General features: G+C 60.1%; 91 protein-coding genes and 1 tRNA gene (1 of these 92 running past the window's edge). 72 read left to right on the top strand and 20 right to left on the bottom strand.

What is annotated here, in order from left to right; genetic code table 11:
* Positions 1–1,104, bottom strand: the 5' portion of a protein-coding gene (locus ACFSYH_RS13415) for a sensor histidine kinase (protein ID WP_377467649.1). It extends 381 nt beyond the left edge of the window; only the first 1,104 of its 1,485 coding nucleotides appear in the window; its start codon is at positions 1,102–1,104; its stop codon lies beyond the left edge, outside the window.
* Entirely contained in the window at positions 1,101–1,850 is a 750-nt protein-coding gene (locus tag ACFSYH_RS13410; protein ID WP_377467647.1) for a response regulator transcription factor, read from the bottom strand. Before ACFSYH_RS13410 ends, ACFSYH_RS13415 begins: the two co-directional genes overlap by 4 nt.
* Before the next feature lie 294 nt (positions 1,851–2,144).
* Between ACFSYH_RS13410 and ACFSYH_RS13405 the strand changes: the two genes are divergently transcribed.
* The 4 genes from ACFSYH_RS13405 to ACFSYH_RS13390 all read left to right on the top strand — a co-directional run bounded on the left by ACFSYH_RS13405 (position 2,145) and on the right by ACFSYH_RS13390 (position 7,792).
* Complete coding sequence (locus tag ACFSYH_RS13405; protein WP_377467645.1) at positions 2,145–3,029, top strand: phosphatase PAP2 family protein; 885 nt, start codon at positions 2,145–2,147, stop codon at positions 3,027–3,029.
* Positions 3,030–3,147: 118 nt separating this feature from the next.
* Positions 3,148–5,952, top strand: coding sequence for a type I DNA topoisomerase (topA, locus tag ACFSYH_RS13400; protein ID WP_377467643.1), 2,805 nt, complete (start codon positions 3,148–3,150; stop codon positions 5,950–5,952).
* 127 nt (positions 5,953–6,079) lie between these two features.
* Entirely contained in the window at positions 6,080–6,691 is a 612-nt protein-coding gene (locus tag ACFSYH_RS13395) for a malonic semialdehyde reductase (RefSeq protein ID WP_377467641.1), read from the top strand.
* Positions 6,692–6,745: 54 nt separating this feature from the next.
* A complete protein-coding gene (locus ACFSYH_RS13390) occupies positions 6,746–7,792 on the top strand; it encodes a Gfo/Idh/MocA family protein (protein ID WP_377467639.1) in 1,047 nt (348 codons plus the stop codon).
* A gap of 163 nt (positions 7,793–7,955) precedes the next feature.
* On the opposite strand, the gene ACFSYH_RS13385 is transcribed toward ACFSYH_RS13390, so the two are convergent.
* A complete protein-coding gene (locus tag ACFSYH_RS13385; RefSeq protein ID WP_377467637.1) occupies positions 7,956–8,696 on the bottom strand; it encodes an HAD-IA family hydrolase in 741 nt (246 codons plus the stop codon).
* A 269-nt stretch (positions 8,697–8,965) separates the two neighbouring features.
* Between ACFSYH_RS13385 and tmk the strand changes: the two genes are divergently transcribed.
* From tmk to ACFSYH_RS13345, 8 genes are all read left to right on the top strand, one after another.
* A complete protein-coding gene (tmk, locus tag ACFSYH_RS13380; RefSeq protein WP_377467635.1) occupies positions 8,966–9,694 on the top strand; it encodes a dTMP kinase in 729 nt (242 codons plus the stop codon).
* Positions 9,691–10,827, top strand: coding sequence for a DNA polymerase III subunit delta' (locus ACFSYH_RS13375; protein ID WP_377467633.1), 1,137 nt, complete (start codon positions 9,691–9,693; stop codon positions 10,825–10,827). Before tmk ends, ACFSYH_RS13375 begins: the two co-directional genes overlap by 4 nt.
* Positions 10,828–11,004: 177 nt before the next feature.
* Complete coding sequence (locus ACFSYH_RS13370; protein WP_377467631.1) at positions 11,005–12,600, top strand: alpha/beta hydrolase; 1,596 nt, start codon at positions 11,005–11,007, stop codon at positions 12,598–12,600.
* Positions 12,601–12,768: 168 nt separating this feature from the next.
* A tRNA-Thr gene (locus ACFSYH_RS13365) sits at positions 12,769–12,841 on the top strand.
* 171 nt (positions 12,842–13,012) lie between these two features.
* The gene (locus ACFSYH_RS13360; protein ID WP_377467628.1) at positions 13,013–13,444 is read left to right on the top strand and encodes a MepB family protein; all 432 of its coding nucleotides are present in this window, start codon (positions 13,013–13,015) and stop codon (positions 13,442–13,444) included.
* Between the two features lie 414 nt (positions 13,445–13,858).
* A complete protein-coding gene (locus ACFSYH_RS13355; RefSeq protein WP_377467626.1) occupies positions 13,859–14,710 on the top strand; it encodes a hypothetical protein in 852 nt (283 codons plus the stop codon).
* Between the two features lie 434 nt (positions 14,711–15,144).
* Positions 15,145–15,726, top strand: a complete 582-nt coding sequence (locus tag ACFSYH_RS13350) for an RNA polymerase sigma factor (protein ID WP_377467624.1) — start codon at positions 15,145–15,147, stop codon at positions 15,724–15,726.
* 45 nt (positions 15,727–15,771) lie between these two features.
* Positions 15,772–17,346, top strand: coding sequence for a hypothetical protein (locus tag ACFSYH_RS13345; protein ID WP_377467621.1), 1,575 nt, complete (start codon positions 15,772–15,774; stop codon positions 17,344–17,346).
* Positions 17,347–17,572: 226 nt separating this feature from the next.
* Here ACFSYH_RS13345 and ACFSYH_RS13340 read toward each other — a convergent pair whose 3' ends face one another.
* The 4 genes from ACFSYH_RS13340 to ACFSYH_RS13325 form a co-directional block, all read right to left on the bottom strand.
* Positions 17,573–18,580: a DUF3806 domain-containing protein gene (locus tag ACFSYH_RS13340; RefSeq protein WP_377467619.1), complete on the bottom strand. Its 1,008-nt coding sequence runs from the start codon at positions 18,578–18,580 to the stop codon at positions 17,573–17,575.
* Positions 18,581–19,034: 454 nt separating this feature from the next.
* Positions 19,035–21,683: an ABC transporter permease gene (locus ACFSYH_RS13335; protein ID WP_377467617.1), complete on the bottom strand. Its 2,649-nt coding sequence runs from the start codon at positions 21,681–21,683 to the stop codon at positions 19,035–19,037.
* 2 nt (positions 21,684–21,685) lie between these two features.
* On the bottom strand, positions 21,686–22,540 hold the full coding sequence (locus tag ACFSYH_RS13330) for an ABC transporter ATP-binding protein (protein WP_377467615.1): 855 nt from the start codon (positions 22,538–22,540) through the stop codon (positions 21,686–21,688).
* A 261-nt stretch (positions 22,541–22,801) separates the two neighbouring features.
* Positions 22,802–24,142 (bottom strand): CAP domain-containing protein, encoded by a 1,341-nt coding sequence (locus tag ACFSYH_RS13325; protein WP_377467613.1) that lies wholly within the window; start codon positions 24,140–24,142, stop codon positions 22,802–22,804.
* Between the two features lie 277 nt (positions 24,143–24,419).
* On the opposite strand from ACFSYH_RS13325, the gene ACFSYH_RS13320 reads away from it, so the two are divergent.
* Complete coding sequence (locus tag ACFSYH_RS13320) at positions 24,420–24,584, top strand: hypothetical protein (protein WP_377467611.1); 165 nt, start codon at positions 24,420–24,422, stop codon at positions 24,582–24,584.
* A 13-nt stretch (positions 24,585–24,597) separates the two neighbouring features.
* On the opposite strand, the gene ACFSYH_RS13315 is transcribed toward ACFSYH_RS13320, so the two are convergent.
* A complete protein-coding gene (locus tag ACFSYH_RS13315; protein ID WP_377467609.1) occupies positions 24,598–25,719 on the bottom strand; it encodes a PQQ-dependent sugar dehydrogenase in 1,122 nt (373 codons plus the stop codon).
* 443 nt (positions 25,720–26,162) lie between these two features.
* Here ACFSYH_RS13315 and ACFSYH_RS13310 point away from each other — a divergent pair, with 443 nt between their 5' ends.
* From ACFSYH_RS13310 to ACFSYH_RS13300, 3 genes are all read left to right on the top strand, one after another.
* Positions 26,163–29,105, top strand: coding sequence for an FAD-binding and (Fe-S)-binding domain-containing protein (locus ACFSYH_RS13310; RefSeq protein ID WP_377467607.1), 2,943 nt, complete (start codon positions 26,163–26,165; stop codon positions 29,103–29,105).
* Between the two features lie 125 nt (positions 29,106–29,230).
* Positions 29,231–29,593 (top strand): ArsR/SmtB family transcription factor, encoded by a 363-nt coding sequence (locus ACFSYH_RS13305; RefSeq protein WP_377467605.1) that lies wholly within the window; start codon positions 29,231–29,233, stop codon positions 29,591–29,593.
* Positions 29,590–31,242: a SulP family inorganic anion transporter gene (locus ACFSYH_RS13300; RefSeq protein ID WP_377467602.1), complete on the top strand. Its 1,653-nt coding sequence runs from the start codon at positions 29,590–29,592 to the stop codon at positions 31,240–31,242. The genes ACFSYH_RS13305 and ACFSYH_RS13300 overlap by 4 nt, the downstream gene beginning before the upstream one ends.
* A gap of 9 nt (positions 31,243–31,251) precedes the next feature.
* On the opposite strand, the gene ACFSYH_RS13295 is transcribed toward ACFSYH_RS13300, so the two are convergent.
* On the bottom strand, positions 31,252–32,838 hold the full coding sequence (locus ACFSYH_RS13295) for a methyl-accepting chemotaxis protein (protein ID WP_377467600.1): 1,587 nt from the start codon (positions 32,836–32,838) through the stop codon (positions 31,252–31,254).
* Between the two features lie 652 nt (positions 32,839–33,490).
* Here ACFSYH_RS13295 and ACFSYH_RS13290 point away from each other — a divergent pair.
* The 10 genes from ACFSYH_RS13290 (at position 33,491) to ACFSYH_RS13245 (ending at position 44,364) form a co-directional block, all read left to right on the top strand.
* Positions 33,491–35,545 carry a DUF3238 domain-containing protein gene (locus tag ACFSYH_RS13290; RefSeq protein WP_377467598.1) on the top strand — a complete coding sequence of 685 codons (2,055 nt, stop codon included), beginning with the start codon at positions 33,491–33,493 and terminating at the stop codon, positions 35,543–35,545.
* Between the two features lie 4 nt (positions 35,546–35,549).
* Positions 35,550–36,014 carry a hypothetical protein gene (locus ACFSYH_RS13285; protein WP_377467596.1) on the top strand — a complete coding sequence of 155 codons (465 nt, stop codon included), beginning with the start codon at positions 35,550–35,552 and terminating at the stop codon, positions 36,012–36,014.
* A gap of 259 nt (positions 36,015–36,273) precedes the next feature.
* Positions 36,274–36,576 carry an MTH1187 family thiamine-binding protein gene (locus ACFSYH_RS13280; RefSeq protein ID WP_377467594.1) on the top strand — a complete coding sequence of 101 codons (303 nt, stop codon included), beginning with the start codon at positions 36,274–36,276 and terminating at the stop codon, positions 36,574–36,576.
* Positions 36,577–36,776: 200 nt separating this feature from the next.
* Positions 36,777–37,250 carry a hypothetical protein gene (locus ACFSYH_RS13275; RefSeq protein WP_377467592.1) on the top strand — a complete coding sequence of 158 codons (474 nt, stop codon included), beginning with the start codon at positions 36,777–36,779 and terminating at the stop codon, positions 37,248–37,250.
* Positions 37,251–37,381: 131 nt separating this feature from the next.
* Positions 37,382–38,899 carry an efflux RND transporter periplasmic adaptor subunit gene (locus ACFSYH_RS13270; protein WP_377467589.1) on the top strand — a complete coding sequence of 506 codons (1,518 nt, stop codon included), beginning with the start codon at positions 37,382–37,384 and terminating at the stop codon, positions 38,897–38,899.
* A complete protein-coding gene (locus ACFSYH_RS13265; protein WP_377467587.1) occupies positions 38,896–39,591 on the top strand; it encodes an ABC transporter ATP-binding protein in 696 nt (231 codons plus the stop codon). Before ACFSYH_RS13270 ends, ACFSYH_RS13265 begins: the two co-directional genes overlap by 4 nt.
* Positions 39,588–40,790 (top strand): ABC transporter permease, encoded by a 1,203-nt coding sequence (locus ACFSYH_RS13260; protein ID WP_377467585.1) that lies wholly within the window; start codon positions 39,588–39,590, stop codon positions 40,788–40,790. The genes ACFSYH_RS13265 and ACFSYH_RS13260 overlap by 4 nt, the downstream gene beginning before the upstream one ends.
* 58 nt (positions 40,791–40,848) lie before the next feature.
* Positions 40,849–41,484 (top strand): hypothetical protein, encoded by a 636-nt coding sequence (locus ACFSYH_RS13255; protein ID WP_377467583.1) that lies wholly within the window; start codon positions 40,849–40,851, stop codon positions 41,482–41,484.
* 72 nt (positions 41,485–41,556) lie between these two features.
* The gene (locus ACFSYH_RS13250; protein WP_377467581.1) at positions 41,557–42,732 is read left to right on the top strand and encodes a hypothetical protein; all 1,176 of its coding nucleotides are present in this window, start codon (positions 41,557–41,559) and stop codon (positions 42,730–42,732) included.
* A gap of 234 nt (positions 42,733–42,966) precedes the next feature.
* Positions 42,967–44,364: a hypothetical protein gene (locus ACFSYH_RS13245; RefSeq protein WP_377467579.1), complete on the top strand. Its 1,398-nt coding sequence runs from the start codon at positions 42,967–42,969 to the stop codon at positions 44,362–44,364.
* Positions 44,365–44,480: 116 nt separating this feature from the next.
* Here ACFSYH_RS13245 and ACFSYH_RS13240 read toward each other — a convergent pair whose 3' ends face one another.
* The 4 genes from ACFSYH_RS13240 to ACFSYH_RS13225 form a co-directional block, all read right to left on the bottom strand.
* Positions 44,481–45,650 (bottom strand): alpha/beta hydrolase, encoded by a 1,170-nt coding sequence (locus ACFSYH_RS13240; protein WP_377467577.1) that lies wholly within the window; start codon positions 45,648–45,650, stop codon positions 44,481–44,483.
* Positions 45,647–46,612, bottom strand: coding sequence for a zinc-binding dehydrogenase (locus ACFSYH_RS13235; RefSeq protein ID WP_377467575.1), 966 nt, complete (start codon positions 46,610–46,612; stop codon positions 45,647–45,649). The genes ACFSYH_RS13240 and ACFSYH_RS13235 overlap by 4 nt, the downstream gene beginning before the upstream one ends.
* 94 nt (positions 46,613–46,706) lie before the next feature.
* On the bottom strand, positions 46,707–47,933 hold the full coding sequence (metX, locus tag ACFSYH_RS13230) for a homoserine O-acetyltransferase MetX (RefSeq protein ID WP_377467573.1): 1,227 nt from the start codon (positions 47,931–47,933) through the stop codon (positions 46,707–46,709).
* 97 nt (positions 47,934–48,030) lie between these two features.
* Positions 48,031–49,422, bottom strand: coding sequence for a bifunctional o-acetylhomoserine/o-acetylserine sulfhydrylase (locus ACFSYH_RS13225; protein WP_377467571.1), 1,392 nt, complete (start codon positions 49,420–49,422; stop codon positions 48,031–48,033).
* Positions 49,423–50,186: 764 nt separating this feature from the next.
* On the opposite strand from ACFSYH_RS13225, the gene ACFSYH_RS13220 reads away from it, so the two are divergent.
* Positions 50,187–51,692 carry a C40 family peptidase gene (locus ACFSYH_RS13220; protein ID WP_377467569.1) on the top strand — a complete coding sequence of 502 codons (1,506 nt, stop codon included), beginning with the start codon at positions 50,187–50,189 and terminating at the stop codon, positions 51,690–51,692.
* Positions 51,693–51,898: 206 nt separating this feature from the next.
* Here ACFSYH_RS13220 and ACFSYH_RS13215 read toward each other — a convergent pair whose 3' ends face one another.
* Positions 51,899–52,399 (bottom strand): inorganic diphosphatase, encoded by a 501-nt coding sequence (locus ACFSYH_RS13215; RefSeq protein ID WP_377467567.1) that lies wholly within the window; start codon positions 52,397–52,399, stop codon positions 51,899–51,901.
* Positions 52,400–52,694: 295 nt separating this feature from the next.
* Here ACFSYH_RS13215 and ACFSYH_RS13210 point away from each other — a divergent pair, with 295 nt between their 5' ends.
* The 21 genes from ACFSYH_RS13210 (at position 52,695) to ACFSYH_RS13110 (ending at position 78,122) form a co-directional block, all read left to right on the top strand.
* Complete coding sequence (locus ACFSYH_RS13210; RefSeq protein WP_377467565.1) at positions 52,695–54,113, top strand: D-alanyl-D-alanine carboxypeptidase/D-alanyl-D-alanine-endopeptidase; 1,419 nt, start codon at positions 52,695–52,697, stop codon at positions 54,111–54,113.
* 135 nt (positions 54,114–54,248) lie between these two features.
* Positions 54,249–55,418 carry a zinc-dependent metalloprotease gene (locus ACFSYH_RS13205; RefSeq protein WP_377467563.1) on the top strand — a complete coding sequence of 390 codons (1,170 nt, stop codon included), beginning with the start codon at positions 54,249–54,251 and terminating at the stop codon, positions 55,416–55,418.
* Entirely contained in the window at positions 55,415–56,497 is a 1,083-nt protein-coding gene (gene tilS / locus ACFSYH_RS13200; protein WP_377467561.1) for a tRNA lysidine(34) synthetase TilS, read from the top strand. Before ACFSYH_RS13205 ends, tilS begins: the two co-directional genes overlap by 4 nt.
* Before the next feature lie 75 nt (positions 56,498–56,572).
* Complete coding sequence (gene hpt / locus ACFSYH_RS13195) at positions 56,573–57,127, top strand: hypoxanthine phosphoribosyltransferase (RefSeq protein ID WP_377467559.1); 555 nt, start codon at positions 56,573–56,575, stop codon at positions 57,125–57,127.
* Between the two features lie 266 nt (positions 57,128–57,393).
* Positions 57,394–59,445, top strand: coding sequence for an ATP-dependent zinc metalloprotease FtsH (ftsH, locus tag ACFSYH_RS13190; RefSeq protein WP_377467557.1), 2,052 nt, complete (start codon positions 57,394–57,396; stop codon positions 59,443–59,445).
* Positions 59,445–60,038, top strand: a complete 594-nt coding sequence (gene folE, locus ACFSYH_RS13185) for a GTP cyclohydrolase I FolE (protein ID WP_377467555.1) — start codon at positions 59,445–59,447, stop codon at positions 60,036–60,038. Before ftsH ends, folE begins: the two co-directional genes overlap by 1 nt.
* 78 nt (positions 60,039–60,116) lie before the next feature.
* Positions 60,117–60,986 carry a dihydropteroate synthase gene (folP, locus tag ACFSYH_RS13180; protein WP_377467671.1) on the top strand — a complete coding sequence of 290 codons (870 nt, stop codon included), beginning with the start codon at positions 60,117–60,119 and terminating at the stop codon, positions 60,984–60,986.
* A gap of 179 nt (positions 60,987–61,165) precedes the next feature.
* Positions 61,166–63,994 (top strand): 2-amino-4-hydroxy-6-hydroxymethyldihydropteridine diphosphokinase, encoded by a 2,829-nt coding sequence (gene folK / locus ACFSYH_RS13175; protein ID WP_377467553.1) that lies wholly within the window; start codon positions 61,166–61,168, stop codon positions 63,992–63,994.
* Between the two features lie 28 nt (positions 63,995–64,022).
* Entirely contained in the window at positions 64,023–64,499 is a 477-nt protein-coding gene (locus ACFSYH_RS13170) for a DUF3180 domain-containing protein (RefSeq protein WP_377467551.1), read from the top strand.
* Positions 64,496–64,990 (top strand): PH domain-containing protein, encoded by a 495-nt coding sequence (locus ACFSYH_RS13165; protein WP_377467549.1) that lies wholly within the window; start codon positions 64,496–64,498, stop codon positions 64,988–64,990. Before ACFSYH_RS13170 ends, ACFSYH_RS13165 begins: the two co-directional genes overlap by 4 nt.
* On the top strand, positions 64,987–66,936 hold the full coding sequence (locus tag ACFSYH_RS13160; protein WP_377467547.1) for a PH domain-containing protein: 1,950 nt from the start codon (positions 64,987–64,989) through the stop codon (positions 66,934–66,936). Before ACFSYH_RS13165 ends, ACFSYH_RS13160 begins: the two co-directional genes overlap by 4 nt.
* A gap of 142 nt (positions 66,937–67,078) precedes the next feature.
* Complete coding sequence (locus tag ACFSYH_RS13155; protein WP_377467545.1) at positions 67,079–67,564, top strand: PH domain-containing protein; 486 nt, start codon at positions 67,079–67,081, stop codon at positions 67,562–67,564.
* Between the two features lie 2 nt (positions 67,565–67,566).
* Positions 67,567–69,465 (top strand): PH domain-containing protein, encoded by a 1,899-nt coding sequence (locus tag ACFSYH_RS13150; protein ID WP_377467543.1) that lies wholly within the window; start codon positions 67,567–67,569, stop codon positions 69,463–69,465.
* Positions 69,462–70,388 carry a Rossmann-like and DUF2520 domain-containing protein gene (locus tag ACFSYH_RS13145; RefSeq protein WP_377467541.1) on the top strand — a complete coding sequence of 309 codons (927 nt, stop codon included), beginning with the start codon at positions 69,462–69,464 and terminating at the stop codon, positions 70,386–70,388. The genes ACFSYH_RS13150 and ACFSYH_RS13145 overlap by 4 nt, the downstream gene beginning before the upstream one ends.
* Before the next feature lie 11 nt (positions 70,389–70,399).
* Positions 70,400–71,284 carry a pantoate--beta-alanine ligase gene (gene panC / locus ACFSYH_RS13140; protein ID WP_377467539.1) on the top strand — a complete coding sequence of 295 codons (885 nt, stop codon included), beginning with the start codon at positions 70,400–70,402 and terminating at the stop codon, positions 71,282–71,284.
* An 88-nt stretch (positions 71,285–71,372) separates the two neighbouring features.
* Entirely contained in the window at positions 71,373–71,810 is a 438-nt protein-coding gene (panD, locus tag ACFSYH_RS13135) for an aspartate 1-decarboxylase (protein WP_377467537.1), read from the top strand.
* Between the two features lie 17 nt (positions 71,811–71,827).
* Positions 71,828–73,579, top strand: a complete 1,752-nt coding sequence (locus ACFSYH_RS13130) for an L-aspartate oxidase (RefSeq protein ID WP_377467535.1) — start codon at positions 71,828–71,830, stop codon at positions 73,577–73,579.
* Between the two features lie 100 nt (positions 73,580–73,679).
* Positions 73,680–74,612, top strand: a complete 933-nt coding sequence (gene nadC, locus ACFSYH_RS13125) for a carboxylating nicotinate-nucleotide diphosphorylase (RefSeq protein WP_377467533.1) — start codon at positions 73,680–73,682, stop codon at positions 74,610–74,612.
* 97 nt (positions 74,613–74,709) lie between these two features.
* Entirely contained in the window at positions 74,710–76,257 is a 1,548-nt protein-coding gene (gene lysS / locus ACFSYH_RS13120; protein WP_377467531.1) for a lysine--tRNA ligase, read from the top strand.
* A gap of 296 nt (positions 76,258–76,553) precedes the next feature.
* Entirely contained in the window at positions 76,554–76,883 is a 330-nt protein-coding gene (locus ACFSYH_RS13115; RefSeq protein ID WP_377467529.1) for a histone-like nucleoid-structuring protein Lsr2, read from the top strand.
* 174 nt (positions 76,884–77,057) lie between these two features.
* A complete protein-coding gene (locus ACFSYH_RS13110; protein ID WP_377467526.1) occupies positions 77,058–78,122 on the top strand; it encodes a lactonase family protein in 1,065 nt (354 codons plus the stop codon).
* A 4-nt stretch (positions 78,123–78,126) separates the two neighbouring features.
* Here the strand turns inward: ACFSYH_RS13110 and ACFSYH_RS13105 are convergent, their stop codons facing one another.
* Complete coding sequence (locus ACFSYH_RS13105; protein ID WP_377467524.1) at positions 78,127–78,423, bottom strand: (2Fe-2S)-binding protein; 297 nt, start codon at positions 78,421–78,423, stop codon at positions 78,127–78,129.
* 164 nt (positions 78,424–78,587) lie between these two features.
* Here ACFSYH_RS13105 and mshA point away from each other — a divergent pair, with 164 nt between their 5' ends.
* Both mshA and ACFSYH_RS13095 read left to right on the top strand, forming a co-directional pair.
* Positions 78,588–79,901: a D-inositol-3-phosphate glycosyltransferase gene (gene mshA / locus ACFSYH_RS13100; protein ID WP_377467522.1), complete on the top strand. Its 1,314-nt coding sequence runs from the start codon at positions 78,588–78,590 to the stop codon at positions 79,899–79,901.
* A 63-nt stretch (positions 79,902–79,964) separates the two neighbouring features.
* Entirely contained in the window at positions 79,965–80,708 is a 744-nt protein-coding gene (locus tag ACFSYH_RS13095) for a phosphoglyceromutase (protein ID WP_377467520.1), read from the top strand.
* Between the two features lie 414 nt (positions 80,709–81,122).
* Here ACFSYH_RS13095 and phoU read toward each other — a convergent pair whose 3' ends face one another.
* A complete protein-coding gene (gene phoU, locus ACFSYH_RS13090) occupies positions 81,123–81,776 on the bottom strand; it encodes a phosphate signaling complex protein PhoU (RefSeq protein ID WP_377467518.1) in 654 nt (217 codons plus the stop codon).
* Between the two features lie 239 nt (positions 81,777–82,015).
* Between phoU and ACFSYH_RS13085 the strand changes: the two genes are divergently transcribed.
* The 7 genes from ACFSYH_RS13085 (at position 82,016) to pstB (ending at position 89,388) form a co-directional block, all read left to right on the top strand.
* Positions 82,016–83,320: a sensor histidine kinase gene (locus ACFSYH_RS13085; RefSeq protein ID WP_377467516.1), complete on the top strand. Its 1,305-nt coding sequence runs from the start codon at positions 82,016–82,018 to the stop codon at positions 83,318–83,320.
* Complete coding sequence (locus ACFSYH_RS13080; RefSeq protein ID WP_377467514.1) at positions 83,317–84,033, top strand: response regulator; 717 nt, start codon at positions 83,317–83,319, stop codon at positions 84,031–84,033. Before ACFSYH_RS13085 ends, ACFSYH_RS13080 begins: the two co-directional genes overlap by 4 nt.
* A 320-nt stretch (positions 84,034–84,353) precedes the next feature.
* On the top strand, positions 84,354–84,833 hold the full coding sequence (locus tag ACFSYH_RS13075) for an AAA family ATPase (protein ID WP_377467512.1): 480 nt from the start codon (positions 84,354–84,356) through the stop codon (positions 84,831–84,833).
* Positions 84,834–85,075: 242 nt separating this feature from the next.
* Positions 85,076–86,236 (top strand): phosphate ABC transporter substrate-binding protein PstS, encoded by a 1,161-nt coding sequence (gene pstS / locus ACFSYH_RS13070; RefSeq protein ID WP_377467510.1) that lies wholly within the window; start codon positions 85,076–85,078, stop codon positions 86,234–86,236.
* Between the two features lie 275 nt (positions 86,237–86,511).
* Positions 86,512–87,429: a phosphate ABC transporter permease subunit PstC gene (gene pstC, locus ACFSYH_RS13065; RefSeq protein ID WP_377467669.1), complete on the top strand. Its 918-nt coding sequence runs from the start codon at positions 86,512–86,514 to the stop codon at positions 87,427–87,429.
* The gene (gene pstA, locus ACFSYH_RS13060; protein WP_377467508.1) at positions 87,429–88,490 is read left to right on the top strand and encodes a phosphate ABC transporter permease PstA; all 1,062 of its coding nucleotides are present in this window, start codon (positions 87,429–87,431) and stop codon (positions 88,488–88,490) included. The genes pstC and pstA overlap by 1 nt, the downstream gene beginning before the upstream one ends.
* Before the next feature lie 118 nt (positions 88,491–88,608).
* Positions 88,609–89,388 (top strand): phosphate ABC transporter ATP-binding protein PstB, encoded by a 780-nt coding sequence (pstB, locus tag ACFSYH_RS13055; protein ID WP_377467506.1) that lies wholly within the window; start codon positions 88,609–88,611, stop codon positions 89,386–89,388.
* A 259-nt stretch (positions 89,389–89,647) separates the two neighbouring features.
* On the opposite strand, the gene ACFSYH_RS13050 is transcribed toward pstB, so the two are convergent.
* Positions 89,648–90,133, bottom strand: coding sequence for a hypothetical protein (locus ACFSYH_RS13050; protein ID WP_377467504.1), 486 nt, complete (start codon positions 90,131–90,133; stop codon positions 89,648–89,650).
* Positions 90,134–90,499: 366 nt separating this feature from the next.
* On the opposite strand from ACFSYH_RS13050, the gene ACFSYH_RS13045 reads away from it, so the two are divergent.
* The 5 genes from ACFSYH_RS13045 (at position 90,500) to ispF (ending at position 98,043) form a co-directional block, all read left to right on the top strand.
* On the top strand, positions 90,500–90,982 hold the full coding sequence (locus ACFSYH_RS13045; protein WP_377467502.1) for a CarD family transcriptional regulator: 483 nt from the start codon (positions 90,500–90,502) through the stop codon (positions 90,980–90,982).
* 202 nt (positions 90,983–91,184) lie between these two features.
* Positions 91,185–92,855 carry a hypothetical protein gene (locus tag ACFSYH_RS13040; RefSeq protein ID WP_377467500.1) on the top strand — a complete coding sequence of 557 codons (1,671 nt, stop codon included), beginning with the start codon at positions 91,185–91,187 and terminating at the stop codon, positions 92,853–92,855.
* A gap of 268 nt (positions 92,856–93,123) precedes the next feature.
* Positions 93,124–96,543, top strand: a complete 3,420-nt coding sequence (locus ACFSYH_RS13035; protein ID WP_377467498.1) for a glycosyl hydrolase 53 family protein — start codon at positions 93,124–93,126, stop codon at positions 96,541–96,543.
* Positions 96,544–96,724: 181 nt separating this feature from the next.
* Positions 96,725–97,561, top strand: a complete 837-nt coding sequence (locus tag ACFSYH_RS13030) for an IspD/TarI family cytidylyltransferase (RefSeq protein WP_377467496.1) — start codon at positions 96,725–96,727, stop codon at positions 97,559–97,561.
* Positions 97,558–98,043 (top strand): 2-C-methyl-D-erythritol 2,4-cyclodiphosphate synthase, encoded by a 486-nt coding sequence (gene ispF / locus ACFSYH_RS13025; RefSeq protein ID WP_377467494.1) that lies wholly within the window; start codon positions 97,558–97,560, stop codon positions 98,041–98,043. The genes ACFSYH_RS13030 and ispF overlap by 4 nt, the downstream gene beginning before the upstream one ends.
* Here the strand turns inward: ispF and ACFSYH_RS13020 are convergent.
* Both ACFSYH_RS13020 and ACFSYH_RS13015 read right to left on the bottom strand, forming a co-directional pair.
* Positions 98,027–98,587 (bottom strand): TetR/AcrR family transcriptional regulator, encoded by a 561-nt coding sequence (locus tag ACFSYH_RS13020; protein WP_377467492.1) that lies wholly within the window; start codon positions 98,585–98,587, stop codon positions 98,027–98,029. The two genes, ispF and ACFSYH_RS13020, sit on opposite strands and share 17 nt — an antisense overlap.
* A 33-nt stretch (positions 98,588–98,620) precedes the next feature.
* Complete coding sequence (locus ACFSYH_RS13015) at positions 98,621–100,036, bottom strand: D-arabinono-1,4-lactone oxidase (protein WP_377467490.1); 1,416 nt, start codon at positions 100,034–100,036, stop codon at positions 98,621–98,623.
* 96 nt (positions 100,037–100,132) lie between these two features.
* On the opposite strand from ACFSYH_RS13015, the gene ACFSYH_RS13010 reads away from it, so the two are divergent.
* Positions 100,133–101,311 carry an alanine racemase gene (locus tag ACFSYH_RS13010; RefSeq protein WP_377467488.1) on the top strand — a complete coding sequence of 393 codons (1,179 nt, stop codon included), beginning with the start codon at positions 100,133–100,135 and terminating at the stop codon, positions 101,309–101,311.
* 734 nt (positions 101,312–102,045) lie between these two features.
* Here ACFSYH_RS13010 and ACFSYH_RS13005 read toward each other — a convergent pair.
* Positions 102,046–103,062, bottom strand: a complete 1,017-nt coding sequence (locus ACFSYH_RS13005; protein ID WP_377467486.1) for a LacI family DNA-binding transcriptional regulator — start codon at positions 103,060–103,062, stop codon at positions 102,046–102,048.
* A 132-nt stretch (positions 103,063–103,194) separates the two neighbouring features.
* Here ACFSYH_RS13005 and ACFSYH_RS13000 point away from each other — a divergent pair, with 132 nt between their 5' ends.
* The 9 genes from ACFSYH_RS13000 (at position 103,195) to rlmB (ending at position 115,052) form a co-directional block, all read left to right on the top strand.
* A complete protein-coding gene (locus tag ACFSYH_RS13000) occupies positions 103,195–104,499 on the top strand; it encodes an extracellular solute-binding protein (RefSeq protein ID WP_377467484.1) in 1,305 nt (434 codons plus the stop codon).
* A gap of 17 nt (positions 104,500–104,516) precedes the next feature.
* The gene (locus ACFSYH_RS12995; RefSeq protein WP_377467482.1) at positions 104,517–105,536 is read left to right on the top strand and encodes a carbohydrate ABC transporter permease; all 1,020 of its coding nucleotides are present in this window, start codon (positions 104,517–104,519) and stop codon (positions 105,534–105,536) included.
* Positions 105,533–106,411 carry a carbohydrate ABC transporter permease gene (locus ACFSYH_RS12990; RefSeq protein ID WP_377467480.1) on the top strand — a complete coding sequence of 293 codons (879 nt, stop codon included), beginning with the start codon at positions 105,533–105,535 and terminating at the stop codon, positions 106,409–106,411. Before ACFSYH_RS12995 ends, ACFSYH_RS12990 begins: the two co-directional genes overlap by 4 nt.
* A gap of 176 nt (positions 106,412–106,587) precedes the next feature.
* Positions 106,588–108,891: a beta-xylosidase/alpha-l-arabinosidase gene (locus tag ACFSYH_RS12985; RefSeq protein WP_377467478.1), complete on the top strand. Its 2,304-nt coding sequence runs from the start codon at positions 106,588–106,590 to the stop codon at positions 108,889–108,891.
* A gap of 487 nt (positions 108,892–109,378) precedes the next feature.
* Positions 109,379–110,863, top strand: a complete 1,485-nt coding sequence (locus ACFSYH_RS12980) for a hypothetical protein (protein WP_377467476.1) — start codon at positions 109,379–109,381, stop codon at positions 110,861–110,863.
* Positions 110,864–110,910: 47 nt separating this feature from the next.
* Complete coding sequence (locus tag ACFSYH_RS12975; protein ID WP_377467474.1) at positions 110,911–111,609, top strand: hypothetical protein; 699 nt, start codon at positions 110,911–110,913, stop codon at positions 111,607–111,609.
* A 52-nt stretch (positions 111,610–111,661) separates the two neighbouring features.
* Entirely contained in the window at positions 111,662–112,270 is a 609-nt protein-coding gene (locus ACFSYH_RS12970) for a hypothetical protein (protein WP_377467472.1), read from the top strand.
* Between the two features lie 322 nt (positions 112,271–112,592).
* A complete protein-coding gene (cysS, locus tag ACFSYH_RS12965) occupies positions 112,593–114,023 on the top strand; it encodes a cysteine--tRNA ligase (RefSeq protein ID WP_377467470.1) in 1,431 nt (476 codons plus the stop codon).
* A 48-nt stretch (positions 114,024–114,071) separates the two neighbouring features.
* Complete coding sequence (gene rlmB, locus ACFSYH_RS12960; protein ID WP_377467468.1) at positions 114,072–115,052, top strand: 23S rRNA (guanosine(2251)-2'-O)-methyltransferase RlmB; 981 nt, start codon at positions 114,072–114,074, stop codon at positions 115,050–115,052.
* Positions 115,053–115,343 lie beyond the last annotated feature (291 nt).

The following is a 115,343-nucleotide window of genomic DNA, read 5'->3' as shown; positions in this document are numbered from 1 at the left end:
CTCCTCCGGAATATCGAGGTTCCACACGTGGTTCGGGCCTGCCGCATGTGCATCGGACAACGTCATGATCGAGAGCATCGACAGATCGACCGTGTCATGCGCCAGTTCGCGGCCAGCATCCAAATGAGCGAGCAGCAGCAGATCCTCCACCAGGCCAGACATCCGAATCGATTCGGACTCGATCCGACCCAGCGCCTGACCTGCTCCCTCGGGAACCGTCTCGCCGGACCTACGCACCAACTCGGCGTATCCGCGGATGGACGCGAGCGGCGTGCGCAGTTCATGGGAGGCGTCCGCAACAAACTGGCGCACCTGGGTCTCCGACTCATGGCGTGCGGCCAGTGCACCCTGGACATGACCGAGCATCCTGTTCAAGGCCGCACCGACCTTACCAACCTCGGTGGACTCGTCGGTGAGGTCCTGCGGAACCCGAACCAACTCCGCAACCTCACCCTGCGCCAGAGGAAGTTCCGAGACCTGGGTGGCTGTTGCGGCAACCGCATCAAGAGGACGTAGCGCACGGCGAATGAAGAAGGTTCCAGCCCATCCAGCCGCACCAACAGCCACAACGATCAACACGGCTTCCACACCCACGAAAACGCGTAGGGAATCGCTCGCGCTCGCGGTCGACATCGCCGTGATCGTACGGTTCCCTGACCGGTTATCCTGCGAAATCGCATGGAACGTCCCTAGATCGGGTACTTTGACCGCAGCGATCCGTCCGTCATTCGGCAGCGCGTCCAAAGCCTCAAACTGCTCAAGCGTGAGCGTCTGATACGTCCCTGACTCATCGATATAGCCGGCATCCACCAGAACAGACGTGAAATAGGTAATCGTGATTGTCCCGGCCGCTTGACCAAGTGGGATGCGTCCGGCCGCCGAGTCATCATCTCCCTGGTCCGGCTTGGAGTCCGGTTCCGTCCGATTGAAACCACTTTCAAGCAGGGGACGGCTCACCGCACGGTTGCTTGCCAAACGCAGTTCACCGTCCAACTGGCCGTAGAGATTCGCACGCAGAGCAAGGGCAAGCACGATCGCGATGGTGGTACTGACCAAGAGCACCACCGTCACGATCAATGTCACGAGGCGATGACGCAACGTCATTGGTCGTCCGCCGCAGGTTTGAGCACGTATCCAACGCCGCGCAGCGTATGGATCATTGGCGATCGACCACGGTCGATCTTGCGCCGCAGATACGAGATGTACAGTTCAACGATGTTGGCCTGACCGCCAAAGTCGTACTGCCATACTCGATCAAGGATCTGGGCCTTGGACACGACTCGGCGCGCGTTGCGCATGAGGAATCTGAGCAATTCGAACTCGGTTGCGGTCAAGCTGATTTCCTCGCCGCCGCGTGATACCTCGTGTGAGTCCTCGTCGAGTACCAGATCGCCGACGATCAGCACCGACTCGGTACTCTCTGCCTCCGCACCGGACCTGCGCAGTAGTGCACGCAGACGGGCTACGACCTCTTCGAGGCTAAATGGTTTGGTGACGTAGTCGTCTCCGCCGACGGTGAGTCCTTGAACCCGGTCAGCGACCGCGTCCTTCGCTGTCAGGAACAGGACCGGAACGGACGGGAGGAACTGTCGGATGCGCTTGAGGACTTCGAGCCCGCTGATGTCAGGGAGCATGATGTCCAGCACGATAATGTCTGGTTTTTCCTCACGGGCAAGTTTCAAGGCTGTCTGGCCATTGAGCGCCGTCGAGATTTCCCAACCCTCGTAGCGTAGTGCGGCTGTGAGGAGCTCGGCGAGGTTCGGCTCATCGTCTACGACGAGAGCACGGACGGGAGAACCGTCTGGACGGGTGAGTCGGGGGAGACCTGCTGGAGTGGAGTGCGATGCCATACCTCAATAATGACGGCTGGCGATTTCTTTTTCTTGTGCTCAGCCTATGAGGTTCCTGTGAGACGCTTAGCGCCTTTCCGCTGCGATCCTAGGACCAGGTCACGGTTTTCTCTGTTTCGCCTAGTTTCTTACTAGGCGAAACAGAGAAAACCGTACCCTGATGCGCGGCTGACGTGACTTGAGGGTGTTTCTTGGGCGAGTGGGCCGCGTAATGGGTACTTCCCCTGCGGATAAACCGGCGAATGTGACCAGTATTTTTGCTGTTCCTCCACATCAAGGCATTACCGTAGATGGGTGGTCGAAAAAACAAGATTCCGAGTCTCGCATGTCTTCGTGCGAGCGATGTCCCTCACCGGGGGAGTCTTTGCGTTGTTGTTGGCGCTCTACGTGTGGCAGGTCTTCGTCAATACCGAGCGGGGACAGGTCATCGATGACATCGCATTCAAGGGATCGTATGGCCTCAAAGGTGAACTGTGGTGGCTTGCAGGGCCAATCCTCGACGTCGTTTCGACTGTATACATTGGTGGCGCGATTATCGTGGTGGGCGCGATCGCACTGCTCCGTAAGCGATGGTGGCTTGCCATACAGGCGGTCACGCTCATCGTGGGGGCGAATGTAACCACTCAGGTGTTGAAGAAGATCGTGCTCGACCGCCCTGACTTCGGCGTGGTGTGGGCCCCTGGTAACTCGTTGCCGTCTGGACATACGACCGCTGCTGCGAGTGTGTCCCTTGCCCTTCTTCTTGTGGTTCCCCGAGTGTGGCGACCTTGGGCTGCGGTGGCTGGCGCGATCTATACGACCGCGACTGGAGTCTCAACGCTTGTCGGCCAGTGGCACCGACCCTCAGACGTCGTCGCGGCGGTCCTCGTGTGCGGTGCGTGGGCGTTGGGGATCTGTGCGCTGTCGAGGCTTCCCGATGATGAACCCGTTGAACGTCGCCCAATGAATACAGCCACGATCATTGTCTCGGTAACTATGGTGCTTGCAACACTGGTGTGTGCGGCAGCGGCGTACCACTATCTTGGAGGCGCGTTCACGCACTGGGAAAACCTGGAACTAGCAGCGGCTACTCTTGAACGGGAGGCCTTCCTCGGGGCGTCGTTCGCGGTACTCTCCACGAGCATCGCGGTGTGTGCGGCTAGTCTGATCATGAGGCAAGCAGTTGCCCGAATGCGCTAATCTCAATGTGCTTGTGGTCGAACTGATACGTTGTTTGGCTATATATTGACCAAAGCATGCCCGCTCGAAGTTCAGAGCAGGGAACCGAACAATACTTTTACTGGAAGCAGGATCGTTCATGTCCTCTGGACGTAAGCTCGTCATCGTGGAGTCGCCCGCAAAGGCACGCACGATTGCCAACTATCTTGGCGATGACTATGAAGTGGAAGCGAGTGTTGGCCACATCCGTGACCTGCCGCAGCCATCTGAGCTCCCTGCGGATATGAAAAAGGGACCATACGGAAAGTTCGCGGTTGACGTGGAGGACGGGTTCACCCCGTACTACGACATCTACCCGGACAAGAAGAAGAAGGTCACCGAGTTAAAGCGCCTCCTCAAGGACGCGGATGAACTGTATCTCGCAACCGATGAGGACCGTGAGGGCGAGGCAATCGCCTGGCACCTCCTCGAGGCACTACGCCCCAAGGTCCCGGTCAAGCGCATGGTGTTCCATGAGATCACCAAGGAGGCGATTCAGCGTGCCCTCGAAAACACGCGTGATCTCGACGAGCGTCTTGTCGATGCTCAGGAGACTCGCCGTATCCTCGACCGCCTCTACGGCTACGAGGTATCGCCGGTGTTGTGGCGCAAGGTCCGCCAGGGTCTGTCCGCTGGTCGCGTGCAGTCGGTTGCCACTCGCCTGATTGTTGAGCGTGAACGCGAACGCATGGCTTTCGTGCCTGCGAACTACTGGGACATCTCTGCAACCTTCACCGCTCTGAGCGGCGCGGACGCGGGTTCCTCATTTAATGCGAAGATCACGCAGGTTGATGGACAACGTGTGGCTACCGGCCGCGACTTCAACGACGCGGGTGAGCTGACCGCGAAGAACGTGGCTCACCTGGACGAGTCTGCGGCCCAAGAACTCGTGTCAGCGCTTGACGGGCATGGCGGAGAAGTTCTTTCGCTTGAGACCAAGCCATACACGCGCCGCCCAGCGGCACCGTTCACCACGTCGACATTGCAGCAGGAGGCGTCCCGTAAACTGCGCATGTCCTCGAAGCAGACGATGCGCGTGGCGCAGACCCTGTACGAGAACGGTTACATCACCTACATGCGTACCGACTCGTCGGCACTCTCGACCCAGGCGATTTCTGCGGCGCGCAGACAGGCAGCGGAGCTGTACGGCTCCGAGTTCGTTCCCGACAAGCCACGTCACTACGCATCCAAGGCCAAGGGCGCTCAGGAGGCGCACGAGGCAATCCGCCCTGCTGGAGACTCATTCCGCACCCCAGCACAGGTGGCGAACTCGCTGTCCGGCGAACAGTTCAAACTGTATGAACTGATCTGGAAGCGCACGGTCGCCTCGCAGATGGCTGACGCTCGTGGTTCGACCGCGACCGTTCGTATCCAGGTGGCAGCAAACGGCCGTGAAGCCGTGTTCGGTGCCTCTGGAACCGTCATCACGTTCCGTGGATTCCTCGCCGCATATGAGGAGGGCCGGGACACCGAGCGCTACGCTGAGGACGGCAAGGGCGACGCCCGCCTACCGCAGATGGAGCAGGGCGATGCGCTCGCGGCTGCCGACCTGGCCGCAGATGGACACACCACCTCCGCGCCACCGCGTTACACGGAGGCCTCGCTCGTGAAGGCCCTCGAAGAACGCGGGATCGGACGTCCATCAACCTACGCGGCAACGATCTCCACGATCCAGGACCGCGGATACGTGCATAACCGTGGTCAGGCGCTCGTGCCGTCGTGGCTTGCATTTGCCGTGATCCGGCTGCTCGAAGACCACTTCTCCCAGCTGATCGACTATGACTTCACCGCGGAGATGGAATCCGATCTGGATGAGATTGCGTCGGGGGAGACTGACCGCACGGCGTGGCTGACCCGGTTCTACTTTGGCGGCGATGCGGCAGAGAACGATGGACTGAAGGAACTCGTTGAGAACCTCGGCGAGATTGACGCCCGCGACATCAACACGGTTGAAATCGGTGAGGGATTGTTCCTGCGCGTAGGGCGGTATGGCCCATACATCGAGGACCTGTCGAAGCCGGTCGAAGAGGGCCAGAACCCACCGCGTGCCTCGGTGCCAGACGACGTTGCGCCAGACGAGTTGACCGTTGAGAAGGCTCGTGAACTGATCGAAACCCAGGGCGACGGCGACGTTGCACTCGGAACCGACCCTATCTCCGGGCACCAGATAGTCGCGAAGGCCGGACGATTCGGCCCATACGTCACCGAGGTCATCCCTGAGCCAGAGTTGGACGAGGGAATGAGCGCCGCAGCCAAGAAAAAGGCAAAGGCCGCACTTCCGAAACCACGCACTGCATCGTTGTTCAAGTCGCAGTCGCTGAGCACCATCACGCTCGACGATGCGCTGAGACTGCTGTCGTTGCCACGTGTGGTGGGTGTTGACCCCGAGAGCGACACCGAGATCACCGCACAGAACGGCCGCTACGGGCCCTACCTGAAGAAGGGGACCGACTCGCGCACGATCGACAGCGAAGAGAAACTACTCACGATCACGCTTGAGGAAGCCCTTGAGATCTACAAGCAGCCAAAGCGTGGTCGTGGGGCTACCGCGTCCGCTCCGCTGCGCGAACTGGGTATCGATCCAACCTCCGAGAAGCCGGTGGTGATCAAGGACGGCCGTTTTGGTCCCTATGTCACGGACGGCACAACGAACCGTACGCTGCCACGCGATGCGACGGTCGACAATGTGACGTTCGAACAGGCTGTGGAACTCCTCGCAGAGAAGCGCGCCAAGGGGCCGGTTAAGCGGACCACTCGCGCATCGACCGCGAAGAAGGCCACCACAACCAAGAAGGCCACGGCAGCTAAGACCACTGCTACGAAGGCTGCCGCAACGAAGTCAACCACGGCTAAGAAGACGACAACGCGCAAAACCGCACCTAAAAAGGCTGCAACCGACGAGTAAGTCGGCCAACCAGTAACCGGCAAAGCCGCCGCCCTCCTCGCGCCCAAACATTTTGCTGGCGCATGGAACAAGGGCGGCGGTTTTTATGTTGTTACCCGCGCCGAAGCACCACACACGAAAGAGGATCATGACGCTCGCACCACAGACACTCGCCTCGCTCACGGAAGACCAACTGGCCCTACTGTTCGATGAGGCGCACACCGCGCACGCGTTCACGGACGAAGAGGTTGGCCAGAACCTTGCTGACAAGGTGTACGAACTCATCAAGTGGGCGCCAACCTCGATGAACAACCAGCCGTTGCGCATCACCTGGGTGCGTTCCGAACAGGCTCGCGGCGCGCTTGTGGACGCAATGAACGATGGCAACAAGGACAAGACCGCCGCCGCTCCGCTCGTGGCGATCCTGTCCGCGGACGCTAACTGGTTCGAACACTTCGGCACCTTCGCGCCGTGGGCTGAGGAGCGTAGGGCGTTCTTCGAGTCGAATCCGCAGGCCGCCGCGAAGATGGCGAACAACAATGCACACATTCAAGCGGGGTATTTCATCCTTGCGGTCCGCGCATTGGGCCTGGCAGCGGGTCCAATGGGTGGGTTCAACGCCGCCAAGCTCGATGAGCATTTCAACGCCGACAACGGGCACAAGTCCTTCCTCGTGGTCAACGTTGGGTACCCGGCCCAGGACGCGTTCCGCCCACGCGGAGGACGCCTCGACCCAGAGATTGCGGTCCGTACCCTTTAGTTCATCCGCATGGCATAACCCCGACTCGCGCCTGTTAGGCGTACGGTTGGGGATATGGGAAACACTATTGAATCAGCGCTGATCTCTCATCTCACTCCGTCGCCGATGGATGCACCCGCCGTGAAGTGGGGCATCATCGGAGCTGGATGGATCTCTGGGGAGTTTGCCCAGTGCGTCACCAACTTCACTTCGTCCGTGATTGCTGCGGTCGGCTCCCGCGACGAAGAAAAAGCCCGCGCGTTTATCGCCGAGAACATTGGTGCGGACGCGGACACCACCATCTACACCTCGTATGAGGATCTGGTGCGCGACCCAGACATCGATGTCGTGTACATCGGGACGCCCCACTCGCACCACCGTGACCACGCTCTGCTGGCCATTAACGCTGGAAAGCATGTGCTCGTCGAAAAGGCTTTTACCCGAAACGCAGCGGAGGCCCGCGAGGTACTCGACGCGGCTCGCGCACAGGGCGTGTTCGTGATGGAGGCGATGTGGACGCGCCACCTGCCGCATATCGCGGCGGTGCGCGACATCGTCGCGAACGGCACGATCGGCGAGGTGACAACGATTCTTGCCGATCACGGACAGTACTTCCCGTTCAACCCGCAGCACCGACTGTTCGCCCCGGAACTCGCGGGCGGTGCACTGCTCGACCTTGGCGTATATCCCGTTGCGTTCGCGCACGACCTTCTGGGAACTCCCGACAAGATTGTGGCCAGCGGCGCGTTGACCCAGACTGGCGTGGACGGACAGATCGCGATCATCTTCGAGTACGCGGACGGCGTGCGCGCGTCCCTGCACACGACCCTGTGGGGTCAGACCCCCACGACCGCGTCGATTGTCGGCTCCAAGGGCCGCATCGACATCGAGGGCGCGTTCTACGCCCCGAGCGCCTTCACGGTGGTTGGGTATGACGGCTCCACGTCACGCTACGAGCGCGACGAGATTCGCGGCCTGGAGTTCGAGGCCGCCGAGGTAGCCCGCTCTATCACCGCGGGAAAGACCGAGTCCGAGCGGATGACCTGGCAGAACACGCTCGATCTGATCGAGTCCATGGACGAGATCCGCGCCCAGGTCGGTGTGCGTTACCCGGGCGAATGATCGGCTGATCAGTGTGAGGGGCCGTGGCCCGCAGGTGCTCTGCGGGCCACGGCCCCTGCCGCGTGGTATCGAGCGGCTCTGCGCTGTCGGTTGTACTACTGGTTGCTGTCGTGCCGCTGGGTCTGTTGCTGGCGTTTCTATTGCCGACGAGCAGTCGGGTCAGTCAGTCGGTTCCGGCCATGCGGTCGCGGACTGTGATCTGCTTGGCTGACGCATCCCACACGAACTCGATGCGGTCGAGTCCTTGAGCGTATGCGTCGGCGTCGAGGTCCTCCAAGGCGTTGGTTCCGGGAACCGCGATGGTTTTGGCCCCTGCGACTCGTCCCGCGCGTAGGCCAGAGGGCGCATCTTCAACCACCAGGCAGCGACTCGGGTCAACGCCGAGCAGTTGGGCACCGCGAAGGTACGGGTCTGGATAGGGTTTGCCGCGCTCAACGTCATCCGCACACACGAGGGTGGGCATATCGAGGCCCGTCACGTTCAGGCGCAGGAGTGCGAGACCTCGAGTGCAGGAGGTGACGATTGCACGGGCCTGTGGTGGGATCGCGGCCAATGCGTCGGTTGTGCCCGGTAGCACGATGATGCCGTCGGTCTCGTTCATCTCAAGGTCAACGATGCGTTGGAAACCACGCTCCCACTCCTCCTCGGGGAGGAGTAGCTCTGCGATGGCCTTGGCAGGTGTTCCGTGGAACTGGTGGAAATGGTCTGCCGGATAGCCGTACTCCTGCATCCAGATGCCCCAGCATCGTTCGGCGATGGGGATCGAGTTGATGAGGGTGCCGTCCATGTCGAACAGCACCGCATCGAAGGCGTGGTCGGCGAAGGCCTCGCCAGGGGTGGGCAATGCAAGGTTCGGAGTGCTGTGGGATAACCCCGGATGATTGGGTAGAACAGAGTCACGCATGGGTTCTAGCCTACTTGTTCGTACCGCATGTTCACTGTGTATGCGTTCATCGCGTGCTCGGGCAAGATGGTGATTTTCCGGTAACACCTACCAAGAAAAAGAACCCTGAGTCCGGAAACCCGCCATACGGGTCATCAACACGACCGTGGGCAAGGCAGAGCAGTGGAGGCGGGGATAACCCGCGCCGCAACCGATCGGATGCAACGTGCAGCAAGACAGCCCAGTTGTGGGTTAGGCAAGCAGGGGGCGCTGACCGTAGGGTTGTACCTGTGACAGATTCCGCGACATTCGATGCAGCCATCACCGTTCCCGTTCACACGAGCACGAACGGCATTTTTGTGTCCTTTGAGGGTGGGGACGGATGCGGAAAGACCACTCAGTCCACGCTGCTTGGCGAATGGCTTGCACAGGCGCTTGGAACCGAGGTGAATCTGACCCGTGAACCAGGTGGCACCCCACTTGGGCGCGAAATCCGTCAACTCCTCTTGCACGGCGACGACATGGGATCACGCGCGGAGGCGCTGCTGTATGCGGCGGATCGATCCCATCACATCGACACAGTCGTGCGCCCAGCACTCGACCGCGGAGAAGTCGTGGTCACCGACCGCTACATCGACTCATCGGTGGCCTACCAGGGTGGTGGACGTGAACTGACCCCCACCCAAGTCCGAGGGCTCTCATTATGGGCCACGGAGGGGCTCATGCCCCATCTCACGGTCCTGCTGGACATCAGCCCCGAGGCAGGCGCGGCCCGGTTCACCGATGCTCCCGACCGCCTCGAACGTTCCGGTGACGAGTTCCATCGTCGAACCCGCCAAACCTACCTCGACATGGCCGCAGACGAACCGGCGCGATGGATCGTTGTCGATGCGCACGGAACCATCGAAGACATCGCGCGTGAGGTACGCACACGTGCCACCCAGTGCCTGTCCGCCTTGTTCCCACAGCACGCACAGGCACTGAACAGCGCGCTCGAAGCAGAAGGTTCGCGCCCATGAGCGTCTGGGACGAACTCGTAGGTCAGCAGGCCGTGGTGGAGACCCTGCGCAACGCGGTGGCCGACCCGAGCGCGATGACCCACGCCTGGCTGCTCACCGGACCACCGGGATCGGGCCGCTCCAACGCGGCGCGCGCATTCGCAGCAGCGCTCCAGTGCGAAAACCAGGGCTGTGGACACTGCCCGACCTGTCTGTCGGTGCTCAAGGGAACCCACCCGGACGTCACCGTGCTCGCCACCGACAAGGTCACAATCGCCATTGACGAGGTGCGCGGCCTCATCCTCGAGGCCTCGCGTACCCCATCCGCAGGACGGTGGCGCATCATCCTCATAGAGGACGCCGACCGGATGCTCGAACGCACCACGAATGTGCTCCTCAAGGCAATCGAGGAACCATCGCCACGAACGGTCTGGCTGCTGTGCGCGCCAAGCCCGCAGGATGTCATGGTCACGATCCGGTCGCGCTGTCGCAAGGTCTCGCTGCGGGTGCCACCAGTCGAGGACGTGGCCAAACTACTCGTGGACCGCGATGGGGTGGACCCCAAGACCGCACTCGTCGCAGCACGTGCAGCGCAGTCCCACATCGGAATCGCACGGCGTTACGCGCGAGATCCCGAGGCACGGCAGCGGCGCTTCGCGGTACTCGACCTCGCCCGCAAGATTCGTGGAGTCTCCGATGCGGTCATCTACGCGGGAGAACTCGTTGAGGTAGCCCAGTCCGAGGCAAAGGCCGCCTCCACGGAGCGTGATGCCCGCGAGATGTCGGAGCTTCTACGGACCCTCGGAGCCGAAGGGAGCAAAACCCTCCCACCGGCCCTACGCTCTCAGGTCAAACAACTCGAGGATGATCAGAAACGCCGAGCAACCAGGCATCAGCGAGACGTGCTCGACCAGGCCATGCTCGATCTGACCTCGCTCTACCGAGATGTCCTCATGCGCCAACTTGGGGGAACGGCCGAGCTCGTGAACGTGGAGTTGGAACAGTTCATCGACGAACTTGCGACATCCTCCACCCCAACTCAGACCCTCGCCAAACTCGACGCAATAACCGTGGCTCGAAAACGCCTGGCAGGAAACGTGGCACCGCTACTCGCCGTCGAGGCGATGATGGTCTCGCTGCGACCAGCACGTTAGACCCCAACCCAGCCCAGCGACGCTGGAGCGCGGCCGGAAGCCGGACGGCGGCAGGATCGTCGCCAATCAGAATTGCTCGACAACCGCACCACACAGAACGTGTGAACCGCATATGCGCTGGGCAGCCAGCAGGCTGGCGTGAAAGAATACGAACTGCGAACCATTCGACGTGTGCGCATGGCGCCAAGCGCATGGCACAACCCGACCACGGAGTATTCATTGACGTCACGAGCGCTCAAGGCTGCGGCAATCGCAGCCATCGCGGCACTGGCACTGACCGCCTGCACCAAGGACCCCCTAACGGACCCAACCGCCACCGGGAACACCTCAACCCAGGCGCCAGCGCCAAGCGGTGACCTCAAACCAGTCGAAGGCTTTGAGACCTACTACTCCCAAGAGGTCAAGTGGGAGGACTGTGGTGGAAACTTCCAGTGCGCCACCGTACAGGCACCCATGAACTGGGCCGATCCAGCCTCCGACGCGATTGACATCGCAATCAAGAAACTACCGTCATCGGGTAGCGCACCCAAGGGAACCGTCATCATCAACCCGGGTGGGCCTGGTGGTTCAGGCATCGAATTCGTGGACTACGCGCCCTTCATGTTCGGGGCCACCCTGATCGAAAACTACAACATCCTCGGGTTCGACCCTCGTGGAGTCGGCCAATCGACCCCTGTGAAGTGCTACGAATCTGAGCAGATGGACCACTACCTTGCGCAGTCCTTCGACCCAGAACACCCGAAAGCACTCGAAGCCGCGCGTCAAGCCACTGCTGACTACGGCAAAGCCTGCCTTGAGAACACCGGTGCGGTCCTCGAATTCATCGACACCCAGAGTTCGGCCCGTGACATGGATCTCCTGCGTGCGCTCATGGGCGATGAGAAGATCAACTACCTCGGTTTCTCCTACGGAACCCAACTCGGTGCAACCTACGCCGGGATATTCCCCGAAAACGTGGGCAACATGGTGCTCGACGGGGCAATCGACCTGCGCCTCACCGCGTTCGAACAGTCCATGCAGCAAGCGGTAGGTTTCGAGAACGCCCTTCGCGCCTTCGCGGAAAACTGTGTCGAGTACGGTGACTGCCCCGTTGCCGGAGATACCGACCAAGTGATGGCTGCCGTTGCCGAGTTGTTTGACCGACTCGGTAAATCGCCGCTTCCAACCGATGACCCAGAGCGTGTTCTGACCCAGTCCCTCGCCTTCTATGGCGTCGCCCAGCCACTCTACGCCGAGGTTCTGTGGCCAGCCCTGGGCGAAGGGCTGGAGCTCGCAATCAACCAGCGTGACGGCTCCGTCCTCCTCGAACTCTCCGATGACTACTTTGGGCGTTCGGATGACGGAACCTACATGAACAATCAGACCGAGGCCTTCACCGCTATCAACTGCCTTGACGACCGCTCAAGCGCGGACCTCGACACGATGAAGAAAGAAGCCGAAGAAATCCGCAAGGCGGCACCCGTCATGGGCGAATTCTTCACCTATGGCGGGATCAGCTGCGAAAACTGGCCGTTCCCGGTAGCGGGGCAGAACTTCGATCTTGCAGCCTCTGGGGCCGCGCCAATCATGGTCATCGGCACCACCAACGACCCAGCGACCCCGTACGTCTGGGCTGAAGGACTCGCCGAGCAACTCGAGTCCGGTTTCCTCGTCACCAACGTCGGTGAAGGACACACCGCCTACGGTATGGGCAACCAGTGCATCCTTGACGTCGTGGACAACTTCTTCGTCAACGGGACCGTGCCATCAAGCGACCCGAACTGTGGTGGCTGACCCCACTTCAGGCCGACGTTTCAGCGGTTCGTGGGCGTACCCATTCGCGCTTGTGGGCGAGTGAGTGCAGTCACACTCCGGAATTTTGCGTTCCATCCTCCGGAGTCGGTAGAGTAATCTCGGTTCTTCGCTCACATCAGTGATCCGCTCCGGGTGTGGGAGAAGCCGGCCGCTTTAGCTCAGTCGGTAGAGCGTTTCACTCGTAATGAAAAGGTCACCAGTTCGATTCTGGTAAGCGGCTCTGTGTGGCATAAGGCCCCAAACTTACTGGTCAGACAGTTTGTTTGGGGCCTTTTGCGTGTCCTGGTTCTCCATGTCCCCTTTTTTCCGATGTGCCGTAACCGCCACGTGAACGGTTCCCTGGAACGGAACACGTTACGACTGATGAGATGTGCCACGGTAGGCTAACCCAGTGAAGTTCAGTGCGTTCAAGCGATACGCGGCTGTGGTGGGCCTCAGCGAAGCCGTGACACCTGAGCCGCAGACCAGCGATTACGAATCAGGCGTGGTACTCATCGAGGATGAGCTCTGGCATATCCGCACCGCAAGAACTACGCCTAAGAAACAGGGCGCGTTTGTGGCTTTCTGGCGGCGAGACGCGGATGGGAATACCGCGCCTTTTACTGAAGACGATCCCTCGGCGGGACTGCTCGTGTTCATTGAGGATGGTGGCAATCGAGGGCTGTTCCGATTCACCCGCGAGCATCTCGCGGAACTTGGTATCACTGAGGGCCGACAAGCAGGCAAACGTGGCTTTCGGGTGTACCCGATGTGGTGCACAGACTTGAACGCGCAGGCCACAAGTACGCAGCGTGCTCAAGCATCCGCCTTTCAGGAGTACTGAGCGCGAGGCATACTCTCGCCAACCACGTGTATCGCTCGGGAACTTTCAGATCCTTGAGCAACTCTTTCCACGGAGTGCGCGTGTGTTCAGGAGCAACGGTCTGCAAACCGCCGTCGATGGCGAGGAACCCCCCAGATCGTTGTTGGGCTGGTTTTGGGGCGCATGGCCTGTCCTGAGCCTTGCGGAAAATGGGTTAAACAGCGGGTTTCATCAGCAGCGACACACAGATTTTTCGGGTAGTACTATCCGGGGATTATGGACCGTGCAAGGCTCACCATTTCGCGTTTCGGGTAAAACGTTTTTACTTAAGTAGGCAGATTAAAATCCTCACCCCACGGGCCGCATCTTTGGGGTGTGCATAAGGAAAGTTGATATTCGTTGAAGTCGACGCGCGCTTTGGTGAGAAACACATTGGTGTTAACGCTCACTGCACTGTTGCCTGTGGCACTTGTTTCGCAGGCAGGCGCAACCATGGTCGAGGACGCGTCAGGCGCCTATACTAGCGTGATTGCAGACTCCTCGGTTGGCTCAGACATCCTCAATGAGGGAAACGAATTCAGCGCTCTTGAAAGCACTAGCGGTGAGGACCAGGGCCTAACCGGAACCACAGTTTCCACCGCCGAGACACAAGCCCCCGCAGAAGACGAGACGCACGAACCTGCACAGGAACCGTCAGGCAAAGATGCGTCGACTGGCCCGGAGGAAACCGTGGCGGCTGTAGCGCAAGACGAACAGACGCTGCAAGCAAAGACGCGGGCATACACAGAGCCGAGCGAAGCCGACGCGGTTGCAGACGAGAGCGGTATGGGAGTTGTCCTAGGGCCGGCAACGGTCTATGAGTCTCCAGATCAGGAAGAGCCAATCTTTCTCTATGGCGGCCCAGTCACCGCGAAACGCGCTGCAACAGTCGTGACCGCTGACCGAAGCGTCGATCCGTCTGCGAGTTCGGGTGAGGAACCTGAGGACGCAGAGTGGGACGGATTTATCGATCCTTCGTTTAACGAGACACCAACAACATTTACCTCATGGCGTGAATACACCAACGAAGATATCGATGTAGATGACGACGTTGTCGTCGAGGATGACATCACGGTTGAGGAACCGCAGAGCGAAGGATCCCGCGAGCCCGTTCAGGTGGTTGCGGTTGCGAGCCTCGCTCAAACGGGAGCAAACCCTGTCCTTCTCGGCCTAGCGGGCCTTGTAGTTGCACTCGGGATCGCTGGAGTCGCTACAAGGTACTACTACGGAAAGACCCGAGAGGACTAGAGCCCGAACCACACCAAACCAGGCCTAGAGACAAGGAGGGCCTGGCAAAGTCCTCCGCACTCACTCAATCGACCACAGTGAATCTGTTTCCCCTGCACGGTTCACAGCGGCTTCCCATGGAGATGATGTTAGGGAATTGATCGGGTGCGGAACCCCGGGGCGGTTAGTAGCAGTCAGAACTACTAACCGCCCCATTCTTGTGTGTACACAGGACTATGCGGGTATCTGACCGGATGGGCGGTTCGGAGTTGCGGCATGGAGAGAACAAGGCTCCCCGCCAGACGATTGAACAAAAGCTCGGCTCAATGGTGTAAGTCGAGCGGTCGGTAATACATATGCGTGGTGTAGAGCGCTTTGGACAGCAGGTACAGTACCGTCAAACGTATACGAACTCGCTGGACAGCGCGCGAAGAAGAATACCAACGGAGCACAAGATGAGTAGCACGACACCGCCCAAGTTAGGCGACACGTCAGCGAATGTTGTTCCGCTGCGTCCGGCCGTCACGGAGGAATGGTTTTCCCGCCTTTTCACCGATTACGCCAGGTTGGTGCAACGGTACATATATCGACGCACCTCATCAGATGCGGTAGAAGACCTGACGGCGGAAACCTTTGCGACCGCATGGCGCAAGCGCGATGAGATACCTGAAGGCTTGGAACTGCAATGGCTGTACAAGACCGCAGGTTTCTTGATCGCAAACTACAACCGCAAGCGTAAACCGGTTCTGCTCGAAGAGTTCCCTGAGATAGCCCATGATTCTGATCCAGCAATCTATGTGATTGAGGACGCTGCATTACGTTCGGCGTTCTACCGGCTCTCTGAGAAGGACCGCAAGGTGCTTATCTTGGCGGCGTGGGAGGGGCAGAACAGCGAACAGATCGCACAAGCCCTCGACATCAGCCCCAATGCAGCCGCAGTGGCGCTGTCCCGGGCGCGTGCGCGGTTTTCGAAACTGTTCTCCGATGAATCGACCGATGCTGGCGCGAACACCAACGCAGCCACTGACACACTTTGAGCCTGTTGCTCATCCACTGCACTACAGAAATTTGAGTAGGTAGCCATGACCAAGACACCACGTAACGAATTTGACCGACTGGTTGACCAAGACCCAGCCGATGGTTTGCCGTTCGATGAATCCTCGCTGATCGCCAACCTGAAAGAGCGGCTGCCGGAGGCGAGCTTGAGCGACGATTTCCCGCAAGCAGTCGAGACGCCCCTAGACGGTCAGGAAGCCCAAGAGATCCCAAAAGTCTCAGCGGGCTCCGAGTCTGCGCACACCGACCCGTCTCAAGGAACTGCCGCGATCTCAGAGGTCGTGCCGTTGGATCCTCGCAAGCGCCGCCCACTGGCATGGGGCCAGATCGCCGCGAGCGTTGCCATTACGAGTCTCATCGTGGGCGCAGGCGCCACGGCCGCCGCTAATGGAGGTCTGCGCTTTGACGCCTTTGGCGGGTCGAGTTCGGGGGCAGAGCATGTGACTTTGATGTCTGAGGATGCTGGCACCGTGGAACTTGACTCCAGTGGCACCGCAATGAACGAAGGCCCTGAGGAGGCGACCGAAGAAGCCGCTGAGACTGACCATGCTGCGTCGCAGCCGCTGACAGGAGGTGGCCGCGACAGCTACAGCGGCATGGATGGCGCGAGTACGGCACGGACTGAGGGCGCGCAAGCGAGTGCTGATGCTGCCATTGCACCGTTCCGTGACACTTTCCGCAATCGATTTGAGGGAAAGGGTCTGTCGAGTACCCGTGAAACCGCAACTGCATACGGCTTTGATGAGAGGGCTGCGGTCAAGAAGGAGACCTTCGAGAAGCTGAAGGAGGTCTTCGGCGTCAAGGGGACGACAAAGCAGGAGTGGGGTTCGTTTTACGTCAATGATTCGGACTCGACCTACCTGAATTCCTCAGGTGACGGTACCGGCGGCTTCTACTTTGGCACCCAGCACGAACTTGTAGAGCAGGAGGACCTTAACTTTGAGGCAAGCCTGGAACGTGCCAAGGAACTGATGACGGAACTCGGCGTAGACACGGATCGCTACACGTTTGACGCCACAGAGCACGAGTACTGGACATGGATCGAACCTGCGGTGGCCCCAACAGATGGCGATGAGAAAGCTGCGGCAGGCGGTGAGAAGAAACTCAAGACAGTGAAGGTGCGTGCGACCCTCAACGAACTTGGCCCCGAATCGTGGGCTGGTAGTTGGGAGTTCGATTTTAGCGGCGACACACTGTTCTCGGTGTATGGTTCCCTCGCACAACTCGTGGACCTTGGAGAATATGAGGTTGTGTCGCAGCAGGAAGCGGTCGATCGTTTGAACGATCCACACTTTGGCGTCTCGAACATGAACTATCCGACGGACTGGGACCAGCAGGTCTATGAGCTTTATCGGTACGAGGAAGTCGGTGAGAAGGAAGGCCCAAAGGCGCATCCAGCACCCAACCCCGGTATGAAGTTCAGTTGGAGCGTCGGGACCGTGACCCTGACCAAGGGCACGCTCAAGGTCGCCCAGATCGGCGAGGGCGATGGTACGTACCTGGTGCCGGTATGGGAGTTCAACGCCACGAACGGGGCAACCTATCAGGTTCTTGCGGTTGCGGACGAGGGGCTAGATTTCAGTCCAACATCGAGCCGCTGAATATACGCCCAACGCCCTGATAGGCGACGATACGGCTGGGTCGAGAGGGAACCTCTCGACCCAGCCGTTGTCGTGTGCGACAGTAACACGACCAGATGGCACCGGTATGCACCCAGTGCTGTGCGCTTGGCGCGCAGCCGAATCACAGACTAGAGCGAGGTGGAGGGGCAGGTTTAGACTCGTCGCCAATAAAACTGAATGGGAGAGTGACTGCAGGTGGGGACAACTAGTGTGCGTGACCGACTGCGTTGCGGATGAACCCTGGAATCCAGTCGAGCTTCGCGGCGATCCAGCGGCGGTTGACGGCATCGACGGGAAAGTAGGTGGCCTTGCGGGCGCTGTCGCGCACGCCAAAGATGACCCCCTTGTCGGTGTCCGAGACCATCCATTGGCAGTCCACGGACGATTCCGCGATGATGTCACCGATGGCGATGCCGATCGAGGTGACCGCGAAGCACTGGTCCCAGCGTTCCTTGCGCGGCACGGAGGTCCAGGCGGAGCAGTAGTCGTTGTAGGTCTTGTTGAGTTGCTCGACAGTCAGCGGTGGCTCGCTGGGGGTGCGCAGGTGGTAGCGCATCTCCTGGAGCCACATGAGTTCTGCGAGGGTCGGTTCCCGCAGTGCGAGTGGTTTCTCAGCCTGAGCGGAGGTGAGATCTTCAGATTCAGGAGACAGCGGTCCGTAGTCCTCGACATTGAAGACTTTGGGCTGCGGGCGGGGCCGCATACGTTGGCGCGACTGCTCAGTTTCGCGGACTGGTTGAGACGGGGCGGTTTCCGAGGTCTCGGCTGGTGATTGGGCTGCACGGCGCTGGCTGGATCGGGTAGGTCCATCAACGATGGGAATGGCCGACGTGTTCGGGCGGGGACGCAGCGGCCCTGTCACACTCGGGAACGAGGATGTGTGCGGTCGAGGACGCAGGCGCGCGGAGACCACTGAGACGCCTGTGTCCGGTGCGGATGAGCGGGTCGCCACTGCACGGGTCGGCGGCGCCGATGAAGCCGACTGCGCGCTTGCAGCCGATTCAGTGGAGATCGGTCGGGCGCTCTCGCGCACCGAACGGTGCAGCGAGCGGCGGCTATCAGCCTGTTCCTGTGCGGACTGGGACGTTGCATATGGGCGCGGACGAGTTTGCTCCGTGCTCGCCGAGGTACTGGGGACAGCGTACAGGGCGCGACGAGTGAGAGGGGCGCCGTTGACGACGTTCTCCTCGGGTAGCGGCTGAGTGCTGTGCATGCCCTATCTATCGACCAATCAGGTGTGTTTCTTGATGAAAACGAGCCGGTCAGTTGTGTTGCGAGTGGGGGTGCATCGGCGCTACATCGCGGTGATGATGTCCTGTAACAAATCATAGATTCGTTTCGTGCCCGAAATGGCACATTTGGACCTGTGTCGTGCGGTTTTAGTACGTCAGTCCTCCCCATTTCCTGATTGACGACGACTCCCCGGCGCACAGCGCCTGGATACCTCCCAGAAGGGCGGTCTTGGATTGCCTTACCCGTGTCTCGGCGCTCAGTCCCGGCACCCACCTATATGGCAGCGGATGCGTAGGCTCACTTTGCGAAACCGATGGGGCAAAAAACGTCCGGGTGCACACACAAAGTGTGTGCACCCGGACGAAAACAGCCCATCGATGGGTTGCAATCGATCGCTAGAACCCACCGTGCCGTGGGATACGGCTGGGTGGTGTCTACTCGTCGGAACTGATCGCCGTCAGCACCGGGATGCGGTTGGCGCGGATTGCAGGCCAGATTGCTGCCAGAACCCCAACCACCAGGGCGAGAACGACCATGACGCCAAGTGACTGCCACGGGATAACCAACTCGGTGAAGCCCATGTCCTTGAAGAGAGTGGGGATACCGAGCGTGACACCAACGCCGAGTCCCAGACCGACGAGCGTGCCGAACGATGCGATGAGCACCGATTCGAGCGTGATCGTGGAGTGCAGTTGCGAACCGGAGAGGCCGATCGCCCGAAGCAGGCCGATCTCGCGGGTACGTTCAAGGATGCCCAGTCCGAGCGTGTTCACGATTCCGAGAATCGCGATCGCCACAGTCAGGCCAAGCAGTGCATAGATGACTGCGAGCATCTGATTGACCTGGCCCGTGAGTTGCGAACGGAACTCATCCTGATCGAACACGGAGAGCACAAGGTACGGCTTGGCGATCTCCACGATCTCCGCGCGCACCTGGTCAGGATTAGCGCCCGGAGCCAGGGTGAGCATGACGTTGGCGAGTTGCACCTGATCAGATGGAACCAGATCGTGCAGCGTATCGAGATTCACGATCACTGGCATTCCCAGCCCGACAGAGTTGATGACACCGCCGATCTCCACCGTGGTCGTGCCAGTGGCTCCCGTGAGCGTGAGGGTGTCACCAAGTACCCAACCGTTGTCCTTGGCAGTCGTCTCCTGCACGATGGCCTGTCCGTGAGCAACCGCATCGAGGCTTCCAGCGACAACGTTTGTAGTCCACGCGGTGCCCATGGTCTCAGGCTCGGTTGCCCCGATCTCGAGTTGCTTCTCGCTTCCTGGGAACGCTGCCTGAGCGTTCGAGTCCTGCGCCGTCGGGGCCAACTCATCGATTTCCACGACGGCCGCGGCGAAGGTTGAGAACTGTTCAACACCATCAATGTCCTTGAACGCCTCGTACGCTGACGGGGCGATGTGGAAGGTCTGGGACTGGATAATGTAATCCGCCTGCATCTCCTTGGTCACCAGATCACCGATTGCCCCGTTGACCGAGGCTGCCACCACTGCCGCAGCGCTTGTGAGCGTCACCCCGACGATGAGGGCGCTCGCAGTTGCAGCCGTGCGCTTTGGCGTGCGCTGCACGTTACCCGATGCGAGTGGCACGATGGGTCGGCCAAGCCGATTCCACGGTTTAGCCAGAAGCGCAACGAACGGACGCGACAGCGGGGCCGCAAGCACAAGTATGCCCACGAACACGGCAAGGATACCCACGCCGTAGAGCCCAGAGGTGGTGATGTCGTCCTGTCCCCGTGCAACGACGATGGCGGACGTGGCAGCCGCGGCTCCGATCACCGCCACCACAGCTCCGACGATCGTGCGTAGCCGAGAGGTGTTGAGTGCGGGCGCCGCCACCTCGCGCATGGCCTCAACCGGGGGGATGAGCGCCGCACGGCGCGCCGAGATCGCCGCTGATGCAAAGGAGACTCCGACGCCGACTGCGAACCCGATGAGAACCGTCGAGGTGGACAGCGATGCATTGGATGACATGTCCATTCCGATGGATGCGAAGATCGAGGGCAGGGCCTGCAAGAACAGCGCCGAGGCACCGATTCCAAGGGCTGAGCCGATCGCTCCAATGACAATGGCCTGCACGGACACGACCGTGAACACGTGAGTTGATGAGGCGCCAATGGCACGTAGCATCGCGAACTCACGCTGCTGGCGGCGGGTGACCATCGCGAACGTGTTGGCGATGACGAATCCGCTCACGCCAACCGCGAGCGCCGCGAACACGAGCACGAACGAGGTGATGAAGCCGATCTGTTCGGTCACGCCCTCTTTGGCGATGTCGCGTGCTTCGTTTCCAGTGACCACGGTGAGGTCGGGCCCTTGTCCCGTACCACCTTCGATCAACTCCGCGAGACCCGTGCTGTTGAGTGTGGAGATGAAGTCTTGTTCCGCGCCATGGTCAAGCATCTTGAACTCAGTGCCGGCTCCCTGCGCTTCGGAGAAGATGCCAATTGATGTCACCAGTCCATCTGCTGCGAAGGTGTGTTCGGCAAAAGGCGGGTTCATCATCATTACCGAGGCGCCACCCGCGGCACCGAATCTCATGATCCCCACGACGTCAAAGGTCATGATCTCACCGTTCACGAGCACGGTTGCGGTGTCTCCGATCTCGTACTTCGACTTTTCAGCGGTCGTGTCGATCAAAGCGATCTCGTTGTCCGCTTGAGGCATCCGTCCGGCGACCATGTCATCGGCGGGTGTGGGATAGGCGGCGTATGCGAGCGCCGGTGGACCGTTGGCTGTTCCTGCTGCAGTCCCGTCCTTGTTGACGAGCACCACCATTCCCACGAAGTCGGGGACAACCGCGGCGACACCAGGAAGTTGCTCAAGGTCGTCCTTGAGCGAGAGGGGGATGGTGGGGTCACCGGTTCCGGTGACCATGTTGGAGGTATCTCCGTCGGCCTGGATATAGGCTGCCGCGACCATTCCTGTGTCGATGACCTCGTTGTATGTCGTGGCAAGCACCTCACGTAGTGACATTGTGCTTGCCACAAAGGTGACGCCGAGGAACACCGCGAGAATCGCAGCGGAGAAACTCAAGAATCGAGAGCGCGTGGAGCGCAGGGCGATCTTCCACATGATCAGGCACCAGCCCCTGCGCCGGTTACCTCGACGGCTGGCTCGTCCGATGCATGCGAGTCGTTGGCGCCTGCTGGAGCGGCGATCCGGGACATCACAGCGAGAACAGATTCAGGTGTTGGTGCGTCCAACTCGTGCACGATCTTCCCGTCTGCAAGGAACAGTACGCGGTGTGCGTATGAGGCGGCCACCGGGTCGTGGGTGACCATGACTACCGACTGGCCCAACTCATCGACAGATGAACGTAGGAAACTCAACACCTCGCGCCCCGATGCCGAGTCCAGGTTCCCCGTCGGTTCGTCGGCAAAGATGACATCGGGCTTGGCCACAAGTGCGCGCGCACACGCGACACGCTGCTGTTGACCACCTGAGAGCTCTGCTGGTCGGTGGCTGAGCCGGTCGGACAGACCAACCGTGCGCACCACCCTGTCAAACAGTTCCCGGTCCAGCGGCCTACGCGCGATGTCGAGCGGGAGGGTGATGTTCTCCCGTGCGGTGAGGGTTGGGATCAAGTTGAACGACTGGAAGATGAATCCGATCCGTTCGCGACGCAGTTTGGTCAACGCCCGGTTCTTGAGGCCGGTAATGGTGTGCTCGCCAAGCGTGATCGTGCCATCCGTTGGGGTGTCAAGACCTGCCAGGCAGTGCATGAGAGTCGATTTTCCAGACCCTGAAGGCCCCATGATGGCGGTGAACTGGCCGGAGGCCAGATCCACGTCAACGTTATCGAGGGCCCGGACGAGCCCGCTGTTCTTACCGTAGGTCTTGCTCAAACCGCGAGCGGTCGCAATGGGGGAAGGCATTGTTGCGGGGTGGTCTGTGACCGCCGTGTTTGTCAGGATGACGTGGGAAGTCATGGTGAACCTTTCATAGATCGAATAGCTGGTGGGGCGCTCGCAGTTGTGATCTGCCGTGTGAGCGTGGGATGGAGAAATGGTGCTGCTTCGATCTTCGAATGTGGAGGTCTTGTACGTCTGTCCGGTAACACCCTGAACTGCCCCTGATTTACGGCTAGGGGTCTTAAGGGTATGGTTCCACTGCTGGTCAGGGGTGCAACCTTGTTGGGCGCAAAAGGGTCCGGTTCCCTAGGGAGGGAACCGGACCCTTGTATGCGAGGGCTACTGTGCCGCGAACAGTTTGACGGTGTAGGTTTGGGCGGCAACCTCTTTTCCACCAGAGCGTATGCCGGAAACCGTTACCGTGACGTTGGCCCGTCCGTCGCTGTTGAGTCTGATGATGTCCTGCGGAACAGTGAAGGTGACGCCAACCTGATCCCCATAGCGCGCGCCGCTTCCATCCCGATGGATGACATCTGCTTCTACCGTGGTGGATCTACGGGTCACCGTGACCGTGGCAGCGCTGAAATCTGCGGTCGCAGCGGTTGTCGTGAATGACCAGCGACCATTTGGTTCCATCTCGGCGGGGAAGAAACCAGCGGCTGGCCAGGCGATCCACTCCGGAGTGGGGTTCTTGGCCGAGGTTGGACCGAACACGTAGAGAGCCCCATAGTTGCCGGCGTATCCGACACCCATCTGCTGCTGACCTGGGTTCAGGATGTGTTTGCGGTGGCCCACTGCGGCATTGTGTTCGCCACCGTCCTCCAGGTAGGCGAGGATATTGCGGGCTCCGTGGGTGCCCATGGAGAGATTGGACTGTCCAGAGGCTTCCGCCCCGGCTGTGAGGTTGCAGTCACCCGGCGATGGGGTGTGGCTCAGATGTCCCTGCAATGCTTGAACTAGAGCAGCCTGTTCCGCCTTCGAATTGAACTCGTCCGAGAACGTCACGGGTGAAAGCCCTACCAGCGCCCGGGAGAAGTTGATGGCATCAAGCGTTCTCGCGCGCGTATCGGAGGAGGTCGCGGCAACTGAGCATTCGCTCACCGTGGGTTGTTTCTCTGTGATGAGGTTTTGCGCCACCATCTTGTTGTAGGCGGACTTCACGGCGCTTTTGCTGGAGGTGTCGATAACCGTTGTCGCAGGGGTGACCGAGTCCTGCGCAGTGGTCTGTTCCGGGGTTGGCTCTGCCGTTGCCGCTGTGGTTGCCTTGGGTTCCTTTTCCGCGGGATCCTTGGTTTTCTCTGGCTGCGCTTCAGAGGGCTGCGTCTCAGGCGAGGGTTCTGCTGGGTCTGGTTGTTTTTCCGCCACGGCGGCTCCGGCAGATGCACCCAACCCGTCAACGCCCTCGGCCAGGGTAGGGGCGGTGGGATCCGGTTGTGAACTTGAGGGTGACGGTTGCGGCTGCCGTTCAAGATTCCGAGATGCAGTGGCTGTGGACGTTGACAACGGCTGACGAGCAGCGGCATATCCGCCAGGGAAGTCGACGTTCTCGGCGTTGGCGATCCAACGTTCACTGATTTCAACAAACGCGAACGCTCCGACCATGAATGCCGGTACGAGCAGCATGATCATGAACAGCGGCCAGACCGCAGTTTTGTGTATGCGTGCGTGCCGTCTACTCATGGATGCCCCGATCGTTGAGTTCTTAGCGTAGAGAGCCTCTACGTGCGGTGCACTGAAGAAAACCGGTCAGGCGTTCCTCAGGCTACCGTTCAAGAATTTAGTAACAGATTGATAAACCCCTTCCACATTAGCGGCGAACAGGCAGGTAGAAGGCAATCGGGAATTGGTACTAGTAACCATGGCGAAGACACATTTGATGTGGAAGCGGCTGTAGGAACCAACGGGTTTGAAACATAGAGTGGGAAGAACTCAACTGGCCATCTGATTGGACGTACGCGTGGGCGCCAAGGGAATGCTCGGAGTTGTGGTCGCGCTTGTTGGTGCGATCTGCCTTGCGCTGTATGTCGGCGGCCTATCCTCCGGCACCGATTGTGGGTGCGCCCCGGCGACTCCTGCTGATGAGACTTCCGAGCATGAGCCACTACAACTCATGCCGGGCTAGGTCCCAACTGAAATCAGGGTCTAAACCTGATGAGACGGTCATCGTCTGGACCGGGCTCGCCACGCCCATCGGTGTTGTTGGTGAGGAACCACAGGTCTCCGTCAGGTGCCGCAACGACATCGCGCAGGCGCCCGTATTCGCCCACGAAATGTTCGGTCGAACTGGAAAGATCCGACAGTGGCACCTCGCGTAGCCGTTCGCCGCGCAGGTTCGCAATGAAGATCGATCCGTCAAAGATGGCGATACCGCTGGGGCTGGCCTCGGAGGTGGCCCACTGCTGGAGCGGGTCGATGTAGTCGGGGTGTTCGGCGATGCCCTCGGCCTGTGGCCAACCGTAGTTCCCACCGGCCTGAATCTCGTTGAGTTCATCCCAGGTGTTTTGCCCGAACTCGCTCGCGTACATGGTGCTACCCTCAGCCCACGCTATGCCTTGGGGGTTGCGGTGGCCGTAGCTGTAGACGTACGAGTCATCGAAGGGGTTGTCATCTGGGACGGAACCGTCGGGATTGAGGCGTAGGATCTTTCCGGCGAGGGAGCCCAAGTCCTGCGAGGTGCTGGTGTTTCCTGCGTCGCCCGTGGTCACGTACAGTTTCTCGTCCGGTCCAAACGCGATGCGTCCGCCGTTGTGGACATTGGCAGCAGGGATGCCCTCAAGCAGGGTCTCCGCCGAACCAAGGCTCAAGGAGCCGGGATCACCGGTCAGGGGATAGCGATCAAGCCGGTTGTCGGTAGAGGTTGTGTAGTACACGTACAGCGAATCCGCATGAGCCGCGATGCCCAGCAGCCCGCCCTCGCCGCGAGCCTGCGCACCTGAGATGACACCTACCTCACGGGTGTCATCGGCCTCTGTGACCTCTAGGATTATGGCGCTGTCTCGTTCGCTGATGAGTGTGGTGTCCTCATGGAACGTGATGGACCAGGGCGCGTCCAGCCCGGTCAGGAGTGCTTCAGGTTCGAGCGGTCCGGTGGGCGTCGTCTCCTCTGGTTCGGGCTCTTCTTCTGTCGTGGTGGCGGTCGGTTCTGGTTCCGTGGTGACTGTCACCGGTGGCGTTGGGTTGCCTTCCGTGGAGCATCCGACCAACAGCAGGGCCGAGGCCACCAGGAGTGAGGCTGTGATGCGCGGGCTGTGAGACATGTCGAGCGGTCCTCTCTAGCGTGGGCCGGGATCGGCGGCGAACAGTGAACCGCCACGGGCGCAAAGTGGGCTCACCCTTTCCACCCTAACTTTCCAGGCGCACATGCGCCTTTTGGGTCGATGCAGAGTCAATAGGGGAGGGTGGTCCTTTTAGATTGGCGACGAGCCTTCACCTTGGTCCATCGGCTCACCTGCCACTGCGGTTCAGTGGGGCGAAAATGGTCCGGGTGAGCATTATTTATGTGGGTAGGTGGATCAATTCGGCCCCATCGAGGTGAGGGCTCGTTGTTTGAGCTAGCCGGGTTGACCGGGCGCGGGACGGTCCCAGCGGTGTGGGCCGTTTGACCTGAATATCTCGCCCGTGGGAACGTCAAGCGTTTGAGGTGTTCCGGTGGATGGGAACTTGACGCCGCACGCTGGTGAAGGATGGGAGAATATCGGGTGTGACGCAGCTTGATGTGAACCCCAACGCCCCCCTTGAGGACACGGCAGCGCGCTCCGAACTCGTCTATGCACTGCGCAAAGCGGTGGATGGCGAGGTGTCGGACGCCAGGATCCGCCGTGCCGAATACTCCACGGACGCATCGAACTACCGTGTGGTTCCGCAGGTTGTGGTCATCCCGAAGTCAACGGATGATGCGCTCGCGGCGATCAACGTGACCCGTGATCTCGGTGTTCCGCTGACCACGCGTGGAGCAGGTACAAGCTGCGCAGGCAACTCCATCGGCCCTGGCGTGGTCATCGACTTCTCCCGGCACGTGAACAGGGTGTTGGAGATCGACGTGGAGGCGCAGACCGCCCGCGTTGAACCGGGCACGATCATGTCGACGCTGCAGAAGCAGGCTGCGCCGCACGGACTGCGTTTCGGTCCGGATCCCTCAACGCAGAACCGTGCCACGCTCGGCGGAATGATCGGTAACAACGCCTGTGGCCCGCACGCCGTCGCCTATGGCCGGACCGCAGACAATGTTGTCTCCCTCGACGTGATCGACGGGCTTGGCAGGCGTTTCACCGCTGGTCCAGGCGGTCAGGGTGTCGACCGCATCAATGGCCTCCAAGAACTTGTGAAGACCAACATGGCCCTGCTGCGCACGGAGCTTGGCCGGTTTGGACGTCAGGTCTCGGGCTACTCGCTTGAGCACCTGTTGCCTGAGAACGGCAACAATCTAGCCCGCGCGTTGACGGGAACCGAGGGCACACTCGTGTCGATCCTTGAGGCAGAACTGCGCCTCGTCCCGATGGCTTCCGCGCCCACTCTGGTGGTACTCGGCTATCCCGACATGGCCGAAGCCGCCGATGCGGTCCCGGCGATGCTCAAACACAAGCCACTGGCCGTCGAGGGCCTTGATGCGCGTCTGGTCGATGTGGTGCGCCGTGCGAAGGGCGCCCAAAACGTCCCGGAACTTCCGCCTGGTGGCGGCTGGCTCATGATCGAGGTTGGAGGAGAAACCCCCGAAGCGGCAATGGCCGCGGCCCTAGCCATCGTGAAGGACAGCGGCACCGACTCGTCGAAAATCTATCCGGCAGGGCCGGACGCCACCAAGATGTGGCAGATCCGCGCCGACGGCGCGGGGCTTGCGGGACGCACCGCGAGTGGCGAACAGGCATGGCCGGGCTGGGAGGACTCCGCTGTTCCGCCGGACCAACTGGGCAAATACCTGCGCGATCTGGACGCGCTCATGGCGGAGCATGGCGTGGACGGCATGCCGTACGGCCACTTCGGTGACGGCTGCGTGCACCTGCGTATCGATATGCCCATCGACCACTCGGGTACGCCGCTGCGTAACTTCATGACGGATGCCGCCCACCTCGTCGCCAAGTATGGTGGTTCGCTGTCCGGCGAGCATGGAGACGGGCGCGCACGTTCGGAACTGCTGCCGATCATGTACTCCGAGGACGCGATCAAGGTGTTTGGCCAGTTCAAGGACCTCTTCGACCCGAAGAACCTGCTCAACCCGGGCGTGCTCGTGGACCCAGACCCGGTCGACGGCTTCCTGCGTCGCCCGTCGGCGCGTGACATCGTGGCGAACGGCGGGTTCTCGTTCGCGCACGACGAGGGCTCGTTCACCAAGTCGATTCACCGCTGCGTGGGCGTGGGTAAATGTCGCGCCGACAACATGAGCAACGGCTCGGGCTTCATGTGCCCGTCCTACCAGGCCACCAAGGACGAGAAGGACTCGACGCGCGGTCGTGCTCGCGTGCTCCAGGAGATGGCCAACGGAACGCTCGTGACGGGTGGCTGGAAGTCGCCCGAGGTCCACGAGGCGCTGGACCTGTGCCTCTCGTGTAAGGCATGCTCGTCTGACTGCCCAGCCGGGGTGGACATGGCGCAGTACAAATCCGAGGTGCTCTACCACTCGTACAAGGGCAAACTGCGTCCGCGCACGCACTACATCCTCGGTTGGCTGCCGCGCTGGCTGCGCCTGATCAAGAAGATGCCAAAACTCTCCAACTTCGCGCTCGGATTCAAACCAATCGCCTCGCTCGCAGCGTGGGTGGGTGGCATGGACCAGCGCCGTTCGTTCCCACAGTTTGCGGAACAGTCGTTCAGCGCATGGTGGAAGCGCGAGGGTAAAGCGGCAGCATTGTCGGCTGGAACTCTCTGCGAGAGTTCCGCTGCGCTCGTTGGAACGGCAGGGCTTGGCGACGATACGGCTGAGTCGGCCCGTAAACCTCGCGTTGTGCTGTGGACCGACTCGTTCTCGGACGCGCTCGCACCGGCGGTTCCGCAGTCCGCACTCAAGGTGCTGACCACCGCCGGATACGACGTGGTTATCCCCGAAGATGAAGCGTGCTGCGGGCTGACCTGGATCACGACCGGCCAGTTAGATGGGGCACGCCGCCAGTTGGAACACCTGATGTCAGTGCTCGGACCGTTCGCGGTGAACGGCATCCCGATCGTCGGGTTGGAGCCATCCTGTACGGCGGTGCTGCGCTCCGATCTCGTTGACCTGTTTCCCAACGACCCGCGTGCCGCCGCGATTGCGAAGGCCACGCACACGGTTGCAGAACTGTTGACCAGCCCAGACACCAAACCCGAGGATTGGACTGTTCCCGACCTGTCGGATGTCACCGCTGTGGTCCAGCCGCACTGCCACCACCACTCGGTGATGGGATACAAGGCCGATGAGGCGCTGCTGCGTGGCGCGGGTGCCAACATCAAGGTCATGTCCGGCTGTTGTGGCCTCGCCGGAAACTTCGGTATGGAGCAGGGACACTACGAGGTCTCCGTGGCCGTCGCAGAGAACATGCTGCTGCCCGCCCTGCGCGAATCCCAGGACGGCGACATCTTCATGACCGACGGTTTCTCGTGCCGCACTCAGGTGTCCGACCTGATGGATGTTGGCGGCAAGTCGCTGTCCGAGGTTATCGCCGAACGCCTCTAGCGAGCGCTGCCTTCGGAGCGGACAGTCCCAGGTCTTGTGGCACAAAGTCCTAGAGCACTCGCGATATGATGGATTCATCAATTCATAATTTCGCTAAATCAGTGCTGGCTAGAAAGAAGACCGCGGTGTTTAAAACGGGTGAACAACCCCTCTACGAGATCAAAGCGAACCTGTTCAAAGGCCTCGCACACCCGTATCGGATCAGAGTCTTAGAAATACTTTCCGCAACAGATGAGGCATCCGTCGCGGACATGATCGTTGAGACGGGACTCGAGGCCTCGCACCTGTCCCAGCATCTTTCGGTGCTGCGTCGCTATGGCCTCGTCAGCTCTGAGCGTCGTGCCAGCATCGTTTACTATCGCCTGGCCTTCCCGCAGGTGGCAGACTTGCTCAAGGTTGCTCGACAACTGCTTGCGGAACTGCTGCGCAGTTCGCAGGAACAGCAGTCAACGGTTCAGCACCTGCCAGAACTTCCGGCAGCACGATGAGCAAGGGCATGGGAAAACTTGGGGCGTTGCTGCCTTCGACTGTCGATTACCGCGCGCTACGGACCAGCTGGAAGAGCGATGTCGTCGCAGGCATCACCGTGGGCATCGTTGCCCTCCCGCTCGCACTTGCCTTCGGTGTGAGTTCCGGTGTGGGGGCAGAGGCAGGGCTGATCACCGCAATCGTCGCAGGAATCGTCGCGGCGGTGTTTGGCGGATCGAACGTACAGGTCTCCGGCCCGACGGGCGCCATGGTCGTGGTGCTTGCCCCGATAGTGGCCACACATGGTGCGGGTTCGGTTCTCGTGGTTGGAATACTTGCCGGGGCTATCCTCGTGGTGGCTGGAGTGCTGCGCCTTGGCCGCACGGTGAGCTACATCCCATGGCCCGTGATCGAGGGATTCACGGTTGGAATCGGAGTGATCATCTTCCTGCAACAGGTGCCCAGCGCCGTTGGTGTGTCTGGCGAGGGCCACCACACAAACTCGATCATCGCAGCCATCCAATCGATCACGGAGGCTGACCCGAGAAAAGCACTCTATTCGGTCATGGTGGTGATAGCCGTTGCGGTCATCATGCTTGTGCTGAGCCGACTCAACGGCTGGATACCGGCCTCGTTCATCGCGATTGTGGCTGTTTCGGTCGTGGCTGCCCTGTTCAGACTCCCGCTTGAGACCATCGGGGAACTTCCTCACTCACTTCCTGCCCCGCACCTGCCGGAGCTCAGCCTCACGCTCGTCTACGCTCTCATTGGTCCGGCCTTCGCGGTTGCCGCACTTGCTGCCATAGAGTCGCTTCTCTCTGCACGTGTGGCAGGCTCGATGGCAGACACCGGCCCGTTCAATGCAGATCGTGAGTTGGTTGGGCAAGGATTGGCCTCGCTCGCATCGGGTGTCTTTGGTGGGATGCCTGCAACCGGCGCTATCGCACGAACCGCAGTGAACGTGCGCTCAGGGGCAAAGACGCGGGTGGCTGCGATTGTGCACTCGCTCTCTTTGCTTGCGGTGGTCTATCTGGCCGCGACTGTGGTGTCCCACATACCCCTTGCGGCTCTTGCAGGCGTCTTGATGGTGACCGCCGGGAAGATGGTCTCCGTGGCAACCATCAAAGAAGTCACCAAAACTTCTCGTCCCGACGCCGCCGTATTCATCCTCACGATCATCGTCACGGTCACCTTCGATCTAGTGATAGCAGTAGGAATCGGGATTGCAGCGGCCGCCTTCTTCGCTCTCCGGGCGCTCAGCCGGGCGAGTGGTATCCACCGTCAGGAACTACGCGGTGAGCCTCAGCCCGGTGACGAGAAGATCGCGCTCTTCCGGCTTGAGGGCTCGCTGTTCTTTGGCGCTGCCGAGGGGATTCTTGAGCGCATCGAGCGATACGAGGGCATCGAGGTGGTGATCTTACGGCTATCCCAACTGCAGCTTGTCGACGCCACCGGCGCTCGCACGCTGACGGAACTCGTCAACGTCCTTGAACGCAAGGGCATTACCGTTTTGATCAAGGGAATCCGAAAGGAACACCTGCGTATCTTCCAGCGAGTAGGCGTTGTCAACTCGCTGCGACACGTGAACCATCTGTTCACCGAGCTCCCGCCTGCGGTCGAGCATGCCCGCTCTCACGTTCGCAGGTCCACCACCGGAGCCATGTACTAACCCGACGTCTCAATCATGGGTTGCGGAGACGGCATCGGTCAGCTGGCGGGACATGAGCGAGAGTTCGTCGGCGGCGGTTCGGATCAACTCGACCTGTGCTGCGGTCTGGTCGGCGGCCCCGAGAACGTCCGAGAGGATCTGCACGACATCGCGACCGCTCTCCGCCACCTGTGCGACGGTGCTGGACATCGAGGCGGTGGTTGCGGTCTGTTCCTCGACGGCACTCGCGATCGTCTGCTGGAAGTCAGAGATCTGGCCGATCACGGTCGAGATGTCCTCAATCTCAGAGGCGGCCTGAGCGACAGCGGCCTGGATGCTCTCAACCCGCTGCGCGATGTCACCCGTTGCCCGTCCGGTCTCGGAGGCAAGGTCCTTCACCTCGCTGGCCACAACGGCAAAGCCCTTTCCAGCTTCCCCGGCACGGGCAGCCTCGATCGTCGCGTTGAGTGCGAGAAGGTTCGTCTGCTCGGCGATGGACGTGATGGTCTTGATGACCATGCCGATCTCGGCCGAGGACTCACCGAGCGCCACGACGGTGCGATTGGTGCGTTCCGCTGCCTCCACGGCTTGGCGTGCGATGCGAGCGACCTCGGCAGTGTTCTGGGAGATCTCCGAGATCGAGGCTCCCATCTGACCAGTGCCTGCCGCCACGGTGTCGATCCCACTGCTCACCGACTGAGCTGCCTCAGTGGCAGCGTGAGAACGCGATGTGGCCTCACCGGATGCCTCAATGAGTTGGTCGCCGCTCGACACCAGTGAGGAGACGGACTGGTTCAGACCTGCCGATGCGGCACGAACCTGTGTCGCGACGTGTGAGCTACGGTCCAACGCGCCGTTCAGGGCGATCGCCAGCCGCTCAAGCTCGGTACGACCCGACCCCTCATCAAGGCGAACATCTGCATCGCCCTGCGACAGCACGGTGATTGCATGATCGATGGGTCGAACAACACCGCGTGAGATGACCAACGAGATGCCCAACAGAAGAACCACGATGACAGCGCCGGCAGCGATAATTCCGATGGCATCTTGGACTGCCTCGCTGCGCACATCGTCAACATAGATTCCGGAGCCGATGACCCAGCCCCACGGTTCATACCCCACGACATACGAGATCTTCGGTTGAGGGTCATCGTGGCCTGGCTTCGGCCACAGGTAGTCAACGAACCCTGAGCCATGGTCGCGTACGGTGTCAACGAACTCCACGAACAGATGTTTACCGTTGGGGTCAACGTCGTCGGACAGGTCTTGCCCCTCGAGTTCGGGCCTGATGGGGTGCATCACCATGACCGGAGCCATGTCATTGATCCAGAAGTATTCCTGGTTGTCCTGGCCATATCGCATCTTCCCAATGGCCAAGGCCGCACGTTCCTGGGCTGTTTCCAGTGGGAGACTGCCGTCTTGCACCAGGGTTCCATAGAACTCGACCGTACCGAGAGCGGTCTGGACGACCGCTTCGGTCGCTCCTCGGCGTTCCTGCATAATCCTGGATTCCGAGCGGAGCACGGCAACAGCCGTGATCGCGCTGACTCCAAGCGCCATGACTACAACGAGCACGAGGAGTTTATGGAAGATCGAGAGGGAGGAGAAACGCTTCATGATGCCGCCTTTGGCCCGTGGGGACTGTTGCGAACCCTATCGACATCTTTGGCCATACCATTATTTGTTTCACCCAGCATGATGACGATGGTCCCCTAAATTCTTGGACCCGGCTGCCGACGCTTCACCGCCTGACCCCGTTCGCGGCCCCCTCCGACCTGCGCTGGAAGTGCTAACGATGATGATTGGACGGTGCCTTGGCGAGAAATGGAAGGAGTGATTTCACCGGGATCATGCAACGACTCCCAGCACTATCTAACTAGTGGCTAAGACTAAAATTGTCCAGTGGTCTGCGGCTGTCATATTCGAGGTTCTGGTTCAATGGGGAAAACTAGCCAATCGTTCACCAAGAATGATCCTTGATTCTTCCCTAGCATGGTAAAGGACAACCAAAACAAAGGGGGAATCTTTGCGATCACCGATTATTGCCAGTTTGGCCACAATATTGCTGGTCACCACCGCTGTTACATCGTGGGGTGCTATGTCAGCCGAGACGCCAGTTCTCATGAACTTACCTCAATCACCCACAGTTCAAACCACTACCGGGTCTAACCTTGCGGAACTCAGTTTCGAGGCAGCGAATGGAGTCTCGGTCCACACTGGAACGCTCTTCCTTGCGCCCACTGGCGACAGTACCGCATATGCGCAAGCTGTGGCTAATGCGATCATCACTGGGGGCATTGCGCTTAGTGAGCCGGATTCCACAACTACCCTGCTTCAAAACGTTGACGCACTCAACGTGGAAGATATCGAACTAGTCGGTCCCGAAGGCGCGATCACCCAAGCGACTCGAACCGCTTTGACCGGTGATGGATACACGATCTCAACCACACACGAAGCAGATTCAAGCCTAGAATGGTCGGCAGCCTCTGACGCTAGTGCCTCGGTGCCGCGTATCATCTTAGGAAACAGTGACGACGCTGATTCGATAAGGGTCGCCTCGCTGCTCGCATTTGGTAGTGCCTCTGCGCTCCTGCTCCTTGACGGGAGCGAGGACATTGACACTCTCAACTTGATCTTGACGGATGCAAGTATCGAAAAGGTCATCGGTGTTGGGGAGCACTTTTCCCTATCAGATGCGCTCGACGAACAGTTATCTGAGACCCTCCATTGGATGGAACTATCCTCAGACTACCCTGTCCAGTTGAGTGCCCCGTTCTCGGACAACGGTCGAAACATCACTCAATACACGATCGCTACGAATACGGACATAGGTACTCTTGCCGCAGCCGGTATCGTTGCAGATACGACTGGCAGTATGCCACTCAGTTACTCGGAGGCGATGGCCTTATCCAGCATCACACGGGATACTCTTACCTCTATTCACGTAGTCGGAACCGACTCCTCAGCAATTAATCCTTCCGCAATCATTTCCAACCAGCCAACCAGCCCCGCAGTTCCGCAATGGCGCGTGACAGATGCTTCAGCAACCTCCACTAACTTCACCGTCAATTACACTGCGCTGGATGGTGCAACGACCTACAAAGCGTATGACAATGAAGGATCAGAAGTTGGTAGTTCTTCCTCGACATCAATCACAATCACTGGAGAAACGCGACCCGTAGCACTCGCTGCAGAGAATGCGAGTGGGACCATCCTCAGTTCACTGCAAGTGCGGATCAGTGACATCGCTACAGACACTGAAGAGGTTCTTGTAGCAAGCACTCAAGCGGACACCACTAAACACTTGGCTTTTATCGGCGGCACTGATCTCCCACGAATAGTGACCCGCTCTGCCGTACCTATCACTGGTGGAATCCCGGATGAGTCGACAACAACAATTATCGGTATCACCTGCGATAATTCGTTAACTGATGTGGTAGCTGATGGAACAAATCAGTACTTCTATACAGTGAATACGCTCTCTTCAAACACCGCAGGTTGTGGGGGATCAGGTTCAACGCCTTCTGACATATGGAGTACCGGCGTAAGTTTCCCGCCAACCGAAATGCCGGATTTCCCTCTTATGAGTGCATTCACAGATTCCGCTGTGGATACATCGCATGCGATTGGTGATGAGACTCGTGCGAGTATGTCACTTGCGGAAATTGTGATCATGAAGGTTCAGGCGCAAGAGTCAACCAATGGAATTTCCACTCAAGGTGTTGGGGATGACTGGCCAAACATGCGTTTCCGTTACCAAGCCTACATTCCAGATGCCTTAATTGGGGCCCCCGGTAGTACCGGAAGTCTTACTCGCCCATTCCAGTTCTTCTCGGGTGATAACCGTGGACCAGACCCAAATGGATCGCATCGCTACCGTCAGGATGTGACCGTCAGGTTCGGCTCTAATCACGGGCTTACCTACCAAGAATGGATGGGTACGACACATAAATACGCATGCAGCACTCCGTGGAAGAGTAACTGTGTACAGCAAGCAACAGGGACAGCTCCATTATCAGACTTGAACATCCGAAGCCAGAACACCTCAAACACCTCGGCGCAGTGGATTCTTACAAATTCTGCATCCAACCCACTGCACGTGCTTGCACCCGCAATTGATGCTGACATCGGCTTCTATCTCAAACGGGGAGGAACAACGGTTAAGGGGTCGCATGACACGATGCCAATGCACGAGATCTACTTCGATGTCGATGGCTGGGGTGAGTGGCAATTTGTCTACAGTAGTAAGTCTTACAACGAGTTGTGTCTCTTCGGGCGTGCAGTAGCACCAGCCTGTGAAACTCGATTGAACGTGTCACTATAGAGACATGGCTTCACACAAGGCCGTCCAGACGGAAACTACTGAGCAAGATTCTCGCGCACGTATTGGTGGTTACATCGTGTGGTCTGCATTGTCGTGTCTCACCCCAGTTACAGTAGTGGTTGTGAGTTTCCTCGGTGGAGTATTTACCGCCACGGCGGATGAGATAGCGATGGTGATAGGCGGAATTATGTTTGGTGTTCCTTACGTAATTCTTCCACCAGCGCTCTGCTTCTTTGTGTTCGGTATCTATTTCGATGGGATCTCTCATAAGGTTCGTACTGCGCAGATTACAAAACGTAAAGCTATGCTACGCGTCGTAATTTGGGCTGTACTCCTAGCTTGCCTCGCGGGACTTGTGAGAGGGGCGCTACCAACAACATTGTCCGGTTTTGTCGAAGGGGCGATTGCGCTAGGGCTGCTCCCAGCAGTCGTGGCCGTTGTTCGAGTCCGAGGAATCAAAATCGAATAGCCCACTACAGTAGGGTGGCTCACCCCGATTTAGGGAGTAAGCCACCCTACTGTAGTGGGCAGGTCAGCGGAAACCTACGCAGGAGATGCATCATGTTCTCGAATGGTGCTGGAATATCCCGAGGGGAAACTGACGCTTTGGTATTGCAGCATATGCGTGTCTGTTGATGTTTGTTTGGAAGTATCACTGCTACGACCTGCGCTGGAAGGAGAGAGTAGGCTGGAACTTGCCGAATCGTCGGAAAACATAAGGGGTAAACATGGCACTGTTCGCATTCTCGGTCGCGCCGCTTGGCGCAGGTGAGTCCGTGACCGACCAGGTCGCTAAAGCCGTCAAGATCGTGCGTGATTCAGGGTTGCCCAACCGTACCGATGCGATGTTCACGACCATCGAGGGGGAGTGGGACGAGTGCATGGATGTCATCAAGCGTGCCTCGGAGGTCGTTGGCGAGGGCGGAGCGCGCGTCTCGCTCGTGATCAAAGCCGATATCCGTCCGGTTCATACGGGTGAACTCGACGGCAAAGTCGAACGTGTAGAGCGGGTGCTCGACACATCGAGTTGAAATAGCAGATGGATCGAACCCAGCCAAAATCCTACGAACTCAGCCTAGAGCGGGCTGAGTTCGGCTGTGTAGTGGGCTTGCTGTTTCAAAGGATGCTCACAGCCAGCACCCACATGACAGCCAGACCTGCCAGTCACGATAACGGACACAATCTCTCGCCGCAGCCGCGGCAAGATGACGTCCAGGCAGGAAGGTATCCGATGTCCGAGAACACCAAGGCCCCAGAAACGCCCGAGCCACAGGAGCCCGAGAAGGCCGCCGAAGTGCCAGCACCCTCAACGCCAACTGAGACACCTCTGGAACCTGTCGCCGCACCGGTGGCAAAACCCAGCAGAAAGCCAGCCGTGGTCACAGCCCTCGCCGGGGCAGCGGCAGGCGTCGTGCTGTTTGGAGGGGGCCTACTCGTAGGCACGCAGATTGGCGACGACTCCCCTTCCCGCTCTCACAGTGGCGGTCCCAGCGGGGTAAGCCGCCCAGGCGGCTCGGACGAGACCACACCGCGTTCCGGCGGAGAATCTCGTGGCGGGGATGGAGAACGCAGCAGACGGGGTAGCAGTCCACGCAGTTCGGAAAACGGCACCCGTGGCAGTGACTCCCGTCAGAGCGACGGGAACTCGAGTGGCGACAACACCACGGAAGACGGCACGGAAGAAAACACGGGCGGCAACACGTAGGGAAAGCGTCGGGCGGATACGCGTGAATGTGTATCCGCCCGTGCCGTGTCGACTGCGGTGCCGTGACTTTCTAAGGTCGCTCACAGGTTGTGCTTACGCGGCAGATAGGCCGTTTGCCCAAGATAGCGGGCATGGCCTCACGAAAAATTCTCAACGGGGCGCTCATCGCGACCCTCATCCTGATCGCAGTCGCAGTCTGGTGGTTTGTCACCCCGCACGATGGCGCAAGTGCTGAATCGTCGGAACAGACGGTGCGCACAGCGTCAGTGACCAAGACAACCGTCAGTTCGACGATCGCCGCCCAGGGCAACATCGAAGCAGGGAAGACCCGTACCGTCGATTTCGAGGTGAGCGGTGATATTGAAGAGATCGATGTCGTGGTTGGCGACACGGTTTCCAAGGGTGATGTACTTGCGACGCTCACCAGTGACTCGGTGCAAGACTCGATTGACGCGGCTCAGGAAACCTACGAGGAAGCGGCCGATGAGGTGGCCTCGGCAAAGAAGTCGCTAACGTCAGCGCAAAGCGATCTGGCGGATGCGAAAACCGATTACACCACGGCGGTTGCTGAACAGAAGGCCGCAGAGAAGGCAGCGGCTGCCGCTGAGAAGGCGGCCGCGAAAGAAGCCGCCGCGGCTGCGAAGAATGAACAGTCGACTCAAACCACGACGGGTGGTGACAGTTCCGTACAGCAGACGACAACCTCGACTTCGGAGTCGAGTACGCAGAGTTCCACACAATCTGGGTCGGGGACTTCGGTTTCCTCGGCGAAGCAGCAGGTCTCCAGCGCGCAGTCAAAGGTTGAGAGTGCACAGAGTACGCTGACGAAGGCAAACAAGTCCCTCGCCAAGGCAGCAGAGGCCCTTGAAGAGGCCAAAGCTCTGAGCGATTACACCACCCTGACTGCTCCAATGGCTGGATTGATCACGGCGATCAACGGTGAGGTGGGGGACTCCGTGAGTAGTGGATCGTCGTCGGCTTCAGGCGGTGGCTCAACGGGTGACGGGTCAGGATCCTCAAGTGGTGCATCCAGTTCCGGGTTCATCACCATTTCCAGCACGAAGAGTATGGTCATCAATGCGTCATTCGACGAGGCAGATGCGTCCGCCCTTGCGGTGGGGCAGCAGGCGACCGTCACCTTCCCTGCGGTCGAGGGCGTTGAACTGACTGGCGAGGTGACCCATATTGATCCAGTTGGCACGAGTTCCGGTTCCGTGGTGACCTTCGGTGCGACCGTCACCCTGACTGATGTCCCTGCGAGCATCCGCATTGGGCAGACGGCGAGCCTCACCGTGACCACCGCATCCGCCGAGGACGCCTTGGCAGCGCTCAGCCAAGCGGTGACAGTCACCGAGACCAGCGAGGACGGAACCGCGACGGGAACGGTGACCCTTGTGTCTGATGACGGCACCCAAACCGTCACGGACGTGGTCCTGGGAGTCCAGGGAGATGCGATGACCGAGATCATCTCTGGGGTCGCCGAGGGCGACAACCTGCTCATCTCCGTGGACACGGCAGTCGGCGAGACCACCTCGAACCAGGACAGTACCGGCACGGGAGGGTTCCCGGGAGGCAGCAACTTCCCCAGCGGAGGGAATGCACCCTCCGGAGGTTTCCCTGGCGGTAACGGTGGGGGAGGCCGCGGATGAGCGTCATCCAGATCAACGGTCTGCACAAGCACTACGGTGACGGGGACTCGCAGGTACGAGCGCTCGACGGTGTGAGCCTCACGGTCGATCAGGGCGAGTACGTTGCGATCATGGGCGCCTCAGGTTCGGGAAAGTCCACGATGATGAACCTGCTCGGATGCCTCGACATCGCAACGCTGGGGGACTACCTGATCAACGGCATCAACGTGAAGGACATGAGCGAGAACCAACTGGCGCAGATCCGCAACCGATACATCGGCTTCGTGTTCCAGTCGTTCAATCTGATCCCACGGGTTTCCGCACTGGGGAACGTCGAGATGCCGATGGCGTATGCGGGAGTCCCCGCGAGGGAACGCAAACAGCGTGCAATGGCGGCTCTCACCATGGTCGGGTTGAGCGAGCGCGCACTACACCTGCCCAACGAACTCTCAGGTGGACAGCAGCAGCGCGTTGCGGTCGCCCGGTCCCTGGTCAATGCCCCGGCACTTATTCTCGCTGATGAACCCACGGGAAACCTGGATTCACAGTCCACCGCGGACGTGCTGGGCATCTTCGACCGACTCAACGATCAAGGGCGAACGATCGTGCTCATCACGCATGAAGACGAGGTTGCCGCACGGGCCCGACGAATCCTGCGCATGAAGGACGGGAAAATCGTGTTCGACTCACGCGCCGAGGTGGTTGCGGCATGAGCTTCCTCGAAGTCATCCGCTCTGCACTGCGGGGCATGGCGAGCAACAAGTTGAGGTCGTTCCTGACCCTGTTGGGCGTGCTGATCGGCGTGGGTTCGGTCATCCTGCTTGTGGGCGTTGGAAATGGCGCGGCGCAGGACGTCACCGAACAGATCGGTTCGCTCGGCTCACAGCAACTGACCGTCCGCGCCTCATCCTCGGGTGGCTCCAATGCGACCAGATCGCAGGCACTCACGATGGAATCGGTCACGGCACTCGAGGAAAGCGAACGCGGTGAGCACATCGACACGGTCGTTCCACAGGGCTCGAGCAGCGCAACCCTGAGCGTTGGCACCACCTCCACCTCTGCGAGCATCATCGGCACCACCCCGAACTACTTTGAGGCCACCGCCTCAAGCGTGGCCCAAGGCATCGGATTCACCCAAAACGACTACGACACCTCCCGCAGGGTCATCGTGCTCGGAGCAGAACTGGCACAAACCCTGTTCGGAACCGACGACCCTGTCGGACAACAGGTCATCGTCGGCACAACCCCGTACCTCGTCAACGGGGTACTTGCCGCCAAGGACGATTCGGGAATGACCTCCACGAACAACGTTGCGGTCATGCCCCTGACCAGACTTGAACGCTCACTTGCCGGATACGGTGCGCTGTCCACGATCACACTGACGGCAACCACAAGTGAAGACGTCACGGAAGCCCAGACAGAGGCGACCATCATCCTCAGCGAGCAGTTGGGCGTCAGCTCAAGTGACGACGCCCCGTTCACGATCAGCGCGCAATCGCAACTACTCAGCGCACAGTCCTCGGCAACCGACACGTTTACCTCAATGCTGGCGGCAGTTGCCGCGCTCTCCCTCGTGGTCGGTGGAATCGGCGTCACGAACATCATGCTCGTCACCGTGACCGAACGTACCCGGGAGATCGGCATCCGCAAGGCACTGGGTGCCCGCAGAGGAACGATCCTCACCCAGTTCCTCATCGAGGCAACCCTGCTCTCCCTACTCGGTGGAGCACTCGGCGTCGGAGCCGCCTACCTTGGCTCGCGCTTCACGATCATGGGCGTTACCCCGCAAATAGTCCCGTCGACAGTACTCCTGGCACTCGCGGTATCCGTCGCAATCGGCGTGATCTTCGGCGGCTACCCGGCACTTCGCGCCTCGCGCATGCGTCCCGTGGACGCGCTGCGGCACGACTAGCGCCCACCCCAAAATCCTCAGTTCAAGCAACCCACAACTCACAATAGGAAGGCATCCGATGTCTCAGAACACCGACCCCACCCAGCCCCTCCCACGCTCGGGTGAACCCGTGAACGCAACCGAATCGTCGCCAGGCAATAACCCCGATGACCTACTGGCTGCCCCACCAACCACCCTCGGCACCACCTCAGAACCACCGGCACCGCGCCGGAAAATCACGGTGACCTCAGTGCTCGTGGCAGTAGTGGCGAGCGCAGCGCTCTTCGGCGGCGGTCTCATCGTCGGCAACAAGACTGCCGACGATTCGGGCAGTGCGTTTTCAGGTGGTGGTCCCAGCGGGATGAGCCGCCCTAGCGGCTCGGGAGGGGAACAGCCGAGCAGCGGAACAGGTGACGATCCACAACTTGGTGCAATGTCCGGTGGGTTCACGTCAGGAACCATCACCGAGATCGACGGAGACACGATCACGATCGAAACCAGAGATGGAGAAAGCACGACTGTGACAGTTGGTTCGGACACCACCGTGACCGTGACAGAGGAGGGAAGCGTGTCCGATCTTTCCGTAGGCGACTCCATCACCGCGACGGGCGAGAGCACCGACAGTGGTGTGACCGCGACGACCATCACCGAGGGCGGCAGCGGTATGGGTGGTTTTCCGGGACGTCGAGGTGAAACAACTGACAGCGGCGAGTAGCCTGCACAGCTAGCGGGTACGCTGTAAGGCGTATCCGCTAGCACGCATATGGCCCCGGCCGGGAGGTTTCAGGTGACGCAAGAATCGACCGGCACAGGACGCGCGAAAGACACATCATCCACGAGCGCGACCACCAAGACATCATCGAAATCTGCGCCAGGCAGGAAGTCCGTCAAGAAGTCGGCGGCACAGCCGTATCCGTCGGAGAAAAAGGCCACGGGTTCGCAGCGGACTACGAACACGGATACATCGGATGGCCTGACTATCGGCGGACGTACCTTTGGCCGTGGAATGGTCGTGGTGGCCCTCGTGCTTCTCGGCGTCCTTGCCACGCCGTTGGGCCTGGCCTCGCAATGGGCCTTCGACACGATCACTGATCGGGAATCGTATGTCTCGCTCGTCAGCGATCTCGGGCGAGACCCGAACATCCAGGAGGCCGTAGCCGACGAGGTGACCAACGCAGCCCTGGAACGGGTCGATGTGTCCTCACTTGTGGAAGGACGGCGCGATGGCTGGATTGGAGCGCTCGACGATCTGATCGGCAGCGTCACGGGTAGCGACATTGCCACGCAACTCGAAGAACGCCTACGCCCAGCGCTGACCAGCGCAGTCAACAGGTTTGTCGCGTCCGATGACTTCCAGAGTGTATGGGTCAGTGCGAACAGCCAGGCCCACACCAGTTTGCTTGCAGCACTGCAAGAGCCCGCCACAGCAGATGAGGACATCGCGATTGACCTGAGCGCGGCTGTCAACAGTGCGGACACCGGTGGTGTGGACGGCCAGGTACTCTCCCTGGTGAGCAGGGCTCTTCAGGACAATCCAGTAGAGATCCCGATCCTGACCGCTGAACAGGTAGACGCCCTGCGGACCGGATACTCGGTCATCGGTTCCGTGTCCACGTGGGCCCCCATCCTCGGGGTGCTTGCGTTGATCGCCGCACTCGTGCTGGCACCGTCGAACAAGCGCTGGCTCGTTGGTTGCGCTGCGGGGTTTGCCTTCATCGCGTCGGCCTTCTTGCCGGCGATCATCGAACTCTACATTGCCTTCGCACAGCCCGAGGTGCTCACCGGCGACACCCTGACCGCCCAAGTCGCCCGGCACATCACCGACGAGGCGGTTACCCATTCCAGTGCGGGTCTCGGTTACGGCGTGCCCGTCGGCGTAGCGATTCTGATCGTCACGGCAATCGCCACGGCCGCTTGGCGGATCCTACCCACACGGCGACTAGCATCCTTGAACGCTCGGTGAAACAGGCTACAACTGCGGTTAACATGGTGTTAGGGCTTTGTTCCCGTCAGTAACATTTGACCACTTCACGACATGTGCTTGTTGGTTACGAACTTTCGTACGTTGCGCTGGGTTGGGTGTTTGCTTCGCGAAACCCCCACACTCCGCTGCGCTACTTTGTCCGTAACGTATCCTCTAGTGGTTGAAGGCGGAAAACACCGGCAGTCGTGTGCTGCCGTCTACGTTGGGAAAACGATGGCCGGTCACGAAGACGAGAAACGGCAGGATGCCACCACGGACTATTCGCGCTTTGCGCCTCCCGGAATGGCTGCTGCTGAAACGCCCTCGCATGCCATCCCCGTGTTTGACGCTCCGCCACAGCCGCCGGAGCAGGCCACATCTGAACCTGTGCCGGGAGCGAACAGCGTACCTGCCACCCCACCCAGTCCAGAACCCACCCCAAGCTATTCATGGCAAAGTGGAGAATCGTCGGCAGATAAAAAGACAACCGGGCTTTCGGAGTTCCAACAACCGATAGAAGCCATCAAGTTCTCGCCCGATGCTGAAGACGACACCACTCGACGCAACGTGAAAGACATGGTGCGCGGGCTTGGAAAAGCACGCTGGTTCGGATACACGCGCAACACCATCGCAGTGGTCAGTGGTGTGGTCACGGTGCTTGCGCTCATCGCCTGGTCCGTGCTGTCTGGTGCGTGGGTTACCTTTGTCCAGCCTGCCAACTATTCCGCCGTTGCCTTCGAGGCGTACGAGGAAGAGGCGCTACAGGACCAGATCGCCCAGGCAATCCTCGCTGCGATCTGGGAACAGTACCCGCCCGAAGTCCTCGCTGAGATGCTGAACAGCGAACTGTACTCACCCGACGCCTATGAGCGACTCCCGGAAGAATTCCACGACTATGTCTGGAACTTCAACACCCCAGCGCAGATTGAACAGCTCATGAGTTCTTGGCTACCGCCATATGTGAAGGAACGCGTTGCGGCGAGTGAATCGAAGAGCGCGTGGATGGAAGCGAACACCTCGGTGCACACCACGATGATCGACACCCTCGAGGGCGCCACCAACAATGCGCGTGACCTCATCGATATTGATCTTGGGAGCTTCCGCGACACCTGGATGACCGAATCCACCGGCGTACCGCTCATGGACGATCTGATAGAGAAACTTGACCTGAACGTGAGCTTCGTTGACGCGTACCTGGTCGAGGACCTGAAAACCACGTATCAAAGCGGCAAGATGCTCCGATTGATCCTGCCCGTCGTGGCTGGACTCGCGTTTGCCATCGGACTTGCCTCTGCCCGGCGCAGGCCGTGGCTCCTCGTCGGTGTGGGCACGGGGCTCCTTGCAGCCTGGGCGCTCGCGGAGCCTATTGGCCAGTTACCGACACGATACTTCGCGGGTGATGATGACAGTATCGGGGCGATTGTGCTGCACCAAGGACTCGTGGTCCAGAGTGCTGAGAGTGCACGTTTCCTGATGTATCTGGGTATCGCTGGTGGAATACTCCTGTTGTTCGGTCTCCTCTTTGGGGCGATGGTCCGTCGCCGAACCCGCAAGGCTGCGGAATTACTCGCACGGGACGAGAAAGACACCGCAGATGCGCGCAGCGACATAGAGTTGGTCAACGCGCGCTGACGCCGACCGGTACCGACCCCTCACGCCGCAGCCCTACAGATCCCGCACAACGCGTAGATGACCAAGGCAGGGCGAACCAGCCAACCTGCAGGGTCGTCGCCAAGCGGAAACGCAACTCACAGGATGTTCCAGCCATACGCGAGAGTCCACTGCGTGATTGCAGCGTAGTACTTGTCGCGGACTGGGCGCGGTGACAGCGCGAGGTCGTGGATGCCATCCTTGATGCGATTGATCGTAACGTTGGTACCCAACTGCACGGCCCTACGTACGGTCATATCCACATCGAGTACAGAGTCGCTTGTGCGCATCGCCTCGATCCAGCGCACGCCGATAGATGTCTTCTCGGCGGCAAGGACAAGCACCGGCACCTTAATATCGAGTCCGCGGGCCACCTCGGCATGACCACTGCTGATCGCACTCAACCAACCGGGACGCACCGTGAAGGAGAGGTTTGGACGCCACTCGGGGTTGTACTGCCACTCTCCGTCGAACTCCTTGGACACAACCCGTGTGTAAAAGCCCTGATCGATATTGGGCATCCCCGCTTTGGGGTTGAGCCGGGCGAGTTGCTGAAGGGTTGGCTGCGAGAGCACGCGCATGAATTCAGACCCCTGGAACTCGAGCCACGGAGAGTTCAGCACCAGGCCAGTTATTTGACCAGGATTGTGATGTGCCCACAACGAGGCGGTGAGGCCTCCCGTTGAATGCCCCATAAGCATGACGCGCACGTTCGTACCGAGTTCCTCACGGATGATGGCCAGGCAGGCGGAGATCTCATCAGCGTAAACGCTCAGATCGTTTGTGTAGCCCGGAGTCTGTCCCTCGCGTAGGCTGCGCCCATATTTGCGGAGGTCAACTGCATAGAAGGAAGCACCCTGCCCGTGCCAGAACTCCGCTGTCTCGGTGTGGAAGAAGTAGTCGGACCAGCCGTGAATGTACAACACCGCGCGTGCCGTGCGCTGGTAGCTGCGTGGCTGATATTTGACGATCGTCGCCTCAAGCGGCCCCTCGTCATCCTCGCCCAGGTCAATCACCGAATACAGATAATCCGCTCCCAGAATGTCGGGGTGCCACTCGCGATATGCCGAACCCGGTGGACCAGGCTCGGCGTCACCGAGCTGCGTGAACAGTTCCGTGAAACTGCGTGGCCTCAGGGTGTGAGTCCACCTCATATGCGGATCGCTGGACAACTGGTCTGCGTCGATTTCAGACGATTCCTCGACAGGGCTGTTTTCTTGAGCGTTGGTCTGTGGCCCGGTTGCGCGGGATGAAGGGCCTTGGGTCATTGAGTCTCCATGACGATCACGACTTTTCCGAAGAGGTTTCCATCGATCATCTTTCCGAGTGCCTGCGGCAGTTGAGTCAGGGTGTAGATCGAGTCGATCGGTACGCTGATCTTGTTGTATGCCACGAAGTTCACGAGGGCCGTGAGTTCGTCGCGTGTGCCTAGCGTAACCCCTTGAACGCGAATTTCCTGGAAGAAGATGCGCGCGAGCTCCGCTGCCGTGGCGTCTCCCGTGGTGGCACCGGCGATCGCGATGATGCCACCCGGTTTGACAGAAGCCACTGAGTGACTCCACGTCGCCTTGCCCACGGTCTCAACCACCGCGTCAACCCGCTGAGGGAGACGTTCCCCGTGTTCGATGGGGATCGCACCAAGTTCGCAGGCCCGGTGGAGTTTGGCTGCGCTGCGGGAGGTCGCGTACACGGTGACGCCTGCAGCACGCGCGAGAATGATGGCCGCGCTTGCGACCCCACCACCAGCACCCTGTATCAGAACTGATTGACCTGGAGTGAGCCCAGCGCCTCTAAACAGCAGGGCGTAGGCCGTGAGCCATGCGGTGGGTAGGCAGGCCGCGATCTCGAACGGCATGTCATCTGGGATGTCGATCAGGTTGGCGGTCGGAACGGATACCCGCTCTGCAAGTGCGCCGGGGAACTTCTCGGAAAGGATCGAGCGGCGCTCCCTGGGCCCGACACCGTGTCCATCCACGCCGATTGCAGCATGCACGAGCACGCGCCGTCCATCCGGAGTCGTTCCCGCCGCGTCAGTTCCCAACACCATGGGAAGTTGCTGTTCGCGTAGGCCCACACCACGCAGCGACCATACATCGTGATGATTGATGCTCGCGGCTTTGACGTCAACTGTGGTCCAGTGTTCGCGGTTCTCTGGCTCCGGCACATCAATGATGGACAGGCCGTTCAGCGGATTGTCTGGGTCAAATGAACTAACTACTCCTGCTCGCATGCCTCCACTGTACGACTGCTGAAAGCTATCTGGATCGTCAAAACGTCCCAGACGGCTCTTCTACAGGCCAACTTGTGAGGAGGTTACGTGAAGGCTAGACCCCAACATGCTTGCGCACGAACTTGCCAACCATCGGCGCGAGTTGGTCGAACTCAATGAGGAATCCGTCGTGCCCGAAGTCTGAGTGCAGGATCTTGGTAGGCTCCGCACCGGGAATCAGCGTGGACATCTTGTGCGATTCCTGTGGCAGGAACAATCGGTCGCTGTCCACCGCAACGATGAGTGTGGGGCACTTGATGAGTTTGAGCGCATCGCGTATGCCGCCTCGATCACGCCCTAGATCGTGTGTGAGCATCGCTTGGGTCAGGACGAGGTAGCTGTTGGCGTCGAACCGCTTGGCCAACTTGTCCGCGTGGTGGTCAAGGTAGGACTGGACGGCAAACCGTCCGCCATACATGGGGTCCTCCGCGTTTTGCGGGATTCGGCCAAACCGCTGGTCGAGTTCACGGGCGCTACGGTAGGTTGTGTGCGCGATCTGCCGTGCAATGCCGAGGCCGGTTGTGGGGCCCTCGCCGTCGGGAGCGTCGTAGTAGTCGCCGCCGTTGAAGTACGGGTCAGCCTCGATCACTGCGATCTGTGGGTGTGCCCAAGCGATCTGGTCCCCAGTGGCTTGGGACGAGGCGGCGATAACGCCGAGCGCACCAACGCGAACGCCGCGTTCAGGCCCCATGATGCCCCATTCGAGTACCCGTAGACCGCCCATGGACGCACCGATGATCAGACTCCACGAGGTAAGGCCAAGCGCCTTGGTGAATTCGATTTCGGCGGATACCTGGTCTCGAATCGTGATGACCGGGAATTGACTGCCCCATGGCTTGTCGTCGGGTGCGTTGGTGGCTGGACCGGTGGTGCCTTGACAGCCACCCAGGACGTTGGGGGCCACCACAAAGAATTTGTTCGTGTCGATGGGTGCGCCGGGACCAACCATGTCCTCCCACCAACCTGCGGATTCACCCTCGATGGGATGAGCGGTGTTGCGGGTGACATGGGAGTCACCGGTCAGTGCGTGCAGAACCAAGATGGCATTGTCGCCCGCCTCATTGAGCGTGCCCCACGTCTCATACGCGACTGATACGTTGGGGAGCACGCCACCGGCCTCGAGTTCCAAGTCACCGATATGCATGAACGAGCGAAGCCCAGCGGGTGAACCGGTGCGCCAGGCACCAGAGACAGGAAGCATCCGAGCACGCAGGCTCACTGGGCGAACCGGGGTGGAATCCCGGACCCATTCGCGTGCTTGGAACTGCGGGCTCGAACTCATACTGATCACGATATTGCCTTCTATGGGCTGATGCGCGCGCGGTGTCTACCAATCGGACACCACGCGCGCATCATTACATCAACCTTGCGTGCGAGATTTAGTTCTCGCCTGCCACTGCCGCGGCAGCGGCAAAGCCCAGTTCGAGATCGGCGATGATGTCATCGACGTTCTCGATACCCACGGACAGGCGAACCAGCCCAGGGGTTACCCCAGCCGCCAGGAGGGCCTCTTCGGTCAACTGGGAGTGGGTGGTGGACGCTGGGTGAATCACGAGCGACTTCACGTCACCGATATTTGCCACATTGGAGTGCAGTTTGAGAGCCGAGACGAAGGCCTGCCCAGCCTCAGAACCACCCTCCACCTCAAACGCCACGATCGCCCCAGCACCGCGCGGCGAATACTTCTGCGCGTTCGCATACCAGGGTGAACTCTCGAGCCCTGCGTAGTGAATCTGGGTGACATCGTCGCGAGCCTCAAGCCACTGCGCGATCTTCTGTGCGTTCTCAACGTGGCGTTCGATGCGCAGTGACAGGGTTTCGAGACCCTGCGCAATCAGGAAGGCGTTGAACGGTGAGATCGCCGAACCGAGGTCGCGTAGCAACTGTACGCGAGCCTTGAGGATGAACGCGAGGTTCGCGCCGAGAATTCCGTTCACCCCGAGGTCGCGCGCATAGACGAGGCCGTTGTAGGACGGGTCAGGGGTGTTGTAGTTGGGGAAACGCTCCGGGTACTGAGCAAAGTCGAAGTTACCCGAGTCAACGATCACGCCACCGATCGCTGTGCCGTGTCCGCCCAGATACTTGGTCGCCGAGTGCACGACGATGTCCGCGCCCCACTCGAATGGACGGATCAGGTACGGGGTCGCAACCGTGTTGTCCACGATAAGTGGCAGGCCGATCTCGTGCGCCACGCCAGCCACGCCCTCGATGTCGAGGATGTCAGCCTTCGGGTTGGGAATCGTCTCCGCGAAGAACAGTTTGGTGTTGTCCTTGACGGCAGCGCGCCACTGGTCGAGGTCGTGTGGGTCCTCAACGAAGGTGGTCTCGATTCCGAACTTCTTGAGCGTGTGCTTGAACAGGTTGTAGGTTCCGCCATACAGCGAAGGGCTTGCGACGATGTGGTCGCCTGCCTCAGCGATGTTGAGGATCGCGAAGGTCTCTGCCGCTTGACCGGAAGCAAGCAGGAGCGCGCCGACTCCGCCTTCAAGCGAGGCAACGCGTTCTTCCACGACACCCTGGGTGGGGTTGCCGATGCGGGTGTAGATCGGTCCGAGATCCTTGAGTGCGAAGCGGTCGGCGGCGACCTGTGCATCAGGGAAGACGAACGAGGTGGTCTGGTAGATCGGTAGTGCGCGGGCGCCCGTGGTTGGGTCTGCTTCCTGTCCGGCGTGTACCTGGCGGGTTTCAAAGGACCAGTTGGCTGAGGTCATGGTGTTCTCCGAGTCAGTGGTGGGTTGTGGTTGGTGCCACCCTGGCTGCGTGGTGCGCATGATTGTCATGCTCGCCGTGAATTCGCGTGTGATCCGGGCCAGCGTCAGTGCAAGGCTGGGCTTCGGTCAGGCGGGACGCGAATGCATGGGCGGGTGACCACTTGGCTGCAGGGGAGCCGTTGAGTGGGTGGTCAGCAACACATTCGCTTGGTCATGGTTTAGACCATGTCACGTCTAGGCGGCGATGGAAAAGTATTTTGGCGGGAATTCTCATCTTGTGGACACGATTCAAAACAGAAGCATCCACATTCTGGGATTTCGGTGTTTCTGTGCTTGAGTGCTAAACGTTCTGTCCTTGAGGTTAAACACAGCATGGTTGTTGCAACGACCGCTAGAGTACAAACTGTCCGATGGGCTGTTCTTAGTCCGGATACCTGATGTTTAGATGCGCACTTGGGCCTCTTTTTGCCCATCGATTGGATGGGTCTTTTGCTTGCAGTAGTCCCTTTTGCATGCAGCCTTCCTTACCCCCCGCTCACTCCTCAACTTCCTCTCGCCTCTCAACTCCTGCCCATCCCTCACAACTCGGTGGGGCCTTTTTGATCCGGGTGTGTGTATTTTGTACACGCCTCCGGGCTCTTTTTGGCCCTTCGGTGTGGTCAGAAGGTGTGGGGTGATGATTCGTATCGTCGCCAATCCAAAGGCGCGAAAACTTGTCAGAAAAGTGTGAACTATTGCGTTTCGCCCACCACAAACGCTTCACCCTTAGTAGTCTCGAATGAGGAGATCTACCCATACAAAGAAAGTTCACGCCAGGCTCACCCATGTCAGCGACAGTTCCCGCACCTCAGGCACGTAAGCCGAGAGCCCTGCGATTCCTTTCCACCGTGATCGCATCACTCCTGCTGGTGTCGATGCCGCTTGCCGTGCCCGCAGTTGCGGAACCTGACGACCCCTCGGACACGGCGCGCGATGCCACGACTCTTGCGGAGCTCGACGCTGCAATCGCTCAACTCGAAACCGAGCAGCAGGCCGCCTACGAGGCGGTGTTACAGGCTGGCGAAGAGTATGTGACGGCTGTTGAGGAGTACCAGAAGGCGTCTGACTTTGCGGATGCTGCCGCAGAGAAAGCTCAGGTTGCAGGCGAGCGCGCCCAGGAGTCACGCAGGTTCATCGCACGCATTGCCCGTGAATCCTCGCGTGGCTCAAACTCGCTGGATGCCTTGGGGGCATTCCTGCTCGCAGACGGCCTCGAAACCCTGGTCATCGAAGCTGAGGCGCTCAACAAGGTCAATGCGAAGACCGATGAACGTCTGCAACAATTCGAGGTGGATAAGCTCGTCGCCGAGATCCTGCAGCGCAAAGCCCGTGAGGCAACCCAAGAGGCGCGCGAGAAGCGCGATGCCGCAACGGATGCGCTCGCCGAAGCCCAATTACTTGAAGCCCAGGCTGAACAGAAGACCAGAGAGGCTGAAACACGTCGAGGTGAACTCATCGCGCAGGCCGCTGCCGCACGCCAAGCCTCGATCGAAGAGGAACGACGCCGCCAGGACGAACTTGCACGCCAACGCCAAGAAGCGGAAGAACAGGCTGCACGTGACCGCATCGCACGTCAAGAAGAGCAAAACCAAGACAACAACGTCGAGGTAGATGAGGCACCGCGTCCGCAGCCAAGCCAGAGTCCGGAACCAGAACCGAGCACGAGCGAGCCCACGCGCACTGCGGAACCGACGCAGACAACCGAACCGGAACCGGAGCCCACGCGCACGAACAGCCCATCGCCGACTCCGACTCGCACAAGTGAGCCAGAGCCAACACAGGAACCCGAACCGACATCGAGTCCCTCTCCATCGCCGACCCGCACGAGCACTCCGTCGCCGAGCCCCACATCAACCCCAACACCACCTAGTTCCGACCCCTATGGACTGGGTAAGGGCCGTTCGTCTGGAAGCGCGGCAAAGGGGAGAACCGCGATAGCCGAGGCCCGCAAGCATCTTGGGAAGCCCTACCAGTTCGGTGGGACCGGGCCCAACGCGTTCGACTGCTCAGGGCTGACGTCGGTTGCCTGGGCGGCGGCCGGAGTGAACATCACCCGTACGTCCCGCTCGCAGTACAAGCAGGTGCTCAAGATCAAGATCTCGGACATGCGGCCAGGCGACCTGTTGTTCTGGGGGTCCGGTGCGGCCACAAACGATGCCGACTCGATCACACACGTCGCAATGTACATCGGCGACGGTCAGATGATCGAGGCGTCACAGCCTGGCGTGCCTCTGCGGATCACCTCGGTACGGTACGACTCTCGGCTCATGCCATACGCAGGACGCCCGTAACCTAGTCCAGCATCGACTAGAAGACACAAAAGTGGGTCTTGGCTAAAGGCCAAGACCCACTCGTATGTAAGTCATCCACCGAACTGCTCAGAAGAGTGGAAGAGACACGACCCCTTTGGTGGTCGTGCGTGTGGACGATCACTTACGTCCGATTACTCGTTGGCAGGTGCCTTGCAACGCTGCGGCCCCTACCACGCGCAATGCCCTTAGTGATCGTGGTAGTAGCCGGCTTCCTTCGCACGCTCGAACGAACGGACAATCTCTGCCTCAGCTTCTGCACGACCCACCCAGTGGGCGCCTTCTACTGACTTGCCTGGTTCCAGGTCCTTGTAGACCTCGAAGAAGTGCTGAACCTCAAGGCGGTGGAAATCGGACACGTCATCGATGTCCTGACGCCACGCCGCACGCTGATCAGCGGTTGGTACGCACAGCACCTTGTCATCGCCGCCGGCCTCATCGGACATGCGGAACATGCCCAAAGCGCGACAGTTGATCAAACACCCAGGAAACGTTGGCTCATCGAGCAGTACCAGTGCGTCCAGCGGGTCGCCGTCCTCACCAAGAGTGCCCTCAATGAAACCGTAGTCATCTGGGTAACGAGTCGATGTAAAGAGCATGCGGTCCAGACGGATTCGGCCCGTCTTGTGGTCAACCTCGTACTTGTTGCGTTGACCTTTGGGAATCTCGATAGTGACGTCGAATTCCACGATGTTCCTCCGATGCACCATGACCTGGGCGGGTTACGCGCCTAGGAGGTGTCTTTATTAGACTGGTAAGCAGGTCTTCCTGACCTTCTCAAGGGTAAACGACAATCCTACGCGACATGGGGTAAATCGTTGTGATCCGTGTCCCGCACCCATAGGCTGGACTCACCCGCATGGCCGACCCGCCGATGCGAGAGGTGTCCGTGGCGACGCTGATTGACAGTGCAACCAGCAATGCGTGCGGTACCGTGTATGCCCAACCGCAATTAGCCAAAGGAATGAACCGACCGTGGGACTGATGTCGAAAGTAGTCAGCGGCACACTCGTGATCGCGCTCATCGGAGCGGGCGGATACGTGTGGGCGGACATCAATGACCGCGTGCCCGGCATGTTGACCAATTCGCCGGAGATACCTGCGCCCGAGCCGTTCCCCACGGTGGTGTTCCCTGAGTCCTCAGACACAATCGAGGTGCCGAACCATGCGCTCGACGGATCCATCCCGTCAGCCGCCGCCGTTCAAGAACTCGTCGATGAACTGGTCGATGACGAGGATGTGCTCGGTAAGAGCGTCGCCGTGGTGGTATCCGATTCTCAGAGTGGGGAGATCATCGCGAGCCACAATCCAACGAAGCGGGTTGTCCCTGCCTCCGTCCAGAAACTTCTGACTGCGGTTGTCGCCTTGGATCAGCTCAATCACGACAAACAGCTCCGGACTCGGGTTCTACGATCCGGTGACAGCCTCTACCTGGCTGGTGAGGGCGACATGATGCTTGCCGCAGAGGCGGGGGACGTCACGACGACCAACGGCTATGCAGGGCTGGCGGAACTCTCGGATCAGGCGGCGAGCAGGCTGAAGCTTGATGGAACCGAGACGGTGCGGCTCTATGTGGATGACTCGATTTTCATTGGCAACGACATCGGGCCGTGGGAAGAGAACAGCGTTTCAGCGGGCTGGGTGGCACCTGTGTCCGCATTCGCGGTTGACGTGGCGCGCAAGGGTGAGGGCGAATACGCGGCCCGTTACCGTGATCCTGAGGTTGAGGCAGCCAAGATATTCGCGGAACGTCTCAAGGAGCGCGGTATCACCGTCGAGGGGAAGGTCTCGCATCGGACGTTCAACTCACCTGGCGTGGCAATGAGCACGGGCAACGAGGCGGTGATCGCGGAGGTGAAATCAGCGCCCATCGCCGATATCGTCTCGTATTTCCTGAAGACCTCTGACAACGCCATCACAGAGATCGTGGGTCATACGATTGCGCTTGACCGTGGTTTGCCCGCATCGTTCGCGGGAGCCACGACTGCTGTGGTTCAGGGACTTGAGAAACTTGGCCTCAACACGACTGGCGTGGACCTGGTGGACTGCTCGGGCCTTGGAGACACATCGCGGGTGACGGCTCAACTGGTCAACGACATTTTGAATCTCATGGTTTCCCCGGAGTACCCGCACCTGAACACTGGAGTGATCAATCTTCCGGTTGGCTACCTGAACGGAACTTTGCACGATCGCTACGAGTTACGCAATGGACGAGGGCTCGTACGCGCCAAGACCGGATCTTTGACGGGGGTGACTGCGCTCGCGGGCACCCTTGTCACACTTGACCAGAGGCAACTGAACTTTGTTGTGATCGCAGACAAGACAGAGCCTGGCGCTCAGTGGGGTGTGCGGCGCGCTGTCGACGCATTCGTGGAAAAAGTCTCGGAATGCGGCTGCAACTAGGCTAAGTTCAAGGGGACACATCTGCGGTACGGAAGCATATGACGTGGCAGTGACCCGGGAAAAGGCCACGGGCCATGGACCCACAGGCAAAAAAGCACGGTAGGCACTCAGGGTGCTTGGTAAGGCGGGAACACGATGCAGTTCAAGGAGTTCGTGAAGGAACTCGCGGCTCCTCTTGTCCGCTCACGGCCTCAGCCGCAAACCTCCTGGGAGAAGTCGGCCCGCCTTGTGGGCACTATCGTCAACCCCGGTCCAGGAGTCTCGAAACTCAAGGCTGAGGAGGTCGTGTCTGCGTTGCGAGAGCAGGCGGCCGTTGCAGAGAAACATGTGCGAGCCACGAGCAGACTACAGCCGAGCGCACGGCATCTGGATCTTCACACGGACCATCTGGCCGATGTCCTTGTCGTGGATCGTCCGGGCTGGGCACACTACGCGGCCAAGTCCATGGCGGATCTGTTCGGCGTGGATGAGGCGGAGCCGCTTGAGGGGGTCCCAGACCCGAGCGACCTGAACGGGACGGTTGAGACCACTGCCGTGCTCACGTTCTTGGCGCAGAAAACACTCGGACAGTTCGCACCCAACCTCGAGTCCACTCGTGAACGGGGTAGTTCTCCGGGCCAACTTCTGCTCGTGGCTCCAAACGTGCTCGTCTTCCAACGTGCGATGGCGGTTGACCTCAAGCAGTTCGCGTTGTGGGTGTCCCTGCACGAGTACACGCACGCGCTCCAGTTCGCTGCTGCCGACTGGCTGCCAGGCTACATGCGCGAACGCCTTGAAACGGTCGTGCGGAGTTTCGACTCGGAGAGTTCGCTGCTTGAATGGGCGCGTGCGCTCGCGGAATCGCTACGCGGCAGGGACTCGGTCATTGACCGGCTCCTGAACGATCAGCAGCGCGAGGAGATCGCGAGGATCACCGCGCTCATGACCGTGTTGGAGGGACATGCAGAAGTCATCATGGATCTCGTGCCAGCCTCCGTGCTTCCCGCGCGACGTATGCTGCGCCGGAAATTTGATGCTCGTCGCAAAGAGAGCAAACGCCTTGTGGCGACGTTAGGGCGGGTCAGCGGACTCGATCAGAAATCGACTCAGTATCGGGTAGGAGCGCACTTCGTGCGCGAGGCACAGAAGCGAGTGGGGATCGAGGGCTTCAATCGGGTGTTCACAGCGCCCGAGTTCCTCCCAACCGTTGCGGAGCTGGAGCAGGTTGCTCTATGGGTTGAGCGCACTGATGTGCTGCTGGACGCTTCCAAAGCGGCGGAGCCAACACCTGACGAATCCACCGAAACCGGAGACAACGCGGCGTGACCACACCTCCTCGCGCGGTCATGCGCGCCCGCAACGCATTGCGGGCCGAACTGGCCGATCTGGGGCCGGGGGCTACCATCGCGGTCGCGTGCTCAGGCGGTGCAGATTCGCTTGCGCTCGCCAGCGAACTCGCGTTTCTCGCACGGCGGCAGGGATGGCGTACCGCGGCATTCCTCGTTGACCACGGACTGCAACCCGGCTCCGATACGGTGATCGCCACAGCAGCACACGCCTGCCAGGAACTGGGCATCGACATCGTCGAAACCGTGCGCGTGAAAGTGCCTCAAGGTGCCGGGACCGGAGGCCTTGAGGCAGCGGCTCGCACTGCTCGCTACCGCGCGCTCACCGAACTCGCGCAACGGCATGAAGCGCACACCGTGCTGCTCGGGCACACGCTCGACGACCAAGCCGAAACCGTCCTGCTCGGCCTTGCCAGAGGCTCCGGCACGCGCTCGCTCGCAGGAATGCGCCCACGTATCGGCATCTTCCGCCGTCCCTATCTCGCTCTCACCCGCGCCGACACGGAGGCCGTCTGCGCACACGCGAGTCTTGAGTTCTGGGTGGATCCCACCAACCTAGCTGCGCATGATGGTCCGTTGCGGTCGCAGGTGCGTGGCCGGGTTCTGCCGCTTCTCGACGAGATACTGGGTCCGCGGATCGCGGACACCCTCGCACGCACAGCCGCCCAGTCGCAGGATGACGCCGATGCGCTCGACGCGCTTGCAGAGGAATTGCTGACGCAGGCACTTGTGGCGCGAGAACCGAACGCAGGCCAGCCCGATGCTGAGGGTGCGGGGCTGGGAACCGTACCCGACTCGTCGGAAAGCAGAAATGCAATGCACGTCACACTGCGCCTCGCGCCTCTCGAAACAGCGCCACGGGCGCTGCGCACGAGGGCGCTACGGGCCGCTGCGCTCAGAGCCGGAGTGCCCGCTGGACCGCTGAAATACCGGCATGTCGAGGAAATCGAACGCCTCGTCACGCACTGGCGTGGACAAAAACCAATTGACCTCCCGGGGGCGTTCACAGCGTGGCGGGCGAGTGGTCACATCACCATCTCACCGCCTACCCTTGAATGAGTGCGCCGCGGAACGTCCCGCGCCACTTCACACTCTTGCAAGTACGCAACATCTTCGACATCGAGGAGCATCCCCGTGGGTTCTGCACGTGAACAAGACATCAAGCACATCCTGCTGACCGAGCAACAGATCTCGGACAAGCTTGATGAACTGGCGGCGCAGATCGACGCCGACTATGCGGACCGCGATGTGCTGCTGGTGGGGGTGCTCAAAGGCGCTGTCATGGTGATGGCCGACCTGTCCCGCAAGCTCAAGCACACGCGTACCTCCATGGACTGGATGGCCGTGTCGTCCTATGGCTCGGGCACGAAGTCCTCGGGCGTGGTACGGATTCTCAAGGACCTGGATGCGGACCTGACGGGCCGTCACGTGCTCATCGTCGAGGACATCATTGACTCGGGTCTGACGCTGTCCTGGCTCATCTCGAACCTGCGTTCGCGCGGGGTCGCCTCGATCGAGGTTGCCGCGATGCTGCGTAAACCTGATGCGGCCAAGGTTGAGGTTGACGTGAAGTACATCGGGTTCGACATCCCCAACGAATTCGTGGTCGGGTACGGACTCGACTATGCCGAGCAGTACCGCAGCCTCCCATACGTGGGTACGCTCGCTCCGCACGTCTACGAAGGCTGACGGGTTTCTTTTAGATTCTCGACGAGTTGGCAGCCGGGCTGTCCCCTCCCCGCCGGGAGGTGGGTGGCCCGGCTGTTTGCTTGCCCCCACGTGTTCGGAGGTCGGTCGTTTTCGGGCCAGTATCACGCCTTGGGCGAACAAACACGGTGCCCAGGGCGAACAAGGGAACGTACACAGCACTTCGAGAGTTTTTCGATGTACTGTCTAAGCAACAACGTGCACGTGCCACAAGTTAAGAAGGGATACGAGGGGTACCTCGATCACCGATGAAGAAGAAGCGTTTACTCAGCGGACCGTTCCTGTGGGTGGTCCTCGCCGTCGTACTACTCGCCTTTGCCGCATCCTCGCTGTTCAGTGAGCGAGTCGGCAAGATTGACACCTCTCAGGGACTTGAACTCCTGAAGGGTGACACGGTCACCCAGGCCCTCATAGTGGACGGTGACCAGCGTGTTCGTCTTACGTTGAGCGAACCGTTCACGGTGGACGACAAGGAGATCGGCACCAAGGTCGAGTTCTACTACGTGGCGCCTCAGGGCCAGACCGTGGTTCAGGCCGTGGCGGACGCGAACCCGAAGGACGGATACAACTCCGAGGTTCCGCGCGTCAACGTGTTCGTGTCGATGCTGACCTTCATCATCCCGTTCATCATCATCATCGGTCTGTTCTACTTCATCACCTCGCGCATGCAGGGTGGTGGCCGCAACGTGATGGGCTTTGGCAAGTCCAGCGCGAAGATGGCAAGCAAGGACATGCCGCAGGTGACGTTCAGCGACGTGGCTGGTGCTGACGAGGCCGTCGAGGAACTGCGCGAGATCCAGGAGTTCCTGTCTGAGCCCGCGAAGTTCCAGGCTGTTGGGGCGAAGATCCCGAAGGGTGTGCTGCTGTACGGCCCTCCGGGAACCGGTAAGACTCTCCTCGCACGTGCCGTTGCGGGTGAGGCTGGCGTGCCGTTCTACTCGATCTCCGGTTCGGACTTCGTGGAGATGTTCGTCGGTGTGGGTGCCTCGCGTGTGCGTGACCTGTTCAAGCAGGCGAAGGAAAACTCGCCGGCAATCATCTTCGTGGACGAGATCGACGCAGTGGGCCGGCACCGTGGTGCAGGCATGGGCGGCGGCCACGATGAGCGTGAGCAGACGCTGAACCAGCTCCTTGTGGAGATGGATGGATTCGACGTCAAGACCAACGTCATCCTCATCGCCGCAACCAACCGCCCGGACATCCTTGACCCGGCGCTCCTGCGTCCGGGCCGATTCGACCGCCAGATCGGTGTCGAGCCACCGGACCTCAAGGGCCGCGAGGCGATTCTGCGAGTGCACGCGCAGGGCAAGCCGATGGTCGAGGGCGTTGACCTGCACTCCGTGGCAAAGCGCACCCCTGGGTTCTCGGGTGCGGACCTCGCCAACGTTCTGAACGAGGCCGCACTGCTGACCGCCCGCTCGAACGCGCAACTCATCGACGACCGCGCAATCGACGAGGCCATTGACCGCGTCATCGCGGGACCGCAGAAGCGCACCCGCCTGATGAACGCCAAGGAACTCAAGAACACGGCGTACCACGAGGGCGGTCACGCACTTGTGGCGGCTGCGATGCGCAACACCGACCCGGTGACCAAGGTGACGATCCTGCCACGTGGTCGAGCGCTTGGATACACCATGGTGATGCCAACCGAGGACAAGTACTCCAAGACCCGCAACGAACTACTCGATGAGATGGCCTACGCAATGGGTGGTCGTGTCGCCGAGGAACTCGTGTTCAAGGACCCAACCACGGGTGCGTCAAACGACATCGAGAAGGCAACCCAGACCGCCTACAAGATGGTCACCAAGTACGGCATGAGTTCCCGTGTGGGCACGATTGATCTGGGCCAGTCCACAGGGGAACCGATGTACGGTTACGGTGGCGGACAGAGTGGACGCACTCCTTCACCCAACGTTGCCAACGCAATCGATGATGAAGTGCGTGCACTGCTCGATACCGCCAACAAGGAGGCATGGGAGGTGCTCACCGAGTACCGCGACGTGCTTGACCACCTCGTTGCAGAACTGCTGGAGAAGGAAACCCTGAACGAGCAGGAACTCGCGGAGATCTTCAAGCCGGTCGTCCGCCGTCCGGACCGCCCGGTATGGCATTCCTCGGACGAACGTCCACTGCATGATGCCCCAGGTCCAATCGAGACGCCGACAACCACTGCGGCAGCACCCGAGGCCGAGACTGGAATCGTGGTTGGACCGCACACCGATGATGAGCCAAGCGCCGTCTCGCCGACCGAGCCTGCCGGTGCCGAAGGTGCCGTGGACGCGGACGAGGACAAGGCGTAGTGGCTGATCTCGGTTCAAACGGACGCGGTCCGATCGACCTTGATCGGGCCGCCTCCGCAGTCCGTGACCTGCTCATCGCGCTGGGGGAGAACCCGGATCGCGAGGGCCTGAAAGAGACCCCGATGCGGGTTGCCCGGGCCTACAACGAGGTGTTCTCTGGTCTGGACCAAGACCCACAGGAAGTTCTCAACACCGTGTTCGACATCGGGCACGATGAGATGATCCTGGTCAAGGACATTGAGTTGTACTCGACCTGCGAACACCACCTGGTGCCGTTCCACGGCGTCGCGCACGTTGGCTATATTCCGGGTGAGGATGGACGAGTCACGGGACTGTCCAAACTCGCGCGCGTCGTCGAGGTGTTTGCCAAACGGCCGCAGGTCCAGGAGCGACTCACCGCGCAGATCGCGGACGCGCTCGTGAAGGCGCTCAATCCCCGCGGCGTCATCGTGGTGATCGAGTGTGAGCACCTGTGCATGTCGATGCGTGGGGTCAAAAAACCTGGATCGCGCACGGTCACCTCGGCAGTTCGAGGTCAGATGCGAGACACCGCGACCCGAGCCGAGGCGATGAGTCTTATCATCGGTAAATAGCACTCACCGCAGCGGCCACACACTCCTGAAATGGGTGTGTGGCCGCGCGTGTATCCGAGCGACGAAGGAACTGACATGATGCGCCATCCGGCCCCACTTCCGACCAGCGTCTCCACGCTTGGCCGCGCTCTGGTCATGGGGATCGTCAACGTCACGCCCGATTCGTTTTCTGACGGAGGGAAATGGTTCTCCCGCGATGCGGCGGTGGCGCACGCACACGAACTGCTGGAGCAGGGCGCGGACATTCTCGATATCGGGGGCGAGTCGACCCGACCAGGCGCCGCCCGCGTTGACGTGGACGAGGAGTTGCGGCGCGTCATCCCGGTCATCGAAGAGCTTGCGGGAACTGGCGCCGTACTGTCGATCGACACCACTCGGGCACAGGTAGCCGAAGCCGCCGTCGCGGCGGGGGCACACATCATCAACGATGTTTCGGGTGGGCTCGCAGACCCACACATGGATCGGACCGCGGCCGAAACCGGAGCCGTGTTCATCGCCATGCACTGGCGCGGGCACGCAACCGAGATGGACTCGCTTGATCGCTATGACGACGTGTACAGCGATGTGCACCGTGAACTCATGACTCGAGTTGGGCAGCTTCTCCAAGCCGGTGTGAAACGCGAACAGATCGTGCTGGACCCGGGACTTGGCTTTGCCAAGAGCGGAGCGAACAATTGGCCATTGCTCGCCCGCACTAGGGATTTCGTGGGTGAAGGATATCCAGTTCTGGTGGGAGCCTCGCGTAAGCGATTCCTCGGACAACTCCTCGCCTCACAGGAAGGTGAGCCAGTCGCACCCGAAGCACGTGACGTGGCCACCGCCGCCATCACCGCGCTATCCGTGTTGGAAGGGGCGTGGGCCGTGCGGGTGCACAACGTCGCAGCCTCGGTCGATGCCTTCAAGGTGGCTCAGGCTTGGCAGGCGGCAAACGTCAAACGGTTAGGGTGACATCCAGCCTTCATGCTTGGTTTTCTCCGATTGGTACCGGTTCTCATGGAGCAAGATACCTATGAAAACCGCTTGGCTCTGGTCCAAACCGCATTTCACCCGCTAAGATTGCTGCGCGCGATGAAGTGCAGAAGCCCCCACGCCGCGGGCCACTGTGCAGGTACACGAAAGGCTCCACAATGACCTTGGCTCACGACCCCACGTCTCATTCCAAGATCGACCAGATAACGATCTCTGGGATAACCGCCACCGGTCGTCACGGTGTGCTGTCCAGCGAGCGTGAATCAGGGCAGGAATTCATCGTTGACCTGATTCTGGGCCTTGCACTGGGCGATGCTGCCGCAGGCGATGACCTCGACAAGACAGTCAACTATGCCCACCTCGCCGAAGCCGCCGTTTCGGTTATTGAGGGGCCTGCGGTCAACCTCATCGAGACCCTCGCAGAGCGTATCGCTGCCGTCACCCTCGAGAACCAGTTGGTTGAGTCCGTCTCGGTGTCCATCCACAAACCACACGCACCGATTCCAGTTCCGTTCGGGTCGGTTGCGGTCACCGTGCACCGCAGCCGCACCAATCCCGCACGTGTGAGCCGTCCATTCGCTGTGGAGGATGCCCCAGCCGTTGCCGCTCTTCCCCGGTGGCAGGACGTAGACTCCCCATCGTCCCCTACCGAGTTGGACTCTGCTCCCGGCGTTGAACCCGAAACCGCAACCACCCCGGTGAGCGCCGTTGCGACCGCATTCGCCGCACCCGTTGTCGCCTCTGTTTCACCGAGCGTTGCGGTGTCTCCCGCGCCGATTCCCACGAGCGATTCCGTCGCGTCAGCGCAAGAGGCCTTCCACGGAAGCGAAACTGCTTCCGGCCAAGAGGTAACGCCGTCGGATGAGGTTGTCGAGCCGGTTGGGGAAGAAGACACCTCGCTAGAGGCTGTGGAACAACTTCCAGCCGAGGCCGTGGCTGACACCCGAGACGACCCCCCCCAGAGTGACGAGAATGGTGCAGAGGAACCCGCTGGAGTGGCCTCCGCTCAGAGCCCACTCGTTGCTGAGACTGACAGCGCGGATGAGACCCCGGTGGCAGTGGAGCAGACAGCATCAGCCGCAGACACCGAGCCGTCACACCCGGATGAGATCAGCGAGGCACCCGTCGAGCAGAGCGTAGTGGAACCCACCGTGGTTCCCACACTTGAGGAAGACCTCCCAGCCCTACCTGAGCCGCAGGCAGGGGAAACCGCGCTCGACTCGGTAGACGCTGCGATCACGACACACGCCGTACCCGTTGTGGAACATGTGCCAGCCGCGGCCGATACCCCAGTTGTCGATCAAGCATCTGTTGCCGATGACTCTGCTGAGACCGTTGTTCCTCCCGCGCTTGAAGACGAGCCTGAGGAGGAGGCATCAACCCACACCACGCAGTTCGCGGCGTTATCGGAATCGCTCGGTGTCAGCGACGCCTCCGGTTACCCCTGGCATCAGGCACAGAGCAACACCGTGCCGTCGGGGCCGACCCTATCGGAGCTGCTCGGCGGTAGCCAAGATGAACCACTCGACCTGTCCAAACCTCTGTTTGCGATGGGAACGCCGAAGGAACTGCCGCCACTTCCCAAGCCGTTCTTCGAGGCAGCCACAGCCAAGACGAACGCACCTGCGATCAGCGCCCAGAACCGGACCACAGCACCCGAGGCTCCGTCCGTCACCCAAACCAGTGCTCAGTCACCGGAAGCCTCAAGTGCTCCCACTGTGGAGCAGAGCGAATGGGCACCGCCGGTTTTCGCGTTTGACACTCCAGAAACGCAGCCGACTGAGCCTGAACCGCTGCCGTCACGACCGGAGAGCGCACAGAGCGCCCACACCTCCGACAGCGCGCTCAGCCCTGAGACTCCACGAAGCGCACCGAGTGCTTCGAGTTCGAACGACTCGGAACCTGCCCCACCCGTATCGGCTGCCAGCCCAGCCCAGTCCGCTGACGCAGAGACCGCACCTGGGGACGAACCGCAAGCAGACTCGTCGTCAAGCACGGAGACCGAGCACACGACCACGTTGAGCCCATCGGCTCAGCAACGTCTTGAAGAGCGCTTCGCGGCGATGATGTCGGAACACTTCGGCATCGATGTGACTGCCGGCAACCGAGACGGTGACTCGCCACAAGTTGCAGCCGAGAAACGGGCTGCCGGACAGGCCAGCGCTGCCTCCGCAGACGAACCGGCGACCACGGTGTCGGCGATCCCTCTCGTCGCGTCCCAGCCTACGCAATCGCAGGAGGCATCGGGAGCGAGCGCATCTAGCCCGTCTGCCGAGAGCCCCGCCCCGTCGAGCGATGATGCCCCAACCCAGGTTATTCCGGTCATCGTCCCCGATGATCCGCAAGAGGACCTGAGCCGTGGTGGAACCGCGATCATCGAACCGGCGAGCAGGCCCGAACGCGCCTCGGCGCTTTCCGCAGAGGCCTCCTTGAACACCTCAATGTTCAAGACACTCGACCAGATGGATGAGATCCCACAGGAACCAGTTCGCGTGGTCCTGGCACTGGGCGCAAACCTCGGTGATGCTCAGGGCACGCTCAATGCCGCGGTGAAGGCGCTTGGCGAGACCGAGGGCTTCACCATCGTGAAGGTTGGGCCACTCGCACTGACCGCGGCGGTCGGAGGGCCAGACCAGAACGACTACTACAACTCGGTGGTCATCGGCGAGACGACCCTGTCGCCGCGCGAACTGCTGCACGCAACCCAAGCGATCGAAAACGCCCACAACCGCACACGTGAGGTGCACTGGGGCCCGCGGACCATCGACATCGACATCATCACCTACGGCATGCTCGTGGCGAGCGCCGAAGACCTCGAACTGCCGCACCCACGCGCCAAGGAGCGTGCCTTCGTGCTCGTCCCATGGGAGGAGGCGGACCACGAGGCGGTGCTACCAGGACTGGGTGGTGGACCGGTCAGCGCGCTTGCCGCGACAGCGCCAGACCGTTCGGGTGTACGGTGGCTGGCACTAAACTGGTTGACGTAGCCCAACACGTGCCGAGTTCAGGAGCTTCATGACACGCACAACGATCACGCAACTCGTGGTTGTCTTCTTGATCGCGCTCACCCTCGCGTGGAGCGTGCTGCGGTTGCTTGTGCATCAGGGGATCCATCTTGGCGTGGTGAACTGGCCGCAGATCTTCGCGTGCCTCGTGCTTGCGGGGCTGGTGACCTGGGGTGGCCTAAGCGTGCGCGCCTACATTGCGGGCAAGAAGCCGAACCTGAGTGGACTCGCCGCGGCGCGAATCGCGGTCTTCGCCAAGGCCTGCTCGTTGGGTGGAATGATCTTCATGGGTTGGTATGGGGCTCAGGTGCTGCTCGCACTTGAAAACATTTCCGTTGAGTCGCAACAGTCACGTGCGTTGTGGGCAGGCGCGGCGGCAGTGTCAGCGCTCATCATGACCGTGTGCGCGATGATTGCTGAGCGCAACTGCCAGATTCCGCCGAGCGAACCAGAAGAAGCCCAAGGTCCAGCAGGTAGTCCGGCATGATCACGACGTTTGAGGAGCAGGTGCCGGTCCCGCGTGATGAGTGGGTGCCGGTGTCGCGGGATTGGTTCAAAGCGAAGATGCGCACGATGATGTGGTGCCTGGTGGTGTTGTGTCCGCTCCTCGCGATTCCGTACTTCATCTGGGGTTGGTCGTGGCTGCTTTATTTCCCGGGCGGTTTGCTGGCTTTGTGCTTGTTGGGTATCCCGTTTGACTATTTTGAAGTGAAGAACCTGCACTTCATGGTCCGCGAGGACGAGATTCTTGTGCGCCGCGGCGCGCTGTCCCGCTCCACGACCGCGATGCCGTATGGCCGGATTCAGCGTGTGGATACGGAGGAAGGCCCGATTGATCGGCGCTATGGGCTCGCGCAGATCACTTTCTCGTCCGCTGGCGCTGGTGACCTGACAATCGACGGTCTGCCCGCGCAGCGCGCGCAGGCACTACGCGACGAAGTGTTAGCTGCAGCGGAATTGCGGCGGGTTGAACTGTGAGCGCTGAGGAGCGCTCCTCTTCTGGTCCTATTGCCGACGAGCAGCCGGTTCGGTCCGTCGACTCCAGTTCCAGCGGCTCGGCTGGTGCGGCGGTGCGCTCTGCTGAGTCTTCGGTGTCACTGAACTCCGTTTCCGCTACTGGGTCGGTTGAGGTAGCCGAAAGCTCGTCGGAACACAGGGGACACGGAGCAGAGGACGAGGGAGCGCCGGCGAAGCGCGGTGGATGGCGTGGTCGGCGTGAACCGCGTGGCAAGAAAGAAAGAATCGTTGACCCGGTTTTCGAGGACGCGACTCTTGGGTGGTTCCGCGCTCATCCTGCCTCCCCGTTCTTATCTGCGGGGATCGGATTTGGCTTGATCGCCGCATTCGTGGCGAAGAATGTGCGCAGGGAGGATCGTCGTGACGGCTTGACCGTTGCGGAGGCACTCGACACTGCACTCCTGTTGGGTGGCATCATGTGTGCGATCCTGCTGGTGGTCATGGGCTTTATGTATATCGCGTGGCGGCGCAGGTACTGGGCAATCACGCAGAAATACGTGCTTGAGAAGGCCGGAGCGTTCTCGACCTCGCGCAGAAAAGCCGCGATCGAGAGCATAGATGCAGTCGACGTTTCGCGGAACCTCGTGGCCAAGATATTCGGGTTCTCGGTGGTGACCATTCGATTACCCGATTCGGAAACCATCGAGTTCCGGTACATGCGAGTAGCGGACGGGGAGCAGTTGCGGCGGCAGTTGCTTGACGCGATGGAGGAAATTGCCCAGGGAACTGCTCCTGATTCTGCCGTCGGTGATCCTGCACGCGGGCCCGGTGCTGCGGAGGCACCCGAGGATTTGTCTCACACCGATTCGGTGGGGTCAGGTGTAACGGAGTCAAACTCTACGGACTCGGGGGAGAAGGAATCGTCCGGCACGGAGTCGGGTGGTACGAAGACAAGCGACGCGGACTCGGCCGATGCGGAAGCAGACACCGATAAAAAGGAACGCCACTGGGTTGGTGGTAAACCGCAGCGTGAGCGCGTGGACTTCCGGGCGCTGGACCGCGACGAGGCCATTGTGTATGACCTACCGGTTGCGCGAAGCGTGGAGGCTCAAGCGTGGCGGGCGGGATTCGGTGCACTGGTTGTCGCGATTGTGCTGGGCATCCTGGCTGTCCCTGCGGTGCTCATCCTGGCACGGTTCAACCTACCGATCAGGGACTATGCGGCTGAGATCGTTTCGGCCTTAGTCTCCATTAACGTTGTTCTTCTACTCATCGGTGGGGCATACGCGGCGTTCCGTGCTGCGACCAAATATTACGCCTCGAAGGTGCGCGTGGTGCCGGGCGCTTTTGGGATCTCGCGCGGGCTACTGAAGGATTTCTCCTCAACTCTCTACACCACGCGGGTGCACTGGATTGATGTCTCCCAGCCGTTCGCCTGGCGCTGGCCCGGGTATTGGCGGTTGCGAGTCCGTACCGTCTCCATCATTGACTACGACGACGATGATGACGCCGAGGACGATAACGCAAAACCCAACGAACTCGTGCTCCCTGTGGCGACACTTGAGGAGATCGGACACATACTCGGGTTACTTGCTCCGTACACGAATGTTGATCCCGTGGCCGCTGTGGGCGTTGCCTCGCGACACCGCTCGTTGACAGCAGTTACCTCCCGTCGTGCACGGCTGTTCAACCCGCTAGTCTACGGCCATGAGGGCTACCTGCTCAGCGACGATGTGCTCTATGTGCGCACCGGACGCTGGACTACCTCACTCGTGGCAATTCCCTTGAAAAACATTCAACACACAGGCCTGGATCAGGGCCCACTTCAGCGCCTCAGGGGGATCCAGGACGTTTCGGTGAGCGGGGCGCTCTCGGCGGGAGACTGCCTGATTGAAAACCTTGATGACCAGGTAGCGGATGCGCTGTTTGCGGAACTACGGGAGCGTACCCGCACCCCGCAGCATTGAGAGAAGGTAAGTGCTAGGGTGGTCGGTCCCAGCACGGGAAAAGAAAGTTAAGAATGTCGGTGAGCACCAGTAAAGTGGAGGTGCTCAATGATTTGGCTCAAGTTCGCGTGCTTCAGTAGTGCGCCCGGCACGAGGAAACCTCATGGATCCCATTTTCGACCCTGAAGGCATCGAGTGGCAGCGTGTTTCGCCGAAGTTGACGCACGTGCGGCTCTTGACCTGGTTCCTGTCGATGCTCGTGCCGCTCATCGGTTCACTGGTGCTCGCGATTGTGATCAAGCAGGTGTGGGCCTACCTGATCCCCGCCGGTGTGCTCGTGCTGTTTAGCTGGGTGGCCTGGGTCATTCGCAGGCAGGTTCCCGCAATGGGGTACGCCGAACGCGAGGACGATCTGTTGGTGAAAAAGGGTGTCATGTTCAAATCGATCACCGTTGTGCCCTACGGACGCATGCAACTGGTCGATGTTGAGGCAGGGCCATTCGACCGTGCGTTCGGTATCGCGAAGGTTACTCTCCACACTGCCTCAGCACAGACAGATGCGGTGGTGAGCGGACTTGTTCCGGAGGAGGCTGCTCGACTCCGCGACCGTTTGGCGAGCCGCGGCGAGTCTCGACTGGCAGGTCTGTGACCGTGAGCCAGAACAACGATCTTCCTGTGCCTGGCGGCGGCACATCTGATCCCGCGCAGAACCCCTCGCCCACAGTGGGTGAGGCATTCGCGCCCCCAGCCAGTCACCAGGTTCCCCTCGAGACACCCGCCATCGATCAGGTAGAGACCCTACAGAGTCAACCTCCCGCGGCAACCGATGACAAAGAGTGGCATCAGGTTCACAAGGCGACACCGTTCATCAAGGGATGGATCGTCATCGTCGCGATCCTGTACGGTGGCCTGCAAAGTTTCGGACAGGGCCTGGTGGGACAGGGCCCAGACGAGGCAGAGGTCGTCGAAACGATCGCGCGTTGGGAAGTGTTGATCGTCCTCGGTATCGCCGTCATCGGTCTTATCGTGGCTGTTCTGTACGGCTACCTTGCCTGGCGCCGAATGCGATACGCGTACGACCATGAGTCGGTGTACATGAACAGCGGGATATTGTTCCGTCAGGAACGCAAGGCGCGCCTTGACCGCATCCAGTCCATCGACATCGTGAAGCCGCTGATCGCCCGTATCTTCGGGCTCGCAGAACTGACGATCACCTCGGCGGCTGGCGGCGAGAGCAACGTCAAGATTGGCTTCCTCAAGGAAGAGCAGGCAAACCTGCTGCGCATCGAATTGCTGGCCCGAGCATCGGGTGCAGTCCAGCGTGTACGTGGCCAGGCAACTGCCCCGGCTTCAGGTGCTTCATCCGAGGCGCAGACAGGGGCGATGCACGGAAGTGCCCCAAGCTCCAATGCACCAGGTTCTCAGCCGGACGCGGCAGCTCAGACATATCCTCCGATTCCACCGGCACTGCAGTACGAGACCCCGGAACGCATCATCTACCAGGTCCCGCCCAAGCGGATCATCATTGGTGGTCTGCTTTCCTGGTCGACCATCTTCGCAGTGATCTTCGTTGTCGCAATGATCGTGCTGTTCACGCTCGGACTTGGCGCGATCGCTCTATCGATGCTGCCCGGTCTGCTCGCTTTCGGACCAATGGCATGGAACGCGATCATCGGCGAATACGGCTTCACAGGTGCGATCTCTCAGGACGGTATCCGGGTCCGGCACGGACTGCTTGAAACCCGCGCCAAGACGATCCCTCCGGGACGCGTTCAAGCAGTTCGACTGCGTCAATCGATCCTGTGGCGCAAACTCGGCTGGTGGCGGGTGGATGTCAACGTCGCCGGTCAGGCGGTCGAGGCGAATGGCAACTCGGTGTCCATGGAATCGGTCCTCCTTCCGGTGGGTACGACCGTGGAAGCCCTCGACGCACTGTGGCTCGTTCTGCCTGATCTTGGTGTGGCGCAGCCGCTGGAATTTCTCGAGGCGGCGTTCAACGGGAAGGGCACTGACCGCGGCTTTACGGTAAGCCCACGCTCCGCGCGCTGGCTTGACCCGCTCAGTTATAAGCGCAACGGATTCGCTGAAACTGAACGAGCACTGGTTATTCGTACTGGCTGGCTCACCCGGCAGGTGGCGGTTGTGCCACATGAACGCACCCAATCTATCGGTGCCAAGCAGGGGCCGTGGCAGCGCAAACTCAATGTGGCGAGTTTCCAGCTGCATTCAACACCGGGATCGATTGTTCCATACGTACCGCACCAGAGCCCAGAGACTATTCGGTCCTTGCTTGCTGAGCAGGCGGACCGGGCACGGCGCGCGCGAGCATCCGCAGGTCCAGAGCAGTGGCTAGTTCAGGTGGAACAACACCACTTTGAAAGCGAAGACCAGGTGTTTGAGGGAGAACCGGGTACTCAAACGGCGCTCGATGACCTCTCACGCGGCCCCGAGTCGGTAGCACCTCAGCCTGATGCGGTTAGGTGCATCGCGCCCGACTCGCAGCCTATTCAGGACAGCGTGGGTCCCGACAAAGAGGCTCCTCAGTCATGACGTCACCTGGAGCCAAGCCCGGACGACTGGGCATTGGAATCATTGGCGCGGGCCGGGTCGGAGCTGTGCTTGGGAGCGCGTTGCGGGCAACCGGACACGCGGTTGTCGGGGCCACGGCGATTTCGCAGGAATCACGTGATCGAGTGGATGCTCTCTTGCCGGGTGTTCCCATTGCGACTCCGCAAGACGTTGTGGAGCGATCCGAACTCGTTTTGTTGACGGTTCCTGATGATGCCCTCGAGTCTGTTGTGCAAGGACTTGCGGATCTGGGTGCCTGGCAACCCGGGCAGATCGTTGTGCACACTTCGGGCGCGTACGGTGCGCGGATATTGGATCCGGCGCGGGAGCGGGGCGCTATCCCCGTTGCAATCCATCCTGCGATGACGTTCACTGGTACGTCTTTGGATCTATCTCGACTTGAGGGGGCGACCTTCGCGGTGACGGCTCCTAGCCCGGTACTTCCAATTGGGCAGGCACTCGTGGTCGAGATCGGCGGTGAACCCGTTGTCGTTGATGAATCCGCACGTGGTCTCTACCATGCGGCTCTCGCGCACGGAGCCAACCATCTTGTTGTCCTGGTAGCGCAGGCAGCGGACATGCTTGCACAGGCTGGTATCTCCCATCCGGGCCACACACTCGCTCCGCTGCTGTATGCGGCGCTTGATGGGGCATTGCGCCATGCCGATGGAACAGCGGACCCTATTGCGGCGTTGACTGGACCGGTGGCGCGGGGAGATAGCGGAACCGTGGCGAAACACCTTGAAACAATCGCAGAGTATGCAGCGCAGGACAACGCTGTGGACGTGGTTGAGTCTTATGCGCACTTGAGTCGTTCTGCAACAGTGCGTAGTCTGCGTTCTGGCCGACTCAGCGAGCAGCAGGCGCAAAACCTGCTGGACACCCTAAAGAAACCCCAATCGTAGGAACCCTCACCATGGCTCATAAGCCACTTGTAGTACACACAACTGAAGAGTTGCGGCGGGTGCTGAACCAGCCGGTTCTTGGTGATGAAAGCCTTGCTCAGCGAGCCGTTGTCATGACGATGGGCGCGTTGCATGCGGGGCACATGGAACTGGTCAATCAGGCTCGATCCCAAGCACGCCAGGTTGTTGTCACTATTTTTGTTAACCCACTGCAGTTTGGTCCCGGCGAGGACTATGACTCCTACCCGCGCACGCTTGAGGCGGACGTCGAACTGCTCAGTGAGCATGGAGTGGACATCGTGTTCGCTCCGACGCTTGAGGACATGTATCCGGGAGGGGATCCGCTCGTACGGGCAACGGCAGGGAAACTTGGCACAGTCCTTGAGGGAGAATTCCGTCCCACCCATTTCGATGGGGTGGTCACGGTTGTGAACAAACTACTGAACCTCATTGATCCAGACCTTGCATTCTTCGGAGAGAAGGATGCGCAGCAGTTGCTCATCATTCAAAGGATGGTGAAGGACTTCGGACACAGGGTAGAGATCTGTCCGGTCCCCATCGTGCGTCAAGCAGATGGGTTGGCGCTGTCTTCACGGAATGCTTATTTGACCACCGAGGAACGTGAGATCGCACTCACTTTGTCGCGAGCGCTTTTCGCTGCACGCCATGCAGCGGAGGTCGGAGCCGATGCACTTGAGGCGCGTGCGGCAGCCCTCAAAGTCTTTGCTGATCAGCCGGGTATCGAGGTGGACTACTGTGTTGTGGTCGACCCCGACACGATTGCGGATGCGGGGGACCGGTTCACAGGGGAGGCGCTTGTTCTCGTGGCTGCCCGCGTGGGCAGGACTAGACTTATTGACAACATGCGCATCGTGATTGGTTCAGCCCTCGCCTGAGCCGTCCCGCACGGGCCGGTCTGAAACAGGGCTGTCCGACACGGGGCATGGATGCTGATACTGCAGTTTTTTTAAAGGAACTTTTACCGTGACGTCTTTGCAACGCCCAATGATGATTGGGAAGATCCACCGAGCCACCGTGACGCAGGCTGACCTGCACTACGTCGGTTCGATCACTGTGGATGCCGATCTCCTGGAGGCAGCGGACCTCTACCCGGGTCAACAGGTTGACGTGGTTGACGTGACCAATGGCTCGCGTCTGACCACATATGTGATTCCCGGTGCGCCCGGTTCGGGGCAGATCTGTATCAATGGTGCGGCGGCACACCTGATCAACCCCGGTGACACGGTTATCCTCATCGCCTATGGAATGATGCACAGCGACGAGGCCCGCCACTACGTTCCCCACGTCGTGTTCGTTGACGAGAACAACAGGATCGTCGAGTGCTCCAACGAGCCGGGTCTGGTCCCCGATGGCTACGACCTCGAACCCTCCGGTCTGCCCATCGCTCCGTTCCAAGAATGATCTAGGAGACCCCTTCCATGCCCACGCCCCAAGCGGAGCCACGCATCTGCCTGCCCACGCATCTGTCAGCGGCCGACCCTGGATGGGTAGCCCGCGCGGATGTGATTGTCGTGGGCAGTGGCATCGCGGGTCTCACCGCAGCCCTCGAACTGCGCTCGCATGTGGGGCGGGTGCTCCTGGTGACCAAGGACCGGCTCTCGTCGGGTTCGACAGTGTGGGCGCAGGGTGGGATCGCAGCGGCGCTTGACCCGAGTGACTCACCGCAGGCTCACCTCGAAGACACCCTGACTGCAGGGGTGGGGCTGTGTGACACGGATGCCGTCGAGGTCTTGGTGACCGAAGGCCCTGCCCGCGTGCGGGAACTGATCGAACGCGGCACCAAGTTCGATCTTGAGCCCGACGGCGATGTGGCGCTCACACGGGAGGGCGGACATCACGCTGACCGTATTGCGCATGCGGGTGGAGACGCGACGGGCGCGGAGATCAGCCGTGCCCTAGTGGCACAACTGGAGGCTGTCCGCAACGACCCGGACATTGAAATCATCGAACACGCGCAGGTGCTTGACATTCTGACCTCGTCGGGCCTGATCGAACCGCAGGAAAACGACAACGACCGCCGTGTCGCCTGCGGTGTCACGCTGCACGTCCGTGGTGAGGGGCAGCGTGATGGCGTGGGCGCCGCACTGGCACGTGCGGTCGTTCTGGCAACCGGGGGAATCGGACAGGTCTACGTGTCCTCGACGAACCCGGCACAGACCACGGGTGATGGGGCAGCGGCCGCTTTACGGGCTGGTGCAGACCTCGCGGATCTGGAGTTCGTGCAGTTCCATCCGACGGTACTGTGGCTCGGATCAGGTGCGAAGGGCCAGCTCACGCTCATCTCGGAGGCGGTTCGCGGCGAGGGCGCCTACCTGATCGACGTTGACGGTAAGCGGTTCATGCCGGATATCCACCCCATGGCTGAACTTGCCCCACGCGACGTGGTCGCACACGCGATAGTGGAACAGATGGCTCAGACCAACTCCGATCACGTCCTGCTGGACGCTCGTCATCTCGGCACCGACTTCCTGAAATCGCGTTTCCCCACGATCTACGAAAGACTCCTTGCCCAGGGATTCGACATCACCGCCGAACCGGTCCCTGTGGCTCCTGCGCAGCACTATCACTCGGGTGGGATCGTCACCAACGTCAATGGGCGTTCCACCCTGCGCGGTTTGTACGCGGTCGGCGAGTCTGCGTGCACCGGCGTACACGGGGCGAATCGTCTCGCCTCCAACTCTCTTCTCGAAGGTCTTGTGTTCGCACAGCGAGCCGCAAGGGACATTGCGGCCCGCATGGCGGCTGGGGAACTACCACAGCGGGAACCCGCACCGCGAGAGGGCTCGAGTGGTTTGGTCATGGCCGCCTCGCGTTCGCGAATTCAGAGGGCGATGACCGCAGGCGCTGGAGTTCGCCGCAGTGCGGAGTCATTGCGCGTTACCCTCGACAAACTGGGTCAGGTGCGCACCGATGCCGCAGTGCCGGAATCGCTTGCGGGTGATCACCACGCCACCCCACAGGCTGCGGAATGGGAGGCCACCAACATCCACATGGTGTCCTCAGCGCTCGCGGCCGCCGCGCTGGCTCGCGAGGAGACGCGCGGCGGGCATTACCGCACCGACTTCCCACAGATTTCCGACGAGTGGCTACAGCGCGTGGTCATCCGCCTGCACGATGACGGCACGCTGGTGACGGATACCGCTCCGCTGCGGCGCGGCGAACACAACTAGCTGGCAGCAGCGCTGCCAGATCCGACGTGGGCACAGGTAATCGGTGAGTCGGGTGCGTAGAGCAACCGGCTCGTCGTCAATGAAACAGAGGAACAGCACAATGATCGCTTCGGTATCGCCAATGGCACCGGGTGTGGAGCCGCTTGATCTTGACTGGGTGCGCCGAACGGTACGTACGACCCTAGATGAGGACCTGGGAGGCTTCCCTGGACGGGATGTGACCTCGCAGGCGACGATTTCGCCGAGCAAACAGGTCACGGCACATCTGATGGCGCGCCAGAATGGTGTTGTGGCAGGGCTTGCCGTGGCGCCTGAGGCTCTTGCACAGGTGGCTGAGCGCTTCGGAATGACGAATGCGGATGGGCCTGCGACATCTGTCGTGTTCGACGTTCCCGACGGAACCCGGGTGAGGGCGGGCGACCGTCTTGCGGTGTTGACCGCCCCGGTTCAAGCGATCCTCATCGCGGAACGTACCCTGTTGAACCTGGCGAGTCGCGCATCCGGGGTTGCGACCGCGACCCGGGTGTTTGCGGACCAACTCGAGGGTACATCTGCGATGGTGCTTGACACCCGCAAAACCACTCCGGGACTGCGTGAACTTGAAAAGTACGCGGTACGGGCCGGTGGCGGCACCAACAAGCGTATGGGACTGTACGATGTCGCAATGGTCAAGGACAACCACGTGGTTGCCGCGGGATCGGTATCGGCGGCAATTGAGGCTGTTCGTGCACAGTTCCCTGAGGTGCTCATCCAGGTGGAGGCCGACACCTATGCCCAGGCCATTGAGGCCGTTGATGCGGGGGCGCGGTTTCTGCTGCTGGACAACATGAGCAACGACGAGATGCGTGCGGTCGTGGAGACGCTGCGTCCCCGCGAAGCCGACCTTGGCAAGATCGAACTCGAGGCAACCGGGACCGTGACCGTACCGCGTGCTGCGGGAATCGCGGCCACGGGCGTTGACTACATGTCTGTGGGCGCTCTGACGCACTCCGCTCCAATCCTCGACCTGGCTCTGGATCTCGTCAGCCGATGAGCCCAGCGGATCAGGTGGCCGAACCTGATCGCTGAAAGTGAGCCGTACCACCGATAGTGCCAGTTTTAGGATCGCCTGCGGCGGATAGAATAAACGGGTGACTGAAGACCCAAAGAACACCGCGGCTAACGCCACCACTGAAACCGATCTGCCCGAGCAGTTGCGAGTGCGCCGTGAGAAGCGTGCGCGCCTCATCGCTGAAGGCGGTGAAGCGTACCCGGTGACCGTGGATCGCACTCACGAGATCAAGCAGGTGCGTCAGCAGTACGCTCACCTTGAGACCGGGGAAGAGACCGATGACGTTGTTGGGATCGCAGGACGCGTTGTCTTCCTCCGCAACACCGGAAAGCTCTGTTTCGTGTCCCTGCAAGACGGTGAGGGCAGCCGCGTCCAGGTGATGCTCTCGCAAGGCGAGATCGGGGCTGAATCGCTCGCCGCCTTCAAGGCCGACGTCGACCTTGGGGACCACCTGTTCGCGAAGGGCCGTGTCATTTCCTCGCGCCGCGGTGAACTGTCCATCTTTGCCAGTGAGTGGGCGATCGCCGCGAAGTCGCTGCGTCCGCTGCCAAACATGTACGAGCGCGAGGACGGCACGAGCGCTGAGCTGTCAGAGGAAGCCCGCGTACGCCAGCGCTACGTCGACCTCATTGCACGCCCCGCAGCCCGTGACAACGCTCGCCTCCGGGCTGCAGTCGTACGATCCCTGCGCAACAACTTCCACAATCGGGACTTCCTTGAGATCGAGACCCCGATGCTGCAGACCATCCACGGTGGGGCCGCAGCTCGACCGTTCGTGACGCATATGAACGCGTTCGACATGGAACTGTACCTGCGCATCGCACCAGAACTGTTCCTCAAGCGTGCCGTGGTGGGTGGTATCGAAAAGGTCTTCGAGATCAACCGTAACTTCCGCAACGAGGGAGCGGACTCAAGCCACTCGCCAGAGTTCGCGATGCTCGAGGCCTATGAAGCCTATGGCGACTACAACACCATGGCGGCACTCACCAAGGACCTCGTACAGACCGCGGCCCGCGATGTGTATGACGGTGAGACTCTCGTGACGCTCCCGAACGGAGAGCAGTACGAACTCGGCGGAGAGTGGGCAGAACTATCCATGTATGACTCGCTGTCCTCTGCCGCGGGACTGGAGATCACTCCAGAGACCTCAGTGGCAGAACTCCAGAAACTCGCCGACAAGGTTGAGGTAAAGGTCGATCCTAAAAAGACCAACCATGGAAAACTGGTTGAAGAACTTTGGGAACACTTTGTCGGCGATGACCTGTATGAACCCACTTTTGTACGTGATTTCCCAGTGGAAACTTCACCGCTTACTCGCGACCACCGTTCAAAGAGGGGCGTAGTGGAAAAGTGGGACCTCTACGTCCGTGGATTTGAACTTGCGACCGCATATTCAGAGCTTGTTGACCCCGTTATCCAGCGACAACGCTTCGAGGCACAGGCAATTCTGGCTGCCGCTGGAGATGACGAGGCAATGGTGCTAGACGAAGACTTCCTCACCGCAATGGAATATGCGATGCCGCCAAGCGGAGGCATGGGAATGGGACTTGACCGTCTGCTTATGGCGCTCACTGGCCTGGGTATTCGGGAGACAATTCTGTTCCCGCTGGTCAAGCCGCAGAACTAACGAGTATGGGTGTTGCACCCCATTAATTGGAGGGCGTTGGTATGGAAGGCTTTTGGCTGGGATTTGCGGCCTTGGTTCCGTCCATTGGGGTCGGAGTGCTGTTTTACTTTGTCATGAGATTCGTGCTTCGAGCTGACAAAAACGAGCGTGCGCAACTGGCCGAATTAGAGCGAGAAGCACAGCAGGAGTCACCGAATTCTTCGGATGAGTGAATAGCGTTTTCATTTGACGATTTGATTGGATTCTGTAATCATCGTTTTACAGTCCAACGCAATTTGCTAACGAAAGAGTTTGAAATGGCACAGAAGGTTCAAGTCATCCTTGTGGACGATCTCAATGGTGGTTCCGCAGACGAGACCGTTCAGTTCGGCCTTGACGGTGTTTCCTACGAGATCGACCTGAACAACAGCAACGCTGAGAAGCTTCGTGAAGCTCTTGCTGAATACGTAGCAGTATCCCGTAAGGTTGGCCGTGGCACCCGTGGTGCGCGCAAGGGCCGTGCCGCAACCGTTGGTGGCCCTTCAGCTACCGAGGTTCGCGACTGGGCTCGTGCAAATGGCTACGAGGTCAATGTGCGCGGACGCGTTCCACAGGAAATCCGCGACGCATACGACGCGGCACACTGACTCTGGTATTAAACGGGGTGTTCCCATGAGGGAGCACCCCGTTTACTGTTTCTTGCGTCCCCAAGTTAAGTTAGCCGCCAATCTGCGAATCGCTGTGAATGCATACAGGTAACTCACAGCCTGTTATGGTTATCCGGCGAACATGCAGTTGTGCCCATGAATGGAACTAATTCGATGCGCCTCTATTTCGGTACCTATCCCCATGACATCGCGGAATTCCCGGAGGAGGGTATTTGGTATGCCAGCCTTGATGCCTCGTCCGCGCAAATCACCGATCTGCAGCAAAAAGTTGAACTGAGTTCCCCATCATTTATTACATGGGATCGTGACCACTCCAGTGTTATAGCGGTTTCTGAGAATCCGGAGGGGGAACTCACGGAACTCGCCGTAACTGACGAAGAACTGGAAATCGTTGCGCGGGTTTCGACGCGTGGTGCACACCCCTGTCACGTGATTGTCGCCGGTGGGCAGGCAATTGTCACAAACTATGGCAGCGGGTCTGTGTTCTCGCAGCAGCTTCCACTCACTCACGACTCACAGAGCGCCAGCGGGCGCAACTTCCAGCAGACCGGAACCGGGCCTGTTGCAGACCGGCAAGAGGGTCCGCATGCTCATTTCGCGGGCCAATTGCCTGGTTCACAGTACGTATGGGTTACAGACCTTGGTGCAGATCGCATCTTCCGTTATGCAATCTCACAGGACTCGAACGGTGCTCCAAACCTTGATGCACTCGGGTCCGCTGTTGAGTTCCCCGGTGGCATGGGGCCACGGCATATTGCGTGCGGTCTGAATGGCCACGCCTATGTGGTGGGGGAGTTGGACGGCAAGGTCTACACGGTTGCCTATAGCACCGCTGACGGTAGCGGACAGATTGTCTGGGATGGGCTGCTACTTGAGGACACAGAGCAGGAGTACTGGGCATCCCACGTGGAGTTGTCAGCGGACCAGGAACGTCTGTATGTTGCGCTGCGTGGCGTTGACCAGGTCGTGGTTTTCGATGTTGTGGATGACGGATCGCTACGCCGGATCGCTTCGGCACCGGTTATAGGGGCCTGGCCACGGCACTTCCGAGTCATCGAGGGCACAGATGCACTGGCAGGGCACGACATCATTGTCGTGGCCAACCAGAATTCTCACACGGTTGATGTTCTGAGTTTCGATGCAACCCGCCGTGAGTTCTCAGAGCGCACGAGCGTGCGGCTGCCAAGCCCGGCATGCGTGTTGCCAATTGAAGCATAGGAACCTAGTCTTGCGGGCGTAGGCCGATCTCGACCTGTACGATTCCTGCGACGAATGGTAGGCAGGCACCGCAGCCCCCTCCGGCGCGGGTCTTGACCTGGATGTCGTCGAGGGAGTTGCAGGTTCCAGAACGGACGAGGTTGCGGATCTCTCCGGCGTTCACGTTGGCGCAGGTGCAGACGATTGCATCGTCGTCGAAGGTGGCACAGTCCTCGGCGGATGCTGGGACGACTGCGGCTTCTGGTTCGTCAGCGCCAACGAGGTTACGGATTGCTGCGAGCGGGTCTGCAATGGTGTCCATTGTTCAATGCTGCCCGTTACGCCCTGTAAAACCGTGGGACCTATGGCCCTAGGTGTCGGGCTATGCGCCGGTCATACGTCACATTCCCATTCGGTGGACACGTCTTTTGTGCTTACCTTCAAGGCTTTGGAACAATGAGGTCTAGGACCAATGCAAGGTGGTACATGCCCAAGACTCTGACCTGTGACAGCACCGCGACTCGTGTTGCGATGCTTTCTGTCCACACCTCTCCGCTGGCGCAGCCCGGAATCGGAGACGCAGGCGGTATGAACGTGTACATCACGGAGCTGTCCAAGGCGCTTGCCCACGAGGGCGTGGCGGTTGAGATATTCACCCGGCGGACCAGTTCCAGGGAGCCTGATCGCGTAGAACTCTCGGACGGGGTGCTCGTGCATCACATCACGGCCGGACCGTTCGAGGGACTGCACAAGGAAGACCTGCCCAGCCAACTGTGCTATTTCACGCAGGGGGTGCTGCGTACGGAAGCCGGTCGGACTCCCGGTTGGTACGACATCGTGCATTCCCACTACTGGCTCTCCGGCGAGGTGGGCTGGCTCGCGGCTGATCGCTGGAACGTGCCGCTTGCTCATTCGATGCACACCATGGCGCGGGTCAAGAACGCTCAACTAGCACCGGGGGACACCCCTGAACCGCGGCTGCGTGTCCTCGGCGAGGAGCAGGTTGTCTCGGAAGCACATGCGCTCGTGGCCAACACAGAGCACGAGGCGCGCGAGCTTGTCGAGTACTACGACGCTGACCCACATCGTGTCCACGTTGTCCCCCCGGGCGTGGATCTGACGACATTCTCGGACCTTTCGCCGCAAGGTCTGACTCGTGATCAGGAACGCGCTCGTCACGGGTTCACACCGAACGACAACGTTGTGGTGTTCGCCGGACGGATTCAGCCACTCAAGGGTGCCGACGTTCTGGTGCAGATGCTCGGTGAACTCGCGCATGGTCAACAAGTTTGCCGTGAACAGGGAGCAACCGATGATGTGCAGGCACCGCAACTCGTGATTCTCGGCGGAGCCTCCGGCAAAGAGAGCGCTCTGGACGACCTGAAGAGACTGGTACATGCGCTTGGGGTGGGACGCCAGGTCAGGTTCGAACCCCCGTGCACGCGTGAGGAGCTGGCAGCGTGGTTCCGCGTTGCCGACGTTGTGGCCATGCCCTCACGAAATGAGAGCTTCGGTCTCGTTGCCGTGGAGGCGCAGGCTTGCGGCACCCCGGTGATCGCGGCGGAGGTGGGCGGTTTACGCACGGCGGTACGGCACGGAGAGTCCGGCCTGCTCATTCCGAACCATGATCCGGTCACGTGGGCGCAGGAAACCCGCAGATTCTTCAGCGACCCGGAACTACGTGAACGGCTCGCCGCTAATGCCCGGTCCGTTGCCGCAACGTTTACGTGGCAGCACGCCGCGAAAGCGACCCTCGAGGTTTATGACGGTGTGATCAAAGAACGCACGAAAATCTCGTGAACACGTGTCCATATGGACGAAAGACCCGCACACGCGGGCCGAAAAAATGAAAGAATGAGGATCATGACTTACACGCTTGTTTTGCTCCGCCACGGCGAGAGCCAATGGAACGCTAAGAACCTCTTCACCGGTTGGGTTGACGTACAACTCTCCGACAAGGGCCGCGCAGAGGCGCAGCGCGGTGGTGAACTCCTCAAGGAAGCAGATATCCTCCCAGATGTCGTGCACACTTCGATGCTGCTTCGCGCAATCACCACTGCCAACCTCGCACTTGAGGCTGCTGGCCGTCACTGGATTCCAGTGAAGCGCGACTGGCGTCTGAACGAGCGTCACTACGGTGCGCTCCAGGGCAAGGACAAGGCGCAGACCCTCGAGGAGTATGGTGCAGACCAGTTCAAGCTGTGGCGCCGCTCGTACGACGTGCCACCACCGGCAATCGAGGCTGGCACCGAGTTCAGCCAGGACGCTGACCCACGCTACGTTGGCGACGCTGCCGCTGTCCGCACCGAGTGCCTCAAGGATGTTCTTGAGCGCGAGATCCCTTACTGGGAGTCCGACATCAAGGATGACCTCAAGGCTGGCAAGACCGTTCTGGTCGCGGCACACGGTAACTCGCTGCGCGCGCTCGTGAAGCTCCTCGACGAGATCTCGGACGAGGACATCGCCGAACTCAACATTCCAACCGGTATGCCACTGGTGTACGAGTTGGACGAGAACTTCAAGCCAATCGAAAAGGGTGGCCGCTACCTCGACCCAGAGGCTGCGAAGGCTGCTGCTGAGGCTGTTGCAAACCAGGGCAAGAAGTAACCTAACCCTTGTGAGTTAGAGGTCGGGCCCACCGGTTTTCCGGTGGGCCCGACCTTATTGTTTGTACCCGATCGTCTGTACCCGAAAACATCGATGGGTTGTTTTTCGCCCGGATGCGTATCTTTTTTATGCGGACCCGGAATGTTTTTGGCCCATCGGCTTGAGGTAAAAGGATTGGGCTACTGGCAGCGCCAGCAGGCACCATGCAGCCCCAGGGAAGTCATCAGGTCCCGATTGCCGACGAGCCCTCACCTACCAGCGCATGGTCACGCTGGTAAGTGAGGGCTCGTCGTAAAGAAAAACCAGTGGGCTGTTTTTCGTCCAGGTGCGTATCTTTTTTATGTGCGCCTGGACCATTTTTGGCCCATCGGTTGAGGGACAGAGGTTGGGAAAGGGAACAGCCGTGAGGCGGAACTAGGCCTCGACAGGGCCGAACTCTCCGGTCACGAGGTATTGGACGCGGCGGGCCACGGATACGCCGTGGTCACCGAATCGCTCGAAGTAGCGCGAGAGTAGGGTAGCGTCGACTGTCTCCTGCGCGCTTCCCTTCCAGTCCGGTCCAAGCACGGTGGTGAACACGGAGTTGTGCAACTCATCGAGTAGATCGTCATCGCGTTCGATGGAACCGGCCTCTTCGAGGTCGTGGGATGTGACGATCTCGTAGACACGCTGCGCGACTCGCTGCGCGGCCTCGCCCATCTGCTCGTAGGTGTCGCGGAGCTGCGAGGGGCTACCGGGGTTTGGGAATGCACGACGCGATACCTCTGCGATGTGGCGAGCGAGGTCGCCCATACGCTCAAGGCTGGCGCTCATCCGCAGAACCGAAACGATGACACGGAGGTCGGTGGCAACCGGCTGTTGCTGCGCGAGCAGGAGAACGCAACGTTCGTCGAGGTCTCGTTCGAGTGCATCGATGGCCTGGTCGTCGGCGATGACCTGCTGTGCAAGGGTGAGGTCTTGAGTCTGCAGTGCGTTGCTTGCACCGGTGATTGCTTTGAGGACGAGCTCGGCCATCTGCTCGAGGTCGTCACCGAGGGCCTGAAGTTCAGCCTCGAAGATCTTGCGCATGTCGCTCCTTTTGGGACGTAAAAGTTTAGGCGAGCACACCGAAGTCATCGACTTGCTCAACAGCCTCTACACTGACAAAGCCAAGTGTGTTTGGGGGAACCCTAAGGTAAACGGCTGGTGTCGCATGTATGAACTCTTGTCCGCGTGATGCGAGAAACCCCTAAATTTCTGCGGTTTCTGCACTCCGCGGTGATGGAGGTGGGCGCCAAATGGTGTGGTTGCACCGTAGGCTATTGGGCGTGGATAGTTTTTCGCTGATCATCGCTGGAGCCGTGGGCATCGCTGTTGGCGTCTTTGCCACGCTTGCTTTCACGTTCAGTGAGAAGCAGCAGCGTACGGCAAGTTCGTTGCGTTCGACTGGGCTCGATGGCGGTGCTATCAGGGTCCTGTCAGTTCTGCGCTCGGCTGCGGTCATCATCTCGAACGACGATACCGTGTTGCGGGCGAGTGCGCCTGCCTATGCGCTGGGTGTAGTGCGTGGAAACAAGATCGTGCACCCCGCGATCCAGGACATGATTGACTCCGTACGACGTTCAGGCCTGATCGCCGACGAGGAACTCGAGCTTCCGCTCGGTCCCGTGGGGCGCGGTCGCGTGATGCTTCAGGTGCGGGTCGCGCAACTCAACGCCGACCATGTACTGGTACTCGCGGAGGATAAAACCGAGGCCAAGCGGGTTGAGACCATCCGCCGGGACTTCACCGTCAATGTCTCACACGAACTCAAAACACCTGTTGGAGCAATCGGTCTGCTCGCGGAGACGCTCCAGGACGCAGCAGACGATCCAGAGGCCGTGCGCCATTTTGCGGGACGAATGAGCCAGGAGTCCAAGCGTTTGGCGCAACTCGTGCAGGAGATCATCGAGCTCTCGCGTCTCCAACTGGAGGGGTCCACACACCCGGCGAGCGTCGTTCAGGTGCGTGGGGTCATCGAGGAGGCCACGGATCGCGCCCGAGTCGTCGCTCAAGGTAAGGACATCACCCTCACCGTCGGGGGAGACCTCGACACCCACGTGTACGGCGATCACAATCTGCTCGTCACCGCAGTGCGAAATCTGGTCGACAACGCCGTCGCCTACTCTCCGGAGAAGACGAACGTGGGGGTCGGCGTCACCCAAAAGGGCGACCTCGTCGAGATCACGGTGGTCGACCAGGGTATCGGCATCTCGCCGGAACACCAGAGCCGTATCTTCGAGCGCTTCTATCGCGTCGACCCGGCGCGCTCACGAGCCACAGGTGGAACAGGGCTTGGGCTCTCGATTGTCAAGCATGTTGCCGCAGACCATGGCGGTGACGTCACGGTATGGTCGCGCGAGGGCCAGGGATCAACCTTCACGCTGCGCATTCCCGCCGAGGTCAAGCAAAGTCCAGAGACATCAATCTCCGAGGACGATGACTACTACGACGACATCGACATCCCAGAACCCACCGGAACGGGTCGCACCCGGTTTGAGCGACCCAACAGAGTCTTACTACCAACCGACGTGCTGCAGGTGCGCAGCATCCCGCGCAAGGCGGAACCTGACGATAATGAGGAGGGCGCGTGACGCGCATCTTAGTTGTTGAGGACGAAGAGTCGTACCGTGAGCCGCTGACGTATCAGCTCACGCGTGAAGGATACGACGTTGTGGCTGTTGCAACAGGCAACGAGGCCCTTGAGGCATATGACGCCGAGCAGCCGGACCTGGTGCTGCTGGATCTGATGCTTCCCGGTATCTCTGGCACCGAGGTGTGCCGGGAACTGCGCCAACGCGGCAATGTCCCGGTCATCATGCTGACTGCCAAGGATGGCGAGATCGATAAGGTCGTGGGCTTGGAACTGGGCGCGGATGACTATGTCACCAAGCCGTACTCGTTCCGCGAGTTGCTCGCCCGCATGCGTGCCGTGCTGCGCCGCAACCACTCGGCTCCGGTCGAACAGGACCGACAGGCCTCCGAGGAGAACGACCAGGTCCTTGCTGCGGGCCCGGTCAAGATGGATGTCGAGCGCCACATCGTGACCGTGAACGGTGAATCGGTCTCCTTCCCGCTCAAGGAGTTTGACCTCCTTGAGTACCTGCTCCGAAACGCAGGTCGTGTGCTGACCCGTGGTCAACTCATTGATCGGGTGTGGGGCTCGGACTACGTGGGAGACACCAAGACTCTGGACGTTCACATCAAACGCATCCGCGCCAAGATCGAGGAGGACCCGGGACACCCCCAACTCGTGTTGACGGTACGTGGACTGGGATACAAGTTCACTGATCCCTCCGGCTCATAGCGCGCTGACGGTTTCGTCCGCCGACCCCGCTGCACAGCGGGGTCGGCGGACTTCTTGTTTCCCAGCCGACTGCCTAGCCCGCAGTCGCAGCGATCTGCGGGAATCGTCGCCAATCCGTGCATATTAGAGGCGGTAGTTTCAGGTTGCTAGTGTCCTGCGCCGTTCATTCGTTTCAATAGTCGCCGGAGACTTCGGCGAAGAGCCGTCCCCCTTATATCTCCCGCGAACTCAAGGAACAGGGCACTAGCGCAACACTCTTTCACGATATGAAAAGAGGGGAGACAACCGGATCGTCGTCAAGCACCTGTAGTGTCGATACCATGAGCCACGTCGTCTTCATGTGCGGCCCCGCAGGAGCGGGAAAAACCCACCGTGCCAGACAATACGAGAAAAGCGGGTACACCCGACTTTCCTACGATGTTGAAGCATGGAATCGTGGGGCACGGGAGATGCCCATCTCCCACGAGCTACACGAACTGATCACCTTCGAACTGAAGCAGAGGCTCCTTGCCCTGGTGAAGCAAGACACGGACATCGTGCTCGACTTCTCGTTCTGGTCGAAGAGGATGCGAGACGAATATCGAGAACTGCTCGCACCATTCGGGGTCATGCCCGAGACCATCTATCTGGAGACGCCCAGAGACGTCGCCCTCAAACGGGTGCGCGACCGTGGTAACCAGGACACGGATGATTTCCAACTCTCACCGCAACTCGCAGAACAGTATTTTGACAACTTCGAGGTACCGAGTCTCGCTGAGGGGCCGCTTACCGTGATCACGTATACGCCAAGCAGCCGTTGACGTCCCATGTGGGGTGCAGCCTCACACCCTGCACATGGCCTAAGACGCCCGCCTCTGGAAAATCCCATGTGCTCGTTCACCCTTACGTAACCTACGGGGCGAATAAAAAACGTAACGTTCATCTTTGCTTCACCCAAACACCAAACGACAGTCATTTACGGCTCCTAACTTTCTAGTTGTGCGCAGGGATCAACCAACTGCCACCCCAGACTTTTTGACGCAAACTTAAGAAGGTTTACAACGTGAAGAACGTAAAGAGCCGCGCCCTAGCCGCATCCGCCCTGTCCGGCGCACTCGTGCTTGCTCTTGCCGCTTGCGGCTCGGACGCCGTGCCACAGGAAGAGCCAACCTCGCCAGCGGAGACCAGCACCACGGACGCTCCAACCGAGACCGATGAGCCAGCAGCACCAGAGGCATCCGGCTCAATCGCCGGTGCTGGCGCAAGTTCCCAGGAGAAGGCAATGGAGGGTTGGATCGCAACCCTCACCTCCGTCGCACCAAACCTGACCGTCTCCTACGACCCTGTCGGATCTGGCGGAGGACGCACCCAGTTCCTCTCGGGTGCCGCTCAGTTCGCAGGTTCTGACTCCGCATTGAAGGAAGAGGAACTCGCACAGGCAGTGGACCGCTGCTACGGCGGCGAAGCACTCGAGCTCCCGCTCTACATCTCGCCAATCGCGGTTGTCTACAACCTGCCAAGCGTGGACGCAGAGCACATCAACCTGGACGCCGAGACCATCGCAAACGTGTTCTCCGGCAAGATCACCAAGTGGAACGACCCAGCGATCGCTGCACAGAACGAGGGCGTCGAACTCCCAGACCTCGCAATCATTCCGGTGAACCGCTCCGACGAGTCCGGCACCACCGAAAACTTCACCGAATACCTCGAGGCAGCCTCGAACGGTGCGTGGGAGCACGAAGCATCGGGTGACTGGCCAATCTCCGGAACCCAGTCCGGTAACGGAACCTCCGGCATGATCGACACCGTCAAGGGTGCCGAGGGAACCATCGGATACGCCGACGCATCACGCGCAGGCGACCTCGGAACCATCGCACTCAAGGTCGGCGAGAACTACGTACCATTCTCCGCAGAAGCCGCAGCAGCAGTCGTTGATGCCTCGCCACGCGCAGAGGGCGCAACCGACAAGCGCCTCGTCGTTGAACTCGACCGCAACACGAGCGCAGCGGGTGCCTACCCACTCGTCCTGATCTCGTACTCGGTTGCCTGCTCGGTGTACGAGACCGCTGAGGAAGCCACCAACGTCAAGGCATTCCTGAACTACGTTGCCTCGACCGAAGGCCAGGCAATCGCAGCACAGGCTGATGTCGCTGGATCGGCCCCGATCTCCGACACACTGCGCGGCGAGGTCACCGCAGCAATCGACGCAATCACCTCCAAGTGATTCAACCGAACCAGCACCACTGAACCCCGACACACGTAACGAGCAGAACATTGCGCGATACACAGACCGATGAGGCTGACCCAATGACTCAGTTGAGCTCAACGCCCCTCCCTAACGGGGCACACAACGCTCACACTACGAGCGAATCTACACAGGGTGGGCAGGTAGGCACACACGCCGCTGCGAGCGACCACCACAGTGCAGATGTCCAGACCCAAGGGGGTGCTCCGCAACCGGGCGGAACACGTCTGGCGGGTAAGAACCGGTCTAAGTTCATGGCGGTGCTTGTGGCCCGCTGGTTCGAATTCCTTTCCACCGCGGCTGGGGTAACCATCCTGGTTATCCTGGCCGCGGTAGCGGGCTTCCTGATCTATAGCGCCTGGCCCGCACTGACGGCAGACATCTCTGAGTTGCAGGCGATCTCCTGGTTTAACGGGGACTCCCTGCTCGGCTACATCCTGCCGCTCATCTTTGGAACGCTTCTCGCATCCATCATCGCCTTGGCAGTCGCGGTGCCACTCTCAGTGGGAATCGCACTGTTCATCTCCCACTACTCACCGCGTAGGGTCTCCGGAGTCCTCGGCTACGTGATCGACCTCCTGGCGGCCATCCCATCTGTGGTCTACGGCCTGTGGGGGGCGCTCTGGCTCGCCCCCACCCTCGACCCACTGTTCGCATGGATGACCAGCTACCTCGGCTTCATCCCACTCTTCGAGGGCTACCAGGCACCAGCACGAAACGTGCTCACCGCAAGCCTCGTGCTCGCAGTCATGATCCTTCCGATCATCACCGCCGTCTCGCGCGAGATCTTCCTACAGACGCCACGCCTCCACGAAGAGGCGGCACTTGCGCTCGGCGCAACCCGCTGGGAACTCGTGCGCATGACGGTGTTCCCGTTCGGGCGCTCCGGAGTCATCTCGGCCTCCATGCTTGGTCTTGGCCGCGCGCTCGGTGAGACCATGGCCGTGCTCATGATCCTCTCGCCCGGAACCCTGTTCTCCTTCTTCCTGCTCAAGCCAGGGCAACATCAAACCATCGCAGCAAACATCGCCGCGAAATTCCCTGAGGCATCCGGCCTCGCCGTATCGACCTTGATCGCAACCGGTCTTGCGCTCTTCGTGATCACCCTCGCGGTCAACATGACCGCACGCTGGATCGTGAGCCGCCGCAGCGAGTTTAGTGGAGCAAACTGATGGCGACTCTTACCGCTTCTAACATCGCGCCCGGCGTACTGAGCTCGACCCCGCGCCTACCAAAGTGGGTTCCCTGGGCAATCCTCGGCGGCTCGGCCGCCGTTGCCGCCGGAATCCTGTTCCTCGCCGATTCCGCGTCGATTGCGACCATCGTGTCGCTGACCGTGGTGCTCTACGCACTGTCGATCACGATCCTGTCCCGCAGGATTGAGGGATCACGCTACGCAACGGACCGGTTTGCCACAACCCTCGTCGTCGTTGCGTTCGGACTCGCCCTCATCCCGCTCGTCTCCCTCCTCGGAACCGTGCTGGCCAAAGGCCTGAGCGTTGTCGACTTCCAGTTCCTCAACACCAACATGGTGGGCGTCTTCGGGGAAATGACCGAGGGCGGCATCTACCACGCGATCTGGGGAACCATCATGGTGACCCTCACCGCCACCATCATCTCGGTCCCAATCGGCATCCTCACTGCGATCTACCTCGTGGAGTATGGCCGAGGACCACTGGCCCGCGGCGTCACGTTCTTCGTGGACGTCATGACCGGTATCCCATCGATTGTTGCGGGTCTGTTCGCCTTCACGCTCTTCACGCTCCTGTTCGGTCCTGCATACCGTGCCGGAATCATGGGTGCTGCGGCGCTCGCGGTGCTCATGACCCCGGTGGTCATCCGCTCCGTCGAGGAAATGCTCCGTCTGGTTCCCAATGAGCTGCGTGAAGCCTCCTATGCACTTGGAGTCACCAAGGCCCGTACGATCTTCAAGGTGGTGCTTCGCACCGCGATCGGCGGCATCGTGACAGGTGTGATGCTCGCGGTCGCCCGTGTCATCGGTGAAACCGCACCCCTGCTCCTGACCATCGGAATCGCAGCCGATGCGAACTTCAACGTGTTCGAAGGCCGCATGGCGACACTTCCAGTGTTCGCCTACCGCCAGTATCAACAGGGTGGAATCGGGGTTGACCGAGCCTGGGGTGCCGCACTCGTATTGATCGTGATCGTGATGCTCCTGAACATCCTGGCTCGACTGGTCTCGAAGTACTTCGCACCGAAACTCGACCGTTAACCCATCCCGACCGTCTGATCACGGAGTGCTGACAGCCCGCCGGTGATCGCACCCCAAGCCCTACACCGACCAACCCGACACAGTTCGGCCACACAGGCCGACACAGAAAAGGCACATCATGTCCAAGCGAATTGACGTACAGAACCTCAACGTTTACTACGGGGACTTCCTCGCCGTGGAAGACGTGAACATGGAGGTCGAACCTCGTTCCATCACCGCTCTCATCGGCCCGTCCGGTTGCGGTAAGTCGACCTTTCTGCGCACCTTGAACCGCATGCACGAGGTCATCCCCGGCGCACGCGTCGAAGGCAAAGCGCTGCTTGACGGCGAAGACCTGTACGGCGCAAGCGTCGACCCGGTTCTGGTCCGCCGCCACGTCGGTATGGTGTTCCAGCGTCCGAACCCGTTCCCGACCATGTCGATTTCGGAGAACGTTCTTGCCGGCGTGCGCCTGAACTCCAAGAAGATCTCCAAATCGGATGCCGAGGGCATCGTTGAGCAGTCGCTGCGCGGTGCAAACCTGTGGAACGAGGTCAAGGACCGTCTCGACCGTCCGGGCTCGTCGCTGTCCGGTGGACAGCAGCAGCGTCTGTGCATCGCACGTGCGATTGCCGTGAAGCCCGACGTGCTGCTCATGGACGAACCATGCTCCGCGCTCGACCCGATCTCGACGCTCGCGATCGAGGACCTCATGCACGAGTTGAAGTCGCAGTACACCATCGTGATCGTGACCCACAACATGCAGCAGGCAGCCCGTGTGTCTGACCGCACCGCATTCTTCAACATCGCCGGCACCGGCAAGCCGGGCAAGCTGATCGAGATCGATGATACTTCCGTGATGTTCTCCTCTCCTCGCGTGCAGGCGACTGAGGACTACATCTCGGGTCGCTTTGGGTAGGGCCAAAGCGACGTTCACAAAGAGAGCCGAGGTAGGTACCGTGTCGGGGCCTACCTCGGCTCTTTTCTGCATTGGGTAACTCTCACAGGGGATTGGCGACGAGCCGGCCAGACACCTTGTGTCCTCGCGACCCAGCACTGCTGGGGCGAGAGGCGAGCGGTTAACTGAGTCTCTCGTCGGCAATCTGGACGCAGGTGATCCAGACGCAAAAGGCCGTGCCCCTCATCTGAGGGGCACGGCCTAGTTGAGCGAGAAGGCTCTACTCGGTTGGAGCGTGATCCTGGTACTCAGGAAGGGTGCCGTCCAGAACCGGAACGTGGACGACCTTCGCATTGCCCGCAGCATCCGAAAGCTGAACGTCAAGGGTTGAACCAGGCTTCGCTGGGAAGTCGGCGATCTCGGTGCCCGCAACATCGTCGTTGCTGAGGTTTACCGTCTGCTGTGAGGACAACTCAACCTGGAGGTTCAAGGCGCCATCCTCAGACACGAGTGAGGCCACGTTGTCGTCGGTCGTGTGGTTCTTGATCGCACCGTGTACGTGAGCGGTACCGCCCTCGCCAGAGGTGAGGATCATCAGGTTGATGACCTCGACCGTGCCCTCGTCAAGTGTTACGCGGGTGCCGTCCGAAGCTGCGTAGTACAGGTCCGTGGTCGATGGGGCGCAGGCGGTAACGCCCAGCACGAGACCGCCAGCAAGTGCCGCACCTGCGACAACGCGAAGTGGACGGGAAGCGGGGTTGAACATGAAAACTCCAGGTGCGCGAGTGTAGATCGCCAGGGCGATCGCGGGAAAGGTCGAATTTCGCTGAGGAATCCCAAGGGCCGTATCTCACGCGGATCACAACCCTGCGGGGAGGGGTGGTGGTGCGTTGGGATCACTGCACTTAGTCGGTGCGGCCGTAATGAAACATCAGCAGACATGCCACACCAATTCTAGCTGCACGGACCAAAAACAAAGGTTTCCACCTGATGAGAATCCTATGAAGTGCAACACGTTACCGACACGAAGCCTTAAGTGCTTGACTAGCATCCGGACAGTATGAAAGATTATGCGCCCAATTTTTGCCCCCTGCGTGATAGAATGGGTATCCGCGAAAGGGGACAACCACTGATGTCGTTCACAGTAGGGGAGACCGTCGTCTACCCGCACCACGGAGCCGCTCTAATCGAAGAGATCAAGACGCGAACCATCCGAGGCGTAGATAAAACGTATTTGAAACTACGAGTAGCGCAGGGCGACCTGACCATCGAAGTTCCGGCAGATAACGTAGACTTGGTAGGTGTACGCGATGTGGTTGGTAAGGAAGGTTTGGACGAGGTGTTCGAGGTGCTTCGCGCGCCATACACCGAGGAGCCAACCAACTGGTCGCGCCGCTATAAGGCCAATGTCGAGAAGATCGCTTCCGGAGACGTCATCAAGGTTGCAGAGGTCGTGCGCGACCTATCGCGCCGAGACACCGACCGCGGTCTGTCCGCTGGAGAGAAGCGAATGCTCGCCCGGGCCCGTCAAATCCTCGTTTCGGAACTCGCACTCGCTGAGCACACCGAAGAGGACAAGGCCGCTGAACTCCTGGATGAAGTTCTTGCAAGCTAACACTTAATCTAGTTCACCACACAAGCCGCTCGGCATCGGTATTCTGCATTATGCTCGGAATACTGAACGGGCGGCTTGTGTTGTCTTAGTGGCTGCCAAACGTGGCAGGGTATCGCTGAATGATTCCGTGGCCGCGGTGCCCGTGTTTCCGTCCCGAACTGCGCCTTGGGGCAGGCGCTTTACGCAACTTGGAGAATTGATCGTGACCGCGCAGTTTGATGGTTATGAATCTGACACCCTTTTCAACTCCATGCAAGAGGGTGGTCAGGGCGTATTCAGCCTCATGGTTGACCTCAAAAACATCGTCGAGTTTGATTCGGACGGCGTCGCCCGTTTCGCCAGGAATGCGTCAGCTGTCGAACCGGCTGCTGTGTCCGTGGCGGGTCCGGCACGTGAGGTTCTTGTCGGGCAGGAGATCCGGCTGAGCCTAACCGAACGATCCGTCTCTCCAATTGCCGGAGATCTCAAAGTCGTGTGGTCAAACGGCTATGAGGGGCCTACCTATCATGTACGCCCTGAAGATTTAGGCAAGACCCTCACCGCCACCGCCACTTTCGAGGGTGCCGACATGCGACCACTCGAAGTGACCATTGAGTGCGGTCCTGTTGTGCTGGCGTCCGCACCCGAGATTGACCGTTCTTACGTTACCCTCACCGGTGACGCGCTCGGCGAGCAGGGCGCCCCTGACTCGGGTGTGCGTGAGTTCTCGCCCGCCTACCTCTACGTGGACAGTGCCGCGTTCAGCCCCGCCGTTGACTCAATCGACGTTGCGTGGCTGATCGGCGGGGATGAGGTTGCCGCTGAAACCGGTATCCTGCCGCAGATACTCGACACCAATTTGGATGTGACCCGAGTCGGGGCATCGCGCAACGCTGTCGTCAGGAGCGAGGGCGAAGTTCTTTCGCCGATGGAACGATTTGACCTGCTCGCAAGCGTAGAGGATCTTGAAGGGCTGCCGCGTATCTTTGCCGAGTTGCTAGGCGGCGAGGTGCTTCCCGGAGGTGCTGGCGAGGCCTTGGACAGAGTGGACCATGAAGTCGGGAAAGCGGGGGTACGCATCAAGGATGCTGGTGCTCTTGCGGCGTCAGACGGTGATGCGCCCGAGGCTGTTGATCTCGGACAAGGAGAAAGCGCCACGTTCGAACCACGCAAGGTATTCGTGGACGCCACGCAACCATTCTTCACCGCGGTATTCACTCCTCCCCAGGGCAGTGGCGGAAACTCGTTGACCGCTCGTGTCACCGCGCATCGCCAGGGAGCCGAGAGCGCCGTGTTTGCCGTAAACGCTGGGTGGATTGGGAGCGGAGCCGCCTACTCATTGCGGGATGGAGTCGCCGTCCGCGTGGCCACGCCACGGGTGGGCGAGGAAGCGTGGGTGAAGGTCAAACGCAAGGATTTTGAACCCGCTGCGCAGACACTGTCCTACCAATGGTGCCTCAACGGACAGGAGATTCCGGGCGAGACGGAATCTCGTATCGAGGTCACCCCAGCGATGCGAGGCCGTGAGTTGAGCGTGTTCATCGAGGCGAGTGGCGCCAACGCGATGACCACAACCCTTGATGCCTCGCTCGGTGTCGTTGGGCTTGGAGATGCCCCCGAATACCTGGGTGAGGAGTTGCGGATCAAGGGTAAGCCGCGTGCGGGCGAGATCCTCAAGATCGTTCTCGAGCATGAGTTCGTCTATCCCATGCCAGATTCCGTTGAAGTCCAATGGATGCGGGGCAAGGAGATTATCCGCGGTGCGCGCGCGATGACCTACCCCGTTGATCTCTCTGATGTCGACGAGAAGATCTGGGCTCGTGTCTTGTTGCGCAGGTTAGGGCATGCAACCACTGTCTTGAAGACGCCCAAAGTGCGGATCAAGAGTACCTGACGCTCCTGGTGATAGGCCCGGGTGGTGGCCGAGGAATGGAACAGATTTCTCGGCCACCACCCGGGCTTTCGTCGTCTATGACTGAGTCACGGGAAGTGCGCTGCCGATAAATCTAAAATCGGTCACAGGCGTATGACTCAGTTAAAACTGAAATATCACCTCAGTTTCCGTAACAAATCGGCAAACTCCTTGATCCGAAACCTGTGACCGATTACAGTTCATTCCAGATTCTATGCCCGCGCGAAGAAGCCGGGCTCAAGGAGGGAACATGAGGATTGGCCGTAGCCCCAAAGCGATAGCTCTGGGCATAGCACTCACTCTGGGGCTGACACCAGCATTCGGATCCGCCGCTCAAGCCGCAGGGGACGCACCCGTGGAGTCGACAATTCACGTCAATAAGATCGAAGGCCTGCCCGAGGATTTCATGAAGGGTGTCGACATTTCAAGTGTCCTGTCGCTCGAGGCCAGTGGTGTGAAGTTCCGCGACTGGGATGGGGAAGAGGCAGATATCTTCCACACCCTGAGGGAATCTGGCGTGAACTACATCCGCGTTCGTATCTGGAACGACCCCTGGGACAGTGAGGGCAATGGATATGGGGGAGGAAACAACGACCTCGCCACCGCAGTGGAAATCGCCGAACGTGCCAAAGACGCTGACCTGAAACTCTTCGTGGACTTCCACTACTCAGACTTTTGGGCCGATCCTGGCAAGCAGCAGGCACCAAAAGCCTGGGCAGACATGACCTTGGCGGAGAAGGAAACCGCAACCTACGAGTTCACGCGAGACTCCCTTGAGGCACTCAAAGACACAGGCGTCGACATCGGCATGGTGCAGGTCGGCAACGAAACCAACAACGGTGTCGCCGGTGAGAGCGGTATGGTCAATGCCGCCAAGATCTTCAGCGCGGGAAGCAGCGCGGTACGCGAAGTCCTGCCAGACGCGCTCGTCGCACTCCACTTCACCAACCCAGAGACCAGCGGACGCTACGCGAGCCTGGCCAAGGCAATGGACGACAACAACGTCGACTACGACGTGTTTGCCAGCTCCTACTACTCGTTCTGGCATGGCACGCTCCAGAACCTCACGACGCAGCTCAAGGCTATCGCCGATACGTACGGCAAGAAGGTCATGGTCGCAGAGACCTCTTGGGCGTACACGCTTGAAGACTTCGACGGACACGCCAACACGATCCGTGAGGGAACCGCGTCCAACCCGGGGTATGCATTTAGCGAGCAGGGCCAAGCGGACTCCGTGAGTGACGTCATCGAAGCCGTTCACGGTGTCGGAGAAGCAGGTATCGGCGTCTTCTACTGGGAGCCCGCCTGGCTACCGGTAGGACCAGCATCCGAGCTTGAGAACAACAAGACGCTGTGGGAGACCCACGGGTCAGGATGGGCATCCTCGTACGCCGGGGAATACGACTCACACGACGCAGGCAGGTGGTATGGCGGTTCCGCAGTGGACAACCAGGCACTCTTTGCCCCAGATGGCACCGCACTGGAATCGCTGAACGTGTTTAAGTACGTGCATACCGGCGCGTCCGCACCACTCCAGGCAACAGGTTTTGAACCAGTGAACGTTCAGATCAACGCTGGACAGACTGCAACCCTCCCGGCAACCGTGACGGTCAGGTACAACGACCGCAGCGTGAACGTGGAGACTGTGACCTGGGATGAGTTCGACACCCCAACCACCGCGGGGGTCATCACCGTCGATGGAGTGACTGAGAATGGTTTTGTCGTTACGGCCAAGATCACCGTTGCAAGCAGGAACTATGTCAAGAATTACAGCTTTGAAAACGGTGGCGATTCGTGGACTCTCACGGGTACGGGTGCCGAGATCAAGGACACTGGCGACGCCAGCCATGGGGCAAAGGCAACGCATTTCTGGTCCGCCTCCGATCTTGAGTTCACGGTGCAACAGCAGGTGACAGGTCTGCAGGCAGGAACCTACACGCTACGTGCAGTGGCACATGGTGAGTTCAAGGGCAGCAGCGACGCAGGAATCCTTTTTGCAGTTCCCGGTGATCCTGGCGATGCTCATGCGACCCAGGTCACTGAGTACAAACAGGACATCAACCTTGCCGGATGGCAGGTGTGGCAAACCCCAACGATTGAGAACATCAAGGTTGGCGCGGACGGCATCCTGGACATCGGTGCGACGTTCACCGCAACGGCGCAGTCGTGGGGCGCAATCGATGAGTTCACCCTCATCCAAACGTCAGTGGACGAAGGCTCTGAGGTTCCCGAGGAACCAGAGGCGCAACCACGAACCCCGCAAACCCACGTGACCACGTCTCTGCTGGGTGAGATACCCGTTCTGCCCGCGCAGCTTGCCGTTGAATACGATGACGACTCGGTCAAGCAGACTGATGTGCAGTGGGAGTCCTTCAACGCCCTCTACGCGCCAGGGTTGGTCGTGGTCAAGGGAACGTCAACGAACGGGATTGAGTTCACGGCGCACATCTACTATCAGCGCCAGAACCTGCTGGTGAACCCTTCCTTCGAGGACTGGGAGGACGGATGGACCTTCACCGGTTCGGGTTATGACGTCAAGTGGGAAGAACCAAAGAAGGACATTGACAACGGTGTCTTCGCGCTCTCGCTCTTTACCGAGTCAGGTTCCGAGTTCAGCGTCTCGCAGACTGTGTCGGGCCTTGACACTGGAACGTACAGCCTGAGCGTCTATTCGCAAGGCGGCGATAGCCCGGATCAGGATACCCGTGAACTCTTCGCCCGTGGTTCAGCAGACGAGAGCGTCGAACTCACCGCGACCATCCCACTTGAGGGTTGGCGAGAATGGCGGAAAACCACAATCGATGACATTACGGTTGAGGAGGGTGGAACGCTCACTGTCGGTGCACGCTTCGCGCTGACTGCGGGAGCGTGGGGAACCGTTGATTACTTCGTGCTTGAACGTACGGACAATGATCCAACCGAGGAGCCCACGGAGGACCCGACGGACGAGCCCACGGACAATGCTGGTGGTGGCACCGGTGGTAATACGGGTGGCAACACTGGCGGTCAGCCTGGTGGTAACACTGGGGGGAACAACACTGGTGGGGATAACGCGGGTGGTACCGATAAACCGGTTGTCAAACAGTTCAAGAACACCGTAAAGCCGAGGCTGTCGGGTATCGCACGGGTTGGTTCAACGATGACCGTGAATCCGGGTAAGTGGTCGGTCTCGGGGGTCAAATACAAGTATCAGTGGCTTTCCAATGGCAAGGCGATCAAGGGTGCCACCAAGAAGTCGTACACGGTAACAGCCAACCAGGTGGGTAAGAAACTCTCGGTTCAGGTCACTGCGACCAAGGCTGGCTATGCGTTGGTGAAGGTGACATCGTCACCAAGTAAGAAGGTTGCCAAGTCCACTGCCACTGTGAGCGCGAGGATCTCGAAGTCCTCGATCCAGAAGTCCAAGAGCACCAAGATCACCGTGCGGGTCAAGGCTGCCGGGGTGTCTAAGCCAGCGGGAACTGTCACGGTGAAGGTTGGGAAGAAGTCGGTGAAGGCAACGCTGAAGGCGACTCACAATGGGAAGGTCACGGTCACTGTGAGGGGGAAGTCCTTGAAGGTGGCCAAGAATCAGAAGGTTACGGTCTTGTTCACGCCTAATAAGGTTACGGGCAAGGCTGTGGTGAAGTCCAAGGTGACCCGCGTCGGAAAACTCACGGTACGCAGGTAGCTGTTGGGCATGAAAACGCTCTACGCGATTCGCTCACGCGTGGAAGGGGCTCGCGGTTAGCCGCGAGGAGGTAGTTGCGATCACGCTGATGCGCGTTGGTGATCAGCTACGGTGAGACGGCGGTGTGGTCCTCCACACCGCCGTCTTCGTTGTGGTGTGAACGTGCAAGTAGGCTTGGCTTGTGACTAGTTTGGTTTCTACCGCACGGGTTGGTGTCGTGATCACCGCCGCTGGTTCGGGTTCGCGGCTTGGCTATGGCGCGCCGAAGGCGCTCGTTCCGCTGTCTGCGGATGGGCTGATTGGCGACGATTCCTCACTTTTCGTTGTCGCCCTGCGTCAGGTCGCCGGCATTGCTGGGGTGACGCATGTTGTGGTGACGGCCCCCGCAGATCAGGTGGAAGTCTTTACCGCACGGACTGCGCAGGTGGAACTAGGGATTCCGGTAGGGATCGTACCTGGTGCGGATACCAGGCAGGCTTCTGTGTTCGCCGGTTTGAAGGCTTTGGCTGCGCAGGGGTTCGGAAGCGAACCAGAAGATGTTGTCTTGGTCCATGATGCTGCACGGGCGATGGCTGGTTCGGCGATGATGGACCGGGTTGTTGCGGCTGTCATCGCGGGTAGCGCCGCCGTGATTCCTGCGCTTCCGGTGTCGGACACGCTGAAGCTGGTGGACGTGGGCGCTGAACGCGATGAGTCGGGCCGCGAGCGGATCGTGGGGTCCGCGGATCGATCAGCAATGCGTAGTGTGCAGACTCCCCAGGGGTTCCCGTGGCGGGTGTTGTGGCAGGCGCATGTTGACCTTGCCGATCGCGGCCTGGATGAGACGACGGCTGCGACTGATGATTCGACGATCGCCCAGTGGGCCGGTCACGAGGTGGACTGTGTCGTGGGAGATGAGTTGGCGTTGAAGATCACCACTCCCACTGATCTGACCGTTGCGCGGGTGCTCTACGCACAGACGCTATGCTCAGCACACACCGGCTCACCATACAAGAGCTTGCAGGAGGATGAACAGTGAAGTTGCCACTGGTAGGGATCGGCTCGGATGTACATGCTTTTGCCGAGGAGGGGTCAACACGCGAGATGTGGCTTGGGGGAGTGCTCTTCCCCGGTGAACGTCCGCTTGAGGGGCACTCGGATGCCGATGTGATTGCCCATGCTGCCGCGGATGCCCTGTTCTCTGCTGCTGGCTTGGGGGACTTGGGCTCGAATTTCGGCACGAGCGAACCTGAGTGGGCTGGAGCCGCCGGGTCGGTTCTTCTTGCCGAGGCGGCGCGTCGAGTCCGTGCTGCCGGTTTTGAGATCGGGAACGTTGCGGTTCAGGTGGTCGGTAACCGGCCCAAGGTCGGCCCGCACCGTGACCTCATGCAGGAACGCATGTCGCGGGCGGCCGGAGCCACGGTACGTATCTCGGCAACGACGACGGATGCCCTTGGATTTACCGGTCGAGGTGAGGGACTCGCCGCGATAGCGACGGCCCTCGTCATCCCTGCTTCGTAGTGACTGCCCGCAGGGAGACGATCATGGTGAGCACCGTGCATAGTTCCTCAAACGTCCGGTTCGCGCTTGCGGGCTGTCCAAAACCTCCGTCACGCTCAAGCGTGACAAACCCGTGCAGAGCGGAACGGATGATGCGGACTGAATCGACCGTATCGTCGGGACTCAAATTCTCGGGCAGGACCGACGCGATCAACGAGACGACTCGTCGGGAAATTTCTTGGCCCTGACCCTGCGCGGTGAGTGCAGGGCTTTGCGACGCGTCGTACAGGCCGGGGTGATTGCTCGCGAATGCGCGATACGCGCGGGCAAGCCCTGTCACCGAACCGTCCGAGGCACGCAGCGACCGTTCGAACAGGACTAAGCCTTCCGCCGCGATGGCGCTGTGCAGGTCCTCGAGATTACGCACATGTTTGTACATGCTGGGAGCCGCCACCCCGTATTGCCGTGCGAGGGCATGCATGGTCACGGCAGCGAGGCCGTGTTCATCGGCGATCGCTGTTGCCGTGGCGATGAGTTTCTCGCGGGTGAGCCCGACTCGTGGCATGGGTGGTGCTTTCGTGGCGGTGGTGTAGGCGACTCAGGTGAGTTTGCCGAACACCTGGTTGGTGTAGAAGTTAGCGAACAGGCCGCGTGGGTCGAGCTTCTCACGGATCGTGCAGAACGCCTCGAACCGTGGATAGAGATCGGTCAGTTCCGTGCGCGTCAGTGAGTGCATCTTGCCCCAGTGCGGGCGGCCCCCGGCCGCACGGAAGATCGCCTCAGCCGCATCGAAGTATTCGCGGTATGGGCTGTGTTGATACTGGTGCACGGCGATGTACGCACTGTCGCGTTCGTGGGCCGTGGAGAGCCACACATCGTCAGCCGCAGCGAAGCGCACCTCAACCGGAAACTGGATGGCCAGATCGCGGCGGTTGGCCACCGTGGTGAGTTCCTGGAGTACATCGCTGAGTGCAGCCCTCGGAACCGCGTACTCCATTTCGATGAAGCGGACGCGCCGTGGAGACACGAACACCTCATGCGACGGAGCAACATACTCGCGAGGGGACAGCGCCTTGGATGCGACAACATTGAGTGGACCGGTGAGTTGAGGTACACGAGCCGACAGGGAGTTGGTGAACTGGAACAGCCCATTCGAGAGCAGTTCATCGTCCAGCCAGGAACGAGCCGAATAAGCGGCGGCGGCCGCGGTGTTCAAGGAATCCACCGTGGTGGGAGTTCCTTCCGGAACTCGGTTGTTGAACTTGGTGAGCGTTCCCTGCGTGCCGGGGAACCAGAAGAACTCGAAGTGATCATTGGTGTCCGCGAACTCGTCGAGGCCCTCCATGACCTCGTCGAACTGCATTGTGGTCTCGCGAGCCCGCAGCAGGAACGCGGGGACACAGCGGATCGTCACCGCAAGGAGAATCCCGAGCGCACCCACACTCACGCGGGCCGCCTGAAAAACCTCCGGGTGTTGGTCCTGGGACACCTCGATAACGCTGCCGCTTGCCAGCAGGATGCGCATACCGTGCACCTGCGCCGCCAGACCGGGCAGTGCGGCTCCCGTACCGTGGGTACCCGTGGACAGTGCGCCGGCGAGCGACTGCTGGTCGATATCCCCCAGATTGGGCATTGCAAGACCATGCTCAGCCAACAACTCATTGAGTGCGTGCAGTCGGATCCCCGCGCCAACCGTCACGAGGCATTCGCCATCGGTGCCTGGGATCGGGGCGATTATCTCCAACTCATCGAGCCGATCCAAGCTCACCTGAACACCGTTCGTCGCGGCGGCTGGCGTGAACGAATGCCCCGCCCCCACCACTCGAATCGTGTCCCCGGAGGCAACCGCCCGATCAACGATCCGCGTCAACGCCATAGGGTCCGGGGGAGTCTCCGTAGCGCGCGGACGGCTGGTCACATTGCCCGCCCAATTAGTCCACGAGTTAGTCCAACGGTCGTCGCGCGCACGCGGGTGTGAGGGTTCTGCAGCGCTGCGGAATCGGAAGCTTCCCATACCTGATGAGTCTAGTGCCAAAACCGCTGGCCGTGGTGTGCCTCCGCGGCAGTTCTTGTCTTGCGTTTCACCCGCGGTCGTGCAACCGTTAACGATATGGCATCACACCTCTCGCAGACCCTCAGTGCAGCGACAACGCACTTACCGGCACCGATCTCAGTGGTCGATCTTGCTGCATTTGATGCGAACGCCCGACACATGGCAACCCGGACCCACGGAAAGCCCATCCGCGTTGCCACAAAATCCCTGCGAAACCGCACCCTTATCGACCGGGCTCTGGAGACTCCCGGTTATCAAGGGCTCATGTGCTACTCGTTGCGTGAGGCCCTGTGGCTCGTCGGACACGGGTATACCGACATTCTCGTTGCATACCCCACCGTTGACCGGGCTGCGTTGGCCTCCATGGCGCAGGATGAACGGGCGCTCGCGGAGATCGTGCTGATCGTGGACTGCGTTGAACACGCGGAACTGATCTCGGCCGCACGTCCGGTGTCTCCCGTGCAGGTGGCGTTCGACGTGGATGCATCGTTGCGGATCGGACGGAACCTGGGAATCCCGCTGCACCTAGGCGTTCGCCGTTCACCCGTGCATACCGTGCAGGACGCGGTTTCCCTGCTCGGTGCCGTGGCTTCGTATGAGCACGTACGTGTGGTTGGGGCCATGTTCTACGATGCCCAGATTGCCGGGATGCCCGACAACTCGTGGCCTGTCCGCACGATGAAGAAGATTTCACGCGTGGAACTCGCAGAGCGTAGAGCTGAGATCGTGGCTGCACTTGAGTTGCGCGTGGACGATTTGCGTGTGGTGAACGCCGGTGGCACGGGTTCAGTCGGCGACTATGAACGCGCAACGGAGGTCACTGAGGTAACAGCCGGTTCTGGGTTCTATGCGCCCGCACTGTTCGACGGATACCGTGGTCTCGGTCTGCGTCCCGCAGCATACTTTGGACTCGATGTCGTGCGTCATCCCGGTGCGGGGTTCTTCACGGCTTTCGCGGGCGGCTACGTTGCATCCGGCCCGCCGCACGTAACACGGCGCCCCGTGTCCGTGGATTCGGGGTTCAGATTCATCGGCGCCGAAGGAGTGGGCGAGGTGCAGACCGCATTGCGGATGATGCGCGGCACCGTACGCCCCGAGATCGGGGAGCGGGTCTGGTTCCGTCATGCCAAGGCCGGTGAGCAGATGGAGCGCTTCAACGTCACCTACCTGCTCGATGGTTCCCACATTGTCGACGAGTCGGTCACCTATCGCGGTGAAGGCCAGAACTTCGGGTAGTCGCATTGAACCGGATTGGCTGAACCGGAACACCTCTAGAGCGTTGTGGGGTGCTGTTCTCGTAATACTGCTTGAGTTTTTCTGAGGCACTGGACGGTTTTTCCGTCCTTCTCTTTGATGTCAAACTGCCGAGAAGGTGGCGAGAACCCGTCCATTTACACTCAGGTAGGGATGAGATGGGGCTAAGAGTCAAGGCCAGCGATCACGCAAGGGATTGATGTTGATACCGAGTCAAAAAGTGTCGAAACTATGCACTAATGAGGGCTAGTGACGGCAGTTTTTGACTCGGTGGTGTTCCGAGCACCCCTTACTTACAGCCACCTACCGACATCCGCTAGAGCGCCAGGACCCTCTGTGGCACCCTGCCGTCACAGTCGATGGGGCCTAAATGTCCCGGGTGTGGTGTTTTTCTGGGTGCAGGCGGATCAAAAAGACCCCATCGACTTGCCCAAGGGCATGACGGGGATAAGGGATGGCATCTGCATACTGAGGAAGTCACGGGCGGACCCGTTGTTACCGAACTCAGTATCGGTGACCCCAACCCAGATGATCCTGTGCGCGAACCGCAGGATGATGAGTGGGGTGATTTGGATTCTCTGCCTCGCATCCCAAAAGCCGTGTATCAGTAGATCGAGTTTTGGCGCTGTGGTTTGGATATACGCTCACCACAACAACCGAACCTAGATGGGTTGCGGGCTATACGGAGGACCTATACCGGTGTGCCTTCCCGAGTGCTACTGAGCGCGGTGTTGCGGTGGCGCGCACGAGTCACGCACCACGAGCTCGACCGGTAGCAGCACCTGGGTTTCGACTTCTTCGCCGGATATGATCTTCGCGAGCATATTGAGCGCGATCTCGCCCATCTCGCCGAGTGGCTGGGCCATCGTGGTGAGCGGAATACGGAATAGTGCGGCCTCGGGAACGTTGTCGAACCCGATCACGGACAGATCGCGCGGGACGTTCAGTCCTAATTCTTCCGCGACCTTGATGACCTCGATTGCGGACAGGTCATTCGCGGCGAAGATAGCGGTAGGTCGGTCTTCGCGGGACAAAATCTCCCGAGCCGGTGCTTGGGAGGCTTCGGGCAGATAATCGCCCTGGCCGATGTAGGCGTCGTTGACGGCAATCCCTGCGTTCAGAAGCGCGTCACGGTAGCCCAACTCACGTTCTTGGGAGGATTTCAGATCGCTGCGTCCCCCGAGGTAGCCGATCTTGGTGTGTCCGAGTTCGGCGAGGTAACTGGTTGCCTGGAACGCGCCATCGTAGCTGTTGCACCGCACTGTTGGCAGTGCGTCGGTGTCGAGGTGTGGATCGATTGCGACTACGGGTACGGGGAATATCGTTTCTGTTCCGGATGGGGTGACGATCACCGCGCCGTCAATGAGAGCGCCTGATAGGCGGGCTAGGTGGCGGCGTTCCCAGCCATCTTCTGGCGCGGAGTGGCTGCGTCCCGAGTAAGCGAGTAGTTCGTACTCGGTTGCCTTGATCGCACGTGAGGCACCTTTGAGGAGTTCGGTCGAGAACGGTTCGAACTCTGCCACGAGCATCCCGAGTACTCCAGTGCTGCGGGAACGTAGGGACTGCGCGCCGAGCGACGCTGCGTAACCCATCTCGTCGATAATTCTGCGTACGTGGGCGGTGCGCGCGGGGGAGATGCCGTCCTTGTTGTTGACGACTTTTGAGACGGTGGCAACGGATACGCCAGCGGCTTGGGCTACGTCGGCCATCGTTACTCGGGCAGTGGTGTTCACAGTAGCCATTATAGGGCGTCGGAATCATCTTTACGATAACGTTATCGAAAACGTTACCGATAACGTTTGACTAGACGGAAAAGGCACGCATATATTGGGTGCTACATCACTCAAGGACGAGGAGATTTTTCCGTGAAGAACACACCATGGCTTAAAGGCATCGCGCTTGCGGCTTCGATCTCGCTGATCGCGGCTGCATGTTCCGGTGGCGGCGAGGGCGAGGACAACGGCACCAATGCCGAAGGCTCCGACCAGACCATCACCTGGTGGCACAACAGCAACTCGGACCCCGGCAAGGGCTTCTACGAAGACGTTGCAAAGGACTTCGAAGACGCAAACCCCGGCGTGAAGATCCAGATCGAGGCGCTTCAGCACGAGGACATGCTGACCAAACTCGAAGCCTCCTTCCAGTCTGGCGATCTTCCAGACATCTACATGGAACGTGGCGGCGGCGAACTCGCAGACCACGTCTCGGCAGGACTGACCAAGGACCTGTCCGAACTCGCCAAGGACACGATCGGCAAACTCGGCGGAAACGTCGGTGGTTGGCAAATCGACGGCAAGACCTACGGCCTGCCATTCTCGATGGGTGTAGTTGGCTTCTGGTACAACAAGTCGCTGTTCGCCGAGGCGGGCATCGACACCCCGCCAACCACGATGACAGAGTTCTATGACGCTGTGGACAAGCTCAAGGCTGCGGGCATCGAACCGGTCTCAGTTGGTGCAGGTGACAAGTGGCCAGCCGCTCACTACTGGTACTACACCGCACTACGTCAGTGCCCACAGGACACCCTCCAAGATTCTGTGACCTCACTCGACTTCACCGCAGGATGCTTCCTCAAGGCCGGTGAAACCCTCGAAGAGATCGTGGCAAAGGAACCATTCAACGCAGGCTTCCTGTCCACACCGGCACAGTCCGGCCCAACGTCCGCCTCGGGTCTGCTCGCAACCGGAAAGGTTGCGATGGAACTCGCTGGACACTGGGAGCCAGGCGTCATGCAGGGTCTGACCGAGGACAATCAAGGCTTGGGAGAAGACACCGGATGGTTCGCATTCCCAGCAGTTGAAGGCGGCGAAGGCGACCCAGCGGCTCAACTCGGTGGCGGTGACGCCTGGTCCGTTGCCGAAAGTGCACCGGACGTAGCGGTCAAGTTCGTTGAATACCTGCTCTCCGATGAGGTCCAAAAGGGCTTCGCGGAACTCGGAATGGGTCTGCCAACCAACCCGGCAGCATCTGGTTCGGTGGAAGACCCAGCGCTCGCTGACCTGCTCCGGGTTCGCGACGAGGCTCCGTTCATCCAGCTCTACTTTGACACCGCATTCGGTACGTCGATCGGTGGCGCGATGAACGACGAGATCGCACTCGTATTCGCAGGACAGGCCACCGCAGCCGACATTGTCACCAAGACCCAGGCTGCAGCCGACGCAGAGAAGTGAGTTAACCCGTGGCAGACATGACAACAGCATCTTCTGTGGATGCGATGTCTGCGACGACCCGCTCAAACGCAACCGGGGGCGTAACGCCCCCGGTTGCACCAAAGGGCAATGATCGTCGCAAGAAAAAACACAACCGCCGTATGGCGCTTGAGGCATCGATTTTCATTGCCCCCGCGCTTTTGCTCTTCCTGTTCTTCGTTGTCTGGCCCATCATCCGCGCCGTGCAGTTCTCGCTGTACCGCTGGAAGGGCTTTGGACCGCTCGTAGACTTTGTGGGTTTGCGAAACTACGTGTCGGTCCTGACGAACGAGGTATTTCAGGGAGCGCTCGCCCACAACCTCTTCATCGTGGTTGTCTCCATCATTTTGCAACTCCCACTCGGACTGGGTATCGCGCTGTTGCTCAACCGTAAGATGTGGGGCCGTGGCGTGCTCCGCACGATTGTGTTCGTGCCGTACATCCTGGCCGAGGTCATCGTTGCTGTCGTGTGGTTCCAACTACTGCAACCACGGTATGGCGCAATCGACACGATTTTGGAGTCGATAGGTCTATCAGGTCCGGCACAGGGATTCCTCGGGGACCCGAAGTATGCGCTGTGGACCGTGATGGTGGTCTTGACCTGGAAATACATAGGTCTTGCGATCATCTTGTTCTTGGCCGGGCTTCAGGGTGTTCCTGAGGAACTCAACGAAGCCGCTCAGATCGATGGCGCATCGTGGTGGCAGACTCAGTTCCGCATCACGATTCCACTGCTCGGTCCCACGATCCGCATGTGGGCGTTCCTTTCGATGGTCGGGTCACTCCAACTGTTCGACATGGTGTGGATTCTGACTAAGGGCGGTCCGGCAAACTCGACCACCACGATGGTCACCTTCCTCATCACCGAGGGCACGCAGCGGTCAAACTTTGGTATCGCCTCGGCTGCCTCGGTCATCCTGTTCGTTATCGCACTCATTATGGCGCTGTTCTACCAGCGGTTCATTCTGCGCCGTGACAACCCCGACTACGTGTCACGCAAGAGGAGGGTCAAGGCATGAGCGCCGCAACATTCACCCAGGCCACGGAATCCGGCGAGCGCAGGTTACGCAAGGTTCGCGGACACCGGGCTGGCCCTGCCACCTACTTCATTGCCCTTGTTCTGGTGGGTCTCACCCTTGGCCCAGTATCGTTCGCGGTGCTCGGCGGTTTCCGCACGAACGCCCAGCTTGCCGCAAACCCGGCTGGTCTGCCAGACCCGTGGGTCACCGACAACTATGTGCGGGTGCTGACGGACGCTAATTTCTGGCGGTACGCACTGAACTCGACCGTGGTCGCGCTGATCACCGTTGCGCTCGTAGTGGTGTTCGGCATGATGGCCGCCTATCCACTGGCTCGTTTCAGGTTCAAGTGGCGTGAACGTATCTACATGATCTTTGTGGCCGGGCTGCTGTTCCCAGCGACCGTCGCGATCATCCCGCTGTTCATCCTCATCACCAAGGACCTTGGCCTCGGAAACACGTGGCTTGGGCTGGCGCTGCCGCAGGCAGCCTTCCAATTGCCGATGACGATTGTGATCCTTCGGCCATTCCTCCAAGCGATCCCGCTTGAGATCGAGGAGGCCGCCACCTTGGATGGTGCAGGTCGGGTTGGGTTCTTCGCGCGGATCTTGCTCCCGCTGTCTGGCCCTGGAATGGTCACGACCGGCGTGCTCGCATTCGTCGCATCGTGGAACGCCTATCTGCTGCCGCTGCTCCTGCTGAACGGCGACATGCGTACCCTGCCGTTGGGTGTTGCGGACTTCTCATCGCAATATTCCTCGGACACCGCGGGCGTGTTCGCGTTCACCACGCTCTCGATGATCCCGGCTTTGGTCTTCTTCCTGGCGATGCAGAACAAGATCGTGAACGGCCTCCAGGGTGCGGTCAAGGGCTAGCAGCCCTTACACCCCTGACCCCGCGAGTGGGGAAATCCCCCACTCGCGCTGCCCGGAGTGGAGATTTTCCCACTCGCGGCAGGCCTATTGCCGACGAGCCCTCACCTACCAGCGCAGGCCCAAGTGCCTGCCGGACGGCTCGTCGAAAATACAAAACTTTGAAGTTGGAGAAGTCCATGAGTATCGAAACACCTCGAGAGGTCATCACCGACCCGCAGGAACTCTTAGCGCAGATGACGCTTGAGGAGAAACTCGCCCAGATCGTAGGGTTCTGGGACAAGGGGGACGGCGAAGCCGTCGCACCATTGCAGGGGGAGTTCGCCGAAGCCTCCACCTTTGCGGGGGCGACCGCCAACGGGCTCGGGCACGTGACCCGCGTGTATGGCACCCGCCCCGTTGACCCCATCGAACGCGCGCAGTGGCTGTGGAACGAACAGCGCCGAGTGGTCAACGAAACCCGACTGGGTATCCCGATGCTCGTGCACGAGGAATGCCTCACCGGACTGTCGGCCTGGCAGGCCGCGACCTTCCCAACCCCGCTCGCGTGGGGGGCGAGCTTCAACGCCGAACTCGTGGAGGACATGGGCGCGCTCATTGGCGAGTCGATGAGGCAACTCGGCGTGCACCAGGGGCTCGCGCCAGTGCTCGACGTCATCCGGGACCCGCGCTGGGGACGGGTGGAGGAATGCATCGCCGAGGACCCCTACACGGTTGCCACCATCGCAACCGCATACGTGAAGGGCCTGCAATCGCAGGGAATCCACGCAACACTCAAGCACTTCGTGGGATATTCCGGCTCGCAGGCCGGACGCAACTTCGCACCGCTCCACGCAGGGCCACGCGAACTCGCGGACGTGCTGCTGCCACCATTCGAAATGGCCGTGCGCGATGGCAAGGCCCGCTCGGTCATGCACTCCTACAACGAAATCGATGGCGTACCTGTCGCCGCCAACCCCGAGTTGTTGACCGGTCTACTGCGAGACCAGTGGGGCTTCGACGGAACCGTCGTTGCCGACTACTTTGGGGTTGCGTTCCTCGAAAAACTACACAACGTGGCGGGCAACCTATCGCAAGCCGCGAAACTGGCGCTCGAAGCCGGAGTCGACATCGAACTGCCCACGGGCGATGCCTACCTCGGCCCACTTGCCGCCGCGGTACGTGCCGGTGATGTGCCGATCGAACTCGTGGACCGTGCAGTGCTGCGCGCGCTACAGCAAAAGGCGGAACTCGGACTGCTCGGAAACACGTTCAACGACGAACCGCCAAGCGACATCGACCTCGACTCGCTGCGTCACCGTGCCGTGGCACGTGAACTGGCCGAACAGTCCGTCGTCCTCGTGGCGAACAACGGAATCCTACCCCTGTCGCCTGCAAACGAAAGCGATGCGAGCGTTGGTTCCCCACGCAAGATCGCGCTCATCGGTCCCAATGCTGACCGGATATCCGCGATGTTCGGCTGCTACTCATTCGTGAACCACGTACTCTCCCTGCATGAGGGATACGAGATGGGGATCGAGGTGCCAACAATGCGTGAGGCACTGAACCAGGAATTCGCGGACGCCTCGATTCTCTACTCCGAAGGCTGCGACATAGACTCCGACGACACCTCGCGGTTCGCCGAGGCGGTGGAATGCGCTTCCGATGCAGACGTTGCCGTTCTCGTGCTCGGTGACCAGTCGGCCCTGTTCGGGCGCGGCACCGTTGGCGAAGGCTGCGACCGCGACGACCTCGAACTGCCTGGCGTGCAGCGGGCGCTCGCAGAGCGGATCATCGCGACCGGAAAACCCGTGATCCTAGTGCTCCTGACCGGACGCCCCTACGTTGTCGGCTGGGCATTGGAGCAGGCTGCTGCGGTCGTCCAGGGATTCTTCCCGGGCGAAGAGGGCGCTGCCGCGGTTGCGGGTGTGCTGTCTGGCCGGGTGAACCCATCGGCAAAACTCCCCGTCTCCCTGCCACGGGCAACTGGATCGCAGCCATACACCTACCTGCACCCGGCGCTCGGCGGAAACTCGGATGTCACGAGCCTTTCGTCGACCCCGGCCCGAGAATTTGGCTTCGGCCTGTCGTACACGAGTTACGAGCACACGGTGCCGCAGGTCAGCGCTACCACCACGGACCAGCCGGTCACCGTGAGCGTCACCGTACGCAACACCGGAGACCTGAGCGGAACTGAGGTCGTGCAACTCTACGCCCGCGACCTCGTCGGTTCCGTGACCCGCCCGGTCGCACAACTGGTCGGATATGCCCGCGTGGAACTCGCGCCCGGAGAACAGGCTGAACTCACCTTCGCGGTGCCGCCAACCAGGCTATCCTTCGCGGGACGCGATCTGCGCCGGATCGTGGAACCAGGCGACTTCACGTTCTGGACCGGCACCAGCGCCACGCCAGCCAACTCGGTCACGACCGTTGCGCTCGCAGGATCGGTGCACCCGGTACGCCTCGATGACCCGCGGATCACCGAGGTCACCGTGACCCGCTGAGGATGCGGAGGGTCCACCGGTCTACTACTAACCTGAATCCGATGTTGTGGCCCAGTCGGCACTGTTGCGGGTTTTCACCGTGACATCGCCGACTGGGCCACAACATCGGTGGGGTACTTAACCAACCCGACTCGACCCAGCCTCTTGACTGCTTGATTCTCACTATGCGGATGGTATCCACGTGGAAAGTTTGTTGAGGTCAAGGGGCGTTTGTCTGCGCTCAGGTGGAATAGTGCTGGGACCTTGTCAGATTCTTTTTGCCAGATTTTTGGATTCTTTCGCCGATTGTGGTGAGCGCAGGTCTGCATGGCTCTAATTCAGTCATAATCACCCGCCTCTCAGCGGTCTCAAATTGCGGACATAGAGGTGGAGCGCATCTGTCAGATGTTCATTCAAGCCATTGACGAGGCGCTCTGACGAGCGCTAACGTCACTTTCGGTTCCGGAGCCAATCTTCATTCACGTAAGACAGATCGAAAGGACCACTCATGCACAAGTCGCTAAAGAGTAGTGTTGTTGTGATAGCCGCCGCTGCACTCTCACTGGGAATCGTAGTCCCGGCAGGTGCCTGGCAGAACTCGCCAAACAAGTCCGCTCCCTATGTGATTCCGGCTGCTGACGCACCGCTTGAAGAAGACGTAGAAACTCTGGTGCAGAGCGTTTTGCCTGATCGGCGCCCGGACGTGAGTGCAGACATCGACGAGCTATTCGAAGTTAGCGTCGAAGAATTACAGTCTGCAACTATTGACGAAGTGCAAGAAGCGCGGAATCTTGAAGAAGATGGATTTCTGTACGGTTCAAGTGATTATCCAGTTTCGATGGACTCAATCGCTATTGCCGCTGTAGGTGTTAATCCGTTCTCTAGTGACTTGGACGGTATAGCGATTACGCGCCGCGTGCCGATTAAGGACGCTATCGGAAACGTGGCGTATGTAGGGTACACAGTGAAGGGTGTCGATTCTGGAGAGATCGACGTGCTTATAGCTGCCCATACGAGAGTTCCGCTAGTGCGTGAAATTGATCCTGGGAGTCTTGCAGATGAGTGCGAATACACCCTTCTAGAGTTATATGGACTGGTATGTGAAAACTCTGATGCGTACACAATCATTAACTCAAGCAGAATGCGTGTTTTTAATGATTATAGCCAGATCATCTCAAGTGAACGCAAAAGATTGCTGATGTCCGATCGAAGTGTATTGAACGAGATCGAGCTTGAGAATATGGTTTCATTGAATAATCTGGCAAAATTCTCTGTTGTTGACTTGGAAGCGATGGTTCTCGCGAAAACCTACGCTGGCCAGGATAAGGATGGAGGATACGGAGGTATTAGTTCACCCGCGGCGTATCTAAAGGATCGGTATGGTGGAACGTGGACGCGGACGGATGGGGAAACACTTGTAATGCCTTCATTTACAATGACTTCGATTGACGATCTGGCGCCGAGTTCAGGCCACTGTATCCCAACTGCGATAACACGTGGATTTGCGCATGCTCGTAATAAAAAAGGTTTTAAGAAAATCACAGCTGGTGATCAATCACTCTTCAAGAAGGTTAAGTCAGTAGCTGTCAAGAACGGTTTCAAAGAAGGGGCCTGTGCAACGTGTGGAACCGCTCCAAATAAAATCGAAGGTATGATCGAGAAGGTTGGTGACGATCAAGGTTATCCTAAGACTGATGCCAAATGGATTGGGGTCTTCACTTGGAAAAATACGGTAAAGTCATCGATTTCGGAAGGGAATCCGATGATCCTGACTTTCGTCTCGGGATATTACGGTGCTCATGGTGTTTCGGTCGCGGGTTGGGCTGAGTATAAGTCCGCGGCAAACGGACGAGTTGCGAAGATGGTCGCCGTATGGGACGGGTGGAAGGGATCAATGCGATGGGTCGACTGGGATGCGTTCACGGGTGAACAGACAGTCGGGAAATCCAACAACTTTTCTTTAGCTTCGTTCTATCCGATCATTGTGAAGTAGGTTCGCGTGCGGAAATTTTAGATTTCTGTGCGGTTTAAAGGAGTGATATGACCATTGCATCAACTGCCGGTCTAGTCTGTGTGTTCAGCGGCGGCATCATCCTGATCCTGCTTGGTTTCTTTGTTAAGAGGAAGAGGCCTACCACCCGAAGCCATGTGTTACCGACAGTCCTCGGCATTGTGCTGATCGCTGCTAGCGGACTGTTCATGCTTAAGATATTTTCGCCCGGCATGCACGATTATGCGTGGGTCAACGGGGTGAACGAAGGTGAACAGTTTGACCTCGAAGTGAGGCATCAACGCCAGTATGTAAGCGGTCAAGAATACTATTTCGTGACCGATAAAGATTGGTCAGAACTGCTGAGCCTGCTAGAACAACAGTTCCCTAGCGGTCAACTTAATGCGCAGGATGAGTGGTTCCTTCCATCGGCAACAACCCCGGTCATAGTATCCCCGTCAGGATCTGATTCTCACGAGTTCAAAATAGTAGCGCAGACGGCGCGGATAACGGGTGGAGACGACGGCAGCGGGATGGAGATTCCCTTCCCGGTATCTGCGCTGCAACGAGACAACCTACCGTTAGGTCAGCAAGTTCCCCTTATCGGGGTAAGTAGTGTCCTCACGGACTTCTATTCCGATATTCCGGGCGTTGAACTACGCGCCAATGAAGTTAAGGTGCCGGGGCAACGTGGTCAGAAGGTCTTGTTACGGTTTGCCGAGAATAGTGTTACCGCCCTTAAACCATAAAGAACGTTGGTGTTGGGTTGGCCTAATGTCGCGCCTGCAACGGCGGGCACCAGTGGCTGTCGTGATTGTAGTGGTGTTAGCGGGATGTACTCCGGCACCGACCGAGGAAGATCACCCGTATTACCTAGATTGGCGGGACACGAAAGACGCACTTCAGAGAGTGATCGAGGCGCGGGAAGACAACCTGTTTATCTTCCCCGAGCAAGAGCCGATGGGCGTTAACGACATCATGAGTTACGCCTCGAATGATGATTTGAAGCAGATGTTCTACGTGTATCGCGACGTGCGTATCCTCTCGTGTATCTCGCGTCCGCCAGAGAAGTGCTCCCATCCGGAAGAGCAGGAAGGCGCGAGTGTGTTGATGCTCGCTGAAGGTACTGACGGAGATAAGGAATGGCGTCTGTTCGCGAAGGGTGTCACAGGTGGCCCGGTTGACACTGAACTTAGCTCGGGAGAACCCAACCTCAGTGATCCTGTGCGTGAACCCCAAGATGATGAGTGGGGCAACATGGATTCTCCGCCCAAGAAGCCAGTGCGCAGTCCGTCAGTAGATCGAGTATTGGCACTGTGGTCGGGATATACGCTCACGACCACAGAGGAACCGGCGTGGATCGAGCATTACGCGGAGGACCCACCGGTCTGCCTCCCGGATTGCTACTAATCTGAATCCGATGTTGCGGTCGCGTTGGCACTGTTGCGGGTTTTCACCGTGACATCGCCGACTGGGCCGCAACATCGGCGGGGTACTTAACGGACCTGGCCATCCTGAGGACGTGGGATGCGGGGAGGGCGAGGGCTCGTCGGAAATCTGCGACTATAACGAGCGCTGTCGCTGACAAAGCAGCGCAGTGGTTTCGCGGAGCGGACCGCTACCGGAACGTAATGTACGAAAAAGTGAGCACTGTGACGAAACCAGTGCGGTCAGCGCCCATGATGCCCCTCACGAAACCGGGTAAACGCGCCGAAACAGGTAGACTTGTCTGGTGACTTTACGGCTTTTTGACACTGCAACGCGCCAAGTGCGCGACTTCCAACCCCGCGTACCCGGACAGGTTGGCATGTACGTGTGTGGAGCGACGGTTCAAGCGGCACCTCACATCGGACACATGCGCTCGGCCGTTGCGTTCGACGTGCTCGTGCGCTGGCTGCGTCGCACCGGCCTGAACGTCACCTACATTCGCAACGTCACGGACATCGACGACAAGATCCTCGCGAAGTCCGAAGCCGCAGATCAGCCGTGGTGGGCCTGGGCTGCCCTGCACGAACGCAAGTTCACCGACGCCTACGATGCGCTCGGAAACCTGCTGCCCACCTACGAACCACGCGCAACCGGCCACATGACCGACATGATCGAACTCATGGACCGTTTGGTTGAGCGCGGGCACGCCTACCAAGCGGGCGAAGGCAACGTGTACTTCGACACCCGCTCGTGGGACGCGTACGGGCAACTCACCAACCAGCAGATCGAAGACGCACTTCCCAGCGAAGACACGGACGAAGAAACCCTCAAACGGGATGCCCGCGACTTCGCACTGTGGAAGGCCGCAAAAGCTGGCGAGCCTGAAACCGCGCGCTGGAACACCCCATACGGTCCCGGACGTCCAGGCTGGCACCTCGAATGCTCCGCGATGGCCAAGCGCTACCTCGGCGAAGCGTTCGACATTCACGGCGGTGGCCTCGACCTACGCTTCCCGCACCACGAAAACGAACAGGCACAGTCCAAGGCGGCAGGCTACGAGTTCGCCAACTATTGGATGCACTCCGCGTGGGTGACCCAGGGCGGAACCAAGATGTCCAAGTCGCTCGGCAACGGGCTACTCGTGAGCGAAGTACTCAAGGCCGCCCCCGCTGTCGCCCTGCGGTACGCACTCGCAACCGTGCACTATCGTTCAATGCTCGAATGGACTACGGCCAGCGAAGAAACCGCCGTGGGAACACTCGAAGAAGGCGCGGCCGCATGGGAACGGTTCGCAGGTTTCTACGCTCGGGCAACCGAAAAGGTTGGGGAAATCCCCGCTGATGAGGTTGCGCAGGCAACCCTCCCACAGGCGTTCATCGACGCCATGAACGATGACCTGAACGTCTCGGTCGGGCTGGCATCCGTGCACGAACACCTCAAAGCAGGTAACTCCGCACTTGCATCCGGCGATCTGGACGCAGTACGCGAACACCTCCTCGTGTTCCGCGCAATGCTCGACGTGTTCGGACTCGACCCAGCCGCCTGGCAGCAGGCCAGCGGAGACAACCGCGAACGCAAAGCACTCGATGTACTCGTCGCAGCCCACATCGAAAACCGTGCGCAAGCCCGCAAGGACCGCGACTTCGCTACCGCCGATTCCATCCGCGACACCCTCGCGGACGCCGGAATCGTAGTCGAAGACTCCGCATCCGGTGCGCGTTGGTCGCTGGGCTAAACACCTACACCACCTTTACTTTTACGATTTTTACGGAAGGCCAGTTACATGGCAGGAAACTCCCAGCGTCGCGGCGCAGTGCGCAAAGCCTCGACCAAAAAGGGCCCAACCAAGGGCACCGGCGGCAACGGACGCCAGGCACTTGAGGGCCGCGGTGCCACACCACGCGCCGAAGACCGCACCTGGCACCCCGCGCACAAGCGCAAGGTGGCTCGCGAACGCCTCGACGAGAAGCGCTCCAAGGCAGCCCCACGTCGCAAGCAGAACTTCGCCGGTGACCGCGTCAACGAGGTAGTCGCCGGACGCAACTCGGTTCTCGAAGCCCTACGCGCCGAGATGCCAGTGTCCAAGGTGTTCCTCGCGACCCGCATCGAACACGATGACCGCACCAAGGAAATCCTCGCGATCGCGACCGAACGCGGTTTGCCGCTGTTCGAATCCTCCAAGATCGAACTCGACCGCATGACCGACGGCTCCATCCACCAGGGTGTGGCTATCGCGGTTCCACCGTACGAGTACTACGAACTCGAAGACCTTCTCGACGCTGCGGAAAACGCGGGTCAGGCACCGTTGATCGTTGCGCTCGACTCCGTGACCGACCCGCGTAACCTGGGTGCTGTCCTCCGGTCCGCCGGTGCGTTCGGTGCCCACGGCGTGCTCGTACCCGAGCGTCGCGCAGCCGGTGTGACCGCGTCGGCCTGGAAGGTTTCCGCTGGTGCAGCCGCGCGCGTTCCGGTAGCCCGCGAAACCAATCTTGTGCGCTCGCTCGAAACGTTGAAGAAGGCCGGTTGCTTCGTGATTGGACTCGACGGCGGCGGTGACGTGAGCGTTGGCTCGATCCCGTTCGCAACCGACCCGCTTGTGATCGTGCTCGGTTCCGAGGGCAAGGGCCTATCGAGGCTCGTACGCGAAACCTGCGATTCGATCGTGTCGATCCCGATGTCGTCCGTCGTTGAGTCCCTCAACGCAGGTGTGGCCGCATCGATCACGCTGTACGAGGTAGCGAAGGCCCGCACCGAACAGGCGTAACGCTTGGGTGTGCGCGCAGGGCTGCTGTTCACGTTTGAGCGGCGTGATTGCGTGCGATTGACCCACTGAGATTGACGACGAGGCGGCTGGTTTCCAGCCGCCTCGTCGCGTTTGGTGCTAGCGCACTCTGGTTCGCTGTCCTTCAACGAGAGTGAAGAAACGTGCACCTACGTTGAACGAGAGCGCGTAAAAGTGCACTCTGTGAGAGTTGTTCTTGGCTGATCTGGGATTGGCTGGCAGGGTTGGTATTGGCTGTTCCTTGATGATCGTGGCTCATTGCACTCTTGACCC

The organism is Populibacterium corticicola (assembly GCF_042683685.1).
GTDB lineage: Bacteria > Actinomycetota > Actinomycetes > Actinomycetales > Cellulomonadaceae > Timonella > Timonella corticicola.
This window is presented reverse-complemented; position numbering and strand designations above follow the sequence as displayed.

Excerpts from the sequence above, each read along its gene's own strand:
- ACFSYH_RS13240 (WP_377467577.1), bottom strand. The coding sequence starts at position 45,650 with ATGACCCAAGGCCCTTCATCCCGCGCAACCGGGCCACAGACCAACGCT.
- ACFSYH_RS13110 (WP_377467526.1), top strand. The coding sequence starts at position 77,058 with ATGCGCCTCTATTTCGGTACCTATCCCCATGACATCGCGGAATTCCCG.
- ACFSYH_RS13245 (WP_377467579.1), top strand. The coding sequence starts at position 42,967 with ATGGCCGGTCACGAAGACGAGAAACGGCAGGATGCCACCACGGACTAT.
- ACFSYH_RS13010 (WP_377467488.1), top strand. The coding sequence starts at position 100,133 with ATGGCATCACACCTCTCGCAGACCCTCAGTGCAGCGACAACGCACTTA.
- ACFSYH_RS13395 (WP_377467641.1), top strand. The coding sequence starts at position 6,080 with ATGACGCTCGCACCACAGACACTCGCCTCGCTCACGGAAGACCAACTG.
- ACFSYH_RS13255 (WP_377467583.1), top strand. The coding sequence starts at position 40,849 with ATGTCTCAGAACACCGACCCCACCCAGCCCCTCCCACGCTCGGGTGAA.
- ACFSYH_RS13225 (WP_377467571.1), bottom strand. The coding sequence starts at position 49,422 with ATGCGCACCACGCAGCCAGGGTGGCACCAACCACAACCCACCACTGAC.
- panC (WP_377467539.1), top strand. The coding sequence starts at position 70,400 with ATGGCTCATAAGCCACTTGTAGTACACACAACTGAAGAGTTGCGGCGG.
- ACFSYH_RS13045 (WP_377467502.1), top strand. The coding sequence starts at position 90,500 with ATGTCGTTCACAGTAGGGGAGACCGTCGTCTACCCGCACCACGGAGCC.
- ACFSYH_RS13325 (WP_377467613.1), bottom strand. The coding sequence starts at position 24,142 with ATGAGTAGACGGCACGCACGCATACACAAAACTGCGGTCTGGCCGCTG.
- ACFSYH_RS13095 (WP_377467520.1), top strand. The coding sequence starts at position 79,965 with ATGACTTACACGCTTGTTTTGCTCCGCCACGGCGAGAGCCAATGGAAC.
- ACFSYH_RS13220 (WP_377467569.1), top strand. The coding sequence starts at position 50,187 with ATGTCAGCGACAGTTCCCGCACCTCAGGCACGTAAGCCGAGAGCCCTG.
- ACFSYH_RS13145 (WP_377467541.1), top strand. The coding sequence starts at position 69,462 with ATGACGTCACCTGGAGCCAAGCCCGGACGACTGGGCATTGGAATCATT.
- ACFSYH_RS13155 (WP_377467545.1), top strand. The coding sequence starts at position 67,079 with ATGGATCCCATTTTCGACCCTGAAGGCATCGAGTGGCAGCGTGTTTCG.
- pstA (WP_377467508.1), top strand. The coding sequence starts at position 87,429 with ATGGCGACTCTTACCGCTTCTAACATCGCGCCCGGCGTACTGAGCTCG.
- ACFSYH_RS13335 (WP_377467617.1), bottom strand. The coding sequence starts at position 21,683 with ATGTGGAAGATCGCCCTGCGCTCCACGCGCTCTCGATTCTTGAGTTTC.
- folK (WP_377467553.1), top strand. The coding sequence starts at position 61,166 with ATGACCTTGGCTCACGACCCCACGTCTCATTCCAAGATCGACCAGATA.
- phoU (WP_377467518.1), bottom strand. The coding sequence starts at position 81,776 with ATGCGCAAGATCTTCGAGGCTGAACTTCAGGCCCTCGGTGACGACCTC.
- ACFSYH_RS13035 (WP_377467498.1), top strand. The coding sequence starts at position 93,124 with ATGAGGATTGGCCGTAGCCCCAAAGCGATAGCTCTGGGCATAGCACTC.
- ACFSYH_RS13340 (WP_377467619.1), bottom strand. The coding sequence starts at position 18,580 with ATGCACAGCACTCAGCCGCTACCCGAGGAGAACGTCGTCAACGGCGCC.
- ACFSYH_RS13370 (WP_377467631.1), top strand. The coding sequence starts at position 11,005 with ATGGCGCCAAGCGCATGGCACAACCCGACCACGGAGTATTCATTGACG.
- topA (WP_377467643.1), top strand. The coding sequence starts at position 3,148 with ATGTCCTCTGGACGTAAGCTCGTCATCGTGGAGTCGCCCGCAAAGGCA.
- ACFSYH_RS13330 (WP_377467615.1), bottom strand. The coding sequence starts at position 22,540 with ATGACTTCCCACGTCATCCTGACAAACACGGCGGTCACAGACCACCCC.
- ACFSYH_RS13020 (WP_377467492.1), bottom strand. The coding sequence starts at position 98,587 with ATGCCACGAGTCGGGCTCACCCGCGAGAAACTCATCGCCACGGCAACA.
- folP (WP_377467671.1), top strand. The coding sequence starts at position 60,117 with ATGCGCCATCCGGCCCCACTTCCGACCAGCGTCTCCACGCTTGGCCGC.
- ACFSYH_RS13105 (WP_377467524.1), bottom strand. The coding sequence starts at position 78,423 with ATGGACACCATTGCAGACCCGCTCGCAGCAATCCGTAACCTCGTTGGC.
- ACFSYH_RS13410 (WP_377467647.1), bottom strand. The coding sequence starts at position 1,850 with ATGGCATCGCACTCCACTCCAGCAGGTCTCCCCCGACTCACCCGTCCA.
- ACFSYH_RS13300 (WP_377467602.1), top strand. The coding sequence starts at position 29,590 with ATGAGCAAGGGCATGGGAAAACTTGGGGCGTTGCTGCCTTCGACTGTC.
- ACFSYH_RS13390 (WP_377467639.1), top strand. The coding sequence starts at position 6,746 with ATGGGAAACACTATTGAATCAGCGCTGATCTCTCATCTCACTCCGTCG.
- ACFSYH_RS13385 (WP_377467637.1), bottom strand. The coding sequence starts at position 8,696 with ATGCGTGACTCTGTTCTACCCAATCATCCGGGGTTATCCCACAGCACT.
- pstC (WP_377467669.1), top strand. The coding sequence starts at position 86,512 with ATGGCGGTGCTTGTGGCCCGCTGGTTCGAATTCCTTTCCACCGCGGCT.
- ACFSYH_RS13075 (WP_377467512.1), top strand. The coding sequence starts at position 84,354 with ATGAGCCACGTCGTCTTCATGTGCGGCCCCGCAGGAGCGGGAAAAACC.
- ACFSYH_RS13345 (WP_377467621.1), top strand. The coding sequence starts at position 15,772 with ATGACCAAGACACCACGTAACGAATTTGACCGACTGGTTGACCAAGAC.
- ACFSYH_RS13285 (WP_377467596.1), top strand. The coding sequence starts at position 35,550 with ATGGCTTCACACAAGGCCGTCCAGACGGAAACTACTGAGCAAGATTCT.
- ACFSYH_RS13270 (WP_377467589.1), top strand. The coding sequence starts at position 37,382 with ATGGCCTCACGAAAAATTCTCAACGGGGCGCTCATCGCGACCCTCATC.
- ACFSYH_RS13315 (WP_377467609.1), bottom strand. The coding sequence starts at position 25,719 with ATGTCTCACAGCCCGCGCATCACAGCCTCACTCCTGGTGGCCTCGGCC.
- pstB (WP_377467506.1), top strand. The coding sequence starts at position 88,609 with ATGTCCAAGCGAATTGACGTACAGAACCTCAACGTTTACTACGGGGAC.
- ACFSYH_RS13130 (WP_377467535.1), top strand. The coding sequence starts at position 71,828 with ATGCCCACGCCCCAAGCGGAGCCACGCATCTGCCTGCCCACGCATCTG.
- ACFSYH_RS13260 (WP_377467585.1), top strand. The coding sequence starts at position 39,588 with ATGAGCTTCCTCGAAGTCATCCGCTCTGCACTGCGGGGCATGGCGAGC.
- ACFSYH_RS13350 (WP_377467624.1), top strand. The coding sequence starts at position 15,145 with ATGAGTAGCACGACACCGCCCAAGTTAGGCGACACGTCAGCGAATGTT.
- ACFSYH_RS13295 (WP_377467600.1), bottom strand. The coding sequence starts at position 32,838 with ATGAAGCGTTTCTCCTCCCTCTCGATCTTCCATAAACTCCTCGTGCTC.
- ACFSYH_RS13235 (WP_377467575.1), bottom strand. The coding sequence starts at position 46,612 with ATGCGAGCAGGAGTAGTTAGTTCATTTGACCCAGACAATCCGCTGAAC.
- ACFSYH_RS12980 (WP_377467476.1), top strand. The coding sequence starts at position 109,379 with ATGCACAAGTCGCTAAAGAGTAGTGTTGTTGTGATAGCCGCCGCTGCA.
- ACFSYH_RS13165 (WP_377467549.1), top strand. The coding sequence starts at position 64,496 with ATGATCACGACGTTTGAGGAGCAGGTGCCGGTCCCGCGTGATGAGTGG.
- nadC (WP_377467533.1), top strand. The coding sequence starts at position 73,680 with ATGATCGCTTCGGTATCGCCAATGGCACCGGGTGTGGAGCCGCTTGAT.
- ACFSYH_RS12985 (WP_377467478.1), top strand. The coding sequence starts at position 106,588 with ATGAGTATCGAAACACCTCGAGAGGTCATCACCGACCCGCAGGAACTC.
- ACFSYH_RS13115 (WP_377467529.1), top strand. The coding sequence starts at position 76,554 with ATGGCACAGAAGGTTCAAGTCATCCTTGTGGACGATCTCAATGGTGGT.
- ACFSYH_RS13280 (WP_377467594.1), top strand. The coding sequence starts at position 36,274 with ATGGCACTGTTCGCATTCTCGGTCGCGCCGCTTGGCGCAGGTGAGTCC.
- ACFSYH_RS13375 (WP_377467633.1), top strand. The coding sequence starts at position 9,691 with ATGAGCGTCTGGGACGAACTCGTAGGTCAGCAGGCCGTGGTGGAGACC.
- metX (WP_377467573.1), bottom strand. The coding sequence starts at position 47,933 with ATGAGTTCGAGCCCGCAGTTCCAAGCACGCGAATGGGTCCGGGATTCC.
- ACFSYH_RS13210 (WP_377467565.1), top strand. The coding sequence starts at position 52,695 with ATGTCGAAAGTAGTCAGCGGCACACTCGTGATCGCGCTCATCGGAGCG.
- ACFSYH_RS13050 (WP_377467504.1), bottom strand. The coding sequence starts at position 90,133 with ATGTTCAACCCCGCTTCCCGTCCACTTCGCGTTGTCGCAGGTGCGGCA.
- ACFSYH_RS13205 (WP_377467563.1), top strand. The coding sequence starts at position 54,249 with ATGCAGTTCAAGGAGTTCGTGAAGGAACTCGCGGCTCCTCTTGTCCGC.
- ACFSYH_RS13275 (WP_377467592.1), top strand. The coding sequence starts at position 36,777 with ATGTCCGAGAACACCAAGGCCCCAGAAACGCCCGAGCCACAGGAGCCC.
- ftsH (WP_377467557.1), top strand. The coding sequence starts at position 57,394 with ATGAAGAAGAAGCGTTTACTCAGCGGACCGTTCCTGTGGGTGGTCCTC.
- rlmB (WP_377467468.1), top strand. The coding sequence starts at position 114,072 with ATGGCAGGAAACTCCCAGCGTCGCGGCGCAGTGCGCAAAGCCTCGACC.
- ACFSYH_RS13265 (WP_377467587.1), top strand. The coding sequence starts at position 38,896 with ATGAGCGTCATCCAGATCAACGGTCTGCACAAGCACTACGGTGACGGG.
- ACFSYH_RS12975 (WP_377467474.1), top strand. The coding sequence starts at position 110,911 with ATGACCATTGCATCAACTGCCGGTCTAGTCTGTGTGTTCAGCGGCGGC.
- mshA (WP_377467522.1), top strand. The coding sequence starts at position 78,588 with ATGCCCAAGACTCTGACCTGTGACAGCACCGCGACTCGTGTTGCGATG.
- ACFSYH_RS12995 (WP_377467482.1), top strand. The coding sequence starts at position 104,517 with ATGACAACAGCATCTTCTGTGGATGCGATGTCTGCGACGACCCGCTCA.
- ACFSYH_RS13015 (WP_377467490.1), bottom strand. The coding sequence starts at position 100,036 with ATGGGAAGCTTCCGATTCCGCAGCGCTGCAGAACCCTCACACCCGCGT.
- ACFSYH_RS13170 (WP_377467551.1), top strand. The coding sequence starts at position 64,023 with ATGACACGCACAACGATCACGCAACTCGTGGTTGTCTTCTTGATCGCG.
- ACFSYH_RS12990 (WP_377467480.1), top strand. The coding sequence starts at position 105,533 with ATGAGCGCCGCAACATTCACCCAGGCCACGGAATCCGGCGAGCGCAGG.